The organism is Arthrobacter sp. zg-Y179 (assembly GCF_020907345.1).
In the GTDB taxonomy this organism is placed as follows: domain Bacteria; phylum Actinomycetota; class Actinomycetes; order Actinomycetales; family Micrococcaceae; genus Arthrobacter_B; species Arthrobacter_B jinronghuae.
Genome location: NZ_JAJJOB010000008.1, coordinates 114478 through 229820, shown reverse-complemented (window position 1 = coordinate 229820; position 115343 = coordinate 114478). Strand labels below are relative to the sequence as shown.

Annotated in this window: 100 protein-coding genes and 1 riboswitch (1 of these 101 running past the window's edge); of the genes, 61 read left to right on the top strand and 39 right to left on the bottom strand. The window is 66.5% G+C overall.

Annotation, left to right across the window (positions count from 1 at the left end; genetic code table 11):
• Positions 1-83: 83 nt before the first annotated feature.
• The 7 genes from LOC56_RS09660 to LOC56_RS09630 all read left to right on the top strand — a co-directional run bounded on the left by LOC56_RS09660 (position 84) and on the right by LOC56_RS09630 (position 5731).
• Complete coding sequence (locus LOC56_RS09660) at positions 84-809, top strand: M15 family metallopeptidase (RefSeq protein WP_229952056.1); 726 nt, start codon at positions 84-86, stop codon at positions 807-809.
• A gap of 65 nt (positions 810-874) precedes the next feature.
• Positions 875-1351, top strand: a complete 477-nt coding sequence (locus LOC56_RS09655; protein WP_229952055.1) for a hypothetical protein — start codon at positions 875-877, stop codon at positions 1349-1351.
• Positions 1344-1661, top strand: a complete 318-nt coding sequence (locus LOC56_RS09650; protein WP_229952054.1) for a transcriptional regulator — start codon at positions 1344-1346, stop codon at positions 1659-1661. Before LOC56_RS09655 ends, LOC56_RS09650 begins: the two co-directional genes overlap by 8 nt.
• Positions 1662-1755: 94 nt before the next feature.
• Positions 1756-2946: an NAD(P)/FAD-dependent oxidoreductase gene (locus LOC56_RS09645; RefSeq protein WP_229952053.1), complete on the top strand. Its 1191-nt coding sequence runs from the start codon at positions 1756-1758 to the stop codon at positions 2944-2946.
• Entirely contained in the window at positions 2850-3827 is a 978-nt protein-coding gene (gene sigJ, locus LOC56_RS09640; protein WP_229952052.1) for an RNA polymerase sigma factor SigJ, read from the top strand. Before LOC56_RS09645 ends, sigJ begins: the two co-directional genes overlap by 97 nt.
• Positions 3828-3957: 130 nt before the next feature.
• Positions 3958-4785, top strand: a complete 828-nt coding sequence (locus tag LOC56_RS09635; RefSeq protein ID WP_229952051.1) for an SDR family NAD(P)-dependent oxidoreductase — start codon at positions 3958-3960, stop codon at positions 4783-4785.
• Positions 4786-5341: 556 nt separating this feature from the next.
• Positions 5342-5731: a hypothetical protein gene (locus tag LOC56_RS09630; RefSeq protein ID WP_229952050.1), complete on the top strand. Its 390-nt coding sequence runs from the start codon at positions 5342-5344 to the stop codon at positions 5729-5731.
• 121 nt (positions 5732-5852) lie between these two features.
• Here LOC56_RS09630 and LOC56_RS09625 read toward each other — a convergent pair whose 3' ends face one another.
• Both LOC56_RS09625 and LOC56_RS09620 read right to left on the bottom strand, forming a co-directional pair.
• The gene (locus LOC56_RS09625; RefSeq protein WP_229952049.1) at positions 5853-6395 is read right to left on the bottom strand and encodes a DUF4334 domain-containing protein; all 543 of its coding nucleotides are present in this window, start codon (positions 6393-6395) and stop codon (positions 5853-5855) included.
• Positions 6396-6444: 49 nt separating this feature from the next.
• The gene (locus LOC56_RS09620; RefSeq protein ID WP_229952258.1) at positions 6445-7353 is read right to left on the bottom strand and encodes a sugar-binding transcriptional regulator; all 909 of its coding nucleotides are present in this window, start codon (positions 7351-7353) and stop codon (positions 6445-6447) included.
• 245 nt (positions 7354-7598) lie between these two features.
• On the opposite strand from LOC56_RS09620, the gene LOC56_RS09615 reads away from it, so the two are divergent.
• The gene (locus LOC56_RS09615) at positions 7599-9344 is read left to right on the top strand and encodes a glycerol-3-phosphate dehydrogenase/oxidase (RefSeq protein ID WP_442860095.1); all 1746 of its coding nucleotides are present in this window, start codon (positions 7599-7601) and stop codon (positions 9342-9344) included.
• A 198-nt stretch (positions 9345-9542) separates the two neighbouring features.
• Here the strand turns inward: LOC56_RS09615 and LOC56_RS09610 are convergent, their stop codons facing one another.
• Positions 9543-10157, bottom strand: coding sequence for a malonic semialdehyde reductase (locus LOC56_RS09610; RefSeq protein WP_229952048.1), 615 nt, complete (start codon positions 10155-10157; stop codon positions 9543-9545).
• 182 nt (positions 10158-10339) lie between these two features.
• On the bottom strand, positions 10340-10831 hold the full coding sequence (locus LOC56_RS09605) for a CarD family transcriptional regulator (RefSeq protein ID WP_229952047.1): 492 nt from the start codon (positions 10829-10831) through the stop codon (positions 10340-10342).
• 87 nt (positions 10832-10918) lie between these two features.
• Between LOC56_RS09605 and hrpB the strand changes: the two genes are divergently transcribed.
• Both hrpB and LOC56_RS16195 read left to right on the top strand, forming a co-directional pair.
• Complete coding sequence (gene hrpB / locus LOC56_RS09600; RefSeq protein ID WP_229952046.1) at positions 10919-13567, top strand: ATP-dependent helicase HrpB; 2649 nt, start codon at positions 10919-10921, stop codon at positions 13565-13567.
• Positions 13568-13681: 114 nt separating this feature from the next.
• Complete coding sequence (locus tag LOC56_RS16195) at positions 13682-14716, top strand: FUSC family protein (protein WP_229952045.1); 1035 nt, start codon at positions 13682-13684, stop codon at positions 14714-14716.
• Here the strand turns inward: LOC56_RS16195 and LOC56_RS16285 are convergent.
• Positions 14697-15857 carry a hypothetical protein gene (locus LOC56_RS16285; RefSeq protein ID WP_229952044.1) on the bottom strand — a complete coding sequence of 387 codons (1161 nt, stop codon included), beginning with the start codon at positions 15855-15857 and terminating at the stop codon, positions 14697-14699. The genes LOC56_RS16195 and LOC56_RS16285 overlap by 20 nt on opposite strands.
• A gap of 414 nt (positions 15858-16271) precedes the next feature.
• Here LOC56_RS16285 and LOC56_RS09585 point away from each other — a divergent pair, with 414 nt between their 5' ends.
• The 5 genes from LOC56_RS09585 (at position 16272) to LOC56_RS09565 (ending at position 22542) form a co-directional block, all read left to right on the top strand.
• Complete coding sequence (locus LOC56_RS09585; RefSeq protein ID WP_229952043.1) at positions 16272-17852, top strand: Na+/H+ antiporter; 1581 nt, start codon at positions 16272-16274, stop codon at positions 17850-17852.
• Positions 17853-17863: 11 nt separating this feature from the next.
• Positions 17864-18190, top strand: coding sequence for a hypothetical protein (locus LOC56_RS09580; protein ID WP_229952042.1), 327 nt, complete (start codon positions 17864-17866; stop codon positions 18188-18190).
• Between the two features lie 201 nt (positions 18191-18391).
• Complete coding sequence (locus tag LOC56_RS09575) at positions 18392-19894, top strand: MDR family MFS transporter (protein WP_442860094.1); 1503 nt, start codon at positions 18392-18394, stop codon at positions 19892-19894.
• Positions 19895-19991: 97 nt separating this feature from the next.
• Positions 19992-21251 (top strand): ion channel protein, encoded by a 1260-nt coding sequence (locus LOC56_RS09570; RefSeq protein ID WP_229952041.1) that lies wholly within the window; start codon positions 19992-19994, stop codon positions 21249-21251.
• Positions 21252-21312: 61 nt separating this feature from the next.
• Positions 21313-22542: an acyl-CoA dehydrogenase family protein gene (locus LOC56_RS09565; protein WP_229952040.1), complete on the top strand. Its 1230-nt coding sequence runs from the start codon at positions 21313-21315 to the stop codon at positions 22540-22542.
• 34 nt (positions 22543-22576) lie between these two features.
• Here LOC56_RS09565 and LOC56_RS09560 read toward each other — a convergent pair whose 3' ends face one another.
• From LOC56_RS09560 to LOC56_RS09545, 4 genes are all read right to left on the bottom strand, one after another.
• The gene (locus LOC56_RS09560; protein WP_229952039.1) at positions 22577-23398 is read right to left on the bottom strand and encodes an SMP-30/gluconolactonase/LRE family protein; all 822 of its coding nucleotides are present in this window, start codon (positions 23396-23398) and stop codon (positions 22577-22579) included.
• A 65-nt stretch (positions 23399-23463) separates the two neighbouring features.
• Positions 23464-24054 carry a TetR/AcrR family transcriptional regulator gene (locus LOC56_RS09555; protein ID WP_229952038.1) on the bottom strand — a complete coding sequence of 197 codons (591 nt, stop codon included), beginning with the start codon at positions 24052-24054 and terminating at the stop codon, positions 23464-23466.
• 66 nt (positions 24055-24120) lie between these two features.
• On the bottom strand, positions 24121-24585 hold the full coding sequence (locus tag LOC56_RS09550; protein ID WP_229952037.1) for a GatB/YqeY domain-containing protein: 465 nt from the start codon (positions 24583-24585) through the stop codon (positions 24121-24123).
• A gap of 46 nt (positions 24586-24631) precedes the next feature.
• Positions 24632-25234, bottom strand: a complete 603-nt coding sequence (locus LOC56_RS09545; RefSeq protein WP_229952036.1) for a maleylpyruvate isomerase family mycothiol-dependent enzyme — start codon at positions 25232-25234, stop codon at positions 24632-24634.
• 160 nt (positions 25235-25394) lie between these two features.
• Here LOC56_RS09545 and LOC56_RS09540 point away from each other — a divergent pair, with 160 nt between their 5' ends.
• The 5 genes from LOC56_RS09540 (at position 25395) to LOC56_RS09520 (ending at position 30119) form a co-directional block, all read left to right on the top strand.
• On the top strand, positions 25395-25847 hold the full coding sequence (locus LOC56_RS09540) for a Fur family transcriptional regulator (protein WP_229952035.1): 453 nt from the start codon (positions 25395-25397) through the stop codon (positions 25845-25847).
• A gap of 124 nt (positions 25848-25971) precedes the next feature.
• Positions 25972-26280, top strand: a complete 309-nt coding sequence (locus LOC56_RS09535) for a hypothetical protein (RefSeq protein WP_229952034.1) — start codon at positions 25972-25974, stop codon at positions 26278-26280.
• 86 nt (positions 26281-26366) lie between these two features.
• The gene (locus LOC56_RS09530; protein ID WP_229952033.1) at positions 26367-27956 is read left to right on the top strand and encodes an ABC-F family ATP-binding cassette domain-containing protein; all 1590 of its coding nucleotides are present in this window, start codon (positions 26367-26369) and stop codon (positions 27954-27956) included.
• Positions 27957-28021: 65 nt separating this feature from the next.
• Positions 28022-29326: a cation:proton antiporter gene (locus LOC56_RS09525; protein WP_229952032.1), complete on the top strand. Its 1305-nt coding sequence runs from the start codon at positions 28022-28024 to the stop codon at positions 29324-29326.
• Between the two features lie 61 nt (positions 29327-29387).
• Positions 29388-30119, top strand: a complete 732-nt coding sequence (locus LOC56_RS09520; protein WP_229952031.1) for a YqjF family protein — start codon at positions 29388-29390, stop codon at positions 30117-30119.
• On the opposite strand, the gene LOC56_RS09515 is transcribed toward LOC56_RS09520, so the two are convergent.
• The 5 genes from LOC56_RS09515 to LOC56_RS09495 all read right to left on the bottom strand — a co-directional run bounded on the left by LOC56_RS09515 (position 30068) and on the right by LOC56_RS09495 (position 36859).
• Positions 30068-30628 (bottom strand): hypothetical protein, encoded by a 561-nt coding sequence (locus LOC56_RS09515; RefSeq protein WP_229952030.1) that lies wholly within the window; start codon positions 30626-30628, stop codon positions 30068-30070. The genes LOC56_RS09520 and LOC56_RS09515 overlap by 52 nt on opposite strands.
• 123 nt (positions 30629-30751) lie before the next feature.
• Positions 30752-33067 carry an alkaline phosphatase gene (locus LOC56_RS09510; RefSeq protein WP_229952029.1) on the bottom strand — a complete coding sequence of 772 codons (2316 nt, stop codon included), beginning with the start codon at positions 33065-33067 and terminating at the stop codon, positions 30752-30754.
• Between the two features lie 112 nt (positions 33068-33179).
• A complete protein-coding gene (locus LOC56_RS09505) occupies positions 33180-33800 on the bottom strand; it encodes an L-threonylcarbamoyladenylate synthase (RefSeq protein WP_229952028.1) in 621 nt (206 codons plus the stop codon).
• Positions 33801-33900: 100 nt separating this feature from the next.
• Positions 33901-35508 (bottom strand): HNH endonuclease, encoded by a 1608-nt coding sequence (locus LOC56_RS09500; protein ID WP_229952027.1) that lies wholly within the window; start codon positions 35506-35508, stop codon positions 33901-33903.
• A 223-nt stretch (positions 35509-35731) separates the two neighbouring features.
• Positions 35732-36859 (bottom strand): glycosyltransferase, encoded by a 1128-nt coding sequence (locus LOC56_RS09495; protein ID WP_229952026.1) that lies wholly within the window; start codon positions 36857-36859, stop codon positions 35732-35734.
• Between the two features lie 96 nt (positions 36860-36955).
• Here LOC56_RS09495 and LOC56_RS09490 point away from each other — a divergent pair, with 96 nt between their 5' ends.
• The 3 genes from LOC56_RS09490 to LOC56_RS09480 all read left to right on the top strand — a co-directional run bounded on the left by LOC56_RS09490 (position 36956) and on the right by LOC56_RS09480 (position 41502).
• Positions 36956-37189, top strand: a complete 234-nt coding sequence (locus tag LOC56_RS09490; protein ID WP_229952025.1) for a zinc-ribbon domain-containing protein — start codon at positions 36956-36958, stop codon at positions 37187-37189.
• A gap of 287 nt (positions 37190-37476) precedes the next feature.
• Positions 37477-39114 carry a ribonuclease J gene (locus LOC56_RS09485; protein WP_229952255.1) on the top strand — a complete coding sequence of 546 codons (1638 nt, stop codon included), beginning with the start codon at positions 37477-37479 and terminating at the stop codon, positions 39112-39114.
• 336 nt (positions 39115-39450) lie between these two features.
• The gene (locus tag LOC56_RS09480) at positions 39451-41502 is read left to right on the top strand and encodes a transglycosylase domain-containing protein (RefSeq protein WP_229952024.1); all 2052 of its coding nucleotides are present in this window, start codon (positions 39451-39453) and stop codon (positions 41500-41502) included.
• Positions 41503-41504: 2 nt separating this feature from the next.
• On the opposite strand, the gene LOC56_RS09475 is transcribed toward LOC56_RS09480, so the two are convergent.
• On the bottom strand, positions 41505-41756 hold the full coding sequence (locus LOC56_RS09475) for a hypothetical protein (protein WP_229952023.1): 252 nt from the start codon (positions 41754-41756) through the stop codon (positions 41505-41507).
• 132 nt (positions 41757-41888) lie between these two features.
• Between LOC56_RS09475 and LOC56_RS09470 the strand changes: the two genes are divergently transcribed.
• Entirely contained in the window at positions 41889-43229 is a 1341-nt protein-coding gene (locus LOC56_RS09470; RefSeq protein WP_229952022.1) for an alpha-amylase family glycosyl hydrolase, read from the top strand.
• On the opposite strand, the gene LOC56_RS09465 is transcribed toward LOC56_RS09470, so the two are convergent.
• Positions 43226-43975, bottom strand: a complete 750-nt coding sequence (locus tag LOC56_RS09465) for an SDR family NAD(P)-dependent oxidoreductase (RefSeq protein ID WP_229952021.1) — start codon at positions 43973-43975, stop codon at positions 43226-43228. The two genes, LOC56_RS09470 and LOC56_RS09465, sit on opposite strands and share 4 nt — an antisense overlap.
• Positions 43959-44672 (bottom strand): TetR/AcrR family transcriptional regulator, encoded by a 714-nt coding sequence (locus tag LOC56_RS09460; RefSeq protein ID WP_229952020.1) that lies wholly within the window; start codon positions 44670-44672, stop codon positions 43959-43961. Before LOC56_RS09460 ends, LOC56_RS09465 begins: the two co-directional genes overlap by 17 nt.
• Before the next feature lie 201 nt (positions 44673-44873).
• On the opposite strand from LOC56_RS09460, the gene LOC56_RS16190 reads away from it, so the two are divergent.
• From LOC56_RS16190 to LOC56_RS09435, 7 genes are read left to right on the top strand one after another with little or no spacing between them, the layout of a single operon-like run.
• Entirely contained in the window at positions 44874-45002 is a 129-nt protein-coding gene (locus LOC56_RS16190) for a hypothetical protein (protein WP_269437964.1), read from the top strand.
• On the top strand, positions 44999-45088 hold the full coding sequence (locus LOC56_RS16400) for a potassium-transporting ATPase subunit F (protein ID WP_227921892.1): 90 nt from the start codon (positions 44999-45001) through the stop codon (positions 45086-45088). Before LOC56_RS16190 ends, LOC56_RS16400 begins: the two co-directional genes overlap by 4 nt.
• Positions 45088-46749 carry a potassium-transporting ATPase subunit KdpA gene (kdpA, locus tag LOC56_RS09455; RefSeq protein WP_229952019.1) on the top strand — a complete coding sequence of 554 codons (1662 nt, stop codon included), beginning with the start codon at positions 45088-45090 and terminating at the stop codon, positions 46747-46749. Before LOC56_RS16400 ends, kdpA begins: the two co-directional genes overlap by 1 nt.
• Before the next feature lie 2 nt (positions 46750-46751).
• Positions 46752-48902, top strand: coding sequence for a potassium-transporting ATPase subunit KdpB (gene kdpB, locus LOC56_RS09450; RefSeq protein ID WP_229952018.1), 2151 nt, complete (start codon positions 46752-46754; stop codon positions 48900-48902).
• A 54-nt stretch (positions 48903-48956) separates the two neighbouring features.
• The gene (gene kdpC, locus LOC56_RS09445; protein ID WP_229952017.1) at positions 48957-49565 is read left to right on the top strand and encodes a potassium-transporting ATPase subunit KdpC; all 609 of its coding nucleotides are present in this window, start codon (positions 48957-48959) and stop codon (positions 49563-49565) included.
• 3 nt (positions 49566-49568) lie between these two features.
• Positions 49569-52103 (top strand): ATP-binding protein, encoded by a 2535-nt coding sequence (locus LOC56_RS09440; protein ID WP_229952016.1) that lies wholly within the window; start codon positions 49569-49571, stop codon positions 52101-52103.
• Positions 52100-52774: a response regulator gene (locus LOC56_RS09435; protein WP_229952015.1), complete on the top strand. Its 675-nt coding sequence runs from the start codon at positions 52100-52102 to the stop codon at positions 52772-52774. Before LOC56_RS09440 ends, LOC56_RS09435 begins: the two co-directional genes overlap by 4 nt.
• A gap of 87 nt (positions 52775-52861) precedes the next feature.
• On the opposite strand, the gene LOC56_RS09430 is transcribed toward LOC56_RS09435, so the two are convergent.
• On the bottom strand, positions 52862-53719 hold the full coding sequence (locus LOC56_RS09430) for a LysM peptidoglycan-binding domain-containing protein (RefSeq protein ID WP_229952014.1): 858 nt from the start codon (positions 53717-53719) through the stop codon (positions 52862-52864).
• 3 nt (positions 53720-53722) lie between these two features.
• A riboswitch (cyclic di-AMP (ydaO/yuaA leader) is annotated at positions 53723-53869 on the bottom strand.
• A gap of 543 nt (positions 53870-54412) precedes the next feature.
• Between LOC56_RS09430 and LOC56_RS09425 the strand changes: the two genes are divergently transcribed.
• A complete protein-coding gene (locus LOC56_RS09425) occupies positions 54413-55633 on the top strand; it encodes an MFS transporter (protein ID WP_229952013.1) in 1221 nt (406 codons plus the stop codon).
• Positions 55634-55679: 46 nt separating this feature from the next.
• Positions 55680-56702, top strand: coding sequence for a non-homologous end-joining DNA ligase (gene ligD, locus LOC56_RS09420; protein ID WP_229952012.1), 1023 nt, complete (start codon positions 55680-55682; stop codon positions 56700-56702).
• Here ligD and LOC56_RS09415 read toward each other — a convergent pair.
• The gene (locus LOC56_RS09415) at positions 56699-56926 is read right to left on the bottom strand and encodes a sulfurtransferase TusA family protein (RefSeq protein WP_229952011.1); all 228 of its coding nucleotides are present in this window, start codon (positions 56924-56926) and stop codon (positions 56699-56701) included. The genes ligD and LOC56_RS09415 overlap by 4 nt on opposite strands.
• A 33-nt stretch (positions 56927-56959) precedes the next feature.
• A complete protein-coding gene (locus LOC56_RS09410; protein ID WP_229952010.1) occupies positions 56960-58012 on the bottom strand; it encodes a YeeE/YedE family protein in 1053 nt (350 codons plus the stop codon).
• 261 nt (positions 58013-58273) lie between these two features.
• Between LOC56_RS09410 and LOC56_RS09405 the strand changes: the two genes are divergently transcribed.
• Positions 58274-59038, top strand: a complete 765-nt coding sequence (locus LOC56_RS09405) for a glycosyltransferase family 2 protein (RefSeq protein ID WP_229952009.1) — start codon at positions 58274-58276, stop codon at positions 59036-59038.
• Here the strand turns inward: LOC56_RS09405 and LOC56_RS09400 are convergent.
• On the bottom strand, positions 58998-59942 hold the full coding sequence (locus tag LOC56_RS09400) for an alpha/beta fold hydrolase (protein ID WP_229952008.1): 945 nt from the start codon (positions 59940-59942) through the stop codon (positions 58998-59000). The two genes, LOC56_RS09405 and LOC56_RS09400, sit on opposite strands and share 41 nt — an antisense overlap.
• A 166-nt stretch (positions 59943-60108) precedes the next feature.
• Here LOC56_RS09400 and LOC56_RS09395 point away from each other — a divergent pair, with 166 nt between their 5' ends.
• Entirely contained in the window at positions 60109-60921 is an 813-nt protein-coding gene (locus LOC56_RS09395; protein WP_229952007.1) for a lysophospholipid acyltransferase family protein, read from the top strand.
• A 59-nt stretch (positions 60922-60980) separates the two neighbouring features.
• On the opposite strand, the gene LOC56_RS09390 is transcribed toward LOC56_RS09395, so the two are convergent.
• Positions 60981-61820, bottom strand: coding sequence for an SDR family oxidoreductase (locus LOC56_RS09390; protein WP_229952006.1), 840 nt, complete (start codon positions 61818-61820; stop codon positions 60981-60983).
• A 75-nt stretch (positions 61821-61895) separates the two neighbouring features.
• On the bottom strand, positions 61896-62549 hold the full coding sequence (locus LOC56_RS09385; protein ID WP_229952005.1) for an SDR family oxidoreductase: 654 nt from the start codon (positions 62547-62549) through the stop codon (positions 61896-61898).
• 187 nt (positions 62550-62736) lie between these two features.
• On the opposite strand from LOC56_RS09385, the gene LOC56_RS09380 reads away from it, so the two are divergent.
• Positions 62737-64248 carry a carboxylesterase/lipase family protein gene (locus LOC56_RS09380; RefSeq protein ID WP_229952004.1) on the top strand — a complete coding sequence of 504 codons (1512 nt, stop codon included), beginning with the start codon at positions 62737-62739 and terminating at the stop codon, positions 64246-64248.
• Between the two features lies 1 nt (position 64249).
• Here the strand turns inward: LOC56_RS09380 and LOC56_RS09375 are convergent, their stop codons facing one another.
• Positions 64250-65143, bottom strand: coding sequence for an arginase family protein (locus LOC56_RS09375; RefSeq protein WP_229952003.1), 894 nt, complete (start codon positions 65141-65143; stop codon positions 64250-64252).
• Between the two features lie 86 nt (positions 65144-65229).
• Between LOC56_RS09375 and abc-f the strand changes: the two genes are divergently transcribed.
• The 9 genes from abc-f to LOC56_RS09330 all read left to right on the top strand — a co-directional run bounded on the left by abc-f (position 65230) and on the right by LOC56_RS09330 (position 76023).
• On the top strand, positions 65230-66867 hold the full coding sequence (gene abc-f / locus LOC56_RS09370; RefSeq protein ID WP_229952002.1) for a ribosomal protection-like ABC-F family protein: 1638 nt from the start codon (positions 65230-65232) through the stop codon (positions 66865-66867).
• Positions 66868-67160: 293 nt separating this feature from the next.
• Positions 67161-67352 carry a hypothetical protein gene (locus LOC56_RS09365; RefSeq protein WP_229952001.1) on the top strand — a complete coding sequence of 64 codons (192 nt, stop codon included), beginning with the start codon at positions 67161-67163 and terminating at the stop codon, positions 67350-67352.
• A gap of 127 nt (positions 67353-67479) precedes the next feature.
• The gene (locus tag LOC56_RS09360; protein ID WP_229952000.1) at positions 67480-68997 is read left to right on the top strand and encodes a carboxylesterase/lipase family protein; all 1518 of its coding nucleotides are present in this window, start codon (positions 67480-67482) and stop codon (positions 68995-68997) included.
• Between the two features lie 97 nt (positions 68998-69094).
• Positions 69095-70495, top strand: coding sequence for a dihydrolipoyl dehydrogenase (gene lpdA / locus LOC56_RS09355; RefSeq protein ID WP_229951999.1), 1401 nt, complete (start codon positions 69095-69097; stop codon positions 70493-70495).
• Positions 70496-70531: 36 nt separating this feature from the next.
• Positions 70532-72181 carry a DUF4389 domain-containing protein gene (locus tag LOC56_RS09350; protein ID WP_229951998.1) on the top strand — a complete coding sequence of 550 codons (1650 nt, stop codon included), beginning with the start codon at positions 70532-70534 and terminating at the stop codon, positions 72179-72181.
• Between the two features lie 80 nt (positions 72182-72261).
• Positions 72262-73086, top strand: coding sequence for a hypothetical protein (locus LOC56_RS09345; protein ID WP_229951997.1), 825 nt, complete (start codon positions 72262-72264; stop codon positions 73084-73086).
• Positions 73087-73206: 120 nt separating this feature from the next.
• Complete coding sequence (locus LOC56_RS09340) at positions 73207-73656, top strand: acyl-CoA thioesterase (protein WP_229951996.1); 450 nt, start codon at positions 73207-73209, stop codon at positions 73654-73656.
• A 69-nt stretch (positions 73657-73725) separates the two neighbouring features.
• The gene (locus LOC56_RS09335) at positions 73726-74907 is read left to right on the top strand and encodes a glycosyltransferase (RefSeq protein ID WP_229951995.1); all 1182 of its coding nucleotides are present in this window, start codon (positions 73726-73728) and stop codon (positions 74905-74907) included.
• A gap of 12 nt (positions 74908-74919) precedes the next feature.
• The gene (locus LOC56_RS09330) at positions 74920-76023 is read left to right on the top strand and encodes a glycosyltransferase (RefSeq protein WP_229951994.1); all 1104 of its coding nucleotides are present in this window, start codon (positions 74920-74922) and stop codon (positions 76021-76023) included.
• On the opposite strand, the gene LOC56_RS09325 is transcribed toward LOC56_RS09330, so the two are convergent.
• Positions 76007-76912, bottom strand: a complete 906-nt coding sequence (locus LOC56_RS09325; RefSeq protein WP_229951993.1) for a glycosyltransferase family 2 protein — start codon at positions 76910-76912, stop codon at positions 76007-76009. The genes LOC56_RS09330 and LOC56_RS09325 overlap by 17 nt on opposite strands.
• 89 nt (positions 76913-77001) lie before the next feature.
• Here LOC56_RS09325 and LOC56_RS09320 point away from each other — a divergent pair, with 89 nt between their 5' ends.
• Complete coding sequence (locus tag LOC56_RS09320) at positions 77002-78108, top strand: glycosyltransferase (RefSeq protein WP_229951992.1); 1107 nt, start codon at positions 77002-77004, stop codon at positions 78106-78108.
• Here the strand turns inward: LOC56_RS09320 and LOC56_RS09315 are convergent.
• The gene (locus tag LOC56_RS09315; protein ID WP_229951991.1) at positions 78105-80381 is read right to left on the bottom strand and encodes a glycoside hydrolase family 3 C-terminal domain-containing protein; all 2277 of its coding nucleotides are present in this window, start codon (positions 80379-80381) and stop codon (positions 78105-78107) included. The two genes, LOC56_RS09320 and LOC56_RS09315, sit on opposite strands and share 4 nt — an antisense overlap.
• A gap of 157 nt (positions 80382-80538) precedes the next feature.
• Here LOC56_RS09315 and LOC56_RS09310 point away from each other — a divergent pair, with 157 nt between their 5' ends.
• Positions 80539-82197: an ABC1 kinase family protein gene (locus LOC56_RS09310; RefSeq protein ID WP_229951990.1), complete on the top strand. Its 1659-nt coding sequence runs from the start codon at positions 80539-80541 to the stop codon at positions 82195-82197.
• 91 nt (positions 82198-82288) lie between these two features.
• Here the strand turns inward: LOC56_RS09310 and LOC56_RS09305 are convergent, their stop codons facing one another.
• Positions 82289-83635: an MFS transporter gene (locus tag LOC56_RS09305; protein WP_229951989.1), complete on the bottom strand. Its 1347-nt coding sequence runs from the start codon at positions 83633-83635 to the stop codon at positions 82289-82291.
• Between the two features lie 237 nt (positions 83636-83872).
• Between LOC56_RS09305 and LOC56_RS09300 the strand changes: the two genes are divergently transcribed.
• From LOC56_RS09300 to LOC56_RS09290, 3 genes are read left to right on the top strand one after another with little or no spacing between them, the layout of a single operon-like run.
• Positions 83873-84745: a shikimate dehydrogenase gene (locus LOC56_RS09300; protein WP_229951988.1), complete on the top strand. Its 873-nt coding sequence runs from the start codon at positions 83873-83875 to the stop codon at positions 84743-84745.
• Positions 84746-84765: 20 nt separating this feature from the next.
• Positions 84766-86652, top strand: a complete 1887-nt coding sequence (locus LOC56_RS09295; RefSeq protein WP_229951987.1) for a bifunctional sugar phosphate isomerase/epimerase/4-hydroxyphenylpyruvate dioxygenase family protein — start codon at positions 84766-84768, stop codon at positions 86650-86652.
• Positions 86653-87408: an IclR family transcriptional regulator domain-containing protein gene (locus LOC56_RS09290; protein WP_229951986.1), complete on the top strand. Its 756-nt coding sequence runs from the start codon at positions 86653-86655 to the stop codon at positions 87406-87408.
• Here LOC56_RS09290 and glsA read toward each other — a convergent pair.
• The 3 genes from glsA to LOC56_RS09275 are packed head-to-tail and all read right to left on the bottom strand — an operon-like array spanning position 87405 to position 91377.
• Positions 87405-88355: a glutaminase A gene (gene glsA / locus LOC56_RS09285; RefSeq protein WP_229951985.1), complete on the bottom strand. Its 951-nt coding sequence runs from the start codon at positions 88353-88355 to the stop codon at positions 87405-87407. The two genes, LOC56_RS09290 and glsA, sit on opposite strands and share 4 nt — an antisense overlap.
• Positions 88352-89980, bottom strand: a complete 1629-nt coding sequence (gene gadC / locus LOC56_RS09280) for a putative glutamine/gamma-aminobutyrate antiporter GadC (protein ID WP_229951984.1) — start codon at positions 89978-89980, stop codon at positions 88352-88354. Before gadC ends, glsA begins: the two co-directional genes overlap by 4 nt.
• Positions 89981-89997: 17 nt before the next feature.
• Entirely contained in the window at positions 89998-91377 is a 1380-nt protein-coding gene (locus tag LOC56_RS09275) for a glutamate decarboxylase (RefSeq protein WP_229951983.1), read from the bottom strand.
• Between the two features lie 318 nt (positions 91378-91695).
• Between LOC56_RS09275 and LOC56_RS09270 the strand changes: the two genes are divergently transcribed.
• The 4 genes from LOC56_RS09270 (at position 91696) to LOC56_RS09255 (ending at position 95822) form a co-directional block, all read left to right on the top strand.
• A complete protein-coding gene (locus LOC56_RS09270; protein WP_229951982.1) occupies positions 91696-92106 on the top strand; it encodes an Hsp20/alpha crystallin family protein in 411 nt (136 codons plus the stop codon).
• A 32-nt stretch (positions 92107-92138) separates the two neighbouring features.
• Positions 92139-94145, top strand: a complete 2007-nt coding sequence (locus LOC56_RS09265) for an MFS transporter (RefSeq protein ID WP_229951981.1) — start codon at positions 92139-92141, stop codon at positions 94143-94145.
• 166 nt (positions 94146-94311) lie between these two features.
• Positions 94312-95583 (top strand): inorganic phosphate transporter, encoded by a 1272-nt coding sequence (locus LOC56_RS09260; protein WP_229951980.1) that lies wholly within the window; start codon positions 94312-94314, stop codon positions 95581-95583.
• Positions 95580-95822: a hypothetical protein gene (locus LOC56_RS09255; RefSeq protein ID WP_231703681.1), complete on the top strand. Its 243-nt coding sequence runs from the start codon at positions 95580-95582 to the stop codon at positions 95820-95822. The genes LOC56_RS09260 and LOC56_RS09255 overlap by 4 nt, the downstream gene beginning before the upstream one ends.
• A gap of 83 nt (positions 95823-95905) precedes the next feature.
• Here LOC56_RS09255 and LOC56_RS09250 read toward each other — a convergent pair whose 3' ends face one another.
• Positions 95906-96991 (bottom strand): alkene reductase, encoded by a 1086-nt coding sequence (locus LOC56_RS09250; RefSeq protein ID WP_331460926.1) that lies wholly within the window; start codon positions 96989-96991, stop codon positions 95906-95908.
• Positions 96992-97163: 172 nt separating this feature from the next.
• Between LOC56_RS09250 and LOC56_RS09245 the strand changes: the two genes are divergently transcribed.
• Positions 97164-97712, top strand: a complete 549-nt coding sequence (locus tag LOC56_RS09245) for a dihydrofolate reductase family protein (RefSeq protein ID WP_229951979.1) — start codon at positions 97164-97166, stop codon at positions 97710-97712.
• Here the strand turns inward: LOC56_RS09245 and LOC56_RS09240 are convergent.
• A complete protein-coding gene (locus LOC56_RS09240; RefSeq protein WP_229951978.1) occupies positions 97709-98197 on the bottom strand; it encodes a PaaI family thioesterase in 489 nt (162 codons plus the stop codon). The genes LOC56_RS09245 and LOC56_RS09240 overlap by 4 nt on opposite strands.
• Before the next feature lie 19 nt (positions 98198-98216).
• On the opposite strand from LOC56_RS09240, the gene polA reads away from it, so the two are divergent.
• The 5 genes from polA to ligA all read left to right on the top strand — a co-directional run bounded on the left by polA (position 98217) and on the right by ligA (position 106898).
• Positions 98217-101048 carry a DNA polymerase I gene (polA, locus tag LOC56_RS09235; RefSeq protein WP_442860093.1) on the top strand — a complete coding sequence of 944 codons (2832 nt, stop codon included), beginning with the start codon at positions 98217-98219 and terminating at the stop codon, positions 101046-101048.
• 46 nt (positions 101049-101094) lie between these two features.
• On the top strand, positions 101095-102426 hold the full coding sequence (locus tag LOC56_RS09230; RefSeq protein ID WP_229951977.1) for a GNAT family N-acetyltransferase: 1332 nt from the start codon (positions 101095-101097) through the stop codon (positions 102424-102426).
• A 277-nt stretch (positions 102427-102703) separates the two neighbouring features.
• Positions 102704-104176 carry a 30S ribosomal protein S1 gene (gene rpsA / locus LOC56_RS09225; protein ID WP_227921792.1) on the top strand — a complete coding sequence of 491 codons (1473 nt, stop codon included), beginning with the start codon at positions 102704-102706 and terminating at the stop codon, positions 104174-104176.
• A 338-nt stretch (positions 104177-104514) separates the two neighbouring features.
• A complete protein-coding gene (locus tag LOC56_RS09220; RefSeq protein ID WP_229951976.1) occupies positions 104515-104835 on the top strand; it encodes a hypothetical protein in 321 nt (106 codons plus the stop codon).
• Positions 104836-104843: 8 nt separating this feature from the next.
• Positions 104844-106898: an NAD-dependent DNA ligase LigA gene (gene ligA / locus LOC56_RS09215; RefSeq protein WP_229951975.1), complete on the top strand. Its 2055-nt coding sequence runs from the start codon at positions 104844-104846 to the stop codon at positions 106896-106898.
• 7 nt (positions 106899-106905) lie between these two features.
• Here the strand turns inward: ligA and LOC56_RS09210 are convergent, their stop codons facing one another.
• The 7 genes from LOC56_RS09210 to LOC56_RS09180 all read right to left on the bottom strand — a co-directional run bounded on the left by LOC56_RS09210 (position 106906) and on the right by LOC56_RS09180 (position 114806).
• Positions 106906-107880: a LacI family DNA-binding transcriptional regulator gene (locus LOC56_RS09210; protein WP_229952251.1), complete on the bottom strand. Its 975-nt coding sequence runs from the start codon at positions 107878-107880 to the stop codon at positions 106906-106908.
• A 104-nt stretch (positions 107881-107984) separates the two neighbouring features.
• Positions 107985-109439, bottom strand: a complete 1455-nt coding sequence (locus LOC56_RS09205) for a GH1 family beta-glucosidase (RefSeq protein ID WP_229951974.1) — start codon at positions 109437-109439, stop codon at positions 107985-107987.
• Positions 109439-110305, bottom strand: a complete 867-nt coding sequence (locus LOC56_RS09200; RefSeq protein WP_229952250.1) for a carbohydrate ABC transporter permease — start codon at positions 110303-110305, stop codon at positions 109439-109441. Before LOC56_RS09200 ends, LOC56_RS09205 begins: the two co-directional genes overlap by 1 nt.
• A gap of 35 nt (positions 110306-110340) precedes the next feature.
• Positions 110341-111342, bottom strand: a complete 1002-nt coding sequence (locus tag LOC56_RS09195; protein WP_442860092.1) for a carbohydrate ABC transporter permease — start codon at positions 111340-111342, stop codon at positions 110341-110343.
• A gap of 56 nt (positions 111343-111398) precedes the next feature.
• Complete coding sequence (locus tag LOC56_RS09190; RefSeq protein WP_229951972.1) at positions 111399-112712, bottom strand: ABC transporter substrate-binding protein; 1314 nt, start codon at positions 112710-112712, stop codon at positions 111399-111401.
• 254 nt (positions 112713-112966) lie between these two features.
• Positions 112967-114136 carry a class I SAM-dependent methyltransferase gene (locus LOC56_RS09185; protein WP_229951971.1) on the bottom strand — a complete coding sequence of 390 codons (1170 nt, stop codon included), beginning with the start codon at positions 114134-114136 and terminating at the stop codon, positions 112967-112969.
• Positions 114129-114806, bottom strand: a complete 678-nt coding sequence (locus LOC56_RS09180; protein ID WP_229951970.1) for an IMPACT family protein — start codon at positions 114804-114806, stop codon at positions 114129-114131. Before LOC56_RS09180 ends, LOC56_RS09185 begins: the two co-directional genes overlap by 8 nt.
• A 51-nt stretch (positions 114807-114857) precedes the next feature.
• On the opposite strand from LOC56_RS09180, the gene coaE reads away from it, so the two are divergent.
• A protein-coding gene (gene coaE, locus LOC56_RS09175) for a dephospho-CoA kinase (protein WP_331460925.1) crosses the window boundary here: on the top strand, positions 114858-115343 show its 5' portion. Its footprint extends 135 nt past the window's final position; only the first 486 of its 621 coding nucleotides appear in the window; the start codon lies at positions 114858-114860; the stop codon falls past the right edge of the window.

Genomic DNA, 115343 nt, shown 5'->3' with positions numbered 1-115343 from the left:
GACCGGGGGCGAAGCGTCGAACCTACGCGTCGATCCTCCCGGACCGGCCGCCGCTATGGGAAAGTGGGAGGGGAGGAAAACCAATGCCGCGCCAGCACATCACCACGCACATCGCTATCCTCGGTTGCGTGTGCCTCGGGCTGCTGGCCTACCTCTTTTCCGTGGACCAGCCGGTGTCCGCCTTCACCGCACCGCCCGGGCAGGATTTCGATTCCCCCGGCAGTGTCTCCGTGGTCGTGACCAAGGAGCGGCCACTCGCTGACCCCGGCTATGCACCACAGGACGTGGTTGACGCCGGTGGCGTTCCGCTGCGCCGCGAAGCATCGGACGCGTTCGTCCAGCTGAAGAACGACGCCGCAGCCGCCGGCGTCCTCGTTGACGCCGTGAGCGGTTTCCGGACCGCCGAAGCCCAGTCCCGGCTGCACGATGCCTACACCGGACGCTACGGCTCCGCGCTGGCGGAATCGATTTCGGCACGGCCGGGCCACAGCGAACACCAGACCGGGCTGGCCGTGGACATCGGTGCCGCCGACGGCGCGTGCTCGCTGCAGGCCTGCTTCGAGGGGACCGGTGCAGGGGCGTGGGCCGCCGCGAACGCCCACCGGTACGGCTTCATCATCCGTTATCCCGCCGGCGCCGAAGCGATTACCGGCTACGCCTACGAGCCGTGGCACCTGCGTTACCTGGGCCCCGACGCGGCCGGGAAGATCCACGAGGCCGGCATCACGCTGGAGGAGTACGCCGGGCTGTACCATCCGCCGGCCCCGTCGAAGCCGCCGTCGAAGCCGGCACACGACCCCTTGCCGTAAGCCGCGTCCCGGGCGTTGACCTCCGACCGTTGACTCCCGGGTTGCCGGACAATACTCTTTCCAACATGGAAAACAACTTGGGTGCGGCTGAGGATGCTGCCGCCCGGCTCAGGAACCTTGCCGCGGACCGCAACGCCCTGGCAGCAGGTGCCGCTCCTCCGCGTACGCTGCTGGCCGGACTCGGCGGCGTGGCTGCCTGCTGGGTGGCGGCGGCACTGGACGCCCGGCCCGGAGCCGACTATCAATCGCCGTCCTGGACTTGGCTGCTCGTGGGACTGCTGTTCGTCATCCTGCATATGATCCAACGCGACACCGGGCTGAAGTTCCGCCGGCTGGGTGCACGGGCGAACGGAGCAATCGCCCTGGCTGCGCTGGCCTGCCTGTTTCTTTTTTCCGTGAGTCTGGGCTTGGTGTCGCTGGGACTCGGCTGGGCCGTGATGATCACCAGCCTTGCGGCGTTCGCGGCGGTTTACGGGCTCGCCGTTGTTGCGTACCGTGCCGCTGTGGACCACTTACGTACCGTCAGCATGCCGCATGCCTGAATCCCGGTTCGACGATGTTGTGCATCCACCGACGCGGCTGCGGATTTGCGGGCTGCTACGCCCGCTGGAGGAGATGGACTTCGCCGTCCTCCGGGACACCCTGGGGATTTCCGATGCCACGCTCTCGAAGCAACTGAAGATCCTCGCGGAGGCCGGCTACGTGCGCCTGGCCAAGACGACGTCGCCGGCCCGCCGGGACGCTCGCCGAATCACCTGGGTCGCGCTTACCCCCGACGGCAGGAAGAGCTTCGACGCGCATGTGCTGGCCCTGCAGGAGATTGCGGGAACGCTGTCCGTCCGGCCGGAGTGAACTCTTCGCCGCCGGTCACAAAACCTCCCCGGGCGGTGTCTCATGTTCAGCCGGCGCGGAAGCCGGACGAGACGCGGAAGCAGGGAGTGCGCTCATGGGCACCACAGCAGTCATTTTGGGCGGGGGATACGCAGGGGTAATGGCAGCGAACCGGCTGGCGGCCAGCGGAAGAACGGGACTCGACGTCGTCCTGGTCAGCCCGGAGCCAAGATTCGTGGAGCGGATCCGGTTGCATGAATACACTGCCGGAGCCCGTGCCGATGCCACCGTCGATTTTGAATCTCTCCTGCATCCGGGCGTGCGTCGGATCTCCGACCGGGCGGTGCAGATTCGGGCAAACGAGCGGACCGTGCAGCTGGCCGGCGGAGCAGAAGCCGGCTACGACTATCTGGTCTACGCCGTTGGCTCGGCAGCGGGGACGGCACCGGACGGCGCCGTGCGGATCGAACACGTGGAAGGGGCCGCCGCGGCACGGAGCGAGCTGGCCGCACTGTCCTCCGGTGCCCGCGTAGCCGTGGTGGGCGGCGGGCTGACCGCGGTCGAGACGGCCGCGGAAACGGCCAGGTCCTTCGGCTCCCTGCGGGTGAGCCTGCACAGCGCCGGCCCCGTAGTGCCGGGGCTCGGCACGCAGACCCGCCGGTCCGTGGAGAAGAGCCTGCGCCGGGCAGGAGTGGAACTGCGCAGCGGGACGCCTGTGCCTGCCGACGGCGACGTTCGCGCCGGCCTGGGAGCCGACGTCGTGCTCTGGTGTGCCGGCTTCGGCGTGCCCGAACTGGCCGCGGCGAGCGGACTTCCGGTGAACGACGGCGGCCGCCTGAGCGTGGATCCGACCCTGCGGGTACGCGGCCAGGACCGCATTTACGGAGCCGGCGATGCGGCCGTGATTGATGACCCGTTCTACGACTACCTGCGGATGTGCTGCGCGGCGGCCCTGCCGATGGGGGCCGACGCGGCGGAAAACATCCTCCGGGTCATGGACGGGAAGGCGGAAGTCCGGCACGACAGCGGATTCCGCGGTCTGTGCATTAGTCTGGGCCGCAGTGACGGAGCGGTTCAGTTCCTGTCTGCCGACGATTCTCCGACCCGCTTCCACCTGCACGGCAGGACGGCGGCCGTCCAGAAGGAAATAATCTGCCGGATGACACTGCGGTGGATCCGCGGTGAAGCGAAACGAAGCGGAGCGTACACATGGCCAACAGGTCCGCAGGCCGGCAAGGCGACGACGGCGGCTCCCGCACCGGCGGCTCCCGCGCCGACGGCTCCCGCACCGACGCCACGGAGTTGACCGGAGTCCGGACAACCCGTGATTCCGAGTTCCTGAAGCACCGCGGGATGGTCTTCACCATCGCCTACGACGTCCTCGGCACCGTATCCGACGCCGAGGACGTTGTGCAGGAGACCTATCTGCGGTGGCGTTCGGTAGCGGAGCAGGTGGAGAACCCGCGGGCGTACCTGGCACGGATTGCCTCGCACCAGGCACTGAATTCCCTCCGCACAGCGTCCCGGCGGCGGGAGGACTATCCGGGTGAGTGGCTGCCCGAACCGCTGCCTACGGGCGCTGCACGGCTGCCGGCGGATCCGGAGGCGGCGGCCCTGACAGCCAGCGAGGTTTCAACGGCCATGCTGGTACTGCTGCAGACCCTGAGCGGGCCGGAGCGGGCCGCGTTCATCCTGCACGAGGTCTTTGGTTTCGGGTATCCCGAAATTGCGGCGACCCTCGAGATGGGCGAGCCCGCGGTGCGGCAGACCGTTCACCGGGCACGGACCCGCCTGAGATCCGGCACGCCGCGGACCGTGCCGGACACCGGTGAGCACCGAGCCGCCGTCGAACGCTTCCTCGCCGCGACCATGACCGGGCAGATCCAGTCCCTTCTGGACGTGCTGGCTCCGGACGTGGTCCTGGTATCCGACGGCGGCGGCAAGGTCAGCGCTGCGCTTCGCCCGGTCTACGGTCCGGAGAAGGTGGCACGGTTGATGATCGGGCTGGCGGACAAGTACGGCGCCGGAGCCGTGCCCGAATTCGTCGAGCTCAACGGGCTGCCGGCGGTTGCTTTCCGGGAGGAGGGAGCGGTGACTACCGTGTTCCAGCTGGAACTCGTGGATGGCCGGGTGCAGGCGGTGTTCGCGATGCGCAATCCGGACAAGCTGGTCCGGCTGCAGGGTTAGGGGTTAACGGGAACCCGATCGCGGCCTCCGAATGTGCAGCCGCGGGCACGCCTACCGTGTCCGCGGCACGCGCGGCTAAGGTGGGGACGGTGTTGCCGCCACGGCCGCGCTCTGAAGAAAGCAGGCTTTCGTGTCTCCCAAAACCATCGTGATCACCGGCGCCAGTGACGGAATCGGTGCCGCTGCGGCAAGGCAGCTCACCGAAAACGGCCATCACGTAGTGCTGGTGGGCCGGTCCCCGGAGAAGACCGCCGCCGTCGCAAAGGACACAGGCGGCGAGTATTTCCTGGCCGACTTCGCGGACCTGGGCAGCGTGCGTACCCTGGCTTCGGAACTGCTCCAGCGTTACCCGCGCATCGACGTCCTGGCCAACAACGCGGGAGCGGTTTTCGGCAATGAGCGGCAGGTCACCTCGGACGGACACGAGATGACGTTCCAGGTGAACTATCTGGCGCCGTTCCTGCTCACCCAGCTGCTGACCGACCGGCTTCTTGAGTCCAAGGGCACGGTCATCAACACTTCCAGCATGGCCAACCGGTTGTTTGGCAACGTGGACCTGGACGATCTCGAGAATGAAAACGGGTACAACCCCAGCAAGGCCTACGGAAACGCCAAACTGGAGCAGATCCTGTTCACGGAGGAGTTTGACCGCCGGTACCGTTCGCATGGTGCAACCTCCACAGCCTTCCACCCGGGCGTGATCGGGTCGAGCTTCTCCAGCGCCGAGGGCTCGGCAATGCGCGCGGTTTACCAGTCGCCGCTGCTGCGCAGGCTCCTTCCGACGCCGGAAAAGGGTGCCCGGACGCTGGTGTTCCTGGCTGAGGGGACGCCGGGAACGGACTATCCCACCGGCAAGTACTTTGTCCGGAGCAAGGTGGCCAAGCCCAACAAGCAGGCCGGGGACGCCGCTCTGGCTTTGGGCCTCTGGAACCGCTCGGTGGCGATGCTTGCAAAGTGACGCGGGGTTGGCCGGGATGACGGCCGGCGGTCATTAGCGCCGCGTCCCGGGGGGCCACCCCGGCACGGTTTCCAACTTGGTATGACAGGCGTGACCCCCGTTGTCCCAGCAGCAACAGCGGCACCGCCTGGCGGGACGCTCTGCTGTCAATGAGGGTCTCCGGCTGATTCACAGTGCAGTAGATGTCCCTTGGCCAGTCAGCAGGCAGCTTTTACTGCACTATGAACGTCCGGAGGGGCATCTAGTGAGCAGATAACGGGGTTATGCGGCTGGGATAGGCCCGTTATCTGTACAACGGGTGGTCCGGGGCTGGCCGGAGAGCGGATTCACCGCGGCGCTAGTACAGATAACGGCCCTATGAGCAGCGGATAAGCCCGTTTTATGTACAACGGGTGCGGGGGCCAGCCGGATAAGCCCGTTATCTGTACGACCGGTGCGGGGGCCGGCCGGATAAGCCCGTTTTCTGTACATCCGGTGCGGGGGCCGGCCGGATAAGCCCGGACAACCGACGCGGCCTGTTAGGCTTCCCCCGGATCATCGGGGGAGAGGCTGGAACATGAAGAAAACGGCGGCTGCAGGCCTGCTGGTACTGGGCGCCGTGCTATCCGGCTGCGGCGGCAACGGGCACAGCAGCGCGAACGACGCAAACGAAGAGCGCCCTTGCATGGGCGGCTTCGAGGGTTGGTGGAATTCCGCGCCGGTGTCCGGTAATACGACCGGGCTGCCGGAAGAAATCGTGACCGTTGACACCAACACCGGCAAGACAATCGACGCCTTCAACCGCAGCCGGAACGACGCCGGCAAACCCACCGCCGTGTCCGATGTCAGCTACCAGCCCGTCCCCGACGAAACCTGGCCCAAAGATTCAGCCGTAGTCATCGACACCTCCACCGGCAAGGTCATTGAAACCATCCCGGTCGATCCGGGCACGCAGCTCTGCCAATAGGTACTCAGCCAACACAGCACAGCATCCCACCAAGTGGTGCCGCTGTTGCTGCTGGGGTCGCTGCAGGTTACCTCTGTCCAAAAGGCCGGGACGCTCTGCGGCAGAGAAACATACCGAACAGCTAGTCCCGCTGCAGGGCGAAAAAGAACGGCGCCCCGGGACCACGGAGGTCCATCGCACCCAGCACCGTTCCGGCGTCGACCCGCCGGAAGACGTCCAGGACCGGCAGGGCGTCGTAGATCATGGTCACACTGGTCACGCCTCGGTACTCGGTCATCCGCAGCCGGGCGCCGACGCGCCGGGTCCGGGCCAACCGCAGAACCGGACGAACAGCCGCCAGCAGTTCGGGCTTCCGCAGCAAGGGGCCGAAACGCAGCACGGTCGAAAGCGGGACCAACCCCGGATTCACGTTGAATACGCCGCCGCCGGCTCCGGAAAACACCAGCGGGAACACGTCCTCCGCGCCGTCGAACCGTTTCCCGTGCCAGCCCAGCGGTTCGAGGAGCCCGTCGAGCCGGTGACCCGTAGGTATTTCGGTGCCCCGCCAGGAGCCGTACAGCTCCGGCACCTGCACCGGCGGCAGGGAATCAAAGTACGCCAGGGCAGTCCCGGCGTCGGTCCCGGCCTGCAGTTCCTGCAGCCGGAGGGTGGGTTCGTTGTCCATGCCGATGCCTCCTGGTTGGGTTTTACAAGGCTCCTGCAGGATACAAGGGCTAGGAAGAGGCCAGCCGCCGGGCGGAGTTTTCGTCCAGAATCAGGTCCGTAACCAGGCCGGCACGCAGGGCGCCGAGCAGGCTGGTGGTCTTGGTTTCTCCTGCCACAACGCAGATCCGGCGGGGGACCTGCAGCAGGGTCGACAGGTCGGGTCCGGTGCTGCGGTAGTTTAGTTTGATCCCGTCCCAGGTGCCGTCCGCCCGGTAGAACATGGTGGCGACGTCGCCCACCACCCCCTCGGTCATGAGCTCATGCAGGTCTTCCTCGTCGAGGTAGGCGCCGTTATAGACATGGCTGGGCACCCCCGCCTCCATGGAACCGACGCCGAAAATCGCCGTGTTCATCCGCGCCTGCAGATCCAGTACCCGGCGGACCGGACGTTCCCGCCACATCGCTTCCTTGGTTTCGGCGTGGTCGAAGAACGCCGGAACCGGGAACTGGACCACCCGCGCGCCGTAGGCGTGGCCGAAACGCTGCAGGATTTCGCTGGCGTAGGTGATGCCCGATGTGCGGAAATTCCCGGCCCCGTTCATCTGCACGATTGTGCTGTCGTGGGTGTTCTTGATCGGCAGGTGCTGGCTCACGGCCGTCAGGGTTGAGCCCCACGCGACGCCGATGATCGCATCCGAATCGATGAGCGGACCAATCAGGTGCGCCGCCTGCACGGCGACCCGCTGCAGGGCCTGGGCGGGCGAGACGGTTTCGGCGACCGGAACCACGTGGGCCTGGATGCGGAAGCGGGTGGCAATCTCCTGTTCCAGTGCCGGAGCCCGGTCCGACGGGTTGCGGATCTCGATCCGGACCAGCCCGGTGCTGCGCGCGTAGGAGAGCAGCCGGGAAACGGTGGAACGGGAGATCCGAAGTTCCCGGGCGATCGCCTCCATGGTCAGGCTCTGCAGGTAATACATCTGCGCAGCCCGGAGGGCATCGCGGTCGCGGCTTTCCTTCTCGTTCGCCGCAGGTCCGGCGCCGGAGGCGTCCGGGAACCGGCCACTGACACCAATGTTCATTTGCTGTCCATCGACACGGTTGTGTACTCCATGAATCCATTATCGCAGGGTGCACGTATGTGCATTGGTTGGCCCCGGGAGCCGCAGGCTTCGACCATTGAGTAGATATGGCAATGCAGCCACAGAAGCGTTTGGAGATATACGTGGACAATTCCGTGAACCCCAGCAAGGCAAAGACCGCCGCCCGGACCCGTCCGGTAGTGCAGCAGCTGAAGGACCGGCCCAAGGCCTCGGTGCTGATCATCGGAGGCGGCATCAACGGCGTCGGCACCTTCCGTGACCTGTCGCTGCAGGGCGTGGACGTAGCCCTCGTAGAGCGCGGTGATTACTGCCAGGGCGCTTCGGGCGCGTCTTCCCACATGATCCACGGCGGCATCCGCTACCTGGAGAACGGCGAGTTCCGCCTCGTGCACGAGTCCGTCGTCGAGCGCAATGCCCTGCTCCGCCTGGCCCCGCACTACGTCAAGCCGCTGCAGACCACCATCCCCATCACCACCACCTTCTCGGGCATCACTGCTGCACCGCTGCGTTTCCTGACGCACAAGCAGGGCAAGCACACCGAGCGCGGCGCCGTGCTGATCAAGGCCGGCCTGCTGATGTATGACTTCTTCTCCCGCGGCGGCCGCGTGGCCCCCAAGCACAACTTCGTCGGCAAGAAGAAGTCCCTGCAGGAACTGCCGAAGCTGCGCCCGGACGTAAAGTACACCGCCACGTACTTTGACGCCTCGGTGCACAACCCCGAGCGCCTCACCCTCGACGTGCTGCGTGACGGCCTCGAGGCCAACCCGCAGTCCCGCGCCAGTAACTACGTCAGCGCCGTCGGCACCACCGACGCCGGCACCGTGCTGCGCGACGAAGTCACCGGCGAAGAGTTCGTCTTCGACGCCGACGTCGTCATCAACGCCACCGGCGCGTGGGTTGACGAGACCAACGATTCCTTCGGCAAGCGCACCAGCTTCATGGGCGGCACCAAGGGCTCGCACATCGTCCTGGACCACCCGGAACTGCTGGAAGCCTGCGCCGGCCGTGAAATGTTCTTCGAGCACACCGACGGCCGCATCGTCCTGATCTACCCGATGGGCGACCGGGTCCTGGTCGGCACCACGGACATCGACGCCGACATCAACGAAGCATCGGTCTGCACGGACGAGGAAATCGAGTACTTCTTCGAACTGATCGCCCACGTCTTCCCCACGGTTGACGTGCGCCGCGACCACATCGTCTACACCTTCTCCGGTGTCCGCCCGCTGCCGAAGCACGACGACACGCAGCCCGGCTTCGTGTCCCGCGACTACCGCGTGGAAAAGCGCATGGACAAGCGCGCCGGCAAGAACGTCACGAGCCTGTCCCTGGTCGGCGGCAAGTGGACCACCTTCCGCGCCCTGTCCGAGACGCTGGCAACCGAGGCAATGACTGCCCTCGGCATGCCGCGGAAGACGACGACGGCGGAACTGCAGATCGGCGGCGGCAAGGACTTCCCGCGCACCGAGGCCGAGGAACGCCTGTGGGTCAACCGCATGGCCTCCGACGTAGCCGACCGTGACCGCGTCCGCGTCCTGCTGACCCGTTACGGCACGCGCGCCGTCGACGTCCTGGAGTTCCTGTCCCAGGGCGGCGACCAGCTGCTGGCCTCCACCAACGAGCTCAGCACCCGCGAGCTGACCTACATGGTGGAAAACGAGCAGATCACGCAGCTCGCCGACATCCTGATCCGACGCACCTCGCTGGCCTTCCGCGGCCTGGTGTCCGAGGCCATGCTGACCGAGCTGGCGGACCTGCTGGCTCCGCAGCTGGGCTGGGACGACGCCGAAAAGCGCCGTCAGGCTGAGTTCGCCCGCGACCTGCTGGTCAACATGCACGGCATGAAGATCCCGGCGCTGGCTTCCTAGTCCCGGAGTAAAGCAAAGAGGCAAAGCGACAACAGCAGAGGGTGGACACCGATTCGGTGTCCGCCCTCTGCTGTTTTTCGTATCCGTTTACCCTGCCGACCGCCGGGTGAACGGCAGCTGGCACCACCTGTTCTGCGACGAGGCTTAACCAGCGACCGCCGCCACTGGTAGCCAGGGCGGCGGTCTTCTGTCTGCGGCCTAGAGTTCGGTGGTCGCCGTCGCGTAGTCCAGTCGGGGCAGTCGCGGGTGGCGTGGCTCGCCGGCAGGCACACCGATGTTGACGACGAGGAAGGACTGCAGGTTCAGGCCTGCGTGCAGGTCAGCGTCCAGCCCGGCGGCGTCGAAACCGCCCATCGGCCCCGCGGCCAGGCCCAGTGCACGGACTGCCAGGAGGAAGTATCCGGCCTGCAGATGCGCATTGTCATTGCCCATCACGGCACTCAGTTCCGGGTTGGCGGCAAAGACTGCGCCCTGCTGCGGAGCCGGCGGAAAAACGGTGGGGAAGTGCTCGGGCCAAGTGCGGTCAAAGCTCAGCACGGCAACCATGGGAGCCGCGGCTGTCTTGGCCTTGTTGCCTTCTGCCATGTGCTGCACCAGCCGCTGCCGAGCCGCAGCAGAACGCACCCAGGTGATCCGCAGCGGCTGGATGTTCATCGCCGTCGGACCCATCTTGGTCAAGTCGTAGATGGATTGAAGCTGCTCGTCTGTGACAGCGGCCGCAGTGAATTCCGAGACCGTGCGCGCGTCACGGAAGAGGAGGCCGAGGGCTGCGGCATCGATGACGGGGATGGACTCCAGAGTGCCGTCGTTCATACGCAGCACACCTCCTTGGGGTAACGGTTCGTGTCTCCAGACACTTGACGCTTCAAGTACACCCGAAAGGAGTGCGGAATGAGGGCGGCGCATATGGTGATGTCCATCACTCTCACAGTGCGCGGAGGCAGCAGAAACGGCACGTCCCGCAGGACATGCCGTTCGGTAACGGACCAATACGCCTAGGCGACGGCGGTGGACGGACGCCACACAGCGTCCAGTTTCTCCCCGGCCTCCCCTTCAGAGAGCCCGAGCGACAGGGAAATCTCCGTCAGCAGCGGCCGCCGGGCATGCCGGAGCATTTCCCGTTCGGCCTGCGAGAGACCACGGTCCGCCTCGCGCAGCATGAGGTTGCGGACCACTGCGGCAATAACCATCGGATCACCGGTGGCAATCTTCTCCGTGTTGTCCTTGTACCGGCGCGACCATTGGGGGTCTTCGTTATCGGCGGGAGCGCGAAGGACGCCAAACAGTGCGTCGAGTCCAACCCGGTCCAGGACCGGACGGAGGCCGACGTGGTCCACTTGGTCAACGGGCACCCAGACCATCAGGTGGGAGGACTGGACCTCCAGGACAATGCAGTCCTTCTGCATGCGTGGATGCGTTTGGAAGGAACTGACGACGGCGGGGCCGTGATGGGGATGGACCAGGATCTGGCCTTTGGAAAATGGCAACTGCTACCTCCAAGGAAGAGGAAGGGCAGGGGCGAGTGATGAGACTCTTACCATTTTACCGCTTCCTGCAGGAGGCAGAATGGAAGAGTGACTTCTCCGGCCTCCCCGCACCCAACCGACCCGCCCTTCGACCTGGCGGCCATCGGCAGGGGATTGGTTTTTGCCGAGTCGGTCCCGCAGCTCGCGGCGGTACTCGGCGGCGGTGCCGGTGAAACGCACGGAGCCGGCACCGCCGTCGTCCAGGCGCCCCCGGGAACAGGCAAGACAACCCTGGTGCCGCCGCTCGTCGCGAACGTTCTGGCCCGCGGCGGAACCCAGCCCCGGGTGGTGGTCACCCAGCCCCGCCGCGTTGCCGTCCGTTCCGCTGCCCGCCGGCTGGCAGCGCTGGACGGTACTGCCCTCGGCGGGAGGGTCGGCTACACGGTCCGGGGCGAGAGCCGCACGGGCCCGTCCACGCTGGTGGAGTTCGTGACGCCGGGCATCCTGCTGCGCCGCCTGCTGGCGGACCCTGGTTTGGAAGGAACAGCCGCGGTCATCCTGGACGAGGTCCACGAACGCGGGCTGGAAACGGACCTGCTGCTCGGCATGCTCACCGAGGTCCGGCAGCTGCGCGAGGACCTGACCCTGGTGGCCATGTCCGCAACCCTGGACGCGCCGCGTTTCGCCGCGCTGATCGGTTCGCCCGACGGCGGCGGGCCGGCTCCCGTGGTCGGCTGCCCTGCGGCGCTGCACCCGCTCCGGACGGTCTGGGCTCCCGCGCCGGTTCCCCGCTTCGATGAACGCGGCGTGACCCGCGGGTTCCTGGACCATGTGGCGGACACTGCGCTGCAGGCCCACGCCCGCGCCGTGGCCCAGGACCCGGACGTTGATGCCCTGGTGTTTGTGCCCGGGGCGCGCGAGGTGTCCACTGTGGCGGGACGGCTGCGTTCACGGGTCCCGGCGGGAACGGAGGTGTTGGAACTGCATGGGCAGATCGGTCCGGGGGAGCAGGACCGGGCCGTTTCCGGCCGCGGCCCGGGCGAGCCGGCCCGGATTATTGTGTCCACGTCGCTGGCCGAATCCTCGCTGACCGTTCCCGGCGTCCGGCTGGTGGTCGACTCGGGGCTCGCCCGCGAACCGCGCCGGGACGCGATGCGAGGGATGTCCGGCCTCGTCACTGTCTCCTGTTCCCGTGCCTCCGCCGAGCAGCGGGCCGGCCGCGCCGCCCGGCTGGGGCCGGGTACGGTGGTGCGCTGCTATGACGACAGGGCCTACGGGGCCGCACCCGCACACCAGACCCCGGAAATCGCCGTCGCGGACCTCACGGCCGCAGCACTGGTGCTGGCGTGCTGGGGTGCTCCCGGAGGCGAGGGCCTGTCCCTTCCCGACGCACCGCCGCCGGCCGCCATGCGCGACGCCCTCCAGGTGCTGCGCGGGATCGGTGCAGTGGACGCCGAGGGGCTGGCGACGGCCCGGGGCAAAACACTCGCGCGCGTGCCCGCCGATCCCCGGCTCGCACGGGCACTGCTGGACGGCGCCGGTGCCGTGGGTGCCCGGACCGCGGCCGAGGTTGTTGCCCTGCTTTCGGGGGACAACCGGGCACCCGGAGCAGACCTTCCCCGCTTGCTGGCCGGCATGCGTTCCGGACGCGAGCCCGGTGAACGCCGATGGTCCGAAGACGTACGGCGGCTGGAGCAGCTGGCCCGCCGGGAGAAGTCTGCCGGCCCTGCCGAAAGGGGAGGCACGGCAGCACGGGAAGTCCCGGGGGTCGAAGCGCCGGGCTACGTGATTGCCCTGGCCTTCCCTGACCGGATTGCACGGCGCGTTCCCGGCGCCGGCCCGGAGCGTTACCTGCTCGCCTCCGGAACCCGTGCCGGGCTGCCGGCCGGCAGCTCCCTCACGGGACAGGACTGGCTCGCCGTCGCCGATGTCGCCCGGGCGGAGGGACGCGACGCCGCCGGCACCGGTGCAGTGATCCGGTCCGCAGCGCCGCTGACCCTGGACTCCGCGGAAGCCGCGCACCTCGTCACGGACACCGTGGAAGCGGAGTTCGCCGGCGGCCGGGTCGCCGCGCGCCGGGAACGCCGGCTCGGCGCAATCCTGCTTGGCTCCACCCCGGTACGCCCGTCCGCCGAAGAGGGACGCGCCGCCGTCGCCCGCGCCCTGACGGCACAGGGGCTGGACCTGATCGGTTTCTCCGCGGCAGCCGACGCGCTGCGCCGGCGCCTGGCCCTGCTCCACCGTGAGCTGGGGGAGCCGTGGCCGGATGTCAGCGAGCCGGCCCTCCTGGCCCGGCTCCAGGACTGGCTCGGTCCCGAACTGGACGCACTGGCCCGCGGGGTATCCACGAACAGCATCGACCTCACCGATCCGCTCCGGCGGCTGCTGCCCTGGCCGGACGCCTCGCGGCTGGGCGACCTCGTACCGGAACGGCTCGAAGTGCCCAGCGGTTCACGGGTTCGGATCGACTACCCGGATCCGGGGCACGACGACGGCCGGCCCGTGGTGGCGGTCAAGCTGCAGGAGTGCTTCGGATGGGCCGAAACCCCGAAGCTCGTGGAGGGACGCGTCCCGGTGCTTTTCCATCTGTTGTCCCCGGCGGGCAGGCCGCTGGCCGTCACCGACGACCTGGCATCCTTCTGGTCCGGCCCCTATGCACAGGTCCGGTCCGAGATGCGCGGCCGGTACCCCAGGCACCCGTGGCCCGAGGATCCCTGGTCTGCCAAGGCCACTGCAAGGACAAAGGCCCGGATGTAACAGCGGATGCGAGGACCGTCACACGGGAACGTGCCGGGCGCCGTCGTCCGTGGGTTTTAGGCTTGAACTGCGGCTCATGTGCCTCCGGCCGCAGCGAAAGGTTCCTTGTTTCCCGTGCAGTTCCCCGTACAGCAGCATCTCAGCAGCTTCCTCACCGTGCCTCCGGGGCGCGGGCACCGGGTGCCTGCCGTCCGCGTGGCGCTCGGGGTATTCCTGCCGCTGCTGGTCCTGATCCTGCTGGGGCGGACCGACCTCACGATGTGCGCCATCTTCGGTTCGCTGACGGGTATTTTCGGCCGTGCCGAACTGCACTGGCGGCGCCTGCAGCACCAGTCGCTGTCGGGTCTGCTGATGGTCCTGACCGTGGTGGCCGGTGTGTTCCTGTCCCTTTCCGGCGCGGATTCCTGGACTGTCGTGGGCGCGGGAACCGTGATTGCCGGACTTATTGCGGTGGCTGCCAGTTATCTGAGGGTCCGGCCCGCCGGTCCGTTCACCTACATCTTCGCGTTTACCGCCACGTCCGCGGCACCGTTCTCGGGCCGGTTATGGGAAGCGGCGCTGACCGTGGCGGGTAGCGTGCTGCTCGCTGTAGCGCTTGGTTTTGCCGGACGGCTGCACGCGCGTCGGCATACTCCGCGCCCGCTGCCGCCGTACCGGCCGCCGTCGTGGGGGCGGATCCTGCGTCACTCGGGCCGCTACGCCGCTGCCGTCGCCGCCGCCGGATCGGTCTCGGCGGGGCTTGGACTGGGGCACGGGTACTGGGCGATGCTCGCCGCCTGTGCTCCGATCGCCGCAGTGGATGCAGCCGGGGGAGCGATCCGTGCCGTGCACTTCATCGTGGGCACCTACGCCGGTGTGCTGGTCTCTGCGGTGCTGCTCCAGGTTCAGTGGTCGCCGGTCCAGCTGGCGGTCCTGTTGGCCATGCTGCAGTTATGCGGGGAGATCTACGTGGTCCGGCACTACGGTCTGGCCATGGTGTTCCTGACGCCGGTAGCCCTGCTGATGACTGGGTTTGTCGCTAGCCAGCCGGTGCTGGCGGTGACCTTGGACCGGGCCGTCCAAACGACGATCGGGGCGCTCGTGGCCGTGGCGGTCATTGCCGCCACCACCCGCAGGGGCTCGACGACTGCTACTCCCTCGACGCGCTGAAGAGCTGTGCCGAGCCCTCGACGTCGGCCGTCGTCGGGTCACCGAGATAGAGCATGCTGGCACCCTGTTCCAGGTAGGTGCTTACGTCGCCCACCGAAACCATCGCTTCTCCCAGTGCAGCGAGCACAACGGTGAACCGTTCCAGCGGGATGGATGCGGTGCCGCCGTGGATCACGGTCCGGCGCAGGTCGAGATCCTCGCTCCAGAGCGGAATATGTTCCTGGCACTCATCGATACGCTCCACCTCAAGAGGTGCGGGGCCCGGCTGGCCGTTGTCCAGGACCTGCTGCAGCTCGGCAACGTCCACGTAGTCCGTAGTCAATCCGGCTTTCAGGGCATTGTCGGACAGGCCCATAACCACCAGCGCCTGCCCCGAAAGATAAGAGTGGAGGCAGCCCGCAGGGGTGACCATTGCCTGTCCGGGGTCCAGCTTGAGGAGGTTCATGCAGATCGCTATGAGAATCCCGCGGTCGCCCGGGAACAGCGGCTCAAGTCGACGGAAAACGGAAGCAGCGTCCGCGGCGGCACCTTCCGTTTCCGTCACTCCGGCCATGCCGGCCTTGGTTTCCCGGAGTGCCCGGACAATCTCGGAAGGCTCCATGCGGAGGAGGGCGTGCACCGGCATCTCATGCCGGAACGTCAATAAGGCCCGGAGCCACGGCAGGTCCACCCCGTCGGCAATGGCACGCAGTTCTTCCCTGCTGCGCTCTCCCGACAGCACGCGAAGGGGAGTGAGCGCTACCGCTACTTCAAACTTGGCGTACCTGTCCTTATAGTTCCGGTTTCCGGCGTTCAAAGGGACTCCGCGGGTCTGTTCACGGACATAACCGGCCAACGCCTGGTCCGGCCGCGGGTGCAGCTGGATCGGCTTGGGCACATCCGCGTCCATGAGATGCATCCGGAAGGGGATAGGGCGTGCCGGTACTTCCTCCGGATTGGAGAAGTGGCGGGGGTGGGCGGCAAGAAGCCGATTAAGGGCACCCGGGAGGTCATCGGGATCCCAGGTAATGACGGCACCTGTGGCGGAAGAAGAACTTGCCCGGCTGTCCTGGCCGGGCCGCCCGGCGGCCTTATCCCTCACTGCATTCATTGCAGCTGCGGGGTTGCGGGTTTCCCTTACCAGACCGTAGACGGCAGTCACGGGTGCAACGCCTCCTTACGGATGGCTGGCGGGGTCAATACAAGGCGGGAGAGGGCTACCTTCAACTCAATTCACCGGGACCTTGCCCAATGTCGCTGATGGACACCAGGACGGCTTCCTTGGACACACGAAAGATTTCCGTTCAAGTTTACCGGGTTTCCGGCGCGGTGCGGAGGTTCCCTGACCCCCGGTTTCCCGTGATCTCAGTTACCGGCCGGTATGACTTTGCCCGCCCGCCCGGAGTGTCCGGCGGAGTGCCCGGCGGCGTGCCGCGCCCACAGTGAAAGTTCCCCGTTGTAGATGCACTCAATGCAATAATTAACGAAATACTTACAAATCCGAAAGAAGCAGGTGCGGGGATGGAATACGCGGCGCGGTCGGTCCGAGGCACCTTCCGAGTGGACGGCTGAGCCGGTGGATTTCCTGATACTCCTGATCGGGCTGCTGTTCGGAACCGTCCTGGCCGCGGGGATCGGTGAACGCATCCGGCTGCCGTACCCCGTACTGATGCTGATCTCTTCGGCCCTGATCGCGTTCCTGCCGATCATCCCCGAAGTGCATATCAACCCTGAACTGATCCTTCCGCTGTTCCTTCCGCCGCTGCTCTTTGCCGCCGCGCAGCGCAGCTCCTGGTCCGTTTTCCGGCTGCGCTGGCGCTCCCTGGTGCTGCTGGCTGTGGCATTGGTGGCGGTCACTGTGGCCGTGGTGGCCGGTGTGTCCTGGGTTATGGTGCCGGCACTCGGGATGCCGGCCGCGATCGCCCTCGGCGCCATTGTTGCTCCGCCCGATCCGGTGGCCGTGGAAGCGATCGCCGGCAAGGTCCGGATGCCGCGGCGGCTCATCACGGTGCTGCAGACCGAGGGCCTCTTCAACGACGCCATCGCCATTGTCATCTTCCAGGCAGCCGTCGCCGCGAGCACCAGCGGCGGGCACGTGGGCTGGGAGGTTGTGCCGGAATTCCTTATTGCCGCAGCCGGCGCCGTTGTGCTGGGCCTGGCCATGGCCTGGATCGTCGGCAGCCTGAACCGGTTCGTGCCGAACCTGGTGGCGCGTTCGGCATCCACCCTCGTTGCGCCCTTCGCCGTCTACCTGCTCGCCGAAGAAGTGCACTTCTCCGGCGTGGTCGCCGTCGTCGTCACCGCATTGGAACTGGGCCGGCGCGCCCGCCCCCAGGACTCGGAGGAGCGGCTGACCCGCACCGCTTTCTGGGATGTGGTGGAGCTGCTGACCACCGGTGCCGCGTTCGGCCTGGTGGGAATCGAGATGCGGTACATCATCGAGGACGAGGGAGCCCAGCTGCTGAGTTTCATCCCCGGGATCCTGGCAGTGTGTGCGGCCGTGCTCCTGGTCCGGTTCCTGTGGATGATGGCGATCTACCGGATGGGCGGGACCGAAAAGAACCATGTGCCGGGTTCACTGAAAGAGGTCCTGGTCCTTTCCTGGTGCGGGATGCGCGGTCTGGCGACCCTGGCTCTTGCCCTCGCACTGCCGGGCACCACGCTCGCCGGTGACCCGCTGCCCGGACGCAACTTCGTCGTGGCCTGCGCGTGTGCCGTCCTGGTGGTGACCCTGGTGCTGCCGGGATTGACCCTGCCGTGGCTGATGCGGGCCCTGAAACTGCCTAACGACCATAAGGAGGCGGACCGGATGGAACGCGAGCTCGCGCTCCGGGCCGAACGGGTCGCCGTCGAGACTATGAAGCGCTCTGCGGCCATCCAGCAGCTGCCGCCGGACCGCCGCGCCGCACTGGCCAAGCGGATGGCCTCGCTGCACTCCATGCTGGAGAGCGACGAAGAGGATGAATCGCAGAAGATGCTGGATCGAAAGGCGACCCTGGAGATTATGGACGAGGTCCAGCGCGAAGCCATGGACGCCGCCCGCCGGGAAGTACTCGAGGCCCGCCGGCAGCGCGGCATGGATCCGGAGGCCGTGGACCGTGTACTGCGCCGCCTGGATCTGCGCACCGTCACCATGGACCGCCCGGAACGCCACTAGACTTCCCGTACATGAGCAAGAACGTGGAATCGTGGCCGCATCTCGGCGTCGCATGGCTGGTGCAGTCGGCTGCGGCCGCGGTGCTGGCTGTCACCGTCGTCGTGCTGCAGCTCTGGGTCTTTCCCGAAACCGTTCAGGCGATCGTGCTGCTGGCCCTGATCCTGGCCTCGGCGGTAATGCTGCTGCTCTCCGCTCCGTTGGTCTTCGAATGGATCCGCAACCGGTTCGAGCGCAGCTGGGTGGTGCTGGTACTCACGGCAGCAGCGGCGATAGTGGGCGGGTGCTGGCTGGTGGTGCTGTTTGTGCTCGGATTCGGGCTGCTGGTCACCGGGTTCTAGCCGGTTCCAGCCTCCGTCCCGGGCGACCGGTTCAGCGCTGGGCGAATATCCGGCGGAACACGCCGTGCGGACAGGTACCGGCGTCCGGGCAGGCAGCTGCCTCCGCATAGGATGGCAGGCCGGGCCCGCTGAAGTGCCGTCCGTTTCCGTGCGCCGGACGCATGCGGCGCGCATCCGCATCATGAATAGGACCCTCCCTCTTTGAGTATCGATCCCTCCGCAAAACCCTTGCCTGCTGCCGGAACCTCCGGGCACGCCGCAACGACGCGGGCTCCGTCCACCCTGGATCCCCGCACCAAGACCGTGATCGGCCTGCTGCTGGTCTCCTCGTTCGTGGTCATCCTGAACGAAACAATCATGAGCGTGGCCCTGCCCCGGCTCATGGCTGACCTGGACATCACTGCGGGAACCGCCCAGTGGCTGACCACCGGCTTTATGCTGACGATGGCCGTGGTCATCCCGGCCACCGGCTTCCTGCTGCAGCGTTTTTCGATGCGCGGGCTGTTCCTGACCGCCATGTCCCTCTTCAGTGCCGGGACGCTGCTGGCTGCCCTGGCCCCCGGGTTCGGCACCCTGCTGGGCGGCCGGATCATCCAGGCCGGCGGCACCGCCATCATGCTCCCGCTGCTGATGACCACCGTCCTGAATGCTGTTCCGGCACATAAGCGGGGACAAATGATGGGCACCATTTCCATCGTCATCGCGGTTGCACCGGCCATCGGCCCGACGGTCTCCGGCATCATCCTCAACGCGCTGGACTGGCGCTGGATGTTCTGGCTGGTCCTGCCCATTGCCCTGCTGTCGCTGGGCCTGGGCGCGTTGAAGATCCAGAACCTTACTGAAACCAAGCGCCTGCCGTTCGACGTGCTGTCGATCGTGTTGTCCACCTTCGCCTTCGGCGGACTCATCTTCGGCCTCAGCAGCATCGGCGAGGCCGCACAGGGCAAGGAACTGATGCCGCTGTGGATCCCGCTTGCCGTCGGCGTCCTGGCCATGGCCGGCTTTGTACTGCGCCAGCTGGTGCTCCAGCGCACCGACCGCGCCCTGATGGACCTGCGCACCTTCACCAGCAAACCCTTCGTGGTAGCGATCATCATGGTCCTGGTGTCCATGATGGCGCTGTTCGGCTGCCTGATCGTGCTGCCCCTCTACCTGCAGAACGTCCTGGGCCTGGACACGCTCTCCACCGGCCTGCTGCTGCTCCCCGGCGGCGCCGTAATGGCCGTTCTCTCGCCGATTGTCGGCAACCTGTTTGACCGTTTCGGTCCCCGCCCGCTGGTGGCTCCGGGCGCCCTGGTGCTTAGCGGTGCCCTGTGGGGGATGACCCTGCTGACGGAAGAAACCCCCGTGGGCCTCGTGATCCTGCTGCACTGCTTCCTGAACGCCGGGCTGGGTTTCATCTTCACTCCGCTGTTCACCTCGGCCCTGGGTTCGCTGGACAAGTCGCTTTACTCCCACGGCAGCGCCATCATCAACACGCTGCAGCAGCTTGCCGGTGCCGCCGGCACGGCCGTCTTCATCACGCTGATGACCACCGGTACGACGGCGGCCCTGGCTGACGGCGCGTCACCGGTCTCCGCTGCCGCCTCGGGTGTGCACACGGCGTTCTTCTGGGGAGCCGTTGTTTCGCTGGTGGCCGTCGCGGCGTCGTTCCTGGTCCGCCGGCCCACCAACGAACTGCCCGAAGGTGTGGCTATCCACTAGCAGCCGCTCCGGTTTCCCTGGAAGCAGCCGCTCCGGGCTACTAGCCTTGGTTAGGCACGCGTGATCCGCCGGGGGCTGCACCCAGGGAAGTGACACCATGCCTGAAGGATTCCTCGGGCACCACCGGGTCCGGACCCTGCTGGCACTTGCGGTGCCGGCGGTCCTTGTTGGTGCGGTTTCGGCCCTGGTCCTGTTTTCCCTCGATGAACTCAGCCGGTTGCTGCAGCACCTGATCTGGGACACCCTGCCAGCCGCCGTCGGCGCCGACTCCGACGGCGGCTGGTGGATTTTCGGCACCCTGACGCTCACCGGGTTCGCCGTCGGACTCATCGTCCGGTATGCCCCGGGCCATGCCGGTCCGGATTCGGCGGCGTCGGAACTCGGCGGGACGGCCCTGCCGCTCGGCGTGGTTCCCGGCCTGGCCGCCGTCGCGGTCCTGGGACTCGCCGGCGGCGTCAGCCTGGGCCCGGAGAACCCGATCATCGCCATCAATACCGCACTGCTCACCGTGCTCATCGGCCGCCTGTTTGCCCGCGTGCCGGACCAGCTGATCGTCGGGCTGACGGTGGCGGGAACAGTGGGTGCGCTGTTCGGCACGCCGGTGGCAGCGGCGCTGCTCTTCACCGGCATCGCCGGGACCATGAAGACCGGGGGTGCCCTGTTTGACCGGCTCTTCCTTCCACTGGTTTCCGCCGGCGCCGGGGCGGTGACCATGACCCTGCTCGGCGGCACGCTGCTGCAGATCGAGCTGCCGCCGATGGGTGCTCCCAGCGGCTGGGACGTGCTGGCCGGGTTCATCGTTGCCCCGCTGGCAGCCGCCTTCGGGCTGCTGGGCGTTGCCGTGTTCGCGCCGGTCCACCGGGGGTTCCACCGGCTCGGCAATCCGATCCTCTTCACCACGCTCGGCGGGGCACTGCTTGGCCTGCTGGGCGTACTCGGAGGGACGCTCACGCTATTCAAGGGCGCCGAGGAATCGGCCGAACTGATGCTGCACCGGGGCGACGAACCCGCCTGGACCCTGGTTTACCTCGCCGTGATCAAACTCGCCGCCTTGGTGGTATCCGCGGCTGCAGGCTTCCGGGGCGGCCGCATCTTCCCGGCTGTGTTCATCGGCGTGGCCGTGGGACTGGTGGTGGCCGCCTTCGTGCCAGCGGTGCCGGTGAGTCTCGCCGTTTCCGCTGCGGTGCTCGGACTGGTGCTCGCCGTCGCCCGGGACGGTTGGATGGCGCTCTTTATTGCCGTGGTGATCACCGGCGACGCGGGCGTCACCTCCGTCCTGTGCCTGGCGCTCCTTCCCGCCTGGCTCGTGGTTACCAGCGCCCCGCACATGCTCGCGTCCGACGGCGCCCACCCTTGACCCCTCCCGTGACGCAGGTCATACTAACTGAACGATTAGTTAGTGAACCCAGGAGCCCCCCATGACCGTCACGCAGACCGCGCGCCCAGCCTTCGACCCCACCGCAGTGGGCGACGTCGACGCCGACCTTTACCTTCTCGACGAACTGCTGGACGACGAGGCCCGCGACGTGCGGGACCGGGTCCGGGCGTTCGTTGACAACGATCTGCTGCCGGTCATCAACGACTACTGGGAGCGGGCGGAGGTCCCGTACGAGCTGGTGCCCAAGCTGGCCGCGCTGAACATCGCCGGCGGCACCATCAAGGGGCACGGCTGCCCGGGGATGAGCCGCATGGCAGCCTCCACCGCTGCGGCCGAGCTTGCCCGGGGCGACGGCTCCATCAACACGTTCTTCGGTGTGCACTCCGGCCTGGCCATGGGCAGCATCGACATGCTCGGCAGCGAGGAGCAGAAGCAGCGCTGGCTGCCGCCCATGGCCAGGTTCGAGAAGATCGGCGCGTTTGCCCTGACCGAGCCCACCCACGGGTCCGATTCGGTGTCGCTGGAAACCACTGCCCGCCGGGACGGCGATTCCTACATTCTGAACGGCAACAAGCGGTGGATCGGCAACGCCAGCTTTGCCGACATCGTGATTATTTATGCCCGCGACGAAGCCGACGGTGCAGTCAAGGCGTTCGTGATGGAAAAGGATGCCGACGGCAACCACCCCGCCGGCTACCAGGCGACCGTAATCACCGGCAAGATCGGCAAGCGGGCCGTGCTGCAGCCGGACATCGTCATTGAGGACCTCCGCATTCCCGCGGAAAACCGGTTGGAGAACTGCAACTCGTTCAAGGATGTCAACAAGGTGCTGGCGGCCACCCGCGGGGGAGTCGCGTGGGAAGCGCTGGGGCACGCCGTGGCCGCCTACGAGATTGCCGTGGCGTATGCCAAGGACCGGGTGCAGTTCGGTCAGCCCCTTGCCGGATTCCAGCTGGTGCAGAACAAGCTTGCGAACATGCTCGCCCAGGTCACCGCGATCAAGCTGACCTGTTTCCGCCTCAACGAGCTTGGCGACCAGGGAAAGATGACCGGCCCCATGGCATCCATGGCCAAGATGTTCGCCGCCCGGCAGGGCCGCTGGGTCTGCTCGGAGGCCCGCGACATCATGGGCGGCAACGGCCTGCTCCTGGAGAACCACGTGGCCCGGCACCTGACCGACATGGAGGTGGTGTTCACCTATGAGGGCACCGATTCCATGCAGTCACTGATCCTGGGCCGGCACATTACCGGGCTGTCCGCGTTCGCCTAAGGCGGCCCGGCGGCTGCTTCCCGGGTCAGCGGCGTCAGCGGACCCGCAGGCCCAGGACCTGGCCGGTGCCGGGGGTGGCCGGATCCATCACCTCCGGCCACTGGGCGGTCAGCATAAACAGCAGGCCGCCGTCGTTCCCGCCGACGGCGCAGGAGAAGCAGCCCTGGTCCAGCTGCACCGTTTCCACCACGCTCCCGCCCTCCCGGACCCGGACACAGCGTTCGCCGGGCACTTCGGCAAACCAGATGCCCCCGGTGCCGTCCCAGCAGATGCCGTCGGGCGCGCTGCCCGAGACCGCTGCCCATTCCCCGGCAGGCGTGAGGGCGCCGTCGTCGGCAATAGCGAAGGACGTCAGGCGGCCGGCGTGGGACTCGGCGACCACGAGGCTGGCGCCGTCGTCGGAGACCAGCATGCCGTTGGGGAATGCCAGGCCGTCAGCCACCTGCACCGCTGAGCCGTCCGGCCGGATGAGCGCGACGATCCCGCTGCTCTGCGGATCGGCCGAATAGTCGTAGCCCAAGCCGTTCACATAGATGTTGCCGGAAGGGTGCACGGCAATCTCGTTCCAGGGGTGGTCCGACAGGCCGCTCAAATCCGCGTGCGGGACCAGCCCTGCATTGGGAATTTCCAGGAAGACGGTTCGGTCCGTCCCGGAGACCACGGCCATCCGCCCGTCCGGCAGCCAGTCAAAGCTGATGGGGAAGGACGGCACCGCCGTCACCCGCCGCACGTCCCCGTCCGGGCTCAGTGCGGAGATGGTCCCCGCCGTCCAGTCCGCGAACCAAAGTTCGTCGGCGTGCCATCGGGCGGATTCACCCATGCCGATCCCGGAGACCAGCGTTGTCGGTTCAGCCATGCTGCACCTCGCTTGTTGAGGTTCGGGCTTCCAGTATGCCGGGCACCCCGAGGCGGATAACAGGGCTAGGGCTCCGCGGGTACGGCGGCGCCCAGCATCCGCAGCGCCAACCGGCTGTGGTGTTCCCCAATGCCGGCCGCGGTCTGCCGTCCGTCGTTGCGGTACCAGCGCGCCACGTCCACGCAGAGGGAGAGCAGGGCCAGGACGGCAAGGCCGGTGTCCTCGATGTCGAAGAGGCCTTCCTCCCGTCCGCGGTCGACGACGGTCCGGAACTCAGCGTCCACGGACCGGCGGATCTTCAGCACCTCGGCCCGGTGGTCCTCCGTGAGGGCGGCAAGCTCGAAGTTCACCACGCTGGATTTGGTGCGGTTGGCTGCCTGCCACTGGACGAAGTCGCGCACCATGGTCGAGATCTGCTGCACCGGATCGCTGCTTGAGGCGGCACCGGAACGGACCAGTTCCAGGGTGCGCTCGTGCCCGAGGCGGGAAATGCTGTAGAGCAGCTCTTCCTTGGAACGGTGGTGGACATAGACGGCGCCGGGAGTGACCCCGGCGGCCGTGGCGATGTCGCGGGTGGTGGTGCCGTGGAATCCCTTCGCCGCGAAGGCCTCCGTGGCGGAATCCAGCAGGCGCTGGCCCGTACCTGTTGCGGGCACCTGTACCTCCGGATGATCAGCGGAATGAGCGTTCAGCAACCAGAGTAGCAGTGGGGCCGGCTGCCGCTAGGCGAGTCGGGAACGGACGATCTCGCTCACCGTCTTGCCGTCAAACCGTCCGGCCACCTTGGCGGTCACGGGCTTCATGACCTGTCCCATCTGCCGCATCGACGGCTCTTCCCCGCCGGCACGCAGATCCGCGATTGCTTCATCCACAATGGCTTCCACGTCGGCCCGGGTCAGGGGAGCGGGCAGGTAGGCTTCGATGATTTCTGCCTCGGCCGCCTCGGCGGCAGCGCGTTCGGTCTCGCCGGCCTCCGTGTAGATTCCGGCGGTATCGCGGCGCTTGGCTGCTTCCTTCTGCAGCAGGGACACGATCTGGACGTCGTCGAGCTCCACCGGCGTCTTCCCCGACTTCTCCCTGGTAGTGATTTCCCCCAGTACATTGCGCACGGTGGTCAGTGCCACACGGTTGCCCGATTTCATGTGCGTCTTCATATCCGCCTGCAGCTGCTCTTTCAAAGTGCCCATGGTCCTCGTCCTTACGGTGATGTAGTACTTTCCTTTCCATCGTCCCCTATGCGGGCGGGTCCAGCTCCACGGGGCGCCCGGACACGGTGAGCAGCAGGTCCAGGGCATCGGCTTCGACCTCGGTGCCGGTGCCCCAGGCCGTCCCGGTGCGCCGGTCGACCAGCCGCAGGCCCGCGGCCCGCTCGCGTCCTCCGCCGAACGCAACCGGGGTCCGGAGCTGGTAGGCAAGGGCCCGGACAACTGCGGGCTCCGGATAGCTTCCTACGAGGCCGAGGGGGCGGCGGATGTCCTCACCGTGCACGATCGCTTCAACCAGGCGGGTTGCCGGGTTGACCGGCGGCGTCCGGGTCAGCTCTGACACCTCCCGCAGTGCGCGGAGAGTGCCTTCCGGGTACAGCCGCTTTTCCCGCAGGACGCCGCGTTGGTTCAGGCGGTCGAAATCAAGGCGTGCCCCGAGCATGCCGCGGACGAACCCGGCCCTGCCGGTGCGTGCCGTATCCACGAGATGGGCCAGGACATCATGGATGCTCCACCCGGGACAGAGCGAGGGCGCCTCCCACTGTTCCGCCTCCAGGTGGGAGAGGTCGGCTGCGAGCCGCCGCCGCTCGGCGTGTACGACCTCCCAGACTGCTGCTGTGGACTTCCGCAAGCCGGCTCCTTTGGTTGATAGGCACTCGGTACCCAAGGAAACTAAAGCAATTCGCCAGCGTCAATGCCCTCTTGCGGCGGCGGTCACAGCGTCCGGAATCACAGCGCAAAAGGCCCATAGTTGTCTTTAGGCAATCAAAACAACTGTTAGTGTTTTAGGTATGCAGAACGCGGCGGAAACAGCAGAAACCCTGGCCGGAACCATCCGGTCAGCGGGGCTGAAAGCCACGTCACAGCGCGCTGCAGTGCTGGGAGCGCTGCAGCGGGAACCGCATTCCAGCGCGGACAAGGTCCTGGCTTCCGTCCGATCGGAACTGCCGGGCATTTCCGCGCAGGCCGTCTACGGCATCCTGTCCGCCTTTACCGAGGCCGGACTGGCCCGGCGGGTGGAGCCCGCCGGTTCGCCGGCACTGTACGAGTCGCGGGTGGGGGATAACCACCACCACCTGGTCTGCATCCGCTGCGGAGCCATCAAGGACGTCGACTGCGTGATCGGCCAGGCACCCTGCCTGACCCCGTCGGACGACTCCGGCTTTACCGTACTGGCTGCCGAAGTAACCTTCAGCGGCATCTGCAGCACCTGCGCCAAACAGGCGGATTCCTCCGCCCGCTAACGCGCACCACCGCCCATACCTAGGCGGGCACCAATCAACGGCGACACATCCCGGGCTGAACGCTGCCCAAAAACCTGCCGCCGCGGCCCGAGTCTCACCCCAAGCGTCAACTGAGGAGACACCCATGACTACCTTGCTCAACCGAAACACCGCCGCGGCCACCACCGAAACCGCCGCCCCCCGCACAGCCCCCGCCGAAAGCACCCCGGCCCCCACGGCTTCTGCCGAACATGCCGCTCCGGCAACCCAGTCCCGTCGGCCGGGCACCTACACCAGCCGCTACGACTGCCCGCTGGGAACCCCGCGTGCCGAGGGAAGCTACGTCTCCACCGGCCGCCGGGCACTCACCCGCCCCCGCAACCTGGGTAGCTACGTGGACACCTCCACGCACCTCAACCGCCGCCCCCAGGGCAGCTACACCCTGCGCGGCTAGTCCCGCCGCTGCGACCGGCAGCAGCGGATAGGATGAATGGTCGTTGTCCCGCGGGGCGAGGAAACCAACCCCTTTGAGAGGACACCATGAGCCTGATCCGGCTGCAGGACGTCAATACTTCCTTCGAGAACAAGCAGGTGCTGCGTGAAGCGTTCCTGCGGCTCGAGCCCAAGGACCGGATCGGCCTGATCGGCCGGAACGGCTCCGGCAAATCCACCATCCTGAAACTGGTCCTGGACCAGGTGCAGCCCGACTCCGGCACCGTGACCGTGGAAGCGGGCGTGAAGATCGGCTACTTCTCCCAGTTCTCCGAACTGGACGGCCAGGCGAGCATTGCCGAGGTCCTGGACTCCGTCTTCACGGAGATCAAGGACGTCGAGGCCGAGCTGGCGGGCATCGACGAAGCTATTGCAGCAGATCCCTCAGGCAAGGAAATGGACCGGCTCATCCGCCGCCAGTCGGAACTGTTCGAAACCATGGACCGGCTCGACGGCTGGGACTATCCGCGCCGCATTGACAGCGTGCTCACCACCCTCGGCTTCACCGCCGCACACCGCGTGTGTCCCATCGACGCCCTGTCCGGCGGCTGGCGGAACCGCGCCGCACTGGCGAAGATCCTGCTGGAGCAGCCCGATGTCCTGCTGCTCGACGAACCCACCAACTACCTGGACGTGGCCGGCGTCGAATGGCTCGAGGGCTGGTTCCGCGACTTCCGGGGAGCGGCCATCATCGTCTCCCACGACCGGAAGTTCCTCGACGCCGTCGTTACCCGCATCGTGGAGGTGGAGAACTTCCACCTGCACGAATACCCGGGAAACTTCGCCGAGTACGTGGTGCAGAAGCAGTTCCGGTTGAAGAACCTCCAGGCCCAGTTCGTCCATGAGGCGGAACTGCTGGCCTTTGAAGCCGAAGGCATTGCGGACCGCCGCGAGGCGGCCAAAGCCGGCGGGCGGCTCAGCACCCAGCTGGCCCGCATCAAGAAATCCCGCGCGCCCCGGCCCGTGGATGAAATCATCACCGGCATCTACGACGGCCTGCACGTCAAGGACGTACTCGGCCGCGTCCGCGGTGTGTCCAAGTCCTACGGCGAAAAAGTGCTCTTCGAGGACCTGAGCTTCGAGGTGAACAAGGGGGACCGCATCGCCGTCACCGGAACCAACGGCAGCGGCAAGACCACGCTGCTGCGCGTGCTCACGGGCGAAGAACAGCCCGACGCCGGCGACGTCACCTGGCCGAAGGGACCGGCCATGGTTTCCTACAACAAGATGCTGGCAGAGCTCGACGACGCCGACACCGTCACCCACGCGGTGAACGCGCTGCCGGGATCCCTGGCCTTCAGTGCCACGAAAAAATCCGTCAACCGGTTCCTGACCATGTTCCAGTTCTCCGAAGCGGACCTGGTGCAGAAGATCGGCAACCTTTCCGGCGGGCAGCGCGCCCGCGTCGCCATGGCCCAGTGCCTGCTTTCGGGTGCTCCCGTCCTGCTGCTGGACGAACCCACCAACCACCTGGACATGTCCAGCACGCAGGTCATGGAACGCGCCCTGCTGCATTTCCCCGGCGCCGTCATAGTGGTCAGCCACGACCGGTTCTTCACCGAAAAAATCGCCACCCGCTGGCTCGTCTTCGGTGCCGAGGGAGCGGAGCCCGGGCAGGTCACCATCCGCGAAGCCTAGGGGAGCCGACGCCGGTTCGGCGCGGCACCTGTCGGGGCGCCCGATGCCGAAGGTAATGTCGGGGGGTGTTTGACGGACCCAGCCTTGTCTTCCTTGCAGCCGGCCTAGCAGTTTTCCTTGCAGCCGTGCTGCCCAAGGTGCTGCGCAACGTTCCGGTTTCCATGCCCATGGTGTTCCTTGGTGCGGGAATCCTGACGTTCAGCCTCCTGACGGACCTCCCGGACCCGGATCCGGTGCGCTACGGAGAATTCACCACCCACCTGACCGAGGTGTGCGTGATCATTTCCCTGATGGGCGCGGGACTGGCACTGGACCGGCCGGTCGGCTGGCGGCGTTGGTCCACCACCTGGCGGATGCTGGGCATTGCCATGCCGCTGAGCCTGCTGGGCCTGACCCTGCTGAACCTCTGGATCCTCGGAGTGGGCCTGGCAGCGGCCGTCCTGTTGGCCGCAGCCCTGGCCCCGACCGACCCGGTCCTGGCCTCCGAAGTGCAGGTGGGCGAACCGGCCGACGACGAGGAAGAGGACTCGGAGCACGAAGCCGAGGACGAGGTCCGGTTCGGCCTGACCTCCGAAGCCGGGCTGAATGACGGCCTGGCCTTCCCGTTTGTCTACCTCGCCATCGGCATGAGCCTGGTGGGGACGGCGCCGTCGGACTGGTTCCCGCACTGGGTCGCCGTGGACGTTTTCTGGCGGATAGGCATGGGCGTCCTCCTCGGCCTCGTCACCGGCAAGGTCCTGAGCCGCCTCTTCTTCTCCGCACGGCTGGAAAGCATCCGCCTCTCCAACCACTCCGAAGGCTTCGTGGCCCTGGCGGCCACGTTCCTGGCCTACGGCATCACCGAGATGCTGGACGGCTACGGTTTTGTTGCCGTCTTCGTCTGTGCCGTCACCATCCGGGCCGCTGAACGCACCCACGGCTACCACCGGGTGCTGCACAGCTACGTGGAGCAGCTGGAGCGGCTGCTGACCGTCGTCCTGCTGCTGCTGCTCGGCGGCGCCATTGCCCGCGGACTGCTTTCCGGCGTCGGCTGGCGCGAGGTGGCGGTGGCCGCCGCATTCCTGCTCGTGGTTCGGCCCCTCGCCGGATGGGTGGGTCTGCTGGGCGGCCGGCCCGGCCCCCGCGAGCGGATGGCCATCGCCTTCTTCGGAGTCCGCGGTATCGGCTCCCTGTATTACCTCGGTTACGCGTTGGGCAAGGGGAACTTCGACGACGCGGAGCAGCTGTGGGGCCTGCTCGGTCTGGTGGTGGCCTCATCCATCGTGCTGCACGGGATCACGGCGGCGCCGGTGATCAACCGGCTGGACCGCATCCGCCGCAAGACAGCCGTGGAACGCTTCGGCGAAGAACGGCCGGATACGGCGGTCTAGCCCCGCGCCTGCCCTTTCGCCTGCCCTTTCGGCCCGGCTGGCGCGCTGTTACCTTGGCGCCATGGGTACCCCCGTCCACGGCATGGAGGATCCCTGGCCCGCGGGACCAAGGGTGACGCCGCCGATACTGATGGCCCAGACCTGGGCCGGCACGGTTTTCCTTCACTGGCGCATTCCCGCGTCTGCTGCCGCACCGTACATGCCTCCCGGCGTCGAACCGGATGTCTTCCACGGTTCCACCTGGGTGGGGCTCATCGGTTTCCGGGCGCCGCAGACCGAGCTTGGCAGGGTCCCCGTGCCGTTTTTCGGATCCTTCACCGAGGTCAATGTCCGCCTGTATTCGCGCGGCAGGGACGGCAGCCGGGGAGTGCTGTTCCTGAGCCTGGATGCGTCGAGGCTCGTCCCGGTGCTGGCCGCCCGTTCGCTGCGCATCCCGTACATCTGGTCCCGCTGCCGCCCCACCCGTTCCGGCCGGGGGCTGGGGTACGACGTCGAGCGGTTCGGGAGGCAGGCCCGCTCGACTTTCACGGTGCTGCCGGACTATGCCCGGCAGGCTGATGATGAGTTGTCCGTCCTGCTCACGGCGCGCTTCGGACTGCACGCGGCTTTCGGCGGCCGGACAGCGTTCATTCCCATCTCGCACCGGCCGTGGCCGCTGCATCCGGCCCGGCTGACGCACTTTCACGATGAACTGGTGCCTGCGGCCGGACTTCCCGTCGAGGGCCCGCCGGACAAGGTGCATTACTCGCCCGGGGTGCGGACCTTGTTCGGCAGTCCGCGACGGGTGGTCTGAGCCAGTTCCCGGCGCAGTCCACGTTCGCCCTGCCGCATCAGCAGCGAGTGGGCTGCGGTGAAGGCCGGCCGTGCCGCGGGGGTGAGCAGGCGCATCCAGCGCCGGGTGGGCCGTACCCGCCAGTCGATGTCCATCCGGGTCTGCGCCGCGTCACCGGGGGCGTTCCCGGGGGAGGCTGCCGGCATGGGGAACAGACGGATTCTGCCAGTGCCCGCCAGGTCTCCGCCGGCGTCGAACTCTATGATCCGTGGCTGGACCGCTGTGGTGGGGTGGATGGTGATGGACAGGTGATAGCCCAGAGCGGCACGGAAGCGCAGACGGGCGGTAGTGGCCAGCAGCTGCGACGTTGGGTCTGCGGTATCGGCGCTCGGATCGGTGGCGAGGTCCTGGAGCGTGCAGCCGGGCCACCAGCGCGGCCAGCTCATTTCCGGGCTGGCCACGGTCTCCCACACCGCCTCGGGGGTCGCGTCGAGCAGCCAGCTGGAGGGGAGGATGTAGAGACCGGGCATGACTTCAGCATGCCATCCGGGATCTGTCGTGCCGAAACGGGAGCCGTGCCGGGACCGATGCTTCGGTCCCGGCACGGTGTCCGGTGTTTAGCCGTCCTTTGCTGCCGGAGTCGTTGAAGGAACTCAGGGGAGGTAGGCCCGGGGCAGGTCGAAGCCCCGTTCCTCCATTACCGCGCGCAGACGGGTGGGGTAGTCGGTGATGAGTCCGTCCACGCCCAGGTCGATGAGCCGGTGCATGTCTGCCACCTCATTGACGGTCCAGGGAATGACCTGCAGGCCGAGTTCGTGTGCCTCGGCGATCATCTCGGCTGTGACAGTGGTGTAGATGGGGGACAGCACGTCGTAACCCTGGGCATGGGCGGCACGGACTACGGAGCCGCCGAAGTCATCTATATCGAGTCCGCCCAGCTGCGGGGCTGCGCCCGGCTGGCCTACGCCGAGGTCTTCCGGTGTGCTGGCCAAAGCCACCCGGGTCAATTCCGGGGCGATCCGCTCGAGCAGGTTCAGGGTGGACCAGTCAAAGGACTGGATGGTGGTGCGGCGCTCCCGGTTCGCATCGCGGACCACGTCCACCACCGCCTCGGTCAGGGCGACACTGCGGGGCCCGCCGGCCTGGCCGTCCTCGACCTTGGTTTCGACGTTGAACTGGATTTTGCGTGCACCGTACTCGCGGGCGAGGCGGTAGACATCGCTCAGCTCAGCAATCCGGTTGCCCTCCGCGACATCCTGCTCCGGGTAACCCGGCAGCTGCTGGTAGCCGCAGTTCAGGGTCTGGAGCTGCAAAAGGCTCAATTCCGCTACGGGGTCGCCCACGTAGGGGAATTCCGGATCCCCGGAAGTGGCAGGGGCCGTATCAGCGCATTTTGTGGTCAGGATGATGTCGTCGTGCCAGACGATCACCCGGCCGTCCTCGGTCAGGTGCGTGTCCAGTTCCAGGGTGGTGACGCCCAGTTCCAATGCGTGTGCGAAGGCCGCGAGGGATTCTTCGGTAACTTCGCCGCGTCCGCCGCGGTGCGCCTGGAGGTCAAAGTCCCGTTCCGTGCCGGAGCGCATCACCGAAACCATGACCTCGAAGATGTTGGTGTTCTCGTAGACGCCCGTCAGCATTTCTGCACCGGGTCCCATCGCGGTCAGGGGGACGTCGTCGCCCGTATGCCCGCCGGTGGTCCAGTCGATCTGGAACTGCTGGTCCGAGTTGGCGACGTCGAACGGACCTTCCTGCACCGGGCTGTCCGGGTTGGAAGCATCCCCCAGCGGTTCGATGGTCATACCGCCGGTCTGGTGGTCGCCCACCGTGATCAGCAGGGTATTGCCGTCCTGCTCGGCGAACTCCTTGGCCAGGGCGACGGAGTTGTCGAACTGGATGCCGGACTCAATGGTCAACGCCCCGTTGTTGACATGGCTCATGGCGTCGATCCCTTCTTCCTCCACCATGAGGAAGAAGCCGTTGTCATCCTGGTTGTTGTTCAGGACGTCGATGGCTTTCCGGGTCATTTCGGTCAGCGGAACCGTGGGCTCGTAAGCCTCTTCGACGTCGTCTCCGTACTGGAACATCTCCTCGTTGGCGAAGAGCCCCAGGAGCATGTCGCTATCTGCCGCCTGCAGGCCGGGCAGATCCCAGACGTATTCATATCCAAGGTCCTGGGCCTCTTCCACCAGGTTGCCCTCGGTGCCGGCACTTTCCTCGGATTCGTCCTCTGCAGGGTTGTCGGGGTACCTGCCCGGGTTGCCCGCCGGGTACCAGTAGTCTTCGCCGCCGCCCAGGATCACTTCCGGGTGGGAACTGCGCAGGAACTGGGCAGCGATGGCGCTCTGCTCGTCCCGGTCGAGTACATGGGAGCCGAAAGCGGCGGGGGTTGCATCCGTAACCTGGGCCGTGGTGACCAGCCCGGAGGACTTTCCCAGCCGTTCGGCGATTTCCAGCGCCGAGGTCACGGGCTGCTGCTCCAGATCCACACCGATGGCACCGTTGTAAGTCTTCACCCCGGTGGCCATTGACGTGGCAGCAGCGGCCGAGTCGGTGATGAAGGTGCCGGGATCCGCGGAATTGGTGTGGACCCGGCCCACCTCGGGCAGCGAATCCATGGCCAGTTCCCCGCTCAGGCCTACCGAGGCCAGCCGGATGGCGTCGCGTTGAGCCGTCCCCATCCCGTCGCCGACCATCAGGATTACGTTGACGGCGTCGTCGTTCCCATGCCCGCCGCCGCCGTCTGTCGGTGTCGGTGACGGTGTCGAGGTCTTCGTCGGTGTCGGTGTTCCGGTGGGGGTCGGGGTGGAAGTTGTGGTGGGAGCGGGCGTGGAAGTCTTGGTGGGTCCGGGGGAGCCGGTGGGATGGCCGTTCCCGCCGCCTATGCCCGGAAGCCCGGTACCTACGCCGCATCCCGCCAGGACGCAGATACCCAATATCGCCGTCGATAGTGTTTTAGCCGTCTTCTTCATGTGGTTTCCCCTGCGAGTGCCTAGCGATGGTTCCCCCTGACGCGTGCCAGACTTCGTGCACGCCAAGGGAGAGTCAACCGCAGGAACCAATAAAGGTTCCGGGCCGCGGGGGTTACTCGAAGGGCGTCGGGTCTCCGGTTCCGCGCCGCACGATTTCCGGCGAGTCACCGGAGAAATCGATGACTGTTGTGGGCTCCGGGCCGCAGAACCCGGAATCGATGACGGCATCCACCTGGTGGTCCAGACGCTCCTTGATTTCCCAGCCCTGGGTCATCGGATCCTCGTCGCCGGGCAGCAGCAGTGTGCTGGAGAGCAATGGTTCGCCGAGGCCGTCGAGGATCGACTGCACCACCGTGTTGTCCGGGATGCGTACGCCGACTGTCCGCTTCTTGGGCTGGAGCAGCCACTTGGGCACTTCTTTCACCGCCGGCAGGATGAAGGTGTAGCTTCCGGGGGTGGCGGCCTTGATGCTGCGGAACACCGAGTTGTCCAGCTGCACGAACTGGCCCAGCTGCGCGAAGTTGCGGCAGACCAGGGTGAAGTGGTGCCTCTCGTCCAGCTGGCGGATCTGCCGGATGCGTTCCAGTCCCTCCCGGTTGCCCAGCTGCACTCCCAGCGCATAGCAAGAGTCGGTGGGGTAGGCGATCAATCCGCCGGATTCGAGCAGGTTCACAATCTGGCCGATGGCCCTGGGCTGCGGGTTTTCGGGGTGTACGTCAAAGTATCTGGCCATCTCCACAGCCTACCGGTGGCGCTCGCTGACGGGGACTGACCGGGACTGGCTGGGATTCCGAGTGCGCCTGCGAGCGCTCGCTGTCTGACGACGCTGCCGGCTATGCAGCCCGGATCAGATCCGCCACTATCCTTTCGACGGCAGAGAGGCCCGCCTCAACAGGAGCACCTGCCAACGGTGGCGCAGTGGAGCGATATCTGTGTCCGGTTGGTGTGGAGGTCTCCACTGTATGGGCGGGTAGTGCGGGTGCGCCGGGAGGTTTGATTACCTTTGCAGACCAGCCCGGCGCTTCCTTGGCGTGGTTGCACGCTTCGCAGAGTCCCTGTCCGTTCCCGATGCTGGTGGGACCTCCGTCGCTGTGCCGCCGGACATGGTCGAACTCTCGGATCGGAGCACCGCACCACGGCATCCGGCAGGTGGAGTCCCGTGCGGCGATGAACCGGGCCAGGGAGGTCGGGAACAAGCGTGCCCGGGCGTCCATAGCGACCAGCTCGCCGGTTTCCGGAGCCGTGTACAGCCTGCGGACGAAGGTCTGGGCTTCCTTGGCGGGTCTTTCGCTCCGTCCCCGGCGTCGGCCCCCGTTCGTGCCGCCGGGCGGGGCGTCGCCTCCAGCACTGCCACCCACACTGTTACGTCCACCCTTCTCAATGCTGTCGTCCCGGTCGATGCCCGGGGCGGCAGCGGTGCCATCGGCGTCGCGACCGGCGTTCCCTTTGAACCGGCTCTCGCCCTTGCCCTTGCGGTTACCCTCTTCGCGAACGCCCTTGGCCCGATCCCGGTTGCGGACCAGATCCCTGGCCCATTGCGCCGGAACCGGTCCATAGCCGGGGACGAAAGCCGGTTCCGATTCTCCGGCCAGCAGCGTCCGGTCCGTCATCACCAGCTGGACCTCCACCTTCATGGCGTCCGCCTGTGTCTGACCGGTGATTCGGCCTACAAGTGTGTCCGCCATGATCTGGCCGCGGGTACGCCCGTCCCCGGCGGCAGTCAGCCGGTCTGCCTCACGGGACAGGGCAGCGTAAACGCCTACGCCCTGGGCCACCGGCAGAAGTCCCGTCAGGTACGTCATGGTGTCCGGTGCGGGACGGCAGGAAACGAAACGTTCGGATGCAGCCTTGGCCGCCCGGTTCACGGCAGCCTGCGGGTCCAGCCGGTAAGAGGCACCCCTGGCGCGGGAAATGAGCTGCCGATCTCCCAGGGTTTCCAGCAGCTCCGGATCCCCGGCCACTTCCACATCCACCCGCTGCCGATCTTCTCTGCTCAGGCACGCGGTTTCACGCACCAGCAGTGTGGCCCGCCATTCGCTGATCTTTCCGTGGCTCAGGGCGTAGAGAGTGCAGGGCATGTCCTGCGTAAGGGCCTTGGCGAACCCCAGCAGACGCCCGCCGCGGTTCGCCGATTCCCTCCGGGCCAAAGCTATCTGCGAAGCCACGCCCCATCCCTGCCTGTCCCTCGGCACTCCCTCCAACGCCTGCTTCCGGCGCTGCGAGGCGTCAAACGCCGCGGCGGTCCGGGCCTGCGCTGCCGATGCTGCTGCCTTCAGCTCTTCAAGGGCACGAATCCTGTCGATTAGCTCTGTGTCCGGATCTGGGGCAAGCTCAGCGTCGCTCTCTTCACTCAAAACGCCCACCCATGCGTTCACTGACGCGCTGCTGACACGGGAGGGGGTCGCTCTGAAGTGGTGTTCCGCCGGACGATATTCGAACATGTGTTCGAGTCTATCGGCGGTGAGCGACAAGGAGAAGGAAGGAAATACCCGAACTACTACCTGTCTTTCCGGTCCGCTAACCAGAGCCAAATGCCGGGCCGGTTGCTGGTGCCAGGGGGCGTTCCTCCGTGTGGCTCGGCCGCCTGATGCGGGGTGCTGGCTTCCAGGCGGGACCCTGCGGCTCAAGCCCGGGCGCACTCACAGGCGGGAACCTGCCCTGAGGCTAGGCCCCGGGCTTTGGCGCTCGCAGGTTGGTGCCAACGAACCCGAGTGTGCACTCGCAGGCCGGACTTGAGACTAGGCCCCCGAGCTTCGGCGCTCGCAGGCGAAAACCCGCGCGCCTCACCCCCAGAGAGCGCTGACCCAACCCGCGAAACCCCCGAAGCCCCCGAAGCCTCCGGATCCGGCGCACCGAGTGCGCAGCCGTCTTCAGCCGCGCGCCTGAGTAGGGAATGCCGCCGCGCAGCCGCCAATACATGGCCAGCCAGACACACAAGGCACGCTCAACCAGCCACAGTGGAGCCCACAGGGCCGACGACGGGCCGAACACCTGCCGGCCGCCGTCGCGCCGTCGCCCGTATTCCGCGGCTACGGTGACTGAGGCGGCCAATGCCGCCAGGCGCAGGGGTTTGCGGGCACTCCAGCACAGCAGCGGAAGCAGCGGCAACTCGGCAGCCAGCCGCAGCGGCTGGGCAAGATCGTCGTAGGCCTGGCGCACGCGCTGCCGGAAGAAGTGCGCTGTGGAGGACGGGAGCCGGGCGACAAACAGGTCATCGGCACGCATCTCCACACCACCGGCCGCCCGGACGGTACGCAATAGTTCCAGGTTCTCGAACAACACGTCCCCGCTGTAGCCGCCGGCCTGTCGAAGGACCTCGGTCCGCACCGCGAGCGTTCCCGGGTAGTCGGCACCGAACGCACGGTTCAGGAGGATGCGCCCGGTATCCCACCGGGCGTGCCACGGCAGGGGAGAGGGGGAGGAAAAGTAGTTCTGTGGACGCACGACGTCGGCCACCTCCAACAGTGCGCAGATCCGCTCCAGCTGCTGCGGCGTGTAGCGGACGTCGTCGTCGGCAATGATGAGCTGCTGCCCCTCGGCCAGGTCGACGCCGGTGAGCACGCCGTCGACTTTGCCGTTCCGGCACTCGGGGTGCTTGGGCCGGCAGTGGAACACACCGGGAGGGAAGGCCCGCCCGTGACGGGAGTACAACTCGTCGCCGGAACCGTCCACCACCAGGACCCGCACGTGCCTGCTGAGCGGCTCCAGATATTCCACCAGCTCGTTCAGGCCGGTGTCCTCCGCCCACTTCAGCGGCAGCAGGTACTCCAGCTGGGGGAGGCGGCGTTCCATGCCCGAAAGATAACCAACACCCCTGTTGCTAAGCAACCTTAGTAAAAGCCGCGTGTCCGCCTGCCCCGGCCTGCCGGCGCGACGTAGAGTGGTCGGATGTTCGTGCTCATTGGATTCAAGACCGTGCTCTCCTCACTCTTTTCGCGGCCGGCCACCTGCCAGTACTGCGGCGTCTACGCCGAGCAGTATGTGGAAGAGCGCGCCAACCGGCTGACGCTTTTCTTCATCCCCGTCCTCACCACCAGCCGCCGCTACGCCTTTACCTGCTCCAACTGCGGCCGCAGCACCGGGATCAACAAGTCGCAGAAGAACGCCCTCCAGCGGGGCTGAGCCGTTTCCGCGCCGAAAAGATCCGCCCCGGAACACGCCGCGGAACACCCTCCGGAACCGCCCGAGACTCTCCGGGAGAGCCGGGTGTCCCCGGCGCGCCGGAAAAGTCAATAGAATGAAAGAAGCACAACAGCTGTCGGCCCTGTTCTGGCCGTACCACAGACTTCCGGAATGCCGCCGTACGGCTGCCGTTCCACCTTGCAATCCGCTCCCCAACGAAAGAACCCTCATCCGTGAATAGAACACCTGCCGTCCTGAAAGCCCCCCGGGAACTCGCCAAGGGAACCATGCGTGTCATGAACCTCGGCGGCCTTGGCGAAATCGGCAGGAACATGACCGTTTTCGAATTCGACGGCAAGCTGCTGATCGTCGACTGCGGCGTGCTCTTCCCCGAAGAAGAACACCCGGGCGTAAACCTGATCCTGCCGGACTTCACCGCCATCCGCGACCGCCTGAACGACGTCGTCGCCGTGGTCCTGACGCACGGCCACGAAGACCACATCGGCGGCGTGCCGTACCTGCTTCGTGAGCGCTCCGACATCCCCATTGTCGGCTCCAAGCTGACCCTGGCGTTCATCGAGGCCAAGCTGAAGGAACACCGGATCAAGCCCAAGCTGATCCAGGTCAAGGAAGGCGACCGCCGCACCATCGGAGGCTTCGACCTTGAGTTCCTCGCCGTGAACCACTCCATCCCCGACGGTTTGGCCATCGCCATCCGCACAGCGGCCGGCATGGCGCTGCACACCGGCGACTTCAAGATGGACCAGTTCCCGCTGGACCGCCGCATCACCGACCTCACCGGCTTCGCCCGGCTCGGCGTGGAGGGCGTGGACCTGTTCCTGACCGACTCCACCAATGCCGAGGTCCCCGGCTTCATGGCTTCGGAGAAGGAACTGGCCCCGGCCATCGACACCGTGTTCCGCACCGCCCCGCGCCGGATCATCGTTTCCAGCTTCGCCAGCCACATCCACCGCATCCAGCAGGTCATCGACGCGGCATCGCGCTACAACCGCAAGGTCTCCTTCGTGGGCCGCTCGATGATCCGCAACATGACCATCGCCGAGGAACTGGGCTACCTGAACATCCCCAAGGGCATCCTGGTGGACTTCAAGTCGCTGCAGCGCACCGATGACCACAAGGTTGTGCTGATCTGCACCGGTTCGCAGGGCGAGCCCATGGCCGCACTGTCCCGCATGGCCAACAAGGATCACCAGATCCGCATCCACGAGGGTGACACGGTGTTGATGGCCAGTTCGCTGATCCCGGGTAACGAGAACGCCATCTACGGCATCATCAACAACCTGACCAAGATCGGCGCCAACGTGGTCCACAAGGGCAATGCCAAGGTGCACGTGTCCGGCCACGCCAGTGCCGGCGAACTCGCCTACTGCTACAACATCGTCAAGCCGCGCAACGTGATGCCGGTGCACGGCGAGTGGCGCCACCTCAAGGCCAACGGAGCCATCGCAGAGGCTACCGGTATGGATCCCCGCGACGTCGTCATCGCCGAAAACGGCATGACCGTTGACCTGCGCCGCGGCCGGGCCACGATCTCCGGGAAGCACCAGGTGGACCTGGTCTTCGTGGACGGCGACAGCGTCGGCCACACCACCGAGGAAACCCTGAAGGAGCGCATGCAGCTGGCCGAGGAGGGCGCCGTGACGGTGCTGGCCCTGGTCGACGCCGATACCGGCACCATCGCCGAGCCTGCCGAATTCTTCACCAAGGGCTTCACCGTGAAGTCCGAGGACCTGAAGAAGGCAGAGGAAGCCGTGGAGAAGGCCCTGGCCAACGCCGCTGCGGGCAGCCGCCGCGGACCGAAGAGCGAGGACCTTGAAGACGTCATCGAGCGCGCCGTCGCCAACTGGATGCGCCGCTTCTACAACCGCACACCGGCGATCACCGCGATTGTCGTCGACGCCTAAGGCGCCGCATCTGTGAGGCTTTAGCCAACACACCAAAGGAGGGGCCGCAAGTCGCACCAGCGACCTGCGGCCCCTCCTTTTGCACTGTCCGAAGCGCGGGTTTGCTGTGATTTTGTTCTCGCAGGGCCTCCGGGTCGGCCCCGCTGCCGGTTCCCCGCAGCGGAGTCCGGCAGCGGCCCGATCCCAGTGCTGGAGCGGGATTCGGGCCTGCTTCCGGACACCGGCGCCACCCGCCCCTTACCCGATGTGACTCATTCGGTCAAGACCCTTCCCAGACAAAGTCGATAACTTGTAGGGATGCGTCCCCCCACATCCTCATTCCTCGAGAGACTTTCCGTGCCCGGACGGTTAGTCGCGTTCCTCCTCGTAAGCCTGCTGGCCGGCGTACTGGCCGCCAGCACCCTGATTCCCATGGCGGCAGTAGCAGCCACGGGAACGGACATGGCCGTCGGAGTGCTGGACCAGCTGCCCGACGAGCTGGAAACCGGCCCCCTGGATGAGGGGTCAAAGATCTACAGTGCCGACGGCGTGCTGCTGGCCACCTTCTATGCCCAGAACCGGGTTCCGGTGGAGCTGGACGAGATGTCGCAGAGCATGCAGGACGCCATCGTCTCCATCGAGGACGCGCGCTTCTACGAGCACAACGGCATTGACTTCATGGGGATTGCCCGTGCCGTGGCCTCCAACGCCTCCGGTTCGAATACCCAGGGCGCCTCGACCCTGACCATGCAGTACGTAAACAACGTCCTTATCAGCCGTGACGTCGCGTCCGGCAAGGGCGGCAGCGACCTCACGCTCAGCGGTACCAAGGACATGGGGGACAAGCTGCGGGAAGCCAAGCTCGCCGTGGCCGTGGAAAAGGAGTACTCGAAGGAAGAGATCCTGGAGGGCTACCTCAATATCGTGCTCTTCGGGGGACAGACCTACGGTGTGGAGGCTGCGGCCCAGAGCTACTTCGGCATCTCCGCCTCGGAGCTCAATCCGGCACAGTCGGCCATGCTGGCCGGCATGGTGCAGTCGCCCAGCCATTACAACCCGTTCACGAATCCCGAAGGAACGCAGGCACGCCGGGACACCGTGCTGGCGGCCATGCTGAAGAACGGCAAGATCAGCCAGACCGAGTATGACGAGGCAGTGGCAGGCGGACTGGACCTGAACCCGCAGACGGTGACCTCCGGATGCACGGGAGCCGAGATGGCCCAGTACTTCTGCAGCTATGTGGAACAGACCATCCTGCAGTCGGACGCCTTCGGCGCCGACGTCGAAGAGCGCGCCAAGCTCCTGGCACGCGGCGGGCTGACCATCAGGACCACCCTGGACTCGAGGCTGCAGTCGCAGGCACAGAAGCAGATCGAAGCCCAGGTTCCCGTGGGGGATCCCTCCGGGGCCGGCTCGGCCATAGTCTCCGTGGAACCGGGCACGGGCAAGATCCTTGCCATGGCCCAGAACACCGAGTACACCCCGGAGCTTGGCAAGGGTAAGACCCAGCTCAACTTCAATGTGGATGCGGACATGGGCGGCACCCCCTACGGTTTCCAGCCCGGCTCCACCATGAAGCCCTTCACCACCGCCGCCTGGCTGGCGGCCGGCCACGGACTCAACGACACCATCGACGCCACGCGCACGTCCTACCCGGCAGGCTTCGACTGGAAGGCCAGCTGCCTCGGCCCGAATGCGGAGTTCGACGAATGGAAGTTCAAGAACGCCTCCGAGGGCTTTGAGAAGGAGATGACCGTCGCGGAAGGCCTGCGGCAGTCCGTCAACACCGCCACCGTGGCGCAGGCAGCCCAGCTCGACCTGTGCGACATCCGGGATACCGCCACCAGCATGGGTGTCCACCGCGCAGTGGACGGGGAGCCCCTGGAAGTCACCAGCCCCTCCTTCGTCCTCGGCGGACAGGAAGTCTCCCCGCTGACCATCGCTTCGGCCTACGCCACCTTCGCCAGCGGCGGCGAGTACTGCAAGCCCACCGCCCTCACCGAGGTGACCGACGGTTCCGGCAACGCCTACGACGTCGAGTCAGGCGAATGCACCCGCGCCATCAGTGCGGACGTGGCCGCTGCCGTGACGCAGCCGCTGCAGAAACTGGTTGAGGGGAAACCGGGCAGCATCCACCCGATCGGTGTCCCGGCCGCAGCCAAGACCGGCACCACCGACATGTCCGAGCAGACCTGGACCGTCGGCTACACCACCGGCATTGCCACGGCATCCTGGGTGGGGAACTGGAACTCCTACTCCTCCCTGAACAACCAGCAAATCAACGGGGTTACCCGGTCCTACGTGGACGGCTCCGCCATTGCCGGTGCCCAGTGGACCGACTACATGAGCGCCGTCGCCAAGCTCTACGAAGCGAAGGACTTCCCCTCCGTTCCGGAAAGCATGCTCTAGGGCTAGATGCAGGTGCCGGTGTAGGGATCGCACAGGGACTGGCCGGTGGGGACAGCGGCTACGCCGTCTCCGCCGGAGACCAGACGGAGCGCACCCATCTCTTCGAGGGTGGTCAGCACATTGAGGGTCTCAACCCCGCCCAGGTCAAACTCCTCCGCGATGTCCTGCGGCTGGACCCTGCCGTAGCGGCGGACATAGTCAATAACGCGCTGCTGGGTGGAAAGCTGGGGCTTGGAATCGGCTGTTGAGGCCATGGTGTCCTTCTCTTTTCGGGTTGGTTCTCCTGCTTTAAGCGCCGCCGGCCGGGAGGAAATTCCCGAAGGTAAGCGTGCTGATGGCAGACTGTAAGAGGCATTACTCTCCACCACGCGAAGGGAACTAAACGCATGACGACGCCGGACTGGGTGGAGCACGTGGTGTGGTGGCAGGTCTATCCGCTGGGCTTTGCCGGAGCGGAAAAGGCTGCGCTCCCGGAGCAGGCCCCGGTGCGGCACGGGCTTACGCAGCTGGTTCCGTGGCTTGATTACCTCGTGGAAATGGGGGCCTCCGGGCTTGCCCTCGGACCGGTGTTTGCCTCCGAAACCCACGGCTACGACACCACCGACTATTACCGGATCGATTCCCGGCTCGGCGACGATGCCGACTTCGACGAACTGGTGGCCCAGGCGCACGCACGCGGGATCAGGGTGCTCCTTGACGGCGTCTTCAACCACACCGGCCGTTCCTTCGCGCCCTTCCGCCAGGCACTCGAGCAGGGCCCGGGGGCGACGACGGCGGACTGGTTCAGCTTCACCTGGCCGGACGGCTGGACGCCGGGCACGGAGCCCGGGTATCAGGACTTCGAGGGCCATCACCACCTGGTGGCCCTGAACCATGCCGAACCCGCGGTGGCGGACTTCGTGGCCGACGTGATGAAGCACTGGCTGCGCCGAGGTACCGACGGCTGGCGGCTGGACGCCGCTTACGCCGTGCCGTCGTCGTTCTGGGCATCGGTGCTGGATGAGGTCCGCACGGAGTTCCCCGACGCCTACTTCGTGGGGGAGTACATCCACGGGGACTACCCGGCGGAGGTACGCGCCGGGCACCTGGATTCGGTGACCCAGTACGAACTGTGGAAGGCCGTCTGGAGCTCGCTGGCGGAAGCGAACTTCTACGAACTGTCCGCCGCGCTGGAGCGGCACAACACCTTCCTGGACACCTTCGTGCCGCTGACCTTTGTCGGCAACCATGACGTCACCCGCATCGCCAGCCGCCTGGCGCCGTCGGGCCGGCTCGCCCACGCACTGGTGCTGCTGTTCACCCTGCCGGGCACTCCGACCGTGTACTACGGCGACGAACAGGGCTACCGGGGCGAGAAGGAGGACCGTGCCGGAGGGGACGACGACATCCGTCCGTCCTTCCCGGCTTCCCCCGCGGAGCTCTCGGCCGTGGGGCAGCCGCTGTACCACCTGCACCAGGAACTGATCGGCCTGCGCCGCCGGCACCACTGGGTGCATGCCGCCCGCACGCGGGTGCATTCGCTGGCCAACGAGCAGCTGGTCTACGAGGTGTTCGACGCCGGCCACTCGCTGTTCGTGGCCATGAACCTCGAGGACACATCGGTCACCGTGCAGGTGCCCGACGCTGCCCGGGACGTCCTCGCCGGCGCGGGCGGGCTGGACGTTCCGGGCGGTCGGCTGGCCCTGCCGGCGAAAGGCTGGGCAATCCTGGCGCCGGCCGGCGGCTAGTACAGCTTGATGGTGCCGCCGTCGGCCATGAGGGTCTGGCCGGTCAGGTACTGCGAATCCTCGCTGGCGAGGAACACCACGATGGGGGCAATGTCCGTTTCGGGATCGCCCAGGCGGCCCAGGGGGACGCCGTCGACGACTTCCTGGTAAGCCTCCGGGAAAGCCTTGCTCCACTGGACGATGCCGGGGGTCAGCGCGACCGGGGAAACCACGTTGACGCGGATGCCGTCCGCGGCCCATTCATTGGCGGCGGTGCGGGAAATCGCGCGGATGGCTTCCTTTGCCGCGGCGTAGGCCACCTGGTTCGGCAGGCCCTTGATGCCGGCGCCGGAGCCGAAGTTGATGATGCTGCCCCGCGTCTTCTTCAGTTCCGGGTACGCGGCACGCATCAGGTGGAAGGTTGCCATGGTGCCCGTATTGAAGGACAGGTCCCAGATCTCCGGTGTGGTTTCCATGATCGGGGCCTGCTTGGAGGCGTGGGCGTTGTTGACCAGGATGTCCAGGCCGCCGAAGCGCTCCACCGTTTCCGCCACGATGGCCGCGGCGTTCTCGGCCTTGGCAATGTCCTTGGCGATGAAAATGACCTCGCCCTTGCCCTCAAGATCGGCCAGCAGCTTGTCGCCCTGGGCCTGGTCGATATCCACCACTGCGACTTTGGCGCCTTCGGCGAGGAACCGCCGGACAATGCCCTGGCCGATTCCGCCGGCCCCGCCGGTGATGATGGCGGTCTTATTGCTGAGTTTCATTTTCTTCCTTCCATGAAACCGGGCGGGTAGGGCCGCCCGGAGCTTTGTTGAGGTCCTGTTCGACGCCGGCAATAAAGCTTGCGACGAAGAAGTCCAGGGACCGGCGCGAGCCAGGATAGCTGATGCCCCGGGCCTGGAACCGAGCCGCCTGCGGGTGCTGCGCGACGGCGTCCGGCGCCCAGCGGAGGTGGCCGTCGGGCCCGGGATCGTCTGCCTTCCCCGGTGCACCGAAGTGGGCCGCGGCCGTGATGGACGCAGTGCCGATCACGGCTGCGGAAATGCCCAGCAGGCAGTCGAAGCCCTCGTCCTCGCTTAGGCCGGCCGAGACCAGCCGGGAGAGCACCACCTCCACCTCGGCCGGGGTGGCCATGTTCACGAGCCGGCGCGGAGTCAGCACAACGCGCAGCAGCCACGGGTGTGCGGAGAAGGCCCGCCACTGGGCATCGGCCAGATGCACCAGGGTTTCCTGCCACGAAAGGTTCCGGGCAGGCAGGAGCGCGTAGTCCCTGGTGGCGGCCTCGGCCATCAGGAGCAGCAGTGCGCTGCGGTCGGCCACATGGCGGTAAAGTGCCATCGCCGAAACCCCGAACTCTGCCGCAACCCTGCGCATGGAAACGGCATCCAGGCCGTCTGCGTCCGCTATCCGGACTGCGGCCGCAGCTATCGCGGCAGGGCTGAGGGGGAGGTTCCGGGACACGGGCATTTCCTTCGCTGGTCGTCAGTTTACAGTGTATACGGCACCGGCCCGGACTCGTCCCGCCCGGGCATCCCGGAGTCGCAAAGACGACGTTGCATGGGCATTCCGTAAGGGTTTGGAGTGCCGGCGTGAGGAAAACGTGAGGATGGCCCCTTACCCGCCGGCCAGGGCATCTAATCGAATGCGGCACAAGGTGTGCCCGTGCTGCCAAAGCGGCGGCACGCTGAACGGCTGGGGGCAATTCCCGTGCTTGATGTTTTATTTGTAGTGGGCTTCGTAGGGCTTTTCGCTGCGTTTGTCCTGATGGCCGGGGCGGTGGAAAAGCTGTGATCGTTTTCAACGTCCTTGCACTCTGCCTCGGGGTGGCCGCCGTCGGCTATCTCCTGGTGGCTCTTGTTCGACCGGAGCGGTTCTGATGGGCGGCTGGGTAACGGCCGCACAGGTACTCAGCCTGGTGGTCCTGCTCGCGGCGGTCTACCGGCCGCTCGGTGACTACATGGCCCGGCTCTACTCCTCCGAAAAACACCTCCGTGCGGAGCGCGGCTTCTACCGGCTGGTCGGAGTGGACGGTTCCTCCGGCCAGGCCTGGCAGAGCTACCTGCGGTCAGTCCTGGTTTTCTCCGGGGCCAGCATGCTCCTGCTTTACCTGCTGCAGCGCGTCCAGCACCTGCTGCCGGGCTCGCTCGGCCTTCCGGCGGTGCCCGAGGCCCTGTCCTTCAACACGGCGGCTTCCTTCGTTGCCAACACCAACTGGCAGTCCTACTCGCCCGAGGTCACCATGGGCTACGCGGTGCAGATGGCCGGCCTGGCGGTGCAGAACTTCCTGTCCGCAGCTGTGGGCCTGGCCGTGGCCGTGGCACTGATCCGCGGCCTGGCCAGCCGCAACGCGTCCACCATCGGCAATTTCTGGGTGGACATGACCCGCAGCGTGCTGCGGCTGCTGCTGCCCGCCGCTTTCCTGGGCGCCATTGTGCTGATCCTCGGCGGCGTGATCCAGAACTTCAACGGCTTCACCTCCGTCACCAACCTCCTCGGCGGAACCTCCACGGTCCCCGGCGGACCGGTGGCCTCACAGGAAGCCATTAAGCTGCTGGGCACCAACGGCGGCGGGTTCTTCAATGCCAACTCCGCGCACCCGTTTGAAAACCCCAGCGGGTGGACCAACATGGTGGAAATCTTCCTGATGCTCGTCATCCCGTTCAGCCTGCCCCGCACGTTCGGCACCATGGTGGGGGACCGCAGGCAGGGTTACGCCATCCTGGCGGCCATGGCCTCCATCTTCACGGTTTCCCTGGTCGCCATGACCGCTTTCGAATTCGGTGCCGCGGACGGCGCAGCCGGTTCCATGGAAGGCAAGGAACAGCGGTTCGGGATCGCCGCGTCGACGCTCTTTGGTTCCACCAGCACGCTGACGTCCACCGGTGCGGTGAACGCCATGCATGACAGCTTCAGTCCGCTGGGCGGCATGATGGCGATGCTGAACATGATGCTCGGGGAAGTGGCGCCGGGCGGCGTCGGGTCCGGGTTCTACGGCATGCTGATCCTGGCGATCATCACCGCTTTTGTTGCCGGGCTCCTGGTGGGACGCACACCTGAGTACCTCGGCAAGAAAATCGGCCCGAGGGAAATCAAGCTCGCCAGCCTCTACATCCTCACCATGCCCACCCTGGTCCTGGTGGGGACGGCGCTGAGCTTCGCGGTTCCCGGCATCCGGGCCGACATCGAGGGCACCTCCATCCTGAACACCGGACTCCACGGCTTCAGCGAGGTCCTGTACGCCTTCACTTCAGCAGCCAATAACAACGGCTCCGCGTTCGCCGGACTCACGGCCAACACCCCGTGGCTGAACACGGCACTCGGCGTGGCCATGCTTGTGGGCCGCTTCCTGCCGATGGTCTTCGTGGTCGCCCTGGCCGGCGCCTTCGCCGAACAGGGCAAGGTCCCCGCTTCGGCCGGCACCCTACCCACCCATCGTCCGCAGTCCGTGACCCTGCTGTGCGGCGTCACCGTGATCGTGACTGCCCTGACCTTCTTTCCCGTACTCGCGCTGGGTCCCCTGGCGGAAGGACTGCAATAACCATGTCCACACTTACCAAACCCCTGGAATCCGTTGCGGCTTCGGAAGGGGCTCCCGCCGCCCGCGGTATCTCTGCGGGCTCGCTGGCCGCCGCCCTGCCCGGAGCCTTCCGGAAACTGGACCCGCGGCTGATGGTCCGCACCCCGGTGATGTTTATCGTCGAAGTGGGTGCCGTACTGATCACCGCGATCGCCGTTGCCGAGCCCTTCCTCGGCGGCCCGCAGGACTCCGGCGGCACCCCCGTCCCCGGTGCTTTCTCCTGGCTGATCGCCGGCTGGCTCTGGGCCACCGTCATCTTTGCCAACCTGGCTGAAGCCGTGGCCGAGGGCCGCGGCAAGGCGCAGGCAGCCAGCCTGCGCAACAGCCGGGCCACCACCACCGCGTACCGGGTGGAGGGTTACGACTCCGGCCGCGATCCGGCCGCCCTCGGGGCAACCATCTCGGAGGTTCCTTCGGCCGATCTTGGGCTGGACGACGTAGTGGTGGTCGAGGCCGGGCAGATCATCCCCGGCGACGGCGACATCATCGACGGCATCGCGTCCGTGGACGAGTCGGCAATCACCGGTGAATCCGCTCCGGTGGTCCGCGAATCCGGCGGCGACCGCTCGGCGGTTACCGGCGGTACCCGGGTCCTGTCCGACCGGATTATTGTCCGGATCACCAGCAAACCCGGGGAAACCTTCGTAGACCGGATGATCCGGCTGGTCGAAGGCGCCGCACGGCAGAAGACGCCCAACGAGATTGCCCTGAACATCCTCCTGGCCACGCTGTCGCTCATCTTCCTCGTGGTGGTGCTGACGCTTAACCCGCTGGCAAGCTACTCGTCCGCCACGGTCAGCATCCCCGTCCTGGTGGCCCTGCTGGTCTGCCTGATCCCCACCACCATCGGCGCCCTGCTTTCGGCCATCGGCATTGCCGGCATGGACCGCCTGGTCCAGCGCAATGTCCTGGCCATGTCCGGCCGCGCAGTGGAGGCTGCCGGCGACGTCACCACGCTGCTGCTCGACAAGACCGGCACCATCACGTACGGCAACCGCCAGGCCGCCGGGTTCATCCCGATCAACGGCACCGACAGCACCGACCTGATCGACGCCGCCGTGTTGTCCTCCTTCGGTGATCCCACTCCGGAGGGCAAGTCCGTCGTGGACCTGGCCGCCGCGAAGGGCTGCCGCCCGGAACCGCCGGCCGGCTCCACCAGTGTTCCCTTCACTGCCCAGACGCGGATGAGCGGCATGGACTTCCCCGACGGGGCGAAGATCCGCAAGGGAGCCTCCGCCGCCATCCTGGACTGGACGGCCGAATCCGGCGGCATCGAGGTCGACGTCCTGATGGCCGTCGAGGACCAGGTCAAGAAGATCTCCACCGGCGGCGGCACTCCGCTGCTGGTGGCGGTGCGGGACGCCGACGGCGGCACCCGGGTGCTCGGTGTGATCCACCTGAAGGACGTGGTCAAGGACGGCCTGAAGGAACGCTTCACGCAGCTGCGGGCCATGGGCATCCGGACCGTGATGATCACCGGCGACAACCCGTACACCGCCAAGGCCATTGCGGCCGAGGCAGGCGTGGACGACTTCCTGGCCGAAGCCACCCCCGAGGACAAGATGGCCCTGATCCGCCGCGAACAAGCGGGCGGGCATCTGGTGGCCATGACGGGCGACGGCACCAACGACGCCCCGGCACTGGCCCAGGCCGACGTCGGCGTGGCCATGAACACGGGCACGTCCGCGGCCAAGGAAGCCGGCAACATGGTGGACCTGGACTCGGATCCCACCAAGCTGATTGACATTGTCGGGATCGGCAAACAGCTGCTTATTACCCGCGGCGCCCTGACCACCTTCTCGATCGCCAACGACATTGCCAAGTATTTCGCCATCATCCCGGCGATGTTCGTGGGGATTTTCCCCGGCCTTGCCGCGCTGAACCTGATGCAGCTCCACTCTCCGGCCTCGGCCATCCTCTCCGCGGTGATCTTCAACGCGGTGATCATCGTGGCACTGATTCCGCTGGCGCTGCGCGGCGTGAAGTACCGGGCTGCCGGATCCTCCTCGATCCTCAGCCGCAACCTGCTGATCTACGGGGTGGGCGGCGTGATTGCGCCGTTCATCGGCATCAAGCTCATTGACCTGCTGATCAGCCTGGTCCCGGGGTTCTGACATGGCAACCATCATCCGCAGCATCCGCAGCATTCCCTTTACTAGGAGCAGGAAATGAACCCCGTCCGCAGCAGCATGCGCCAGCTTGGCGTCTCCCTCCGCGCCCTGGCGGTGCTCACGCTCCTGCTCGGCGTTGGATATCCGCTGGCAGTGGCCGGGATCGGCCAGGCGGCTCTGCACGGCCGGGCCAACGGCTCGATGGTCAGCAGCGGCGGCACTGAAGTGGGATCCGAGCTGATTGGCCAGTCGTTCACGGACGCCGACGGCGCGGCCCTGCCCGAGTGGTTCCAGTCCCGGCCCTCCGCAGCGGGGGACGGGTATGACGGCGGTGCCTCCAGCGGTTCCAACCTCGGCCCGCTGAACGAGGACCTGGCCGCCGCCGTAACGGAACGCCGGGCCGCCGTGGCAGAGCTGGAAGGCGTGGCTCCGGAAGATGTCCCCGCCGATGCCGTCACGACATCGGGGTCCGGGCTGGATCCGCACATCAGCCCGGAATACGCCCGGCTGCAGGTAGACCGGGTGGCCGCCGAACGCGGACTGGACCCGGAGCAGGTGCAGGCCCTGGTGGACGACGCCACGCAGGCACCGTTCGCCGGAGTTCTCGGGAGCAGTACCGTCAACGTGTTGCTTTTGAACATTTCGCTGGCGGAGCTGGACACTTAGTCCATGACGCGAGGACAACTGAGGGTTTTTCTGGGGGCGGCACCCGGCGTAGGCAAAACCTACGCCATGCTCGAAGAGGGGCGCCGCCTCCGGGATGAAGGATCCGAAGTCGTCATCGCGCTGGTGGAAACGCACGGGCGTGCCGGGACGGCCGCCGCGGCCGAAGGCCTGGAGACCGTCCGGCGCGCCGTCCTGCACCACCGCGGGCTGGAACTGCAGGAGATGGACCTGCCTGCAGTCCTGGCCCGGGCGCCTGAATACGCGCTGGTCGATGAGCTGGCCCATACCAACGTGCCAGGACTGAAGCACGAAAAGCGGTGGCAGGACGTGCAGGCCCTGCTCGACGCCGGGATCAATGTCCTGTCCACCGTGAACATCCAGCACATCGATTCCCTGAACGACGTGATCGAGCAGATCACCGGCACCCTGCAGGCCGAAACCGTGCCGGACGCCGTCCTGCGCGGAGCCGAACAGGTGGAGCTGGTGGACCTCACGCCGCAGTCGCTGCGCGGCCGCCTGGCCGACGGCGTCATTTATCCCGCCGAACGGGTCGACGCGGCCCTGTCCAACTACTTCCGCCTCGGAAACCTGACGGCGCTGCGCGAACTGGCGCTGCTGTGGCTGGCCGACGAGGTGGATTCGGCACTGAACCGCTACCGTGAAGAGCACGGCATCAGCAGTAAATGGGAGGCACGGGAGCGGGTGGTGGTGGCGCTCACCGGCGGCCCCGAAGGGCGCACCCTGCTGCGCCGCGGGGCACGGATTGCCGCCCGGTCCGCCGGCGGCAAGCTGCTGGCCGTCCACGTCTCCGGAGCCGACGGACTGCGCGGGCCGGAACCTGCAGAGCTGGCAGCACAGCGGCTCCTGGTGGAAAAGCTCGGCGGCAGCTTCCACCAGGTGGTGGGCAACGACGTTCCGCGTGCGCTGGTGGACTTTGCCCGCAGCGTCAATGCCACCCAGCTGGTGGTGGGCGTCAGCCGGCGCCCCCGGATCGCCGCCCTGCTGTCCGGGCCGGGAATCGGCGCCACGGTCATCCGTGAGTCCGGCGACATTGACGTGCACATGGTCTCGCATTCGGCCGCCGCCCGGACCCTGGTGCTCCCGCATTTCGGCAGTGCCCTCTCGATGCGCCGGCGCCTGCTCGGCTTCGCGTTCGCCCTGCTGGGCGGCCCGCTTCTTACGGCCGGGCTGGTCACGGCCCGAAGTTCCGAAACGATCACCGGCGACGTGCTCAGCTACCAGCTGCTGGTCATCCTGGTGGCCCTGGTCGGCGGCATCTGGCCGGCGCTGTTCGCCGCCCTGCTCTCGGGCCTGACCCTGGATTTCTTCTTCATCCAGCCGCTCTACACAGTTACCGTGGCCACGCCGTCGCACATGCTTGCGCTGGGACTCTACGTCGTTAACGCGATGCTCGTCAGTTACGTGGTGGACGCCGCCGCCCGGCGCGCCCGCACCGCCCGGCGTTCGGCGTCGGAATCCGAGCTGCTGGCGTCCGTCGCCGGCAGCGTGCTGCGCGGGGAGGACGCACTGGGTGCCCTGGTGAGCCGGACCCGCGAGGCCTTCAATGTCAGCGCCGCACGTATTCGGTCAGAGGGCGAAGACCTGTATGCCGACGGCGACTGGCCGGCCTCCGTCTCGCCCGACGACCCGGCCCTAACCCGACTGCCGGTCGGGGAGCGGTGCTTCCTGGACCTGTGGGGGCGTGAACTGGCGGCGTCTGACCGGCGCCTGCTGGCGGTCATCACCGCGCAGATGGAAGCGGCGCTGGAGCACCGGGAATTGACCGAAACCGCCAGGGGACTGGGCTCCCTGGCCGCGGCGGACAAGGTCCGCACGGCGCTGCTGGCCGCCGTCGGGCACGACCTGCGCCGTCCGCTGACCGCCGCGACCGCCGCCGTCACCGGGCTGCGGGCCACGGATGTCACCTGGTCCGAGCAGGACCGCAGCGAACTTCTCGCCACCGCCGAGGAATCGCTGGCCTCCCTTTCCGGACTGGTCACCAGCCTGCTGGACGTGAGCAGGCTGCAGGCCGGCGTCGTCGGCGTGAGCCTGGAGCCGCTGAATGTCGTGGATGCGGTGGTGCCCGCGCTCGAGGAGCTGGAACTGGGCCCGGCGGACGTGGAACTGGAAATCCCCACGGTTCCGCGCGTGGTCCTGGCGGATCCTGTGCTGTTGCAGCGGGTGCTGGTCAACCTGCTGGCCAACGCGGTGCGCTTCAGTCCGGACGGAATCAAATGCGTGCTGTCCGTCAGCGAGTTTGCCGGCCGGGTGGAAATCCGCGTCATAGACTCGGGACCGGGCGTTCCGGAGCAGCGGCGCGGTGAGATCTTTGTACCCTTCCAGCGGCTGGGGGATATCGATAACTCGACCGGGCTCGGCCTGGGCCTGGCCCTGGCCAAGGGATTTACGGAAGGAATGGGCGGAACACTGGAAACCGAAGACACCCCCGGCGGCGGACTGACCATGGTCCTCTCGCTGCCGGCCGCCAGGCACCGCGTCCCCGCGGGTGGTCAACACTCCCCGGCGGTGGCCGGATGAAGATCCTGATCGCCGACGATGACGTGCAGATCCTCCGGGCACTGCGGATCACCCTGAGCGCCTACGGCTATGAGGTAGTGACGGCGGAAAGCGGCAGCGCCGCAATCCGGAAGGCCGTGGACACCCATCCGGACCTGTTGGTGCTGGACCTGGGCATGCCGGGGCTGAGCGGCATGGATGTCATCGAAGCCGTCCGCGGCTGGAGTGCGGTGCCCATCCTGGTGGTCTCGGGCCGGCTCGACCCGGCGGACAAGGTCCGGGCGCTGGACCTGGGGGCGGATGACTACGTCACCAAACCCTTCTCCACCGAGGAGCTGCTGGCCCGGATCCGGGCGCTTTCCCGCCGATCGCCCGCGGCTGCCGGTCCCAGCGAAATCACGTTCGGAACGGTGCGGGTGGACCTCGCCGCGCGGCGCATCGCCCGGCTCGACGACGGCTCGGACATCCGCCTGACGCCCACCGAGTGGCGGTTCCTGTCCGAGCTGCTCGCCCATCCGGGGATGCTGGTCACCCAGCAGGCCCTGCTGACCAATGTCTGGGGACCGGGCACCACGGATTCGGGCTATCTGCGGCTGTACATCGGACAGCTGAGGCGGAAACTGGAGCGTGACCCTGCTGCTCCGCAGCATCTGCTCACCGAACACGGCATGGGCTACCGGTTTGTGCCCTGATGCGTCCGGGGGCTGACCGCTTAACGCAATGAGCGTCCGGCCCTTACGGGACGGACGCTCATTTTGGCGCTGTGTGGCTGGGAAGCCTTACGCGCGGTAGAACACGGGGCCGGAGCCGACGTTGACGGACTGGACTACGGTCTGGTTGCCGTTCCAGCCGCTGTGGATGGCCTCGCCGTTGCCGACGTAGATGGCAATGTGGGCCAGGCCCATGCCGCCGTCGGCGTAGTAGACCATGTCACCGGGCTCCGGGGTGGAGACCTGGGTGCCGTAGGCGGCCAGCTGTGCGGGACCGAGGTCTCCCACGTTGTGGCCTGCGGCGCGCAGGGCAACCTCAACCAGAACGGTGCAGTCCTGGGCTGCGCCCAGCTGCGACTGTGCCGAAGCCAGCATGATGGCATTGGTGCCGCTGGCTGCGGGGGTTGCCGCAGCCGGCGTGATGTTGGTGGACTGGGTGGTGACCACGCCGGTATTGGCGGGCTCAACCGGTGCAGCTACTGCGGCTGCCGGTGCGGCGTAGAACGCAGCGGGTGCGGCAGCCGGAGCAGCTTCGCCGGCAACGGTGATGACGTCGCCGGGGTAGATGACGGATGCCAGGGACAGGCCGTTCAGCGCCAGGACGGAGTCCAGGCCAACGCCGTAAGCGGCGGAGATCTGGCCCAGGGTGTCACCGGATACAACGGTGTGGGTGGCGGCAGCAGCTGCGGGGGCAGCTACCGGTGCAGCTTCCACCGGAGCGGCAGCTACCGGAGCGGCCGGTGCAACGGCCTGCGACGGGGTGTAGTTGTCGTTGGCGACAACACCGGCGGAGGCCGGTGCGGCCATGCCGAGCATGATGCCGGAGCCGGCAACGACGACGGCTGCGGTGCTGCCGATGGTCCGTGCACGGCCTGCTGCGACGGTGTTCTCGGCGCGGTGGCGTCCACGAGTCTTGTTGAAAGTCATGTAATAACCTCTCCCGATACCTGCGAGGTGAGCTGTCGGATTCGGATGGGAGACACCCGGCCGCCGGTGAAACCGGAGACTTAACCCCAAGGATTCAAGGAACCCATAATTGGTTCCCCCGCCTCTGCCGTGGTTGTGCGTTCTGTGGACCCCGGGACCAGCGGCAGAGCTAGGTAACAAGCCCGGGGGAGCCGCATCAGAAAGCGGCATGGGTATAACCGTACAAGATAGTTACGGTTGGATAACCATTATGTGATCTGCTTCTCTCGGGCGTGTGATCGGGGCCGCGGTATGCTAGCCGAAATCGGCCTCAGCGGCCACTATGGCCTGCTTCAGTATCAATATTAACAGCGTCGTGCCTCATGCCGGGTGGCGGGCAGTTCCCAGGCGTCGTGGCAGGTGTTACGCGTGTGATCCCACTAGTAACAGCTGTATCACGGCGCCGGAAACGACGTCCAGCCCGGTGCGACTTGCCGCCGAAGACTTCGACCCTCCGATACAGGAGTGACTGATGTTTTCCCGTGCGTCACGACTGCCCCACTACGAGGGTAAAAGTGGTCGGGATCACTGAAATTTCCTTCAATTCAGCAGTGGGACGGCGGCTTTGATTTCCCGACCGGCGGCGACGGCGCGTAAGGTTGTTAGGCGGCCTTTCAATATGGGTCGCTTGTTCCGAGCAAACAGGAGAATGCAGTGGCTGGCAGCGGTTCTAAATTATGGACCAGGGGATTTGTGCTGGCGATCATCACCAATCTCTTTATCTCACTGGTGTTTTATCTGTTGATGACCACCATGGCGCTCTATACGGTGCAGGAGTTCTCCGCATCCGACAGCGCCGCCGGATTCGCTTCCGGATCCTTCGTCCTCGGCGCGTTGGCGGCACGGGTGTTCGCCGGCAAGTTCCTGGACTTCGTCGGGCGGCGGAGGCTGCTGGTAGTGAGCCTTGCGGTGTTCGTTGTCGCGTCGCTGCTGTACATCCCCGCGTCCAGCCTGGCACTGCTCCTGACCGTCCGGATCCTGCACGGCATGGCATTCGGAGCGGCCAGCACGAGTATTTCCGCCTCCGTTATGGGACTGATTCCGGTCCACCGGCGGGGTGAGGGCACCGGCTACTTCGGTATCTCCACCACGCTGGCCACTGCAGTGGGCCCGTTCCTGGCCGTGTTCCTGGCGGAGTCGGTCAGTTACCGCGCATTGTTCCTGTTTGCTGCCGGATGCGCCGCCGTCGCACTGGTCTTGTCCCTGGTGCTGTCCCTGCCTGAACGTACGCCGACGGCCGAGGAACAGGAGAACAAGTGGCGGATGCACCTGACGGACATCATCGATCCGTCGGCCCTGGCCATTGCGTCGGTGATGTTCATTGCCGGCGCCGCTTACGCCGGCATCCTCTCCTTCCTGAACTCCTATGCCCAGACAGAAGGCCTGGTGCTCGGCGCCAGCCTCTTCTTTGTGGTCTATGCGTGCGTGGTGCTGGTATCGCGGCTGTTTGTGGGGCGCATCCAGGACCGGCACGGCGACAACGCCGTGGTGTATCCCACCCTCGTGTCCTTCGCCGTCGGCCTGGCGCTGCTCGCCTACGCCCCCAATGACACGGTGATGGCCCTGGCCGGCGTGTTTGTGGGGTTCGGCTTCGGTGCGCTGATGCCGTGTGCCCAGGCGATTGCCGTGACGACGGCGCCGCCGGCTCGAATCGGCCTGGCGACATCCACATTCTTTATCCTGATGGATGCCGGGGTGGGCCTTGGCCCGCTGCTGCTGGGGATGCTCCTGCCGCTGATGGGATTCCACGGCATGTACTGGGTGCTGGCCGCCGTCCTGCTGGCCTCCACGGTGCTGTACCACTTTGTCCACGGGCGGAGGAACTACCGGCCCGGCGCTCCGATGGAACCGGTGCTGGAGAAGCCTGCCGCCTGACGCGGTAACCTCTTTCCCACACTGTCCGATGAGGGAAAGCAGAGCCATGGCACGCGAGGAAACCACCTTGACCGTTCCCGGCCCGGAGGGGGAGCGGCAGGTCCGCATCTCCAGTCCGGGGCGGGTCCTCTGGCCGAATCCCGGAATCACGAAACTGGATCTGGCCCGTTATCTCGCGGAGGTGGGCGAGGCGTTCATCCGGGCCAACGGCGGCCGGCCCGTCTCGCTGGAGCGCTTTCCGGAGGGCATCGGCGGGGAGGTGTTCTTTTCCAAGAATCCTCCGCGTGGAATGCCGGACTGGATGCGCGCCGTCACCGTGAAATACCCGAGTGCCCGTTCACACCCGCAGGTGGTGCTGGATGAGCCGGCCGCTGCGGTGTGGGCGGCCCAGATGAACACGGTGGTGTTCCATCCCTGGCCGTCACGGGCGGAAAATACCGACAATCCGGACCAGCTGCGGATCGACCTGGATCCCCAGCCGGGCACGGATTTCGACGACGCCGTGCGTCCGGCCCAGGAACTGCGGACCATCCTCGCCGAGGCCGGGCTGGATGCCTTCATTAAGACCTCGGGCAACCGGGGCATCCACTTGTTCGCCCCGATCCGGCCGGAGCGTGAGTTCCTGGACGTCCGGCATGCGGTGATTGCCGCGGCCCGGGAGGTGGAGCGCCGGATGCCGGACAAGGTGACCACTGCCTGGTGGAAGGAGGAGCGCGGCGAACGCGTGTTCGTGGACTTCAACCAGGCCAACCGCGACCGCACCATGGCGGGCGCCTACAGCCCCCGTGCCCTCCCGGACGCGCCCGTCTCCTGTCCGATCACCTGGGATGAGCTGGAACGGGTGCATCCGGGGGACTTCACGATGCAGACCGTTCCGGAGCGGCTGCGCACTGTCGGGGATCCCTGGGCGGAAATGTCAGCCCGGCCCGGGTCCATCGACGTCCTGCTGGACTGGTGGGAACGGGACCTGGCCGACGGGCTCGGCGAGCTGCCTTTCCCGCCGGACTATCCGAAGATGCCGGGGGAGCCGCCGCGGGTCCAGCCCAGCCGTGCCCGTCGGAAGGACTAGGCCTTCTGCACCGTGATGGACCACTCCGCAGGACCGCGCTTGGAGAAATCCGTGACCGGGTAGCCGCTCTCGGCAGCCCAGCGCGGAATGGCGTCCGTGGCCTGGGTGCAGTCGAAGTGGATAACGAGTTCGTCGCCGCTCGTCAGCGTTGTCATAGCCTGCTTGGCCTCCACGAGGGGGAAGGGGCAGACGGATCCGTTGGTTTCCAGGGTGACCTGTGCCATGGTGTGTTTCCTTTTCTAGCTTTTGGTGGGGATTTAGACGCCGACGGGAACGCGTGCGGAGGCAGGCGCCGGGCGGCGGTTCATGATGGTGAGTTTCGCAGCCACGCCGGTGCCGAGGATCATGAAGATCAGCGCGGTCCAGCCCTGGAAGGTGAACTGGGCCGTCTGCACCATCGCGTTGCCGATGGTGCAGCCGCCGGCCAGGGCCGCGCCGATACCCATCAGGGCACCGCCGCCGAGGCTCTTCACTGCCGTGGCGGCGTCGGGGACCCGGACCCGGAATTCGCCGCTGCCCTTGGCTGCAATGAAGGAGCCGAGCAGGATGCCGATGACCAGGTACACGCCCCAGTCCACGAGTTCGGCATCGCCGGTGACCAGGTAGGTGACCAGCTTGGAGGAGGGTGTGGTGATGCCCAGGCCGTCCTCCCGGCCGGTAGCCCAGCTCAACGGCCAGGCTGCAGTGGCAATGAGCCCGATGACGACAGCGGTGGCAAAGGCATTCCACGGCTTTTCGAACAAGAGGTGCGCCAGTCCGGTTTTCGACGCGGGCAGGGCGGCCATGGCGAACTTCGGCTTGGCCAGGTGGTGCCGGACGGCCAGGGCCACCGCAGCCACAAGCACCGCCACGAACAGCCACGGGGAGATGCCCAGGACCGAGTAGAAATTGCTCTGCTCCACGGTCACGGAGCGCATGGCGGTGTTGAAGCCGGCCAGGGGTCCGGTTTTCATGATTGCGGCGAACAGTGCGTAGGAAATGAGCGCCAGCCAGCTGCCGACCAGGCCCTCGCCGGCGCGGTAGTAGGTCCCCGTGGCGCAGCCGCCGGCCAGCACGATGGCAAAGCCAAAGATGAAGCCGCCCACGATCGTCGCCAGCCAGGGGAACGCCTCGGCCTGCAGGGTGATGACGCCCGCGGCGTCCAAGGCGAACACGCCGACGCTCTGCACGGCAACAACCACCAGGAACGCGGTGAGCCAGCGGGTATTGCGTGTGACCCAGACGTCCCGGAAGGCACCGGTGACGCAGAAGCGGCCCCGCTGCATAACGAATCCGAGTGCCAACCCGACCAGCAGGCCTGAAATAAGCATTGAAACTGCTCCTAGGAAAAAGGGAAGATGCCGCGGCAACGTGCCGCAGTTGAGCAACGCTAGTCCGGGTGCTTTCGGGCCGCCAAGGAATATGGCCCCGCATGTCCGCGGATTAAGCGCCATGACGGCTTAGGTGGACAAAGGCGGCACCGGAGTGCACCACTTCACCGTGCCGCCCGGCTGCAGCCTTCCCGTCCGTGGCCGGGGGACGCATGCGGTGGCAGAATCGGAGGGCAACGGCCAACCGGCAGCCAGGACGCGATGTCGACTATTACAGTGGTGATCCCCTCCCATAACGACGCCGCCATGCTTGCTGCGTGCCTGCGCGCGGTGGCCCGGCAGACACGGCAGCCGGACGAGGTGCTGGTAGTGGACAACGCCAGTACCGATGCGACGGCGGAGGTCTGCCGGGCAGCCGGCGTCCGCAGGATCTATGAGCCCGACGTCGGTGTTGCCTCCGCCACCTTCCGCGGCTTCGATGAGGCGGGCGGTGAATGGCTGGCCCGCCTGGACGCTGACTCGGTGCCTCCGCCGCACTGGCTGGAGCATCTGGAAGCGGACCTCCTCGAGGCGGGGAAAGACACCGCTGTCACCGGGCCGGGGGAGTTTTACGGCTCCGGCCCGGTGGTCCGGTGGATAGCGGAAACCCTCTATATCGGCGGCTACCGCTGGTCGATGAACCTGTTGCTGGGGCACCCGCCGCTCTTCGGGTCCAACTTCGGCTTGCACCGGAGCATGTGGATACGGCTAAGGGACCGGGTGCACCGGGGCGATCCCCGCGTGCATGATGACCTGGACCTCTGTTATCAGCTGCGTCCCGGGATGCGGATCCGCTGGGACCCGGACCTGCGCGTGGGCGTATCCGCCCGGCCCTTCGACACGTGGCGCGGGCTGGGGCGGCGGGTGTCCATGGCCTGCACCACGTTCAAGCTCGACTTCGAGCAGGAGCCGCCGTGCCGGCGTCGGCGGGAGCGGGCACGCAGCGTCAGCCGGCGGAATCGAACAGGTGCAGCAGATCCCGCGTGAACTGGTAAGGCGATTCCTCGCTGGGGCTGTGTCCGCTGCCGTAGGACGCGAAGGATGCGCCGATCCCGGAGGCGAACTCCCGGTGCAGCCGCAGCGGCCAGACATCATGCTCGCCCACGGCCACGAACTTCGGGAGGCGAGCCTCCCGAAGGTCCGCCCGCAGGTCCGGGGCGTGCCGCATCAGTCCCACCATGTCCCGGATGGAGTCCTTCCGGGTGCGGGTGAACCGGTGGGACACAAACGCCATCCGCCCGGGGGATGCCCCGATGAAGTTACGCTGCACGCCCCAGACAATCAGGTCCGCGCTGATCCGGTCCCCGACGAAGGGGGCGGCCCAGCCGATACGGCTTACGCCGCGGAAACTCTGGCCGCCGCCGGGCGGACAGCCAAGCAGGGTGATGCTGCGGAACAGGTCCGGCCGCTGCAGCAGGGCCAGTTGCGCAACGATGCCGGCGAATGAGTAGCCGACCACGTGGGCCGGTCCGCAGGCGGACAGCACGGATATCAGGTCACCCGTGAACAGTTCATAGTCGTACCGCTGCCGCGGGGGCAGCAGATGCTCGGGGCCGGCGTCGGCGGACTCGTACTGGCCGGCAAGGTCGAAGCTGAAGGCGAAGTATCCCGCCGCTGCCAGCTCCGGCAGCATCAGTGAGAAGTCCTCCTTTGATCCCATGGCCCCCGGAACCAGGACAACTGCCGGACTTCCGGCGTCGCCCATGCTGATGGCCGCGAGCGACCCGCTGGGTGCCGGAAACCGGGAACGGACGCAGCCCGCAGGAAGCGCGGACCAGTCGACGTCGCCGAGTTGTGCGTCGCGGGCGGCAGCCGGATCAGCCGGGGCAGCCGGTTCGGTGCGCAGCCTTGCGCCCGGCCCCCGGCCGGCGAACCTCCCGCGTATCACCATGGCTAAAAAGATAGCCGCCAAACGGGTCCCCGTCTGCTGAATCCGGGCCTGGGGAGCACGGGGCCGGTCATTTCGGCGCGGCGCGGACAAGCAGGTCAGCAGCCGTAGGCCGTCGCGGTAGAATTTCGTTGCCTGCCCCGAAATTCCCCCGACTCAGGAGCCGACGTTGCCCGCAAAGCGTAACCCCAACAAGTTCGTCTATCGAGGCATCGTATTTACGGGCCTTACTGCCCGCAGCCTCTTTAGGGTTCCCGTAATCCCCTCCGGCCTGGAGAACCTTCCCGCCCACGAGGACATCCGAGGCCTGAACAGGGCCGTCGTCCCCGGCAAGGGGGCAGTGGTGGCCATTACGCACTTCGGCTACCTGGACTTCGCGTTCGCTGAGCTCCTGATGTGGAGGAAGCTGAAGGTCCACATGCGGTTCCTCGTCACCAAGAAAGCCACGAAGAAGAAGTTCGTCAAGGCTGTCTGCGACTGGTGCGAGCACATTGTGGTGGACCGTGCCGACGGCGCAGCAGCCTACAAGGAGTCCGTTGAAAAGCTGCGCGGCGGTGATTACCTTGCGGTCCTGCCCGAGGCAGGCGTCAGCCGCAGCTTCACCGTGCGGCAGCTGAAGACCGGCGCCGTGCGCATGGCCGCCGAGGCGGGTGTCCCGATCATTCCGGTATCGGTCTGGGGCGGCCACCGCATGCTGACCCGCGGGCACGGCCTGAGCATCAAGGCCGTCTGGAAAAACCCGGTGCGCGTGCACGTGGGTGAAATCATGCGCGTCGAAACGGATGCCGACGTCGTCGAAGAGACCCGCCGGCTGCAGGAGGAACTCCAGGAGGGAATCGATTACTGCATCGATACCTACCCCGTGACGCCCGAACCCGGAGCCTGGTGGATGCCGCGGAGCCGCGGCGGCAGCGCCATGGGTGTTGAGGAACAGCAGGTCCTCGACGCCGCGGACCGCGAAAAGTACAAAATCACGGGTTAATACCGCAGAAACGACAACGGCAGCCGCAGGTGCGGCTGCCGTTGTCGTAGGCGGACCGGTTACAGGATCGGGTTGCCGCCGGTGACGGCAATCCGGGCACCGGAAATGTAGCTGCCGTCATCCGAGGCGAGCAGGACGTAGGCCGGTGCCAGCTCGGCCGGCTGTCCGGGGCGTCCCAGCGGGGTGTCGGCCCCGAAGGAACCCACCTTGTCCGCCGGCATGGTGGCGGGAATCAGCGGGGTCCAGATGGGGCCGGGGGCCACGCTGTTGACGCGGATGCCCCGCTCGCCCAGCAGCTGGGACAGGCTGGCGGAGAAGTTGGCGATGGCGGACTTGGTGGCCGAGTACGGGGCCAGGGTGGGCACCGGCATGTCCGAGTTCACCGAGGAGGTCCCGATGATGGACGAACCCGGTGCCATGTGCGGCAGCGCAGCCTTGACCAGGTAGAACATCGCGTTGATGTTGACCTTGAAGGTGTACTCCCATTCCTCGTCCGGGATCTCCTCGATGGTTTCGTGATCCATCTGGAACGCGGCGTTGTGGATCAGGATGTCCACCTTGCCGAATTCTTCAACGGCCGTACTGATGACCTTGCGGCACTGCTCGGCCGTGTCCAGGTCGCCCCGGACCAGGACGGCCCGGCGGCCGGCCTCCTCCACCAGGCGAGCGGTGTCCTGCGCGTCTTCGTCTTCAGTCAGATAGGAAATCAGGACGTCGGCGCCTTCGCGGGCGTAGGCGATGGCCACGGCCCTGCCAATACCGCTGTCACCGCCGGTAATGACAGCCGCCTTGCCCTGGAGCTTGCCGCTGCCTCGGTACGAGTCTTCGCCGCAATCGGGAACGGGCGTCATCTGTGCCTGGGTTCCGGGTACTTCCTGCTGCTGTTCCGGTTGGTTCATGGGGAATCCTTCCGTTGGCGTGGATAGGGGGACTACAGGGACGGCCGTGGCTGCAGCGCCAGAGGAGATCCCTGCCTAGGCGAGGGAATCCAGGGCCTCGGCAACCGGCGTCGAGCCGTTGTTGAACTCGATCGTCTTGCCGGCGGTGTCGGGGCGCTCGAGGACTTCGGCGGCTACGTGGGCAACGTCTTCGCGCGAGACGGACTTGCCCTCAACCCCTGCTCCCGTTTCAATCCGGCCCGTGCCGGGATCCATGGTCAGTGCGCTGGGGCCAAGGATGGTCCAGTTCAGGCCGCTGGCCCGCAGGTGCTCATCGGCGTCGGCCTTCGCCTCGGCGTAGGCAAAGAACCCGTCGTCTTCGGGGACTCCGTGGTCCTTGCCGGCACCGAAGTAGGAAACCATCACATAGCGGCCGGCTCCGGCTGCTTCGGCGGCGTCCATGGAGCGGATCGCGGCGTCCCGGTCCACGGCGAAAGTGCGTTCGGGGGTGCCGCCCCCGGCTCCGGCGCTCCAGACAACGGCGTCCTGCCCGCGAAGCAGTTCCGTGATCTGTTCGGTGGAGAGGTTTTCCACGTCGGCGACGACCGCTTCAGCGCCGGTCTGTTCAACATCGGCTGCGTGTTCCGGGTTGCGGAAGAGCGAGGTGACAGTGTGACCCTTGTCGGTCAGCCGGCGGGCCAGGTGGAGGGCGACTTTTCCGTGACCTCCGATAATGGCGATGCGGGACATATGTTTCTCCTTTAGGTTGGTGACGGTCCTTCCACCATAAGCATGCTGTCGAATTTGTGCAGGGTTCCTGCCCCTGCCGTCCGCCAAGGGCTTAGCAGTTCGTGCGAATAGCATCGGCGGGGATAGCGGCGTCCTCCGGGGCTTGGTTATGATCGCGCTGGGCTCGAAAAACCGCGAAAGGAACGCTGTGGCAACAACTACGGCTCAGCCGGACCTCACTGTCTCGACCTCGGACGGAATGGTGCAGGGAACACTGGTGAACGGCGTGCGGTCGTGGCGCGGAATCCCGTACGCGGCCCCGCCCGTCGGCGAGCTGCGGCTGCGCCTGCCCCGTCCGGTACAGCCGTGGGAGGGTGTGCTGGACGCCGGCCGGTACGGTCCCGTGCCGCCCCAGGAACGCAGACTGGCGTCCATGGGTGCCGGCCGGAAGACTCCCATGGACGAAGACTGCCTCACCATCAACGTCACCGCACCGTTGGACAAGGCACCGCCGCGCCCCGTCCTGGTGTATTTCTACGGCGGCGGGTTCACCATCGGCGGCGCTTCTGCCGCAGCCTACGACGGCACGAATCTCGTGGAGCGCGGGGACGTGGTCTATGTCTGCATGAATTATCGGCTGGGAGCACTCGGCTTCATGGATTTCCGCCGGTACTCGACGCCGGAGCGGTCATTCGACGTCAACGTCGGATTGGCGGACCAGGTCGCGGCGCTGCGCTGGGTGCAGCGCAACATTGCCGGCTTCGGAGGGGATCCGGAGAACGTGACGGTTTTCGGCGAGTCTGCCGGCGGCATGTCGATTACTGCGCTGATGTGCGTTCCGTCTGCCGAGGGGCTCTTCCACCGGGCCTTCGTGCAGAGCTCGGCACCGGCTACTGCCTACGGCCCCGGCCTGCCGGAAAAGTGGGCAGGCAACTTGATCGAACTGCTGGGGGTGGAGGACGCGCCGAAGGCCTTGGCCTCGTTGCCTGCGGAGCGCCTGGTGAAGGCGGTCGGCAGGCTCACCGGCAAGGTCACACCGGAATCCGAGCCCGGCGCACTGGCCGTGGCGCCGGTGGTCGACGGGGAATTCCTGCCGCTGCATCCCATCGATGCCTTCCGGACGGGCAAGGCACACCGGATCCCGCTCGTCATCGGCAATATGTTCCGCGAAGGTGCGTTGTTCGACCGGGTCCAGGACGTTCTCCCCACCACGGAGGAGCGGATCGACACGATGTTTGCCCGTACGGAACCGGAGCTCAAGGAACGGGTCCTCGCCGCCTACCCCGGCTACCCGTCAAAGCACGCCGCCGTGGACGTAGGCGGCGATGTGGTCTTCTGGCTGCCCAGTGTCCAAGTGGCGGAAGGGCACTGTACCTACGCGCCCACGTGGTCCTACAGGTTTGACTACGCCCCGCGGATGGCGGGCCTGCTGGGGATGGGCGCCACCCACGGTATGGACATCCCGGCTGTGTTCGGCAACTACACCACCGCGCTTGGCCGGTTCCTGACGCTGCCGGGCGGCAAACGCACTACCGTTGCCGTTGGCAACCGGTTCCGCGGCGCGCTGCTGCGCTTTGCCCGTACCGGAAGTCCGGGACTGTGGCCGGCCTACGGCATCGAGACGCGTGCGACCAAGGTCTTCGACGAAACCGACCGGGTTGAACAGGATCCCCACCGGGACCGCCGCGAGGCATGGAACGGCTACCGCGGCTACCGCTGACCTAGACCGGCAGGTCCCGCAGCAGTCCGCCCAGGCGAAGGAGCTCCAGCGGTGCGTGCTGGGCGAGCGAGAGGCCGACTATCTCCCCGGCATCGCCCAGGGCATCCATAATCCTAAGCAGGTCCGGCACCCGCATGCCCCGGGTGCCGTTACCCGTTGTTCCCGTGAAATCCCTGCGGTCCAGCACATCCAGATCCACGTGGACGGCCAGCCTGGTGGCTCCGGTGAGTGCCAGCCAATCCAGGATGCGGCGGGTGTCTTCCGGGGTGTCCGTGATGCCCACGCTGGAAATGCCCAGCCGATGCTTATTGGCCATGCCGGGATCCTGCCAGTCCTGCAGGCCGATGTGGAGGACGTTCGACGGCGCCACCACAGCCGGCAGCGCGGCCAGGAATTCGGCGTCGCCCTCCCCGGCGAGCGTCGACAGGGACATGGAACGGAACCCGGTATAACTGTCGCCCGGGATCCCGGTATCCGGGTGCGCGTCCACCCACAGCACCGCCAGGTCCGGTCCGTACCTGGCAGCCAGGTAACTGAACGGGGCCACGCTCACCGAACATTCCCCGCCGAAGGTGACCACTGACGACGGATCGGCTTCCGACACCAACCGGAGCCCTTCCCGCAGCTGGTGCAGGACCGCGTCGCGGGCATAGATGCCGTCCACCGTTTCCACTGCCTCGTCCGAGGTGTCGGTGCTGACCGGCACAAAGGCGGTGGGGCCCTCGTGGGCGGGGGAGAGCAACTCAAGCAGGGCAGGTCCGAGATGGTACGAAAGCTGGGTCTGGTGCGGCTGACCCGCAGGCAGCGAACCGACGGCGCCTGCTCCGGCAGCGCCCTGCCACTGCGGAAAGATCAGCCGGAGGGCCCCGGGACCGGATGGATGCATGGAGGTCATGATCGTCCTTAGGTGCGGAACAGGTGATTACCTTACCGCCGGCCAACCGGGCCGGGACAGGTGCGTACACAAAATAGAATGGAGGAATGACTGCAACCCTCGTCGCCCGGGACCTTTCCGGCGGCCATGCCCACCGCACCCTTTTCGAGCATCTTTCCCTCACTGTCGCGCCGGGCGACGTCGTGGGCGTGGTGGGCGCGAACGGTGCCGGCAAATCGACGCTGCTGCGGTTGCTGGCCGGAGCGGCGGAACCGCAGGCCGGCACGGTCAGCACATCTCCCTCGGACGCCTTTGTGGGCTGGCTGCCGCAGGAACACGAGCGGGTGGCCGGTGAAACCGTCGGCGCGTATCTGGCCCGCCGTACCGGGGCGGCGGCTTCCACTGAGGCCATGGAGGCTGCAGCCGAAGCGCTCGGATCCGAACTCCCCGGAGCGGATGACGCCTATGCGGCTGCACTGGACCGGTGGCTGGCGTCCGGTGCAGCCGACCTGGAAGACCGGGCACCCGCCGTACTGGCGGACCTCGGCCTGCAGCTCGGCCTGGACACCGGGATGGCCGGGCTTTCGGGCGGGCAGGCGGCACGCGTGGCGCTGGCTGCCCTGCTGCTGAGCCGCTTCGACATTGTCCTGCTCGACGAGCCCACCAACGACCTTGACCTGGACGGCCTGGCGCGCCTGGAACAGTTTGTCCGCGGACTCCGCGGCGGCGTCGTACTGGTGTCCCATGACCGTGAATTCCTCGCTCGGTGCGTAACCACCGTGGTGGAGCTGGACCTGGCACAGAACAGCGTGGCGGTCTACGACGGCGGCTACGAGGCGTACCTGGAGGAACGCGCCGTCGCCCGCCGGCATGCCCGCGAGGCCTACGACGAGTTCGCCGACAAAAAGGCGGACCTGGTGTCCCGTGCCCGGACCACGCGGGAATGGAGTTCGCAGGGCGTGCGCAACGCCATGAAGAAGAACCCTGACAATGACAAGATCCGGCGCAAGGCGAGCACCGAGTCCTCCGAAAAGCAGGCACGGAAAGTCCGCCAGATGGAGTCACGCATCGCCCGTCTGGACGAGGTGGAGGAACCGCGCAAGGAATGGCAGCTGCAGCTGCGCATCGGATCCGCGCCCCGCTCCAGCTCCGTGGTGTCCACCTTGAACGACGCCGTGCTGGCCCGGGGCGGATTCACCCTCGGCCCGGTATCGGTACAGGTGAACGCCGGGGAGCGCATTGGCATCACCGGTCCCAACGGTGCCGGCAAGTCCACCCTGCTGCGGCTGCTGCTGGGACGCGAGACGCCCGACGCCGGCACGGCCTCCCTGGGTGCCTCGGTCGCCGTGGGGGAAATCGATCAGGGCCGCGGCCAGCTTCCGGCCCATCTGCCGCTGGGGGAGGCCTTTGAAGCGGCCGTTCCGGAACTCTCGTCCGCGGAGGCACGCACCCTGCTGGCCAAGTTCGGGCTCAAGGCCGATCAGGTGGCCAGCCGCATCGATGCGCTCTCCCCGGGGGAACGTACCCGCGCTTCGCTGGCCCTCCTCCAGGCCCGCGGCGTGAACCTGCTGGTCCTGGACGAGCCCACCAACCACCTGGACCTTCCCGCCATCGAGCAGCTCGAAGAAGCGCTGGAAAGCTACGAGGGCGCCCTGCTGCTGGTCTCCCACGACCGCCGGCTGCTGGAGAATGTCCGCCTCGACACCCGCTGGGAAGTGAAGGACGGGAAGGTCAGCGCAGCCTAGCCCCGGTTGCCGCCGGGTGTCCGGCGGATCCTGCACCGGGCTTCGACCCGGCAGTACGGTGCCGGATGTGATACAAAGTATGCTGTGACGCATCCTTGGGAGGTGTGGAACGTAGGTCTCGGGCGATTTCACGGAAGAAGTGTCCTCATGGCTCCATGGATGGAATACCGCAGTGCTGCCTCAGCAGACTGCGGAATCAGCGGAATAACGGATCAGCGCGGGTGCGCAGGGAATCCGGGCGCGCGGTTTGGCCGCGTCGGAACCGCCCAGTGAAGGCGTTAAGGTCGGGGGAGGTGCCCGTCCTGATCCTTGTCTGGATGTTGTGCGTCGGAACCGATTGGTCAACCGGCACAAAGATTGCCCTCAACGTCGCAGCAGTTGCTGCGTTCTGCCTCCGGGAAGCCATCGTGCACCGCCGCTTGGGGGCGAGGCCCGCCCATGGACGGCGCAGCGCCGGTTCCCGGCAGCTCGTCACCGCAGCCTAGGCGCCGGCCGGACCAGGATGTTGGGCCGGGGACGGCCGGCAACAGGCTCTGATCTGGTGGCCCCATCGACGCACGCCTATCGTAGGTAGTCGCAAGGCAGGGGTTCCCCGGCTGAAAAGAGTCGATTGTGGCTATTGACGTTGCGTCACTGGTGGTTGAAACCGGCAGCGGGCTGGTACAGGGCATAGTGGACGACGGCGTGCGCACGTGGCGCGGCATCCCCTACGCGGCCCCGCCGGTCGGGGACTTGCGCCTCCGTGCACCGCAGCCGCCGCAGAGCTGGACCGGCATCCGCGACGCCGGCAGCTTCGGGCCGGTTCCTCCTCAGTCCAAGGCGCCGAGCCTCACCGGAACCCGGCGCCGGGTGGCCATGGATGAGGACTGCCTGTCCCTGAATGTCTCTGCACCGCTGGAACCCGCGGACGGTCTGCTGCCGGTCCTGGTCTACCTCTACGGCGGGGCCTTCAGCTCAGGATCCTCGGCGGAGCCGACGTACCGGGGAACAAGACTGGTCCGGGACGGCAACGTGCTCTACGTTTCGCTCAACTACCGCATCGGCGCACTGGGGTTCATGGACTTCCGCGCGTATTCGACGCCCGATCGGCCGTTCGATACCAACGTGGGCCTGCGGGACCAGGTCGCCGCTTTGGAGTGGGTGCAGCAGAACATCGAAGCATTCGGCGGAGACCCCGGCAACGTCACCCTCTTCGGGGAATCCGCAGGCGGGCTCGCCGTCACCTCCCTGATGTGCGTTCCGAGCGCCCGGTCCCTGTTCCATAAGGCATATGCGCAAAGCCCGGCACCATCGGCAGCGTATTCTCCGGAGATGCACGCGGGCTGGGCGGCTGACCTGCTGGAAATCCTCGGCGTTCCCACCGCTGCTGCTGCCGACGCCCTGACCCGCCTGCCGGCGGCAAAACTGGTCAACGCCACCCGGAAACTGACCACAAAGATCGGCCCGGTCAAGCAACCCGGGTCACTGAGCGTCTCACCGGTCATAGACGGCGACTTCCTGCCCAGATACCCCCTTGACATGTTCCTTTCCGGAGACTCGAATCCGGTTCCCCTGGTGCTGGGCACCATGGCCAGGGAAGGCGCGCTGTTCGCCAAGGTTTCCAACATCCTGCCGTCCACACCCGAACGGATCGAGAAGATGTTTGCCGGCACCGATCCGCAGGCCCGGGACCGGGTGGTTGCCGCGTATCCCGGCTATCCGTCCCGTCAGCGTTCCGTGGATATCAGCGGCGACCTGGTGTTCTGGTATCCCAGCCAGATGGTTGCCGAGGGACACTCACGCGTTGCGCCCACCTGGGCCTACCGCTATGACTATGCGACACCGGCAATGAACCTGCTGGGGTTCGGCGCCACCCATTCCTTCGATGTGCCGGTGATGTTCGGGGATATCGGCACCGGAACCGCCAAGGCCCTGACTCTGCTGGGCGGAGCAGAGGAGCTGAGAGCCCTGTCCAGACGTTTCCAGGGTTCGTTGCTGAGCCTGGCCCGGCATTCCCACCCCGGCAGCGGCTGGCCGGCCTACGACGAAGTCCACCGGCAAACCCGCGTCTTCGACAAGCTGGACCGCATTGAGGCGGATCCGTTTCCGGAACGGCGCCGGGCCTGGTCCGGCTACCGGGGCTACAACTGAACGTTCCCGGCACCCGTGCCATCGGCGGCAGCCCCGTGAGAGCCTTAAGCCGGCTTACAAATTTTCCCGCACCCCCAGGCAAGGAGAGTTGGTTCCCATGAGCGAACATTACGACGTCGTGGTCCTCGGGGCCGGACCGGGAGGCTATGTGGCCGCCATCCGCGCGGCCCAACTGGGCCTGAAAACGGCAGTAGTGGAGGAGAAATACTGGGGCGGCGTCTGCCTCAATGTCGGGTGCATACCGTCCAAGGCGCTGCTGCGGAATGCCGAACTGGCCCAGATCTTCACCAACCAGGCCAAGACGTTCGGCATGAGCGGTGACGTCAGCTTTGATTACGGGGCGGCATTTGACCGCAGCCGCCAGGTGGCCGACGGCCGGGTGAAGGGCGTCCACTTCCTGATGAAGAAGAACAAGATCACGGAATACGACGGACACGGAGTCTTCACCGACGACCACACCCTCGAGGTGGACCTGTCCAAAGGAGGCAGCGAGAGCATCACCTTCGACAACGCGATCATCGCCACCGGAACCTACGTACGGCTGCTGCCCGGGGTCGAACTGAGCGAGAACGTCGTCACCTACGAAGCCCAGATCCTGGACCGGGACCTGCCGAAGAAAATGGTGATCGTCGGTGCCGGAGCCATCGGAATGGAATTCGGCTATGTGCTGCGGAGCTACGGCGTCGATGTCACCATCATCGAATTCCTGGACCGGGCCCTGCCCAACGAGGACGTGGACGTCTCCAAGGAAATCACCAAGCAGTACAAGAAGCTCGGCATCCCCATCCTCACCTCCACCAAGGTGGAAACCGTGAAGGACAACGGTTCGTCCGTCACGGTGACCTATACGGATAAGAACGGCCAGCAGGGCAGCATTGAAGCCGACCGGGTCATGATGTCCATCGGCTTCGCCCCGCGCACCGAGGGCTTCGGCCTGGAGAAAACCGGTGTGGAGCTCACGGAACGCGGAGCCGTCGGCATCGACGAGTACATGCGCACCAATGTCCCGCACATCTACGCCATCGGCGACATCACTGCCAAGCTCCAGCTCGCCCACGTGGCGGAGGCCATGGGAGTGGTGGCGGCAGAAACCATCGGCAAGGCCGAAACGCTGCCGCTGGGCGACTACCGCATGATGCCCCGCGCCACGTTCTGCCAGCCGCAGGTGGCCAGCTTCGGGCTCACCGAACAGCAGGCCCGCGACGAGGGGCATGACGTCATCGTCAGCACCTTCCCGTTTACGGCCAACGGCAAGGCCCACGGGTTGGGCGAACCGGTGGGCTTCGTGAAACTGGTGGCCGACGCCAAGTACGGGGAGCTGCTGGGCGGGCACCTGATCGGACCCGATGTCTCGGAACTGCTGCCGGAACTGACCCTGGCACAGAAGTGGGACCTGACAGCGGCCGAACTCGCCCGCAACGTGCACACCCACCCGACCCTCAGTGAGGCACTGCAGGAAGCTTTCCACGGACTGACCGGCCACATGATCAACTTCTAGCCGGGTACCGCTTTCCAGTGAGCGAAGGACAATGCCATGAAGGCAGGCAGAATCATTCTGGTCATCATTGGTTCCCTGCTGGTCCTTGCCGGACTGACGGCCGGGGTCGGCGCTGCTGCCTTGGGAATCCTTGCCGCGGCCCAGCGCGACGACGGCTACCTATCCGTTCCCGAAGAGACCTACAGCGTCGGATCCTACGCCCTGACCAGCGAGAGCATCGAGGTGAGTCCGGGCGTCCAGCCGGAAGACAACGTGGCGACGGTGCAGGTCCGGGGAACCGACGCGGACGGCGAGCTGTTTATCGGGATTGCGTCCGAGGCCGACGTCAACCGGTACCTGGCCGGCGTCGCCCATTCGGAACTCGGGGACGTCACCTTCGACCCGTTCTCCGCGGAGTACGAGGAGATCCCGGGCGGCGCCGCACCGGCCCCGCCGGGGGAGCAGGACTTCTGGGCCGCCTCTTCCGCAGGAGCCGGCACGCAGGAGCTGACCTGGCAGCTTGAACAGGGCGAGTGGACCATCGTCGTCATGAACGCCGACGCCGCCCCCGGAGTCACGGCGGACCTGCAGGCAGGCATCCGGTCGGATGTTCTGGGACCGCTCACCCTGTGGCTGGTCATCGGGGCCGTCGTCCTGGTGCTCGGCGGCACGGCAGTGATCCTTGCTGCGATCCTGACCGGCCGGAAGCCTGGCGGAGAATACCCCGGGCCCAGCGGCGGGCACGGTCCCTACGGTTACGGAGCGGCTCCGGTTCCGGCTTCCGCACGGACGCCTGCGGGCGGTCCGGTTCCGGCGGGCGCCACGGCAGCAGCTGTGCCACCGGGCACGTCGGAGGCACCGGGCACGTCGGAGGCACCGGCGTTGTCCGGCGCCCGGGCAGCGCAGCTGACCGCCGGAGGCACCGGGGCACCGTATCCCGCGCGGCTCTACGGGGAACTGGACCCCGGGCTCTCCCGCTGGTTGTGGCTGGTGAAGTGGTTCCTGGCCATTCCGCACTTCATCCTGCTGGTTTTCCTGTGGATCGCCTTCTGGGTAGCCACCGTCATTGCGGGTTTCGCCATCCTCTTCACTGCCCGTTATCCGCGGGCGCTCTTCGACTTCAACGTGGGGGTGCTGCGCTGGAGCTGGCGGGTGGCGTTCTATGCCTCAGCAGTGCTGGGCACGGACAGGTATCCGCCCTTCAGCCTGGAGCGGACCAACTATCCGGCCGATTTCGACGTCGCCTACCCGGAACGGCTTTCACGCGGGCTGGTGCTGGTGAAGTGGTGGCTGCTGGTTATCCCGCAGGCACTGATCGTGGGGGCGTTCACCGGGTCCGGCTACGTCATTGTGCGCCAGAACGGCCCTTTCGGCGGGTGGGACCGGAGCATGGGCGGAGGCGACGGCGGCGCAGCGGTGAACTGGGCAACGGACCCGGCCGGCGAAGGGCTGCGGTCGGCCGGCGGCTGGACAGTGGGTATATCCCTGCTGTCCCTGCTGGTCCTGGTTGCTGCAGTGGCCCTGTTATTCACCGGACGCTATCCGCGTCCGCTGTTCGACTTCGTTATGGGCCTGCAGCGGTGGTCCTACCGCGTCCTGGCGTACACGGCGCTGATGCGTGACGAATACCCGCCGTTCCGGCTGGACCAGGGACCGGTTGACGCCCGCGACCTGCCGGCCGCCGGTGGCGCGGCACGTTCCGGCTAGCCGGCCAATCCGCCTCCGGCGAGGCGATCCCTTGCAGCAGCAGCACCCGCTGCGGTACCCGGTAGGGCATACTGGGCCGCATGACGAGCTTGGAAGGGCCGCTTTCCGACCCGCAGTCCGGAGTTTGGATCGCGGAGCGGCTGGCTGAGCCCGGTACAGTTGCGGGCACCGTCCCTGCCGGGTTTGAGGCCTACGCGCGGGTTTTCCACCCGATCCGGGCGCAGCTGCTGGGCTGGCAGCAGGACGGACCGGTACGTGTGGAGTCCCGCCCCATGCGCTGGGAGGAGCTGGCGGGGGTGCGCGGCACGGTTGCCCACCCGATGATGCAATGGGCCGCCATTCTGGCCGGCTACCGCAATCCGGTATCGAACGAACCCGGGTGGCACTACGAAGACCCGCTGGTCGGCGCACTCCCGGCGGGCACCCTGGCCGAGGTCAGCCGTGTCCTCGGTACCCACACACAAACCCCCGGCAATTGCTTCGCCGGGCTGTGGGACGGGTACGGCTGGGTGGCCGGCAGCGGGGAAACCCTTCTCCGGTCCGGCACCGGCGACCGGGAGTCGCTCCCGCACCCCTTCCGGGGCCACGACTCCGTGGAGACAGTGCGCCGCCTCGAACTGCCGCTGCGCGACTACCTGTTGTTTGCCTGCAGCCTGGCGGTCTTTGCCGAACCGGGCTGGCAGGAGCATAACGGCTGGGACCCGATCCAGAGCCCCAACCTGCTCTGGCCGGCCGACGGCGCATGGTGCCTCGCCTCCGAGATCGACTTCGACACCACGATCGTGGGCGGGTCGGCGGACCTGATCCGGGACCTGCAGCAGGCCGCGGCGCTCGAAGCCATGGAGGTTCCGCCCGACGGTGACCTGACCCACCTCGGCGACCGGCTGAATGAGGCCCCGGACTGAAGCGGCGGTACCGTGCCCGGGAGCGCCGTCACAGCGGCGTCAGACACCTAACAGGGGTCTGTGAGCAAGGCATCCACTGATCCGGGCAATGGGCAACAATCCTGTGGATAAGCTGAATATATGCCCCTTGAGAACATCAATTTCCACACCCGCAAGTGGGTCCGCCCCGAGGACCTGAACGCCAACGGCACCCTGTTCGGCGGCAGCCTGCTGCGCTGGATCGACGAAGAAGCAACGGTCTACGCCATCCTGCAGATGGGCAACGGCCGGGTGGTCACCAAATTCATGTCGGAGATCAACTTCGTCAGTTCCGCGGTACAGGGCGACCTGATTGAAATGGGGCTCACCGCAACCAAGTTCGGCCGTACTTCGCTGACCATGCAGGCAGAAGTGCGGAACATGATCACCCGCCGCAGCATCCTCACGATCGACAAGATCGTGTTCGTCAACCTGGACGAGGAAGGCAAGCCCGTCCCGCACGGGTACACCACCATCAGTTACGACCGCGACCGGCTGCCTTCCCACCACATCCCGCCGGTGCCGTTCGGCGCGGAACCCTTCTCTGCCTAGCACCCGGCCTGCCTGTTCCGGCCTGTCGGTGCCCGGCCCCGGCGGGAAATACAAGGCATACTTAGTAATATGAGTCTTGACTTCCCCCTGCCGCAGGGGCATGCGGCAGACGGGAAACTACTGCGCATAGCCGTCCTGTCCCACCTGCACCACCCGATCTCCAGCCCGTTCCAGGGCGGGCTCGAAATGCATACCTCGCTGATGGCGGACGAGCTCGCCTCCCGCGGCCACGACGTCACGCTCTTCGCGAAGGCTGGCTCCGCGTCGGCCGGCCGGGTGGTGGAGGTCCTCCCGGAAAACTTCGAATTCCGGCGCGGGCTGGCTCCCGATCAAATGCAGCGGCAGCAGCAGGCCCTGGACGCCGCGCTGGGCTCCGCGATTGCCGTGGTCCGGGACGGCGGTTTCGACGTCGTCGTAAACAACTCCCTGAGCCTGCTGCCCTACCTCCTGCTGGCGGATATGCCGACGCTGACGATTCTCCACACCCCGCCGCTGCCCTGGATTGTGGACGCCGTAGAGGACGGACGCGCACCGCTCTCACCGCTGCACCGCTTCATCAGTGTTTCGGCCCGCAACGCCACCGGCTGGTCCCCGTACCTGCCGGACCTGCACGTCGTCCACAACGGCATCCGGCTGGCGGACTGGCCCGCCGGCACCGGACGCCGGACCGGAACCGTCGTCTGGGCCGGACGGGTCACGCCCGAAAAGGGCCTGCACATAGCGATCGATGCGGCCCGGATGGCAGGGATGGACCTGCACTTTGCCGGGCCGATCAGCGATGCGAAGTATTTCGAACGCACCGTCGCACCGCACCTCGGCCGCGGGGTGCAGCACGTTGGCCACCTCGACCACCGGGAACTGGCCGCCTTCCTCGGTTCCGGAGAGGTCTTCATTGCCTCGCCTGTCTGGTCCGAACCCTTCGGATTGACCGCGCTGGAGGCGATGGCCTGCGGTACGCCGGTGGCTGCCCTGCCGCTGGGTGCCATGCCCGAGATCATCGACGCCGACGCCGGCCGGCTCGCCGAGGGCCTCGGCGCAGATGCCCTGGCCGCGGCCGTCACTGACGCCCGCCGCCTCGACAGAGACCGGGTACGGAAATCCGCTGCCCGCTTCAGCGCGTCCGCCATGGTGGATTCGTACGAGGACCAGATGCGGTCCCTGCTCGAGCCGGACGGACTACCGTCGCGTTCCGCCCACCCGGTGTCCGGCCAGCCCGCCCCCGGCCATCCCGACGCCGCCCTCGTGCCGTAACAGGAGCAGTACTTGCCTTCCTCCCGCATGCCGCGCGTGGCCTACTACGCGCACCACCATGGCACCGGACACCTGCGGCATGCCGCCAACATTGCCCGGCTGGGCGCCGTGGAGCTGCTTGTCACCGGCACCGCCCCCGCCGGTGGATCCCCGCAGCTGCCCGGTGGTGCGCGGTTTGCGCCGCTGCCGCCCGACGTCGGACCCGACGGCCCGTTCGCGCCCGGCCCGGGGGAGTTCCTGCACTATGCGCCGGCTGGATCGGCGCTGCAGTCCCGCTTCAGCCGGCTGCACCGGCTCTGGGAGGAATTTGCCCCGGATGTAGTGGTTGTGGATGTATCCGTGGAGGTTGCCGCCTTTGCCAGGCTGGCGGGTTATCCGGTCATCCACCGCCGGATGCACGGAGAACGGACCGATCCGGCCCACCGCCTGGCTTATGACTCCGTTCACCGGCTCATCGCCTACTTCCCGGAAACCATCGAGGACCCGGCGCATCTGCGGGCTTACGGCTCCAAGAGCACCTATCTGGGCATGCTCGCTCCGGACACCGCTCCCTCCGCCGGGCTCGTGCCCGTGCGGCCGCGGACCGTCGCGGTGCAGACCTCCCTGGGCGGAACCGGCGTGGCGCTGGAGGATCTGCTCGCCGCCGCCCGGCAGACCCCGGACTGGCAGTGGGACGTGATGGGACATACCGCCGGCGCCCCGGGCGAGGTTCCCGCGAATGTGTCGCTGCTGGGCGTGGTGGCGGACCCGGGACCCCGGCTGGCCGGCGCGGACGTGGTGGTCACCTCGGCCGGGCACAATGCGGTGGCCGCCGCGGCTGCCGCCCGGCGGCCGGCGCTGCTGATTCCCGAACCCCGGCCGTTCAGGGAACAGGCCGTGTTCGCCTCCTCGCTCGCTGCGGCCGGGGCCGCGGCCGCCGCAGGCTTCGCCTCAGTGGCGGACTGGCCGAGCCTGCTGGAAGAGCTGCGCGGATCCGATCCGCAGCTGCTGGCCAGGACCCTGCTGGTTTCTCCCGACGAGTTCCGGGACCGCTTCCTGGCTGCAGTTGACTCGGCCGTGACCGGTGGCGAGAGGGATAATGCCGTTCCCGGCGGGAACGTCAGTACGGTGCATTGACGCGGGCCGCGGCGAGTTCGTCCGGAGCGGGACGGCGCAGCAGCCGCAGGTCCCCGCCGTCGCGGTCCCAGGACACGTAGCCGTCCCGGGCAAAGGCATCGAGCCAGCCGGTCATCGGCCAGCTGCCCCATTTGCCCCGGAATGCCTTGGCGTTAATGACAATGGATTCCAGGTGCTGCAGCGGCGGCCGGTGCACGCCGTGGTGCTGGTGGAACATGGTTGCCCCGGAGAACGCCAGCGGGACCGCCTGCCGCTGCGCCGTGAAGGCGAAGTCCGTATCCTCACCGCCGTACCCGGCAAAGGACTCGTCGAAGCCGCCGATCCGTTCGAGGATCTCCCGGTGCACGGCAAACCCCAGGGACCAGAACAGGGCGTATTCCCGGGAGGCAAGTGCCGGTTCTCCCGGCGCCGGTGCCAGCGCAGCGCGTGCGTGGTGCGCTACGGAGTCCCGGCGCAGCACCTGCTCGTCGCCGTCGGACACCCAGGCCTGCACGTCCGCGTCAGCCGCGAGGTAGCGGGGTGCGGCCATCACGAGGCCGCCGGTCCGGTCCAGATCCGCCAGCAGGTGCTCGAACATATCAGCTGCGGGGATGCAGTCCACGTCGAGGAAGACCAGTGTCTGGGACCGCGCCGCAGCAGCTGCGGCATTCCTGCCTGCCCCCAGGGGCAGGGGTTCGCCGGCGCCCGACGCCGCATGGACCACCCGCAGCGGCACGTCACTGGGTGGGGGAACAGCCTCGGGCTGGTTGAGGAAGCAGACCACTATCTCGGCGGGCCTGCGGGTGGCGCGGCTGATCCCGCGGACGGCATTGGCCAGGTGGGCATCGCGTTCCGAGCTGATGATAAGCACCGAAAACGCCTGATCCGTGCCGGTCTGCTGCGGCTGCATTCGTTCCTTCCGCCGGGGGTGCCCTCCGCGGACACCGCAAAATACTAAGTATACTGAAGACGGTTTTTTACAGCGGCGGAAGAGGATGCGTGGGCAGGTCGGAAGGATCGAACATCAGGGTGGCGTCGGTGCCGCACAGTCAGGTTTATATCCGGCATACCGGTGCCGTCCCGGGGGAGCGGAACCCGGTGGTACGCCTGCCGGACCCGGACCCCCGCAACCCCGGCCAGTCCACGGAGGCGACGTGGTGGCCTCCGGTCATGCTGGACGCCGGCTGGATCCGGCAGAACGCGGACAGCTTCGACCTGATGCACATCCACTTCGGCTTCGACGCCATTTCGCCCCAGGACCTGCAGGCGGTCACCGACGAGCTGAAGGCCCAGGGGAAACCGCTGGTCTACACGGTCCACGACCTCCGCAATCCGCACCACCTCACGCCGGAGGCACACGACGCGCAGCTGAACGTGCTGATCTCCGCAGCCGATGCGTTGATCACGCTCACCCCCGGGGCCGCCGCCGTCGTCGAGCGCCGGTGGGGCCGCCGCCCGCAGGTGCTGCCGCATCCGCACGTGGTGGACCTCGAGGAGCTCGAGCGGCGCCAGGCCCTGCGGCTGGCAGCCGGTCCGCGTGAGGAGTTCCGTGTCGGCGTGCACCTGAAGAGCCTGCGCCCGAACATGATGGAGGGCGCGGTTCTTCCGGACCTGCTCGACGCCGTGGAGCAGCTGCCCGGTGCCGTGCTGCAGGTGAACGGACATCCGGACATCCTGACTCCCGGAGGGGACAAGTACCGCCCGGAACTGCACCGCTGGCTGGCGGAGGCCGCCGCGGCAGGACGGCTCGAACTGCAGGTCCGGGACTACTTCGACGAACCACGGCTCTGGGACTACCTGTCGAGCCTGGATGTGTCCGTGCTGCCGTACCGGTTCGGCACCCACTCGGGCTGGCTCGAAGCGTGCACGGACCTGGGCACGGCCGTGCTGGCCCCGTCCTGCGGCTTCTACGCCCAGCAGCGCGCCGGTGTCACCGAATTCGTGCATAACGAGGACGGGCTCGATGCCCAGTCCCTGGCCAACGCGCTCAAGCAAGTGCATGCCGCCCGGAACCGGCCGCGAATGAGCCGCGCGGAGCGGACCGCCGAGCGCCGGCAGGTAGCCGCAGCGCATGAGGAGATCTACCGGTCCCTGCTCACGGACTAGGAGGATGCCCCGCCCGCCGGGCCGGCACCGCGCAGTGCCTGTTCCAGTCCGGCCAGCCGGTCCGGTGTAAGGGGCGTGCCGGGAAACCGGGCCAGCCGGCGCAGCGGCATACTGCCCATGAGCGCCAGCGCGTCGGCCATGCCGCCGGTTCCGCCCGCAGCATCACCGGCGCCGCCCAGCAGCGTACGCCCCAGCGGATGCGCCAGCCACTCAGAGATGGTCGAATCCAGTGTCAGCGGGGCCGCCGTGCCGTCGGTGCCCGGCAGATCAATGGTTCCGCTGAGCCGGATATCCCGGGAGGAGGACCCGACGTCGATCCGGTAAGTTCCGCCGTCGGTAATCCACCGGTGCGACGCCGGATCGAACCTCGCCAGGTCCGGCAGCGGTACCGTCAACGCAACAGGAGCCGAGGCACCGGGTTCGAGGAAGACCTTGCGGAACGCCCGGAGCTCGCGGGGCGGCCGTACCGCGGGTCCCGCAGGAGCGCCGGAGTACACCTGCAGGACTTCGGCACCGGCCCGGCTGCCGGTATTCGTGAGTGTTGCCTCGACCGCCAGGACCGGCCCCGTGTCCGTGTCCGCAAGGCGGAGGGCCAGGCCGGTGTAGTCGAAAGCGGTGTAGGACAGCCCGTGGCCGAAGGCGAAGGCCGGTTCGATGGCCCGCGCGTCATACCAGCGGTAGCCCACCAACACCCCTTCGCCGTAGCGGACGGTGCCCGCCTCGCCGGGATAGTTCCCGAAGGCCGGCGTATCTTCGATCCGCCGGGGAAAGGTTTCCGCGAGTTTTCCAGAGGGGTTCACGTCTCCCAGCACGACATCCGCCAGTGCTTCGCCTCCGGCCTGCCCGGGCAGCCACGCCTCCAGCACGGCCGGTACCTGCTCCACCCACCCGGTGTCCACTGCGCCGCCGTTGAACAGCACCACCACGGTCCAGGGATTTGCGGCGGTCACCGCCCGCAGCAGCGCCAACTGGTTCTCCGGCAGGGCCAGGTCCGGGCGGTCGAATCCCTCCGACTCCTTGTCCTCGGGCAGGCCGAGGAAGAACAGCACCGCGTCGGCGGCCGCGGCAGCGGCCTCCGCTTCGGCCACCAGCTCCGGGTCGGGCGTTCCGTCCAGCCGGTAACCGGCAGCAAAGACTGCTGCAGCGGTCCGCTCGGACAGGACCTCCAGCGGGACGCTCACCCGCGTGGGGGTCACCTGCGAGGAACCGGCCCCCTGGTACCGGGGGGTGCGGGCCAGCTCGCCCACCACGGCCAGCCGCAGGGCGGGGGAGAAGGGCAGGATTCCGCCCTCGTTCTTCAGCAGCACCATGGACGCCGCAGCGGCCTCGCGTGCCAGCTGGTGGTGTCCGTCCAGGTCCGCATCCTTGTGCGCCGGCGTGGCGGTGCGGTCTGCCAGCTGCAGCAGCCGCGCCACGGATGAATCCACCATCTGCTGGTTGACGGTGCCGGCGTCCAGGCCGGCCTGCAGTTCCGCCAGCCCCAGCCCGCCGCTGGCGGGCATCTCCAGGTCCAGTCCGGCGTCGAGTGCGGCCGCCCGATCCGTGACCGCACCCCAGTCGGACATCACCAGGCCGTCGAAACCCCACTCACCGCGCAGGACCGTCTCCAGCAGCCAGGCGTTCTCCGCGGCGTGGATGCCGTTGACCTTGTTGTAGGCAGCCATCAGGGTCCACGGGTGTGCGGTCCGGACCACCGTTTCGAAAGCCCTGAGGTAAATCTCGTGCAGGGTCCGTTCGTCCACCGCCGCGTCAATTCGCATCCGGTCCGCTTCCTGGTTGTTCGCGGCGAAGTGCTTGGGGCAGGCCGCCACCCCCTCGGACTGGAGGGCGCGAACCCAGGCAGCCCCCAGTGCGCCGGCCAGCAGCGGGTCTTCTGAGAAGTACTCGAAGTTGCGTCCGCACAGGGGAGTGCGCTTGATGTTCAGGCCCGGTCCCAGCACGACGTCGACATGCGCGGCGGCCGCTTCCCGCGCCGTCGCCGTGCCGAGTCGGGCCAGCAGGTCCGTATCCCACGAGCACGCCGTCAGGCATTCGGCCGGGAAGCAGGTGGCAGGAAGCGCGTCGCCGATTCCCGGCTCGGTGTCGCTGCGCGGACGCCGGATGCCGTGCGGCCCGTCGGCGAGCACCAGGGGCCGGAGCCCTGCCGCCGGGGCAGCGGCGGTGCTCCAGAAGGACGCTCCGGACAGCAGGGCGGGTCTTTCGTCCGGCGGGAGGGAAGACACCCGCTCCCGGAGCGAAGCAGCGGACGGCTGGTCAGGTGAGGGCATCGGCATGTGCCGGAGTCTAGGTCCCGGCCGCGGCCGGGAGAAGAGCACCGGGCGGCTGAAGCGGTACAGGTGCTGAGCCTGTCGGCGGAACCTGCCCTGCCGCTAGTGTTTCGGTAACGAACAGCAGCGGCAGAACCGGAGTCCTCGTGGACGGAGCAGACCAATGATCAGCCAGCTGGACCGTTACCGGCAGATCGCCGAAATCCTCTCCCGCAACGGCCTCGGCTTCCTGGTGTCCGCCCTCGGCCTGGAGGGCAGGCTGCCGTTCCGCCGCCAGCAGGCGGCCGAGCCGGGAGCGAAGCCCCGCACCCGTCCGGAGTACCTGCGTACGGCCCTGGAGGAGCTGGGCCCCACGTATGTGAAAATGGGCCAGCTGCTCTCCACCCGCCCGGACCTGCTGCCCCCGGAGTACCAGCGGGAGCTGGCGAAGCTGCAGGATGACGCCGAAGCGGTCCCGTGGCCGCAGATCGCCGACGAGCTACGGCAGGAACTGGGCGGAGACCCGCTGGAGGTCTTCCGGTCCTTCGACACCACGGTCATGGCAAGCGCCTCGATCGGGCAGGTCTACGCCGCCGTCCTCAAAGACGGCACCGAGGTGGTGGTCAAGGTACGCCGGCCCGGCATCGCCGCGCAGGTGGAGCAGGACCTGGAAATCCTGCAGAACCTGGCCAATGCGGCCGGCAAGCGCTGGGAAGCCGCCCGCGACTACGACCTCACCGGGCTGATGGACGAGTTCGCCTCCACCCTCCGCTCGGAACTGGACTATCTCCAGGAAGGCCGCAATGCGGACCGGTTCCAGGCCAACTTCCAAGACGACGCCGCGATCACCATTCCCGCCGTCTACTGGGACCACAGCACCTCCCGGGTCCTCACGATGGACCGGATCCGGGGAATGAAGGTCACGGACGTTGCCGCGCTCGACGCCGCCGGGATCGACCGTCCGGCGCTGGCGGTGTCCGCGGCACGCGTTGAAATGAAGATGGTCTTCGACGACGGGTTTTTCCATGCGGACCCGCACCCGGGAAACCTTTTCGTGGAGCCCGGCGGCCGGGTGGGGCTGATCGACTTCGGGATGGTGGGCGAGGTTGACGAGAAGCTGCGCAGCCAGCTGTCAGCCCTGTTCATCGGCATCGTGCGCAAGGATCCCGAGCGGATCACCAATGCGCTGGTTCGGATCAACGCCTCAGGGATGCGGGTGAACCGGGTGAAGCTGAGGATGGACCTTGGTCCGCTGATCCGCCTGTATTCGGGCAAGGACCTGGCTTCGGCACCGGTGGGAACCATCATCACCACCGGGCTCGGCATCCTGCGCACGCACCACATCCAGCTGCCGCGGGAAATGGCGCTGCTGCTGAGGATGCTGATCATGACCGAGGGAATGGGCGAGGTATTGGATCCCCAGTTCCGGCTGGGCCCCACCCTGGGACCCTATGCCCGCAGGATGGCGGTGCACCAGCTGAACCCGGTGAACTACGCCCGCAGGCTCGGCCGTGCCGGAACCGAGGTCCTGGAGCTGGGTGCTGAACTGCCGGACCAGGCGCGCCGGCTGCTCAGCACCCTGGAAATCGAGGGAGTGGAGGTCCACCTCCGCGGCGAGGAACTGCTGCCGCTGGTGATGCGGCTGGAGCGCGTGGGCAACCGGCTGGTGGCGGCAATCTTTGCATCGGCGTTTATCCGTGGTGTGGGGGAGCTGACGCTGGGTGATTCGTCCCGCTGGAAATCGTGGCAGGCCCCGCTGATGAGTGCCGGGCTCGCATCGACCGGGGCACTGGGCGGATACATCGCCTGGACGTCGCGCCGGGCCCGGCTGCGCGGCATGTGACACCGCAGTATGTGACACCGCGGCATACGACGCAGGGCCGGGGCGGGAAAAGTTCCCACCCCGGCCCTGCGGGTAATGCGGATGCTGCCTCTTATGCAGTGGCCGGACGCACCGGGGCGGCAGGCTTGTCCAGGTGCAGACCCAGTTCCGCCGTCGGGGTGTGCGCGGTCTCCTTGGCGGTGAGGGCGGAAATCGCTGCGATGGCGCAGATGGTGCCGGTGAACATGCTGGTCACCACCCATCCGCCGGGTTCCAGTCCGCCGATGGCAGCAACGATGGACGGTGCGAAACCGGCCATCAGGAAGCCGAGCTGCGTGCCGATGGCGAGGCCCGAGAAGCGGACCTTGGCGCTGAACATCTCTCCGTAAAAGGACGGCCAGACGGCGTTCGCGGCCGCGTAGCCGCAGGAGAAGACGGCCACGGAGAGGGCGAACTGCAGCAGGGTGTTACCGGACTCCATGGACAGCAGGTAGAACGGCATGATCACCGCGCTGGATACCGCGCCGTAAACGAAGACCGGACGACGCCCGATCCGGTCGGCCAGTCGCCCGAACAGCGGCTGCGTGAACAGCGCGAAGACGTTGCCGGCGACCACGAGCCAGAGCGTAATGTTTGCGTCCACGTTGCCCACCTCGGTGCCGTACTTGATGGCCAGCGTTCCGTAGACGGTGGAAACCGCCGCGATAAAGGCGCAGCAGATGACCCGCAGTACGTCGCGCCAGTGGTCCTTCAGCAGGACGCCCACCGGCAGCTTCACGATCTCGTTGCGTTCCTTGGCCTCGGTGAAGGTGGGGGTTTCGTGCAGCGAGCGGCGGATGAAGAAGGTGACGAGGACAACCACGGCACTGAGCCAGAACGGAATACGCCAGCCGATGCCGTATTTGATGTCGTCCGGCAGGGCAACGACGGGAATGAACACCAGTGCGGCAAGGATCTGCCCGCCCTGGGTACCGGTCAGGGTCCAGGACGTGAAGAACGAGCGGCGGTTGTCCGGGGCGTGTTCCAGGGTCATGGAACTGGCACCGGCCTGCTCGCCGGCGGCGGAAAGTCCCTGCATCAGGCGGCAGAAGACCAGCAGGACCGGAGCCCACCAGCCGATCGTGTTGAAGTCCGGCAGGCAGCCGATCAGGAAGGTGGACCCGCCCATCAGCAGGAGGGTGAACATCAGGACCTTCTGCCGGCCCACCCGGTCACCGAAGTGTCCGAGGATGACGGCGCCGACCGGACGGGCAATATAGGCGAAACCGAAGGTGGCAAGCGACATAACGCTGGCCTGGGTGTCGGCGTCCGGGAAGAACACGCGCGGGAAGATCAGCGCGGCAGCGGAACCGAAGATAAAGAAGTCGTAGTACTCGACGGCACTGCCCATAAAGCTGGCAGTGGCGGCCTTGCGCGGGGTCTTGCCCGTTGCTGGTCCAGCGGGGGCGGATGCGTCCATTGCATCTCTCCTGACGTGGGCTGAGGTTGGGGGGGTGCGGGTGAGGTGAGGGGTATTGGATTGTGCGGCGTTTGTGTACGGCATCGACTTGTGCGGAATGCGCACTTGTGTGCATTCTCCGTACGCTTGAAGTAATGTAGCCCACAGTTAAGGGTCCGGCAAGCAGCGACGCATATGAGTCCTGCGTGGTCGAAAGGGCACCACCGCCCACACTTAGGCACCGGAAGGAACAGCGCCATGAGCGGCACCGAGGAATCATTCGTTGTCGGGTTGATCGGGGAAGGCATCACCGCTTCCCTCACCCCGCCCATGCATGAAAGGGAGGCCGATCATCAGGGGCTGCGGTATATTTACCGGCCGATTGACCTCACTCAACTGGGCCGTCCGGGCACCGACGTCGGAGCGCTGCTGCGCGCCGGCCGGGACCTGGGCTTCAACGCCTTCAATGTGACGCATCCCTGCAAGCAGTTGGTCCTGGCCGAACTCGATGAAGTGTCCGACGACGCCGCGCGGCTGGGCGCAGTCAACACCGTCCTGATCCGCGACGGCAGGTTCATCGGGCACAACACCGATTTCTCCGGGTTCGGCGGAGCACTGGCCGGCGGATTGCCGGACGCCAAGCTGGACGCGGTGGTCCAGCTCGGCGTGGGCGGGGCAGGAGCGGCCGTGGCCTATGCCCTGCTCAAGGCGGGCACCGGACGGCTGACCCTGCTGGACCTGGACCCCCTGCGCGCTGCGGAACGCGCCGCAGCACTGTCCGGGCTCTTCCCGGACCGGCAGATCATCTCCGGTACGCCGGCAGACCTTCCAACCGTCCTGCCCGGAGCCGACGGCCTGGTCCATGCCACACCGGTGGGGATGCACTCCCATCCCGGCCTCGCCGTCGACCTGGACCTGCTCAGCTCCTCCCAGTGGGTGGCCGACGTCGTCTACCGCCCGGTGGAAACGGAACTGATCCGCGGCGCGCAGGCGCGGGGCTGCAGTGTGCTGGACGGCGGCCGGATGGCCGTGGGCCAGGCCGTGGACGCCTTTGAACTGATTACCGGCATCCGGCCCGACGCGGCGCGGATGCTCACCCACTTCCACGAACTGATTAGCCAGGGCCGCTGAGGGCCGGGGACCGGAGCACCATGCGCACGTCAATTGCCACCGTCTGCCTGAGCGGGACGCTCGAAGAAAAAATGCGTGCCTGCGCCGATGCAGGTTTCGACGGCATCGAAATCTTCGAACCGGACCTCCTGGTGTCCCCGTCCAGCCCGGAGCAGATCCGCGCGCTGGCGGACACCCTGGGCCTGGCCCTGGACCTGTACCAGCCGTTCCGCGACTTCGAAGGCGTCGAAGCACCCGTGCTGGAAGCCAACCTGGACCGGGCCCGGGCAAAGTTCGAACTGATGAACCGCTTGGGCATCAAAACCATGCTCCTGTGCAGCAACGTGGGCACTGCCACCATCGACGATGACGCCGCGGCGGCGGACCAGCTGCGCCGGCTGGGTGAACTGGCGGCCGGTTACGGGGTGAAGGTTGCCTACGAAGCACTGGCCTGGGGGCGCTACGTGAATGACTTCGAGCATGCCCAGCGCATAGTGGACCTGGCCGACCACCCGCAGATCGGCACCTGCCTGGACAGCTTCCATATCCTCTCCCGCGGATGGGACCCGGCCGCGATCGAAAAAATCCCGGCGGAGAAGATCTTCTTCGTCCAACTCGCCGACGCGCCGGAACTGTCCCTGGACGTCCTCTCCTGGAGCCGGCATTACCGGGTCTTTCCCGGCGAGGGCGCGTTCGACCTGGTGCGGTTCATGGCCCACTTGGTCCGCAGCGGCTACAACGGTCCCGTCTCCCTGGAGATCTTCAACGACGTGTTCCGGCAGACGGCCGAGGACCGCACGGCGGTGGACGCAATGCGGTCCCTGATCTGGTTGGAGGAACGTACGGCGTCGTACCTCAAAGAGCACGACGGCGGCACGCACTATCCGATGTCCCTCGCGACCCTGCCGAGCGTGGCCGAGCCTACCGGGTTCAACTTCGCCGAGGTCAAGGCCGGGAACCCGGACGCCGTCTCCGCGCTCCTGTATCAGCTGGGCTTCAGCTTCGCCGGCGGGCACCGGACCAAACCCGTGCAGCTGTGGACCTCCGGCGCGGCCCGGGTGATCATCAACGGCCAGCAGGCCGGCGGCATGGAACCGGGCATCTCGGCACTGGGCCTGGACGTGCAGGACCCGCAGGCCGCGGCCTCCCGCGCCGTGCAGCTGCGGGCCCGGCCGGTTAGCCGGCGCAGCCAGGCGGACGAGCAGGTCCTGCAGGCCGTGTTTGCCCCGGACTCCACGGAGGTCTTCCTCTGCGAAGCCACTGCCGACGGCACTGCCGCGTGGGCGGACGAGTTCGGCCCCGCGGTGCAGGAGGGGCCCGGGGGAAGCGCCGGGCAGCCGGCACAGCCGCTGATTTCGGCCATTGACCACATCAACCTGTCCCAGCCCTGGCAGCACTTCGACGAAGCGGTGCTCTTCTACGAGTCCACGCTTTCCCTGACCCCTATCGCCTCGCAGGAGGTCCCCAGCCCCATGGGGCTGGTCCGCAGCCAGGTAATGCGCAGCGCCGACGGCGGGGTGCGGTTGGCGTTGAACATTGCCCCGTTGATCGTGGAGTCCGGGCCCGGCGGCGGGGAATACCCCCAGCATGTGGCTTTCACCTCCACCGACCTGGTCGCCACGGCCCGTCAGGCCGCCGAAAGGGGCCTGCAGTTCCTGCCGGTTCCTGCCAATTACTATGAGGACCTGGCAGCCCGCTTCCGGCTGAATCCGGGCTTCCTGGCGGAACTGCAGGACCTGAACCTCCTTTATGACCGTGACGGCGACGGCGAATTCCTGCACTTTTACACGGGCACGGTGGGCAACGTGTTCTTCGAAGTGGTGGAACGGCGCGGCGGGTATGAAGGTTACGGTGCACCCAACGCACCCGTCCGGCTGGCCTCCCAGTACCTGGCGTCCCGGGGGGAACCGAAACGGAAGGCGGGGTAAGTGGAGGGCGCAGACGGCTATTACGTGAAATCAGTGGAGAAGGCCTTCGCCGTGCTGGGCGCCTTCACGCTGAACGTGCCCGAACATACGGTCAGCTCCGCGGCCGCGGCCGCAGGCATCAGCCGGGCTGCGTCGCGCCGTTTCCTGCTCACCCTCCGGGACCTGGGCTACCTGGGCTTTGACGGAACCACCTTCCGCCTGGCGCCGAGGACCCTGGACATCGGGTCCTCGTTCCTGGCGCATCTCGCCCTGCCGCACGCCGCGGAACCGCACCTGAAGCAGCTCTCCGCAGACCTGGGTGAGACGACGTCGCTGTGCATCCTGGACGGGACCGACGTCGTTTATGTTTCGCGCATCACTTCCCCCCGGCTGGTGCGGGTGGCGGTCAACGTCGGGACCCGGTTCCCGGCCTGGGCCACCTCGATGGGCAGGGTGCTGCTGGCGTCCCTGCCCGAGGCGGAGCAGGAAGCCTATTTCAGCACGGTGGAACTGCTGCCTTACACCGCGCGCACCGTCCGCAGCATCCAGGAGCTGAGGGAGTCCGTGCGCGAGACAGCCGAGAGGGGCTGGTCACGGGTGGCTGATGAGCTGGAGGACGGTCTGCGGGGCGTGGCCGTTCCGGTCCGAAGCGGCGACGGCACAGTTGTGGCGGCCGCCAACGTGTCGCTGCAGCTGCACAGCGCCGAACGCGTGGAGGAGACCGTGCTTCCGCCGCTGCGCACCGCCGCTGACCGGATAGGCCGGGACCTGGGCTAGTCGCTGTATTCGCTGGCCTTGTAGATGCTCAGGCCCAGCGCCGCGGCAACCTGGGCCACCGCATGCTGGGCCTTGACACTGTTGCCCACCTCGTCCAGCGGCGGCGCGAACCCGGCAATCGCCAGCTTGCCGGGCATGATGGCCAGGATGCCCCCGCCCACGCCGGACTTTCCCGGCAGTCCCACCCGGTAGGCCCAGTCACCGGAGGCGGTATACATCCCTTCCATGGTCATCTCGGCCAGCATGGCCGGGATGTTGGCGGCCTTCACCACCCGGTCCCCGCTCAGGGGATTGATTCCCTTATTGGCGATGGTGGCTCCCATGGCGGCCAGGTCCCGGGCGGTGACGAGGGTGGAGCACTGCCGGGTATACACATCACACGCTTCCATCGGATCCGAATACATGGTGCCGCCCGAGTACAGCAGCCAGGCAATCGCCCGGTTATGGAAGTTGGTGGACTGCTCGGAGTTATTCACCTCGTCACTCAGCGTGATTCTCCGGCCGGCAAATGCGCTCTGGACCTGCAGGATCGCCTCCCACCGATCCTCGGCGTTGTCGCCGGGAATCAGGGAAACCGTGGACATGGCCCCGGCATTGACCAAGGGTGAAACCGGTGTGTCACCGTGCAGTACAACGGAGATCACCGAGTTGAACGGTTCCCCGGTGGGATCCGCACCGACCTTTTCCTGGAAGGTTTCCAGCCCCACCTGTTCCATGGCCCACGCCATGGAGAACACCTTGGAAATGGATTCCAGCGCGAATTCGAAGCCTGTGTCACCGGCTTCGAACAACGCCCCGTCGGCGGTCATCGCGCAGACCCCGAAGAGGTCCGGGTTCACGGACGCCAGGTACGGGATGTAGCTGGCGTTTTTGCCCCCGGAGTCGTTTCGGTGGTCTGCGTACGCCGTCCGGACCGCCGATTCAATTGCGGCATCATCGAGTTTCATACCGCCGAGCTCCCGCCGTGCCCGCCGCCGTCGTCGTGCGAGAACATCACCGGCGACCCGGAGGATTCCGCTTCCCTGGTCAACTGCTGAGTCGAAACACTCGACTCGGTGACCGTCCCGGGATGCGAATGCTCAATCTGCCACGTGAACGGAACGAACTCGCTGGTCCGGTCCCGCCAGTGCGGCTTGCGGAAGGCGTAGATAAGGAACGGCAGGATGACCATCACCACCGCCCCGCCCACCAGGATGCCCACGTACACTTCCGGGGATCCCACAGAGATCTGGTCGGGCGGGATGAAGCTGAAGGCGAAAGCCATCAGTGAACCGAGGAAACCCACGCCGCCGATAATCCACATCCCGACGTCGCCTCCGGGCACCCGGTAGGGCCGCGGACGGTTCGGCTGGCTGTAGCGCAGGTATATCGCGGCAGCGAACATCAGCATGTACATAATGAGGTACAGGATCACCGTCAGCTGGCTCAGGATCTGGTAGGCGGCCTGAACCGAGGGCAGCACTACGTAGGTCAGTCCCAGGCCCGTAACCATAAAGGCCTGGAAAAACAGGATGTGGGTGCCCATTCCGTTCTTGTTGGTGTGCTGCCAGAAGCGGGGGAGGTAGCCTGCCTTCGCCACGGCAAGCATGCCCGTTGACGGACCTGCCACCCAGGTCACTACGCCGGCGAGGACGCCGATCAGCAGCATAAACGCGACTATGGGTCCAGCCCAGCCAATGCCGGCCCATTCAAACATGTCGTTGTAGGAGGTCAGCAGGCTCTGGGTGAGGTTGATATCGGCCTGGGGCACCACGAACGCGATGGCCAGGGTTCCCAGCACGAAGATGATGACCGTCCCTGCCGCTGCGGTCAGCACGGCGATCGGGTAGTCCCGGGTGGGGTTCTTGACCTCTTTGACGTGGATCGCGTTCATTTCCATGCCGGCGTAGAAAAGGAAAATCGACGCCGCGAGCACCACGTTGGAGAAGTTGCCGAAGTCGGGAATGAGTTCGCCCCAGCCCAGCTGGATCTGCGGGGTGTTGCCGGCAAAGAAATAGGAGAAGCCAAGGACGATCAAGATGGCCGCCGGAATGATGGTTCCGATGATGCCGCCCCACTGGCTCACCCGGGAGAAGGCTTTCGCACCGCGGAAGGCAATGAACGTGGCCAGCCAGTAGACCACCAGGACCACTGCGAGGACGAAGAGCTTGTTACCTGCGAGTTGCGCGTCAACGTTCTGGTTGTCCCCGGTGTAGGCCAGCGACACAGCGCCGAACGTCAGCACGGTGGGGAACCAGATGGTGACTTCGATGAAGAGCATAAACATGGCCAGGAACGCCCACCGCGGTCCGAAGGCCTCGCCGACCCAGCGGAAGACGCCGCCCGTTTCCGGCCATCCGGTGGCCAGCTCCGCGGCCACGAGGGAGACCGGAATCAGGAAGACGACGGCGGCCAGGACGTAGTAGAAAATCGAGCTCAGGCCGTACTCGGCCTCCGACGGAAGTCCGCGGAGGCTGACCACGGCCACAATGTTCATCACCGCCAGGGCGCCGATGGTGATCTGGGCGTTCTGCTTCGACTTCGCCCGCTGCCGGCCCGATCCGGACGGATTTGCTGCCTTCGAATCGCTCATTCAGCCCACCTCTTCGATTAGTGATGGAATCCGGGGTGCTCCGCCTCGCGGGGCATGGGGGAGCTCAGCTGTTCCAGGTACGTGGTTTCCCGTCGGATGTCCGCGAGCAGTTTCTCTGCCAGGTCCATACTCAGCCCGTTGCGGACCACAATCCGTTCCACCGTCAGGTTCGAGAGGTTGTCCGGCAGGGGATAGGCGGGCACGAGCCACCCCCTGGTGCGGAGCCGCTCCGCCAGGTCATACAGGTTCCACTTGTCCGTGTATCCATCTTTCAGCCGCCAGGCGAACACCGGAATGTCGGAGCCGTCGTTCCACAGTTCGAAGGGGCCCAGCTCGGCGATTGCGCCGGACAGGTGCAGCGCAACGTCCTGCGAGGCCTGCTGGATCCGCGCATAGCCGTCGCGGCCCAGGCGCAGGAACAAGTAAAACTGCAGGACCACCTGTGCACCGGGGCGCGAGAAGTTAAGGGCAAAGGTCGGCATATCGCCGCCGAGGTAGCTCACGTAGAAAATCAGGTCTTCCGGAAGCCACTGCCGTTCCCGCCAGACCACCCAGCCGAGGCCCGGATAGACCAGTCCGTATTTATGGCCGGAAGTGCTGATCGAGTGGACCCGTTCCAGCCGGAAGTCCCACTCCAGATCCTGTTGGATGAACGGGGCGATCATGGCGCCGGACGCCCCGTCCACGTGGATGGGAATGTCGAGGCCGGTGGAGGACTGGATCTCGTCGAGCTTGGCGGCGATCTGCTTCACCGGCTCGTACATGCCGGTGTAGGTCACGCCCATGATGGCGACGACGCCGATGGTGTTTTCATCGACATAGTTCTCCAACTCGAAGCCGTCCAGGCATTTGTGCTCTTCACTGATGGGCACCAGCCGCGGCTCGACGTCGAAGTAGTTGCAGAACTTCTCCCAGCACACCTGGACCGCGGAACTCATTACCAGGTTCGGCTTATCAGTGGGTTTTCCCTCGCTGCGGCGCCGATGCTGCCAAAGCCGTTTGAACGCCAATCCGCCCAGCATGCAGGCTTCGGAGGAACCGACCGTCGAGGTGCCGATGGAGTTCTCCGGGGAGGGTGAATGCCACAGATCGGCGAGGATCCGCCAGCAGTTCTGCTCAATCTGCGCAGTCTGCGGGTATTCGTCCTTGTCGATCATGTTCTTGTCGAACGTCTCGCTGTAGAGCCGGTTCGCGTGGTCGTCCATCCAGGTGCTGACGAAGGTCGCCAGGTTCAGCCGGGCGTTACCGTCCAGCATGGTTTCGTCGTGGACAATCTGGTATGCCGTTTCCGGCAGCATTTCACTGTCATTCAGCCGGAACTTAGGGGCTGCGGTTTCCTCGCCCGGCCGGGCAAAAAGCGGATTGACGGAAAGTGAATCAGGATCATGCTGCGCCATTTTTGTCAGCCTCTCATCGACGGTATGCCTACTGGCATCAAGCCGTAGTGAACGGCGGTGGGTTCCTCACAGGGCTGCGCGCAGAAAAAACTCTACGCGCGCCGAAAATCCATGACTAGGGTTCGGAGGCCGGGCGCCGGGACCACAAGCAAAACGGCGGGAAACCCTGTCCCCGGCCCGGGTTTTGCCGGTTTTCCATTGAGGACCGCCGGGCAGCAGACGTACCCTTGCGGCACCGTTCATTCCGCCCGGCGCCGCAGCGCCCCGGCAGCTCTAGCTCCAGCGCCGCCGGACCGGGCAACAGAGAAGGAGATATCCATGGCTTCCCTTGCACGCCGCGAGCGTTTTGAACTGCCCGACCAGGTCCGCAAATTCTTCGAGGGGGACTGGGAGGTTCCGGCCTTCCCCGTCGAGGAATACCAGGACGGTTCGGCCATGGTGATCCGGGCCGAACTGCCCAACATCAATCCCGAACAGGACCTGGACGTCACGGTCAGCGACGGTGTCCTGCACATCAAGGGGGAGCGGAAGGAGCAAACGGAGCACAAGGGACGGCACGGCTATCGGTCGGAGTTCCGCTACGGGTCATTCACCCGTGAGATAGCCCTGCCTTCCGGAGCCAGCCAGGACAATGTCACGGCCACCTACAACGACGGCGTCCTGGAAATCCGCGTGCCGGTCCCGGAGGTTGGACCGACATCAACCAAGGTTCCCATCTCGCGGGGCTAGGGCTCCCGCCGAGCTGAACCCGAAGGACCGGCATGACTGCCCGGCGTCAGGCACGCAAGGGCGCACGCAAGTTCCCGGACTGGCTGATTGTCGCCACCCTGGGATGCGGCGGGATTGTGGTCTCGCTCGAAAAAACAGCAGTGGTTCCGCTGCTGCCGGAATACCCCCGGATCTTCGGAGTCACCTCCGACGACGTGTCCTGGCTGGTCACCGTAACGCTGCTCTCCGCGGCGGTGGCAACCCCCATCGTTTCCCGGCTGGCGGACATGTACGGCAAACGCCGGATGCTGTTGGTGGCCATGGCCCTGATGGTTGCCGGCGCCTTCACGGCCTCCATCGGCGGAACTTTCGCGTGGGCCCTGGTGGGCCGCGGGCTGCAGGGTTTCGCCGGTGCGGTGATACCGGTGGGGATCAGCATCCTCCGCGATGCCCTGCCGCAGAAGAAGATCGCCGGCGCCGTTTCGCTGATGAGCGCCAGCTTCGGCATCGGCAGCGCCTTAGGCCTGCCCCTTGCCGGGCTGGTCTATGAGCGGTTGGGCTGGCGGGGCACCTTTTGGGTGGTGGGAGTGATCGGCGCGTTGCTGATTGCCGCCGTCGTCGTCTTCGTCCCGGAGTCGAAGGTCCGGAGTCCGGCGCCGTTTGACTACCTCGGGGCCGTGCTGCTGTCGGCGGCCATGACCGCCGTATTGCTGGCCATTACCAAGGGCGGGGTCTGGGGCTGGACCAGTTATCCGGTCCTGGGCCTTTTTGCCGCCGCCGCCGTCTGCTTCGCACTGTGGTTTCCGGCGGAGCTGCGCAACGGGCAGCCCCTGGTGGATCTGCGGACCTCTGCCCGCCGCCCGGTTCTGCTCACCAACATCGGGGCCGTCCTCGTGGGCTTTTCCATGTACGCGAACATGCTGGTCACGACGCAGCAGCTGCAGCTCTCGAAGGAAACCGGCTACGGGTTCGGGCTGAGCGTGCTGGCGGCCGGGCTCACCATGATCCCGTCAGGGGTGGCCATGGTGGCGGTTGCCCCGGTTTCGGCGCGCATCACCAATACCTACGGAGCCAAGGTCACCCTGGTGACCGGCTGCGCCGTTATGGCTGCGGGGTATCTGGCACGCATCCTCTTCGTACAGACGGTTCCGGAAATCATCACCGGGGCCGTGATTGTGTCGGTCGGCACGGCAATCTCCATGGCCGCCATGCCCACCATCATCATGAGCAACGTCCCGCTGACCGACACTGCGGCGGCCAACGGCCTCAACACCCTGCTCCGGTCCGTAGGCACCTCCACGTGCAGCGCAGCAGTGGCCACTATCCTGGCCTCGCTGACAATAACCACCGGCGGCAGCACATTCCCCGGATTGGACGCGTTCCGGACCGTCTTCGTTTTGGCAGGCCTGGCCGCCCTGGCCGCCACCGGCGTCGCCTGTCTCATTCCCCGGTCCCGCCGGCACGAGGCCACGCATCCGGACCTGCATGCCGTTGCGGGACAGCGGCAGCCGCAGCCCGAGGAAAAACGGGAGGTCATGGTCAGCGGACGGCTGCTGTCCGCCGCGGACGGCAGGCCCGTGGGCCGGGGGACCGTCACGGTGCTGGACAGCGGGGGCGGGCCGGTGGACTGGGACCGCGCGGACCACGACGGCGGCTATGCCGTCCTGCTCCCCGGTGACGGCCAGTACGTCTTGGTTGCGAGCCAGGCCCGCTGGCTGCCGGTTTCGGAGGTGCTGGCCGTCCGGGGCGCGGCGGTACACCACGACATCCACTTCCGCCGGCAACTGGCCCTCACCGGACGAATCCGGCATGCCGGCCGTTCAGTCGCGGATGCACTGGTAATTCTGGTCCGGCCGGGTGGAGAGGTATCCGCATCGGCACGCTCGGACAGCAGAGGCAACTACGAACTGCCCCTGCCCGGACCCGGTGGGTATGTCCTCAGCATCATTGAACCGGATGCTTCCACCACGCACACCCGGAGCGTGGTCCTGCCCGCACCGGACACCGTGATCGACGTCGAGCTCGGAGGGCGGGAGCCCCGCACCGGCCTGAGGATCTGACCCGCGCTGCCCATCAGGGAGATCAAGGGCACATCCGCCGCTTTGGTACCCGCCTGTCCGAGCGCATACGATCAATCTGGCGTAAAGCGGGCGTCGGCAGCGAAACGTGTGCCGAGCGATGTCCCGCTGCGCGGATTCTTTCACTCGTCTTTAGTTAGGGTATGCGGTGGACCTCACCCTTATGGTCGCGCTGGTGATCGCGCTAGCACTATTCTTCGACTTCACCAACGGCTTTCATGACACCGCCAACGCGATGGCTACCCCCATCGCCACCGGTGCCATCAAGCCAAAAACCGCCGTCGCTCTGGCGGCCGTGCTCAACCTGGTAGGTGCTTTCCTCTCAACGGAGGTAGCCAAAACCATCTCCGGCGGACTCATCAAGGAAGGTGAGGGCGGGATCCAGATCACCCCGGTCATGATCTTCGCCGGCCTGATGGGTGCAGTCATCTGGAACCTCATCACCTGGCTGCGGGGACTGCCGAGCAGTTCCTCCCACGCCCTGTTCGGCGGCCTCATCGGTGCCGCCATAGTCGGTGCCGGATTCGGTTCTGTGGACTACTCCGTGCTGATGTCCAAGGTTGTCCTGCCGGCGCTGATCGCTCCGTGCATCGCCCTGTTCGTCGCTTACCTCGCCACGAAGCTGGCATACCGGATCACCCGCCGGCATGATCCCGATTCAGGCAACAAGCTGCCCCGCAAGCGCGGCGGCTTCCGTTACGCCCAGATCTTCTCCTCCTCCCTTGTCGCCCTGGCTCACGGCACCAACGATGCCCAGAAGACCATGGGTGTGATCACCCTTGTCCTGGTTGCCGGCGGCCTGCAGACCTCCGGGACCGGCCCCGAGTTCTGGGTGGTCGCCGCCTGTGCCATTGCCATTGCCGCCGGAACCTACGCCGGTGGCTGGCGCATCATCCGCACCATGGGAACCGGCCTGACCGAGGTCAAGCCGGCACAGGGCTTTGCTGCCGAAACCAGTACGGCCGCTGCCATCCTGGCGTCGTCACACCTGGGCTTCGCGCTGTCCACCACACAGGTCGCCTCCGGCTCCGTTATCGGTTCGGGCCTGGGCCGCAAGGGTGCCGAAGTCCGCTGGGGCACCGCAGGTAAGGTCGGGGCCGGCTGGCTCCTCACGCTTCCCGCCGCCGCCGCCATGGGTGCCATCGCGGCGCTCATCGCGTCCATCGGCACTGCAGGCGTAGTCGCAATCACCATCCTCGGAACCCTCACCGTCCTGGGCATCTTCCTGTGGTCCCGCCGCAGCCCGGTGAACCACGACAACGCGGTGAGCGACATTGAAAATGCCGGCGAAGTGGTCCGCATCAAGCGCCGCGGCAAGAACAACCGCAAGGGCAGGAACGGCAACTCCGGCAAGAACAGCAACTCCGGTAAGAGCGGAAGCACCGCTGCCGGGGTCAAGGTCAAGGAAGGTTCCAAATGAACATCCACTGGATGGACTACCTGACGGTCTTCGGCGTCACGCTCCTCGCCGCGCTGACCGTGGTCTGCATCTATTCGTTCGGGGTTCGCCTGTACGCGGTCTCGCTCGATGCGGAGACCGGCTCCACCCCGCGCAACCGCGTTGCCCTGGCGAAGGCAGGGGCGTTCGCCTGCTTCGCGCTTAGCGCTGTAGCCGTACTGTTCGGAATTTACCTGATTGTCCCGGCGCTGCACGGCTAGTACTTCAGCGCCGGCAACGCTTCCGGCAACGTAAAAGGCCCGCAGGATCAGTTGATCCTGCGGGCCTTTTACGTTGGCGGTGCCTAGTTCTGCGAAGCAGCCTCGTAGAACGGGTAATCCGTGTAGCCCTCGGGTCCAAAGGAGTAGAAGGTCGTCGCGTCCGGAGTGTTCAGCGGCAGGTCTTCCTGCCAGCGGCGCACCAGGTCCGGGTTGGCGATGGCGGGACGGCCAACGACGACGGCGTCGCCGAGCCCCTCGTCCATGATGGCCAGGGCTTCCTCGCGGGTGGTCAGTGGACCGAAGCCGGTGTTGAGCAGGACCTTGCCGCCGAAGCGGCTGCGGAGGGCCTGGACCAGCTCGCCGGCGGGATCACGGTGCAGGATGCTCAGGTAGGCGAGGCCGAGCGGGGCGATGGCATCCAGCAGGGCGCCGTAGGTGGCAAGCACGTCCTCCGGGTCCATTTCCAGGCAGCCCTGGACATTGTGTTCGGGCGAGATGCGCAGGCCGACCCGGCCGGCGCCGATCTCCGCTGCCACTGCCTGCACGGTTTCTGCAACGAACCGTGCCCGGTTTTCGGGGCTTCCGCCGTAATTGTCCGTGCGCTGGTTAGCGACCGGGGAGAGGAATTCGTGCAGCAGGTAGCCGTTGGCGCCGTGCAGTTCCACGCCGTCGAACCCGGCGTCCACCGCTGCCCGCGACCCGCGCACGTAGTCCGCAGTCACGGAAGCCAGTTCCTCGGTTTCCAGTGCCCGCGGCACCGTGTAGGCCTGCTTGCCGTCATAAGTGTGGGACATGCCGTCCACGGCGATGGCACTCGGGGCTACCAGGTCCACGCCGCCGTTGATGTTCGGATGGGTCACCCGGCCGGCATGCATGACCTGCGCGACGATCCGGCCGCCGGCGTTATGCACGGCGTCGGTGACACTGCGCCAGCCTTCCAGCTGCTCGGGGTCCACGAGCCCTGGCTGTCCGGGGAATCCCTGCCCTTCACGGCTGGGATACGTTCCTTCGCTGACGATCAGGCCCAGCGAGGCGCGCTGGCTGTAGTGCTCAACCATCATCGGGCCCGGGATGCCTTCGCGTCCGGCCCGCTGGCGGGTCAGCGGCGCCATCACGAGGCGGTTGGACAGTTCAAGGCTGCCGGCGGTCATCGGGGAAAACAGGCTCACTAAGTAACTCTTCCTATAGGTCGCCGCTGACCTGCGCCCGCGTAGGGGGCGCTGACAGCGGCAGTGTGGTTCCGTAGGCGGCAACCCGGCGCCCCTCGAACCTATTCCTCGGGTGACGTCGACTGTGGCGTAGCCCATACCTGTCTGGCCATCGGCTGGCTACCATGGCGGCATGGTGAGGACCGTCTACTACGCCTCGATATCCCTTGACGGATTCACCGCCGACACTGTGCCCGGCGGCGAATCCATCAAGGCGGACAACGACCGGTTCCGGGTGGCCGAATCCCCGGCGAACGCCGGCGCCGTCGTAATGGGGGCGGGGACCTATGCCCGGCTGCAGCGGCAGGTAGGGGAGAGCGGCGCCGCCGTGTGGGACTGTCCGCCCGGGCCCGTCTGGGTGTACACACACCACGAGTTTCCCGCGGTCCCCGGCGCGGACATCATGTTTGTCCGCGGTCCGGTGGGGGAATTCGCGGCGGACATCGCGGACTCGGCCAACGGTTCAGACGTGTGGCTGCGGGGCGCGGACCTGGCCGGCCAGTACCTGCATCACGGACTGCTGGACGAACTGCGCCTGGTGGTGCATCCGGTCCTGCTCGGCCAGGGCCGTCCGCTGCTGCCCCTCGCCGCGGAACGGCCGGCGCTGCTGCTCAGCGCCCGCCGGTCCGCCGACGGCAGCATGCGGCTCTGTTACGGATTAGGCGCAGCCGGAGAGCCCTAGCGGGACTCGCGGATCATGTTCGTGATGCGGGCCGTGGACAGCCTGCGGCCCTCCTCGTCGGTCATGACCACTTCATGCGTGGTGAGGGTGTTGCCCAGGTGCACGGCGGTGGCCGTTCCCGTAACCAGCCCGGAGGACGCGGAACGGTGGTGCGTGGCACCGATTTCTATCCCTACGGCGTGACGCCCGGGGCCGGCATGGATACCCGCGCCGAAGGAGCCGAGGGTCTCGGCCAGGACCAGGTGCGCGCCGCCGTGGAGGATGCCTGCCACCTGTTCGTTGCCTTCGACCGGCATGGTGGCCACGAGCCGGTCCGCAGACATCTCGAGGAAACGGATGCCCAGCTTCACCACCAGCGGGCCCACGCCGTGCGCAGACAGCCAGTCATGCATCTCCTCCGGGACACCGGCGTCGATAAGTTCCTGCTTGTAAGGGTTGGTGTCCGCCTGATGGCCGGCAGGGCCCGGCGTGAAAATCTCGCTCATGGCAACTAGGCTTGCATTTGTGAGTGAATCTACCAAACTGGCCACGACCCCCCTTAGCGGCAACATTACGAGCGACACGGAAGACGGCGCAGACAGCAGCACCGCGGACAGCACTGCTGGCGTCGAAAACCCGGGCACCCCGGGTACAGCGCCCGCTTCCCTCGGAACCGTAAATGCCGGGGGACACAACCGGCTGCTGGTGATTGACGGGCACTCCATGGCGTTCCGGGCCTTCTACGCGCTCCCGGCCGAGAACTTCTCCACCGACACCGGCCAGCACACCAACGCCGTCTACGGTTTCACCTCCATGCTGATCAACCTGATCAAGGAGGAGAAGCCCACTCACGTGGCCGTGGCCTTCGATCTGGACACCCCCACTTTCCGGTCAGAGGAATACACCGAGTACAAAGGCGGCCGGAACAAGACGCCCGAGGAGTTCCACGGTCAGATCGACCTGATCATCAAGGTCATGGAAGCCATGCGCATTCCCACGCTGTCCATGGACGGCTATGAAGCGGATGACATCCTTGCGACCCTGGCGGAGAAGGCGTCCGCCCTCAACTGGGACGTTATGGTGGTCTCGGGGGACCGGGATGCCTTCCAGCTGGTGGATGACCACGTCACGGTGTTCTACCCCAAGAAGGGTGTTTCCGACCTGCCGCGCATGGACGCCGCAGCTGTGGAAGCCAAATACCTGGTCCCGCCGGACAAGTACTCCGACCTGGCCGCCCTGGTGGGCGAGAGCGCGGACAACCTGCCCGGCGTTCCGGGCGTGGGACCCAAGACCGCTGCGAAGTGGATCAAGCTTTACGGCGGGCTCGATGGCATCCTCGAGAACCTCGACTCCATCAAGGGCAAGGTAGGCGACTCCCTGCGCGAGAACATCGAGGACGTTAAGCGGAACCGGCGCCTGAACCGGCTGCTGCGGGACCTGGACCTGCCGGTGGATCTGGACGCCATGGCCGCCCAGCGGCCGGACCGCGAAGCCATTGAGGAACTCTTCGACGCCCTGCAGTTCAACGCGCTGCGCAAGCGGCTCTTCGACGTCTACGGCGAAGACGAGGGCGAGGCCGCCGCGCATGCCGAAGTGGCCGCCCCTGAACACGGCATCATCACCGACGCCGGGGAACTGGACGGCTGGTTCCGTTCCGCCAACCAGGCCCGCACCGCCGTGCAGCTGGTGACGGAGGGTGCTGCCGGAGCGCGCGACGTCGTCGGCATCGCCCTGGTGACGGACGCATCGGCGGCTTACGTACCCCTGACCGAGCTCGACGCGGCCGCCGAGCAGGTGCTGGCGGCCTGGCTGGCGGATCGGGATGCACCCAAGGTGGTGCACGATTTCAAGGAAGCCTACAAGGCACTGGCGGCCCGCGGCCTGCACCTGGCCGGCGAGGTCGATGACACCGCAATCTCGGGGTACCTGATCCAGCCCGACCGCCGCAGCTACGAGCTGGCGGACCTGGCCCAGTACCACCTGAAGATGAACATTGTTCCCGCGGCGGCCGCCAGCAACCAGCTGGAACTGTCCCTCGGGGACGAAGACGCGGCAACGCCCGCCGTGTCCAAGGCGTTTGCCGCCCTGCGGCTGAGCGAGCACTTTGCCGGCCAGCTCGTGGAGCGCGGCGCCAACCAGCTGCTCGGCGGGCTGGAACTGCCGCTGTCCGAGGTCCTCGCGGAAATGGAGCTAGCCGGAATTGCGGTGTCCTCCGAGAAGCTGGACCGGCTGCTGGACGATTTCAGCGCCACCATCACCCGCGCAAGCGAGGAGGCCTTCCGGATCATCGGCAAGGAGATCAACCTCGGGTCCCCGAAGCAGCTGCAGGCCGTCCTCTTTGACGAACTCGGCCTGCCGAAAACCAAGAAGATCAAGACGGGGTACTCCACCGACGCCGATGCGCTGACGGACCTGATCGTGAAGACCGGACATCCGTTCCTGGAGCAGCTGCTCGCCTTCCGCGACGCGTCCAAGCTGCGCTCGACCGTCGAGGGCCTGCGGAAGTCCGTTGCCGACGACGGCCGCATCCACACCACCTACGCCCAGACGGTGGCCGCCACCGGGCGGCTGTCCTCGGTGAACCCGAACCTGCAGAACATCCCGATCCGCTCCGAAGAGGGCCGCCGTATCCGTGAGGTCTTCGTGGTCGGCGAAGGCTACGATTCGCTGCTCACCGCGGACTACTCGCAGATTGAAATGCGGATCATGGCCCACCTCTCCGGTGACGAAGGCCTGATCTCCGCCTTCCAGGCGGGCGAGGACCTGCACCGCTTCGTCGGGTCGCACGTGTTCAACGTGGCCCCCGAAGAGGTCACCAGCGCCATGCGCTCCAAGGTCAAGGCCATGTCCTACGGCCTGGTCTACGGCCTCAGCTCCTTCGGCCTGTCCAAGCAGCTGGCCATCCCGGTGGACGAGGCCCGGACCCTCATCCGTGACTACTTCGAGCGGTTCGGTGCCGTGCGCGATTACCTTCGCGGCGTCGTCGAGCAGGCCCGCAAGGACGGCTTCACCTCCACCATCGAGGGCCGCCGCCGCTACCTGCCGGACCTGTCCAGCGACAACCGGCAGCTGCGCGAAATGGCCGAACGGGCAGCACTCAATGCCCCCATCCAGGGATCCGCGGCGGACATCATCAAGAAGGCCATGCTCGGCGTGGACAGTGAGCTGAAGGCGCAGGGGCTGAAATCCCGGATGCTGCTGCAGGTCCATGATGAACTGGTCCTCGAAGTCGCCGCCGGGGAGCGGGACGCAGTGGAGAAGCTGGTGCGGGCGCAGATGGGCTCCGCGGCGGACCTGTCCGTTCCGCTGGATGTCTCCGTCGGCGAGGGCATCAGCTGGCACGAGGCCGGGCATTAAGAGGCACTAAGCGGGAGGGACCCGCAGCATAGCCACAGGGGGAACCATGGAAACGGACCACAGCACGGGCAGCACCACGGACGGGCTGCGGTTTGCTTCCTTCCCGGCCGGGTACGACGCCGCGGACCCGGCCAAGGCGGACGAGCGGACGGCCAGGTGGTTCGACGCCGTTAACCTGGGCTTCCACGAGGACCGCACCAAAGAGGAGCGGCTGGCTGCCCAGGTGGACGGTTACCTGCGGGACGGCCGCGTCCTGACCGCGGTGTACGACGACAACATGCCGGAGTACGCCTGGAACCCGGCAGTGCCCGTGGCCACCTACGGGACCATGGTCAATGACCTGAACGTAGGCGGCAGCGAACTGCTGCCCACGCACCTGGTCACTGCGGTCACCGTCCGGCCCACGCACCGGCGCCGGGGCATCCTGCGGCGGATGATTACCGCGGACCTCACCCGGGCGAAGGAGTCAGGCCTGGCGCTGGCCGCCCTCACGGCGTCAGAGGCAACCATTTACGGACGCTTCGGGTTCGGCGCCGCCACCTCCACCGCCGGCGTCGAACTGGACACCCGCGGCGGCGTCGAGTTCACGGCCCCGCCGCGCGGCAGTATCGCGATTGCCGACGCCGACAAGCTTCGGGGGCTCGTGCCGGAAATCTTCCGGGCCCACCTGGACCGCACCTTCGGCGCCCTGGGCCGGCAGTATGCGTACGCCATGCGTGCTGCCGGAAAGTGGAGCGGGGAAAACACTGAACCGGACACGGCCGTGCGCGGTGTTCTCCGATACAACGCAGACGGGGTCCCGGACGGCTATGCGGCCTACAAGTCGCTGGGCTGGCAAAACGAGCCGCACACAGTGAAGATCATCGACCTGGCGGCGGCCAGCGACGAAGCCTACCGCGAACTCTGGCGCTACCTCGGATCCATCGACCTGGTGGACCGGCTGACCTTCTCCGAGGCCCCGGTGGAGGATCCGCTGCCCTGGATGCTGACTGACCGGCGGCGCTACCAGGTAAAGCATGTCGAGGACGTCCTGTGGCTCCGGATCCTGGATCCCGCGGCAGCACTTGCTGCCAGAGGATACTTTGGCGACGGCACCGTAGTGCTCGACGTCGAAGATCCAATGGCGCTGGCGGCGGGAACTTTCCTGCTCGATGTACGCGGCGGCGTCGGAACCGCACGTCCGGCCGCAGCCGGGGAACACGCGGACACGCCGCGGGTGCAGCTCACCGCGGCTGCTCTCGGTTCCCTCTACTTAGGGGCCGTGAGCGCGCGGACCCTGGCGGCAGCCGGGTCGGTGCAGGCCGGGGAAGCTGCCCTGGGCGTACTGGACGAGCTGTTTTCGGCCGGGCCGGCGCCTTACTGCAGCACGCAGTTCTAATCACCTGAGTGGCAGGCGGGTATTTTTCGACGTCGGCACAGCAGTTCCCTTTGACCTGCGTTGGCGGGTCCGGCTAGACTGATCGGGCGCGTAATAGCGCAAGTTATAACCAATCCTGTCCATCTCCGGGCAAACAAGCTGTTCGTCCTCGGCACTTTCGTGCCTTTGGCATTCACTTGGGCAAGTATCTTGCCTGCGGGGGCCACCCGGCCCTACCGCCGGTTAGTGGAAACCAGTCCGGAATACAAAACAACTTCCACATCGGAGTCCCAACTACATGACCATCACCACCAACGAGAAGTCCGGTACCCCGCAGGTCGCCATCAACGACATCGGTACTGCCGAGGACTTCCTCGCCGCGATTGACGCAACGATCAAGTACTTCAACGACGGCGATCTCGTCGAAGGTACCGTTGTCAAGGTTGACCGCGACGAGGTCCTGCTCGACATCGGTTACAAGACCGAGGGTGTCATCCCTTCCCGCGAGCTTTCCATCAAGCACGACGTTGATCCCGGAGACGTTGTCTCCGTCGGCGATCAGGTCGAAGCCCTGGTGCTCACCAAGGAAGACAAAGAAGGCCGTCTGATCCTCTCCAAGAAGCGTGCTCAGTACGAGCGCGCCTGGGGTGACATCGAGAAGGTCAAGGAAGAAGACGGCGTCGTTACCGGTACCGTCATCGAGGTTGTCAAGGGTGGTCTTATCCTCGACATCGGGCTGCGCGGCTTCCTGCCGGCATCCCTCGTGGAGATGCGTCGCGTCCGCGACCTGGCTCCGTACATCGGTCAGCAGATCGAAGCCAAGATCATCGAGCTGGACAAGAACCGCAACAACGTTGTTCTGTCCCGCCGTGCCTGGCTCGAGCAGACCCAGTCCGAGGTTCGTTCCACGTTCCTCAACAAGCTGGAAAAGGGCCAGGTTCGTCCGGGCGTTGTTTCCTCCATCGTCAACTTCGGTGCATTCGTGGACCTTGGCGGCGTAGACGGCCTCGTTCACGTTTCCGAGCTGTCCTGGAAGCACATCGACCACCCCTCCGAGGTTGTCGAAGTTGGCCAGGAAGTCACCGTTGAGGTTCTGGAAGTTGACCTTGACCGCGAGCGTGTCTCCCTGTCGCTGAAGGCTACGCAGGAAGATCCGTGGCAGACCTTCGCCCGCACCCACGCCCTCGGCCAGGTTGTTCCGGGTAAGGTCACCAAGCTGGTTCCGTTCGGTGCGTTCGTTCGCGTCGAAGACGGCATCGAAGGCCTGGTCCACATCTCCGAACTGGCTGTCCGCCACGTGGAGCTCGCCGAGCAGGTTGTCTCCGTTGGTGACGAACTGTTCGTCAAGGTCATCGACATCGATCTCGAGCGTCGCCGCATCTCGCTGTCCCTCAAGCAGGCCAATGAGGGCGTCGATCCCGAGGGCACCGAGTTCGATCCGGCTCTGTACGGCATGGCCGCAGAGTACGACGAAGCCGGCAACTACAAGTACCCGGAGGGCTTCGACCCCGAGTCGAACGAATGGCTCGAAGGCTACGAGACCCAGCGCGCCGCTTGGGAGCAGCAGTACGCTGACGCCCAGGCACGTTGGGAAGCCCACAAGAAGCAGGTCGCCCAGCACAACTCCGAGGACATCGCTGCTGCTTCGGAATCCACCGATTCCGGCACCACCAGCTACTCCTCCGAGCCGGCCGTTGCCGAGACGGGTGCCGGCACGCTGGCTTCCGACGAAGCCCTGGCTGCACTGCGCGAGAAGCTCACGGGAAACTAATTCCCACTGGTTCCGCTGTTCGGTAAGCCGGACCGCGTAACTGACTAAAGCGGGCCTCCACTTCGGTGGGGGCCCGCTTTTGCGTGTGCGGGCGTGTCTGTGTGCGGATCGGAGGGCGGCCGCTAGGGTAGCCCGGAGAACAGTTTTTCGATGTCGATCTGGGGGAGCTCATGGCGGAACAAGGGGATCGGCCGGAGCAGGGGCCGTTTGTGCCGCAGCAGCAGTCGTATCCATACCCGCAGCAGCATCCGCATCAGCCTTATCCGCAGCAGTTTTTCCCGCAAACCCCCTACGGCCGCCCGGTAAGGACACGGTCCGGTGCTGAGTTCGCTGCCCTGATGACCGCCTCGGTGCTCACTGCCTTCGTTGGTGCCTACACCGGTTTCGTGGCGTTCGTCATCTTCCTCGGTGTCGGTATGGCTCCGAGCTCTTCCTTTGAACCCGGGGAACGAGCCAGACAAGAAGTTATGGGCCTGCTTCTGTGCCCGGGACCGTTCGTCGCCCTGGGCCTTGCCTGGGGCGGCTATGCCGTGCTCCGCCGGTTGAAGTATCCGTCGGCGGCGCTGTGGTGGTTCGGTGTGGTCCTGCTCATCTGGTACATGGTGTTCCTGTTGTGGCTGGGTCCGGAGGCGGCATTCCCCAGGCCGGATTCGGAATGATGAGCAATATGTCCGAACAGCAGCGGGATCCGGGCGGGTCTCCGGAGTTGCCGCAGGCAGGTCCGGTCATCACCGCAGATAATTACGACCACCTGGTGGCGCAGGCCCTGTCCGCGGCGAGGGCCTACGAGCAGACCGACATCGAGGAGATGCCGGACGAGCGGTTCGACAGTCTGCTGGCAGCGATCCTGGCCTACGAATCGGCCAGCGGCATCTCCCCCTCCCACGGGCTTCACTCGGCTGTCGGCCATGGGGGAGCCGAAGGCGGGAACGTCGAGCATGCCTCGCCGGCCGGATCCTTGGAAAAGCCCGGCGAGGAGAAGGTCATCGAGTTCGCAGCCGCGCATCCCGATGCAGTGGTTGAACCGAAAATCGACGGCATGGCCATTATCGTCCGCTATGCGGACGGGCGCCTCTTTTCCGCTGCCACGCGTGGTGACGGCTACACGGGTGAAGACGTCACCGCCAAGGTCCGCGGCGTCGAGGGGTTGCCCGAAGCCGCCGGAACAGGCGACTTCGAAGTCCGCGGCGAGCTGTACCTGAGCGAGGCAAACCTGGGACAGGCCAACGCGATCCGCGCCGCGGCAGGCCAGGCCTCTTTTAGAAACGCCCGCAACGGAGTAGCCGGAATGCTGAACAAGGACGGCAGCACTTACGCCGGCCTGTTCTCCTTCGCGGCATACACCCTCGGCGGGGACGCCGACCACCTGGACGCGATGCAGGAGCTTTCAGCCCGGGGCTTCACGACGGCGCTTTCCCTGCTGCCGCAGGTCGTCCTGGCTGCGGATGACCCGATGGCAGCGGTCGCCGCCCTGGGTGCGGTGCGTTCGGACCTGGGTTTTCCCATCGACGGCGCCGTCCTGAAGGTGCCCGCTGCCGCAGAGCGGAAAGCCATGGGGGAGGGAGCACATGCCCCGAAGTGGGCGGTGGCCTACAAGTACCCGCCGGTGCAGGTGCCTACCGTTATTGAAGACATAGAGCTCGAGATCGGTAAGACCGGGCGGCTGTCCATCCGTGCCCGGTTCACGCCCGTAGACGTGGACGGTTCCACGATCGGATACGCCTCCCTGCACAACGTCCAGGACCTGCTGAAGAAAGATATCCGCGTCGGGGACACCGTCATGGCGTACAAGGCCAATGACGTTATTCCGCAGGTCCACCTGCCGCGGGCGGACCTGCGGGACCCGTCTTCCCTCCCGTGGGAACCGCCGGCCGGCTGTCCCAAATGCGGCCGGGAATTCGATAAGTCCACCGGGTTGTGGCGGTGCACCAATCCCGAATGCTCTGTTTCCGGGCGGATTTCCTACGCAGTCTCCCGCGACGCCGGGTTGGATATCGACGGCGTCGGCGGCTCCACCGGGGACGCCCTTGCCGAAGCGGATCTGGTCCGGGATGTCTCGGACATCTTCCACCTGACCGAGGACCAGCTAGCCAACCTGAGACTGCGCACGGCTGAATCGGGTGCGGACCGGGTGCTCGGGGTCAGGAAGGCCAGAAAAATCATGGCCGAAATTGAGCAGGCCAAGTCCCGGCCGCTGAACCGGGTTATCACCGCCCTGGCCATGCGCTACACCGGACGGACCTTCGGCCGCCGGCTGGCCGCCCGATTCGGGACGATGGAGAACCTCCGGTGCGCCTCGGTGGGAGAGCTCGCGGGTGTCGAAGGCATCGGCAAGGCCAAGGCGGAAGTTATCCATGCAGCGCTGAAGGACAACGGGCCGGTCATTGACCGTCTGGCCGCAGCCGGGGTGAATATGGGCACCCCGGTGGCCGCGCCGGTGAAGGCCGCCACGGCCAGGCTCACCACCTCTGAGGGGCAGGCTATGAATGTGGTCATCACCGGCTCCCTGAAGGGCAGCGCGCTGGGCTCCCTGACCCGGGCCGGTGCCCAGGAACTGATCGAAGCCAATGGAGGCCGCGCAGCCGGCTCGGTCTCGAAAACCACGTCCCTCCTGGTGTGTGCCGAGCCGGGAAGCAGCAAGTTCCGCCGTGCGCAGGAGCTGGGCATCAGGATCGTGACACCGGACGAGTTCGCGCAGATGCTCGAGGACGACGACGGGTAACCTCCGCCTAGGCCGAGTCCCGCACCACCAGCGACGTCGGCAGGCGGTTCACCCGTTCGGTGGGCCGGCCTTCTATCAGGTCCACCAGCACCTCCGCCATCTTTGCCCCGAGGGCGGTGATCGGGTGGTGGATGGTCGTCAGGGCAGGACTAAGGCTGGTGGCGTAGTAGTCGTCGTCGAACCCCACCACGGCGATATCCTCCGGGATGCGCAGCCCCCGTTCCTGCAGCACCGAATACGCACCCGACGCCATCTGGTCGTTTGCGGCGAAGACTGCATCGATTCTCCTGCCGCGGTCCAGCAGGCGGCGCATGGCGGCCGCCCCGGAGGCTACGGTAAAGTCCCCGGTCTCCACCAGGGCGTCACCCAGGCCTGCACGGCGCACTTCAGCCCGCCACCCGGCGAGCCGGTCCACACCTGCAAGCATGTCCTGCGGCCCGGCGATCGTGGCAATGCTCCGCCGTCCGGCGCCGGTGAGCCTGGCCGTGGCAGCCGCAGCACCTTCCTCATTGTCCACTTCCACGAAGTAGCTCTGACCGGCGTCCACCAGCGGACGCCCGGCGAAAACGACCGGCAGCTGACCGTTCAACCGCTCCCAGGAATGGTCGCCCGTGTGGTGTGAAACCACCAGCACGCCGTCCACGTTTCCGCCCATCAGGTAGCGGCGGGTTTTCTCCGGGTTGGATTCCGAGGAGGTCACCATGTTGAGCATGTATTCGGTGGTGTTCAGGTAGCGGGCAATTCCTTCCACCACGCTGGCGAAGAAGGGATCCGCAAAGACCTTGGACGTGGACTCCGGAACAAGCAGCGTCACCGTATACGTCCGCCGGCTGGCCAAGGTCCGGGCCGCGCGGTTGGGTACATAGTTCAGCGCCCGCACGGCCTTTTCCACCGAGTCGGCCATGCTCGGGTCAACGGAAGGCGAACCGTTGACCACCCGGGACACCGTGGCCCTGGAAACGCCGGCCAGGGCGGCCACCATTTCCAGGGTCGGGGCGGGGTGCGCCTGGCCGGATTCAGCACTCACTGTTTTCTCCTACGCGACTGAGGGCCGAGACGCCCGATCGGTGCCCAGTTTACGGGACGTCACACCATCGAGGCGGCAGACGTCCCACGGGTGCCGGAATCCTCGCCCCGGCTGGCTGCGATCAGCCGGCTGTAGGCAAGGCCGCTGTCCTTGACCGTGCGTTCCTGGGTGTCGTAATCCACCCGGACAATGCCGAAACGCTTGCTGTAGCCCCAGGACCACTCGAAGTTGTCCATCAAGGACCACACGAAGTAGCCGCGGACGTCTGCCCCTGCGTCAATTGCACGGCGGACAGCGTCGATGTGGTCCATGATGAAGCCGGTGCGTTCGGCATCCGGCACGCTTCCGTCGTCACTCACGACGTCGTCGTAGGCAGCCCCGTTTTCGGTGATGTACAGCGGCGGCAGCGCCGGGTACTCCTCACCGAGGCGGACCAGGAGCCGGCGGAGCCCGTCGGGGTTGACCTCCCAGTCCATGGCGGTGCGGGGCAGGCCGCGGCTGGGGAAGGTGATGTGTTCGGCGCCGATCCAGGGGGAGGCCACGGGACGCCCGGAGCCGCCGGAATGGCCGTCGGCTCCGCTGGTGTCCGGGTGTCCGCTGATCTGGTCATCGTGGTAGTGGTTCACTCCCAGGAAATCGATCGGGGTCCCGATGATCTCCAGGTCGCCCGGACGGATGGCCTCGGCCAAGCCAAACGGCTCCAGGTCCTTCAGCGAATCCTCCGGATAGGCGCCCCGAAGGACGGGGTCGAGGAAGATGCGGTTCTGCAGGGAGTCAAAGAGCCGTGCCGCTTCCAGGTCCACGGGATCGGAGGCATCCCGCGGGATGGAGTTGCTGAGGTTCAGCGTAATGCCGAGCTGCTGGGCGCCGCGGGAACGGAGTTCGTTGACAGCCATGCCGTGGGCGAGGTGCTGATGGTGGACCGCTGCGATGGCCGCGCGGGGTTCCTGCCGGCCCGGAGCGTGCACCCCGGACCCGTAGCCCAGCAGGGACGAGCAGAACGGTTCGTTGAAGGTGGTCCAGTGCTGCACCCGGTCCCCAAGGGCGGAGTAGACATCATTGGCGTACTCAACAAAGCGGTACGCGGTGTCCCGGTTTGCCCAGCCGCCCTTCTCTTCCAGGGCCTGCGGCAGATCCCAGTGGTACAGGGTGAGCCAGGGCAGGATCCCGGCGCCCAGGAGTTCATCCACCAGGCGGGAGTAGAAGTCCAGCCCCGCAGTGCTGGTGCCGCGGTCTCCCGGCCGCACCCGTGCCCAGCTGGTGGAGAAGCGGTAGGAGTCCAGTCCAAGGTCCTTCATCAGGGCGACGTCGGCAGGCATGCGGTGGTAATGGTCCACTGCGACTGCCGGGGTGTCGAGATTCTTCACGTTTCCGGGGGTCCGGGCGAACGTGTCCCACACGGAGTCTTCCTTGCCGTCCTCCCATGCGGCTCCTTCGACCTGGGCCGCCGCTGTGGCGGATCCCCAGATAAAGCCCGCTGGGAAATTCCTTCGCTCCGTGGCGTTGTTCGTCATTAACCCTTCACTGCTCCCTGCATGATTCCGGATATAAGTTGTTTTCCTGCCACCGCGAAAAGGATGAGCAGGGGAATGGTTGCCAGCACGGCACCGGTAAGGACCACCGCGTAGTCGGTGTATCGGTTGGATTGCAGCTGGCTTAGCGCGGTCTGGAGGGTGGGGTTGCCGGCGTCGAGTACCAGCATCGGCCACAGGAAGTCCGTCCACGCAGACATAAACGTAAACAGGCTGAGGATGGCCATTGCCGGCCTCGCCGCGGGCAGGGCCACATGCCAGAACGTCTTGATCATGTTGGCGCCGTCCATCCGCGCGGATTCGATCAGTTCGTCCGGAATGACGTCCACCAGGTACTGGCGCATAAAGAACACGCCGAAGGCCGTCACGAGCGTCGGGATGATGACGGCGCCGATATCACCGGTCCAGCCGTATTGCCGCATCACCATAAACAGGGGAATGATTCCGAGCTGGGTCGGAATGGCCATGGTCGCCACTACTGCGACCATCAACCCGTTGTTCCCGCGGAAACGCAGCTTCGCGAAGGCGTACCCCGCCAGGGTGGAGAACATCACCACGGAAACAGTGATGATGGTCGAGATCAGGATGCTGTTCCACAACGCCGTCCAGAACGGAATGGTGTCGAATACCTCGGCAACGTTCGTCCAGAAATTCCCGCCGGGCAGCAACGGAGGCCAGGTAAGGCTCAGCGCTTCATTGGACCGGCTGCCCACCACTGCGGACCACCACAGCGGGTAGGCAGAACCGATGAAGAAAGCGAGCAGCAGGCCGTACGTCAGATAGCCGGGGCGGAGGCCGTTGCCCAGGATCCGGTGCCGCAGCGGCGGGCGGCGGCGCGGGGCCCGCATTTGGGTCCGTGGCGCGGTCTTTTGTTCGACGATACTCACTTTGTCTTCCCTTTCACTGCCGGCCGGCGGCGCTGCCGTTTGCCGTCGGATGACGCTATCCGCCTGGACAAGGCCAGATTCAGGACTCCGAAAAGAATGATGATGAGGAACAGCAGCCAGGCAATGGCCGATGCAGCTCCGAAATCCTGCCGCTGGAAGGCCATCTCCCACAGGTAAAGAACGGTGGTCTGGAACTCGCGCTCCGGGCCGCCGGCATACGTGGGATCGAAGAGGCGCGGCTCGGTGAAGATCTGCAGTCCTCCGATTGTGGAGGTGATGACCACGAAGATCATGGTGGGCCGGATGCTCGGCAGGGTAATGCTGAAGAAACGCCGGATGGCACCGGCTCCGTCAATAGCGGCGGATTCGTAAATATCGCGCGGCACTGCCTGCATGGCGGCCAGGAGGATCAGCGCGTTGTAGCCTGTCCACCGCCAGTTGACCATGGATGCCACCGCCACATGGCTGGGAAAGGTTTCGGTCCGCCACATGATCGGATCTATGCCGAAGTTGCTCAGGACGCTGTTGATGAGGCCATGCTGCTCATTGAACATGTAGGTGAAAATCAGGGCTACGGCAACCGGCGTGACCACGTAGGGGATGAGCACGCTCATGCGCCAAAACGTCTTGCCCCGGATGTTCTGGTCCAGGACTGCGGCTATCACCAGGGCGCCCGCCAGCTGCGGAATCGCCGACAGCAGGAAAATGCTCATCGTGTTGAAAAGCGAGTTCCAGAAGAAACGGTCGGCGAGGACCTCGGCGAAGTTCCCCAGTCCGACAAATTCGCCCTGACCCTTCAGGAGATGCCAGTCGTACAGCGAAACGTAGAACGTGTAGACCAGGGGAAACAGGCCCACCAGTGCGAAGAGCACGAAAAACGGTGAAATGTACAGGTAGGGAGAGGCTTTGACGTCCCAGATGTTGAGCCGCTGCCTGAACGTGGGTTTGATTTTCTCCGGCGGCGCGGCTGGCGCTGGCCGTTTCATGGTTACGGTCATATCGATTCTCACAGTCCATCAGGGGGCCTCCGGATCCCCGGAGGCCCCGCTGGGTACTAGTCCTTGACTACCAGCTCGTTCAGGAGTTGAACTGCTTCATTCCAGGCGCCTTCGCCGTCGACCTTGCCCGCATCAAGCTGGGTCAGTGCCACACCGAAGACCTTTTCCTGGATTACAGAATCGTCCGGGCCCTTGAACTGGGCAACTACGCCTTCGGCCCGGGATGCCAGGATGGCTCCGGTGGGGGCGTCGTTGAACATCGGATTGGGAGTCGCGTCCTTCGCCAGCTGTTCCTGCGCCTCAATGGTGCTGGGGAAGTTGTTGGCTGCCGCCGACTGCTTCACCTGCTGCTCGGGGGCGGTGAGCCAGGCCGCGAGTTTCGCCGCTTCCTCCTTGTGCTCGGAGGTTTCGGGGACTGCCAGGAACGCGCCGCCCCAGTTCGAGGCACCGCCGGGGAAGACATCTGCGAAGTCCCAGCCCGAGTCCGCGCCGCCGCCGGCGGATTCGAGCTGTTCCTGGATGGTGCCCAGCATCCAGCCCGGGCACACGAAGGTGGCAAAGGAGCCGTCGGTGAACGCCTTGCCGGTTCCCCAGTCCCACTTGGTTTCGTTGGCGGAGAGCCCTGCCTGGGTTCCGGCAGCAAGCTGCATGAACTGTTCCTTCATGGCGTCATTGCCTTCGATGTTCAAGTCACCGTCGGCAGTGTAGTAGCCCTCCTTCATCTGGTTCACCATGGAGTTCCAGACGAATCCGGACTGGTCGTACCAGGCCTTGCCGGTCTTCTCGTGGTACTGGTTGCCGAGTTCGAAGTAGGTGTCCCAGGTTGCGTCGTCGCCGCCGAAGAGTTCCGCTACGGCTTCGCGGTCGCTCGGCAGGCCGGCTTCCTCGAACAGCTTGCCGTTGTAGCACAGGCCCTGCGGTCCGATGTCGGTGCCGTAGCCGATGACCCGGCCGTCGGCGTCGGTGCCCTGCTTGTACTTCCAGTCCACCCAGTTGTCCTTGATATCTTCCGCGCCGTACTCGTTCAGGTCCACGAACTGGTCCGAGACGTCCATGACCGCACCCAGCCAGCCTTCTTCGAGGGCCACCACGTCGCTGACGCCGGAACCGGCCGCGAGCTTGGTGAAGAGGTCCGTCTGCGCATTGGCGCCGCGGTCGATGTTGTTGGCCTGGATGTCGATGCCGGGGTTGGCTTCTTCGTATTCGGCATACAGATCGTCGTAGCCGAAGGTTCCGAAGGTGGTGACGGTCAGCTTCAGGGGATTGTCTTCACTGGCAGCTTCGCTCTCGCCGCCGCCGCAGCCTACGGCCAGCAGGGCCACTACGGCAGCACCTGCAATCGCCGCCGCGGGATGTCGGAAATTCTTCACGGTCACTCCTTTGTGTGTGGGTAAAGCAGTTGATGATCCCGGGTGGTAGACCGTGCCTGGTGCTTGGGTGGCGTGATCCGACGAAAGCGGGAGAAAAGAAAAACGGTTCCTGCGGCGGGAGCGGAGTCTGAGAGAGCGCTCTCTACGCGTCGGTTACAGGCTAGGAGTGATCTGCGCCACTGTCAAGAGAGCGCTCTCTGGACGTGCAAAAGCCGTCCCCGGGGCGGTCCGGGGACGGGTGCGGCGGTGCGGCCTTAGCGCCGGGTGCTGACGGTGACCGTGAACTTGGGGTTGCGGGCCACTTCACGGGTGGGACCGACCAGCCTGGCCAGGGCGGGCCGATACTGCAGGTGGCTGTTCCAAACGGTCCAGAGTTCGCCGCCCGGCTGCAGGACACGTCCGGCATCGGCAAAAAGCTTCAGGGCGATGCCGGCATGCACCGCAGCGCCGATGTGGAACGGCGGGTTCAGGACCACCAGTTCCTCCGAACGGTCCGGCAGCGGGCCCAGCGCATCGGCCCGGGTGACGACGGCGCGGTCCGCCACGCCGTTGGCGGCCAGGGTGCGGGCGGCGGAGGCCGCAGCAGCGGCTGACTGGTCGGTGGCCAGCACCGTGAGGTCCGGCCGGGTCAGTGCGAGGTAGGCGGCAATGGTGCCGCTCCCGCAGCCAAGGTCCACGGCGCGCCGGGCCGCGCGGGCCTGGGCCAGGTGCGGCAGCAGGAACCGGGTGCCGGGATCCAGTGCGGTTCCGCCGAACGCAGCGCCGTAGGCCCAGAGTTCCAGCGGCTGCGCCAGGCCGACGTCGTGCCGCTGGGAGACCGGGAAGGACGGTTCCGGGAGCTGCTCTGACGGAAGGGGCAAGCCGGCCGTCAGGACCCTGGATTTCTGCCGGCCGAGCCCGGCGGTGACGGAGCCGAAGTAGCGGGCGAGGACCTCGTTCATGGCCGGAGTCATGTGCTTGACCCGTCCGCCGGCGTAGACCGTGACATCCGGTGCGGCGTTGGCCGCGATCAACGCAGCGATCTCTTCCAGGGCGGCCAGCGAGCGGGGGAGCCGCAGCAGCACCAGGCGGGCATCTTCCACAAGCGGCGCCGTGAGGGAATGGTGGCTGAAAACGTCCGGCAGCTCCAGGTCCGCGGCGTTGGCATCAAGCGCCTGTTCGCCGCTCAGCGGATCCTGGTGGACACGCAGGCGTTGCAGTCCATGCCTGGCCGCGGCTCCGAGCGTGAGCGCGCCGTAGGAATCGCCGATGACGACGACGCCGGGCTGGTCCGGATCCGCTGCTGCGGAAAGGTCTGCTGCTGCCGTGTCCAGCAGAAGGGTGTCGGCGGCGTCCCAGGCCTGCAGGTTGGGGGCTTCGACGTCCGGCCTGCGGCGCAGCCGGGAAAAGTCGAAATCGGTCCGGCCCGGTGCGGGGTCAGTCACGGTCGATCCATTCTGTTCCGAGGGGGACCGGTTCGGAGGCTCCGGCGGTCAGGGAGGCGAGCCTGGCATGGAAGGCATCCAGGGCGTCGGGGGTGTCCGGCAGGGCAACATTGATGGAGGCGCCGGCGGCCGAATAATCGGTGCCCAGCACGCTGATGCCTGCGGTCCGGAGGTCGTTTTCCAACCGTCCGGCCGCGGAGTGTCCGGCCGGGATGCCGTAAAGCTGCATCCGCCGGCGCCGCAGCAGGGGAGCGGTGTCCAGGGCCGAGGAGACGGACTCGGAGTAGGCACGCACCAGCCCGCCCGCACCGAGCAGGATCCCGCCGAAGTAGCGGACGGTCACGGCAGTGATGTCACTGAGGTCGGTGGCTCCGTTGAAGGTCTCCCGCTTGGTGAGCGCTTCCAGCATCGGAATGCCGGCGGTGCCGGACGGTTCGCCGTCGTCGCTGGAGCGTTGGACCTCGCGCCGGGGGCCCAGCACGAAGGCGCTGCAGTGGTGCCGGGCGTCATGGAACTCGCGGCGCAGGTCCGCCACCAGGGCGCGCGCCTGCTCTTCGGTATCGGTGCGGCGCAGCACGGTGATGAAGCGTGAGCGTCGGATTTCAAGTTCAGCGCGGTGTTCACGGGCGACGGTGGTGTAGCGCCCCGCCGCCGCGTCGATATCGCTCACCCTTCCAGTCTAGTAGGCGGTTCCGGTCCGGGACGGCGGTAGGGTGGGGGCATGCTCAAGGTTGGACTCACCGGCGGGATCGCTGCCGGAAAATCCCTGGTCGCGCGGACCCTCGTTCAGTGCGGCGCCGTGCTGGTGGACGCCGATGCCCTGGCCCGTGAAGTGGTGGAGCCGGGCACGGAAGGCCTGGCCGCCGTCGTCGAGGCCTTCGGCCCCCAGATCCTGGCCGCTGACGGCTCGCTGGACCGTCCGGCGCTGGCCGCCGTGGTCTTCGGCGATGAGGAACGCCGTACGGTGCTGAACGGCATTATCCATCCGCTGGTCCGGGCGCGGGCCGCCCAGCTTGCGGCGGAGGCCCCGCCGGACGGGATCCTGGTCCAGGACATCCCGCTGCTGGTGGAAACCGGCCAGGCCGGGAACTTCGACTTCGTCGTCGTTGTCGAGGCACCCGAGGACGTGCGGCTGCAGCGCATGGTGCAGGACCGGGGGATGGATCCCGAGGCCGCACGCGCCCGCATCGCCGCGCAGGCAACTCCC

Bases quoted from the DNA above. Each gene is read 5' to 3' on its own strand.
- lpdA (WP_229951999.1), top strand. From the start codon at position 69,095: ATGAGCGAACATTACGACGTCGTGGTCCTCGGGGCCGGACCGGGAGGC.
- LOC56_RS09310 (WP_229951990.1), top strand. From the start codon at position 80,539: ATGATCAGCCAGCTGGACCGTTACCGGCAGATCGCCGAAATCCTCTCC.
- LOC56_RS09245 (WP_229951979.1), top strand. From the start codon at position 97,164: ATGGTGAGGACCGTCTACTACGCCTCGATATCCCTTGACGGATTCACC.
- LOC56_RS09470 (WP_229952022.1), top strand. From the start codon at position 41,889: ATGACGACGCCGGACTGGGTGGAGCACGTGGTGTGGTGGCAGGTCTAT.
- LOC56_RS09465 (WP_229952021.1), bottom strand. From the start codon at position 43,975: ATGAAACTCAGCAATAAGACCGCCATCATCACCGGCGGGGCCGGCGGA.
- LOC56_RS09210 (WP_229952251.1), bottom strand. From the start codon at position 107,880: ATGGTGGCCGCCCTGGCCGGCGTTTCCAGGGCCACGGTGTCCCGGGTG.
- LOC56_RS09505 (WP_229952028.1), bottom strand. From the start codon at position 33,800: ATGGCCAGATACTTTGACGTACACCCCGAAAACCCGCAGCCCAGGGCC.
- LOC56_RS09660 (WP_229952056.1), top strand. From the start codon at position 84: ATGCCGCGCCAGCACATCACCACGCACATCGCTATCCTCGGTTGCGTG.
- sigJ (WP_229952052.1), top strand. From the start codon at position 2,850: ATGGCCAACAGGTCCGCAGGCCGGCAAGGCGACGACGGCGGCTCCCGC.
- LOC56_RS09490 (WP_229952025.1), top strand. From the start codon at position 36,956: ATGTTCGTGCTCATTGGATTCAAGACCGTGCTCTCCTCACTCTTTTCG.
- LOC56_RS09270 (WP_229951982.1), top strand. From the start codon at position 91,696: ATGGCTTCCCTTGCACGCCGCGAGCGTTTTGAACTGCCCGACCAGGTC.
- LOC56_RS09540 (WP_229952035.1), top strand. From the start codon at position 25,395: ATGCAGAACGCGGCGGAAACAGCAGAAACCCTGGCCGGAACCATCCGG.
- LOC56_RS09385 (WP_229952005.1), bottom strand. From the start codon at position 62,549: ATGTCCCGCATCGCCATTATCGGAGGTCACGGAAAAGTCGCCCTCCAC.
- LOC56_RS09630 (WP_229952050.1), top strand. From the start codon at position 5,342: ATGAAGAAAACGGCGGCTGCAGGCCTGCTGGTACTGGGCGCCGTGCTA.
- glsA (WP_229951985.1), bottom strand. From the start codon at position 88,355: ATGAAACTCGATGATGCCGCAATTGAATCGGCGGTCCGGACGGCGTAC.
- ligD (WP_229952012.1), top strand. From the start codon at position 55,680: ATGGCACGCGAGGAAACCACCTTGACCGTTCCCGGCCCGGAGGGGGAG.
- LOC56_RS09475 (WP_229952023.1), bottom strand. From the start codon at position 41,756: ATGGCCTCAACAGCCGATTCCAAGCCCCAGCTTTCCACCCAGCAGCGC.
- LOC56_RS09205 (WP_229951974.1), bottom strand. From the start codon at position 109,439: ATGACGAACAACGCCACGGAGCGAAGGAATTTCCCAGCGGGCTTTATC.
- LOC56_RS09255 (WP_231703681.1), top strand. From the start codon at position 95,580: ATGAACATCCACTGGATGGACTACCTGACGGTCTTCGGCGTCACGCTC.
- LOC56_RS09390 (WP_229952006.1), bottom strand. From the start codon at position 61,820: ATGAACCAACCGGAACAGCAGCAGGAAGTACCCGGAACCCAGGCACAG.
- kdpA (WP_229952019.1), top strand. From the start codon at position 45,088: ATGGGCGGCTGGGTAACGGCCGCACAGGTACTCAGCCTGGTGGTCCTG.
- LOC56_RS09275 (WP_229951983.1), bottom strand. From the start codon at position 91,377: ATGGCGCAGCATGATCCTGATTCACTTTCCGTCAATCCGCTTTTTGCC.
- LOC56_RS09535 (WP_229952034.1), top strand. From the start codon at position 25,972: ATGACTACCTTGCTCAACCGAAACACCGCCGCGGCCACCACCGAAACC.
- LOC56_RS09295 (WP_229951987.1), top strand. From the start codon at position 84,766: ATGCGCACGTCAATTGCCACCGTCTGCCTGAGCGGGACGCTCGAAGAA.
- LOC56_RS09195 (WP_442860092.1), bottom strand. From the start codon at position 111,342: ATGACCGTAACCATGAAACGGCCAGCGCCAGCCGCGCCGCCGGAGAAA.
- LOC56_RS09265 (WP_229951981.1), top strand. From the start codon at position 92,139: ATGACTGCCCGGCGTCAGGCACGCAAGGGCGCACGCAAGTTCCCGGAC.
- LOC56_RS09520 (WP_229952031.1), top strand. From the start codon at position 29,388: ATGGGTACCCCCGTCCACGGCATGGAGGATCCCTGGCCCGCGGGACCA.
- LOC56_RS09230 (WP_229951977.1), top strand. From the start codon at position 101,095: ATGGAAACGGACCACAGCACGGGCAGCACCACGGACGGGCTGCGGTTT.
- LOC56_RS09315 (WP_229951991.1), bottom strand. From the start codon at position 80,381: ATGCCGATGCCCTCACCTGACCAGCCGTCCGCTGCTTCGCTCCGGGAG.
- kdpC (WP_229952017.1), top strand. From the start codon at position 48,957: ATGAACCCCGTCCGCAGCAGCATGCGCCAGCTTGGCGTCTCCCTCCGC.
- LOC56_RS09345 (WP_229951997.1), top strand. From the start codon at position 72,262: ATGACGAGCTTGGAAGGGCCGCTTTCCGACCCGCAGTCCGGAGTTTGG.
- LOC56_RS09440 (WP_229952016.1), top strand. From the start codon at position 49,569: ATGACGCGAGGACAACTGAGGGTTTTTCTGGGGGCGGCACCCGGCGTA.
- LOC56_RS09375 (WP_229952003.1), bottom strand. From the start codon at position 65,143: ATGACCTCCATGCATCCATCCGGTCCCGGGGCCCTCCGGCTGATCTTT.
- LOC56_RS09580 (WP_229952042.1), top strand. From the start codon at position 17,864: ATGAGCAAGAACGTGGAATCGTGGCCGCATCTCGGCGTCGCATGGCTG.
- LOC56_RS09485 (WP_229952255.1), top strand. From the start codon at position 37,477: ATGCGTGTCATGAACCTCGGCGGCCTTGGCGAAATCGGCAGGAACATG.
- LOC56_RS09435 (WP_229952015.1), top strand. From the start codon at position 52,100: ATGAAGATCCTGATCGCCGACGATGACGTGCAGATCCTCCGGGCACTG.
- LOC56_RS09515 (WP_229952030.1), bottom strand. From the start codon at position 30,628: ATGCCCGGTCTCTACATCCTCCCCTCCAGCTGGCTGCTCGACGCGACC.
- LOC56_RS09500 (WP_229952027.1), bottom strand. From the start codon at position 35,508: ATGTTCGAATATCGTCCGGCGGAACACCACTTCAGAGCGACCCCCTCC.
- LOC56_RS09650 (WP_229952054.1), top strand. From the start codon at position 1,344: ATGCCTGAATCCCGGTTCGACGATGTTGTGCATCCACCGACGCGGCTG.
- LOC56_RS09405 (WP_229952009.1), top strand. From the start codon at position 58,274: ATGTCGACTATTACAGTGGTGATCCCCTCCCATAACGACGCCGCCATG.
- LOC56_RS09565 (WP_229952040.1), top strand. From the start codon at position 21,313: ATGACCGTCACGCAGACCGCGCGCCCAGCCTTCGACCCCACCGCAGTG.
- LOC56_RS09430 (WP_229952014.1), bottom strand. From the start codon at position 53,719: ATGACTTTCAACAAGACTCGTGGACGCCACCGCGCCGAGAACACCGTC.
- LOC56_RS09625 (WP_229952049.1), bottom strand. From the start codon at position 6,395: ATGGACAACGAACCCACCCTCCGGCTGCAGGAACTGCAGGCCGGGACC.
- rpsA (WP_227921792.1), top strand. From the start codon at position 102,704: ATGACCATCACCACCAACGAGAAGTCCGGTACCCCGCAGGTCGCCATC.
- LOC56_RS09570 (WP_229952041.1), top strand. From the start codon at position 19,992: ATGCCTGAAGGATTCCTCGGGCACCACCGGGTCCGGACCCTGCTGGCA.
- LOC56_RS09400 (WP_229952008.1), bottom strand. From the start codon at position 59,942: ATGGTGATACGCGGGAGGTTCGCCGGCCGGGGGCCGGGCGCAAGGCTG.
- LOC56_RS09560 (WP_229952039.1), bottom strand. From the start codon at position 23,398: ATGGCTGAACCGACAACGCTGGTCTCCGGGATCGGCATGGGTGAATCC.
- LOC56_RS09415 (WP_229952011.1), bottom strand. From the start codon at position 56,926: ATGGCACAGGTCACCCTGGAAACCAACGGATCCGTCTGCCCCTTCCCC.
- LOC56_RS09410 (WP_229952010.1), bottom strand. From the start codon at position 58,012: ATGCTTATTTCAGGCCTGCTGGTCGGGTTGGCACTCGGATTCGTTATG.
- LOC56_RS09350 (WP_229951998.1), top strand. From the start codon at position 70,532: ATGAAGGCAGGCAGAATCATTCTGGTCATCATTGGTTCCCTGCTGGTC.
- LOC56_RS09495 (WP_229952026.1), bottom strand. From the start codon at position 36,859: ATGGAACGCCGCCTCCCCCAGCTGGAGTACCTGCTGCCGCTGAAGTGG.
- LOC56_RS09620 (WP_229952258.1), bottom strand. From the start codon at position 7,353: ATGTATTACCTGCAGAGCCTGACCATGGAGGCGATCGCCCGGGAACTT.
- LOC56_RS09300 (WP_229951988.1), top strand. From the start codon at position 83,873: ATGAGCGGCACCGAGGAATCATTCGTTGTCGGGTTGATCGGGGAAGGC.
- ligA (WP_229951975.1), top strand. From the start codon at position 104,844: ATGTCCGAACAGCAGCGGGATCCGGGCGGGTCTCCGGAGTTGCCGCAG.
- LOC56_RS09240 (WP_229951978.1), bottom strand. From the start codon at position 98,197: ATGAGCGAGATTTTCACGCCGGGCCCTGCCGGCCATCAGGCGGACACC.
- LOC56_RS09550 (WP_229952037.1), bottom strand. From the start codon at position 24,585: ATGGGCACTTTGAAAGAGCAGCTGCAGGCGGATATGAAGACGCACATG.
- LOC56_RS09610 (WP_229952048.1), bottom strand. From the start codon at position 10,157: ATGAACGACGGCACTCTGGAGTCCATCCCCGTCATCGATGCCGCAGCC.
- LOC56_RS09340 (WP_229951996.1), top strand. From the start codon at position 73,207: ATGCCCCTTGAGAACATCAATTTCCACACCCGCAAGTGGGTCCGCCCC.
- LOC56_RS09510 (WP_229952029.1), bottom strand. From the start codon at position 33,067: ATGAAGAAGACGGCTAAAACACTATCGACGGCGATATTGGGTATCTGC.
- LOC56_RS09335 (WP_229951995.1), top strand. From the start codon at position 73,726: ATGAGTCTTGACTTCCCCCTGCCGCAGGGGCATGCGGCAGACGGGAAA.
- LOC56_RS09655 (WP_229952055.1), top strand. From the start codon at position 875: ATGGAAAACAACTTGGGTGCGGCTGAGGATGCTGCCGCCCGGCTCAGG.
- gadC (WP_229951984.1), bottom strand. From the start codon at position 89,980: ATGAGCGATTCGAAGGCAGCAAATCCGTCCGGATCGGGCCGGCAGCGG.
- LOC56_RS09645 (WP_229952053.1), top strand. From the start codon at position 1,756: ATGGGCACCACAGCAGTCATTTTGGGCGGGGGATACGCAGGGGTAATG.
- LOC56_RS09530 (WP_229952033.1), top strand. From the start codon at position 26,367: ATGAGCCTGATCCGGCTGCAGGACGTCAATACTTCCTTCGAGAACAAG.
- abc-f (WP_229952002.1), top strand. From the start codon at position 65,230: ATGACTGCAACCCTCGTCGCCCGGGACCTTTCCGGCGGCCATGCCCAC.
- kdpB (WP_229952018.1), top strand. From the start codon at position 46,752: ATGTCCACACTTACCAAACCCCTGGAATCCGTTGCGGCTTCGGAAGGG.
- LOC56_RS09220 (WP_229951976.1), top strand. From the start codon at position 104,515: ATGACCGCCTCGGTGCTCACTGCCTTCGTTGGTGCCTACACCGGTTTC.
- LOC56_RS09200 (WP_229952250.1), bottom strand. From the start codon at position 110,305: ATGCGGGCCCCGCGCCGCCGCCCGCCGCTGCGGCACCGGATCCTGGGC.
- LOC56_RS09305 (WP_229951989.1), bottom strand. From the start codon at position 83,635: ATGGACGCATCCGCCCCCGCTGGACCAGCAACGGGCAAGACCCCGCGC.
- LOC56_RS09325 (WP_229951993.1), bottom strand. From the start codon at position 76,912: ATGCAGCCGCAGCAGACCGGCACGGATCAGGCGTTTTCGGTGCTTATC.